This is a genomic window from Flavobacterium sp. LPB0248, assembly GCF_013388355.1.
In the GTDB taxonomy this organism is placed as follows: domain Bacteria; phylum Bacteroidota; class Bacteroidia; order Flavobacteriales; family Flavobacteriaceae; genus Flavobacterium.
The window spans coordinates 3,748,444-3,863,786 of the sequence record NZ_CP058246.1 but is presented as its reverse complement, the minus strand read 5'-3'; the positions used below and the strand labels follow the sequence as shown (position 1 = coordinate 3,863,786).

Below are 115,343 nucleotides of genomic sequence, written 5' to 3'. Positions count from 1 at the left end.
TATAGATGCTCTTGAAAAAGAGGCTTATGAAATCTCTGAAAAAACTTTATTGGAAATTCTTCCAGAAGCTTTTTCTGTAGTAAAAGAAACGGCTCGTCGTTTTAAAGAAAACTCACATATCGAGGTAACTGCAACTGCAAAAGACCGCGAATTCTCAGCAACAAAATCATACATTACTATTGATGGCGAAAAAGCGATCTGGGCAAACAAATGGAATGCTGCTGGAAAAGATATCACTTGGGACATGATTCACTACGATGTTCAGTTAATTGGTGGTATGGTATTGCACGAAGGTAAAGTTGCCGAAATGCAAACGGGAGAAGGTAAAACTTTGGTTGCTACTCTTCCTCTTTACTTAAATGCTTTGACAGGAAACGGAGTTCACTTAGTAACGGTGAATGACTACTTAGCAAAACGTGATAGTACTTGGAAAGCTCCTTTATTCGAATTCCACGGTTTATCTGTAGATTGTATCGACAATCACCAGCCTAGTACAGAACAAAGAAAGAAAGCATACGACGCTGATATCACTTACGGAACTAACAATGAGTTTGGTTTTGACTACTTAAGAGATAACATGGCTCACTCTCCTAGCGATTTAGTGCAGAGAAAACACAATTTTGCAATTGTCGACGAGGTTGACTCTGTATTAATTGATGATGCTAGAACTCCGCTTATCATTTCTGGACCAGTTCCTCAAGGAGATCGTCACGAATTCAACGAATTGAAACCAAAAATTGAAAACTTAGTTGCACAACAACGTCAGTTAGCAAATGGTTTCTTAGCTGAAGCTAAAAAATTAATCAAAGAAGGAAATACTAAAGACGGAGGTTTCTTATTATTAAGAGCTTACAGAAGTTTACCTAAAAATAAAGCATTAATTAAATTTTTAAGTGAAGAAGGAATTAAACAATTGCTTCAAAAAACTGAAAATCAATATATGCAAGATAACAATCGTGAAATGCACAAAGTTGACGAAGCTTTGTATTTTGTGATTGAAGAAAAAAACAATCAGGTAGAATTAACAGACAATGGTATTAAATACCTTTCTGGAGATACAGATGCAGATTTCTTTGTGTTACCAGACATTGGAACAGAAATCGCTGCGATTGAAAAACAAAAATTAGACAAAGACGCTGAAGCGGAAGCTAAAGAAAGATTATTCCAAGATTTTGGTGTAAAAAGCGAGCGTATCCACACTCTTACGCAACTTTTAAAAGCGTATGCTTTATTCGAAAAAGACGTAGAGTATGTGATCATGGACAACAAAATTATGATTGTCGATGAGCAAACAGGTCGTATCATGGATGGACGTCGTTACTCAGACGGTCTTCACCAAGCGATTGAAGCAAAAGAAAACGTAAAAATCGAAGCTGCTACTCAAACTTTCGCAACTGTTACATTACAGAACTATTTCAGAATGTACAACAAGTTGGCAGGTATGACGGGTACAGCGGTTACAGAAGCTGGTGAGTTATGGCAAATCTATAAATTAGACGTTGTTGAAATTCCAACAAACCGTGGAATTGCAAGAATTGACAAAGAAGATTACATCTACAAAACAACACGTGAAAAATTCAACGCTGTAATCGAAGATGTTACCGAATTATCTCAAGCTGGAAGACCAGTATTAATTGGAACAACGTCTGTAGAGATTTCAGAATTATTAAGCCGTATGCTTAAAATGAGAGGAATCACACACAACGTATTGAATGCTAAAATGCACAAGCAAGAAGCACAAATCGTTGAAGAAGCTGGTAAAGCTGGAGTTGTAACAATTGCAACAAACATGGCTGGTCGTGGTACCGATATTAAATTATCTCCAGAAGTAAAAGCTGCGGGAGGTTTAGCAATCGTTGGTACAGAGCGTCATGATTCTCGTCGTGTAGACAGACAGTTACGTGGTCGTTCTGGTCGTCAAGGAGATCCAGGAAGTTCTCAATTCTATGTTTCTCTTGAAGATAACTTAATGCGTTTATTCGGTTCTGAAAGAGTTGCGAAAGTGATGGACAGAATGGGATTAAAAGAAGGTGAAGTTATTCAGCATTCTATGATGACTAAATCTATCGAACGTGCTCAGAAAAAAGTAGAAGAAAATAACTTTGGTGTTCGTAAACGTTTATTAGAATATGATGACGTAATGAACTCTCAACGTGAAGTAGTTTACAAACGTCGTCGCCATGCTTTATTTGGTGAGCGTTTGAAACTGGATATTGCGAATATGCTTTATGATACTTGCGAATTAATTGTAAGCAACAGTAAAGTAGCAAATGATTTTAAAGGATTTGAATTTGATTTAATTCGTTATTTCGGAATCACATCTCCAATTTCTGAAGCAGATTTCTTAAAATTATCTGATATTGAAGTTACTGGAAAAGTATATAAAGAAGCTTTAGCTTTCTACACAGAAAAAACTGAAAGAAGTGCAAGAGAAGCTTTCCCAATTATTAAAGGAGTATACGAAGAGCCAAACAATCATTTTGAAAGAATTGTAGTTCCATTTACAGACGGAATCAAAACTTTGAATGTGGTTACTGACTTGAAAAAAGCTTATGAGAGCGAAGGTGCTCAATTGATTGCCGATTTCGAGAAAAACATCACTCTTTCTATTGTTGATGAAGCTTGGAAAAAACACTTACGTAAAATGGACGAATTGAAACAATCTGTTCAATTGGCTGTTCACGAGCAAAAAGATCCATTGCTAATCTACAAATTAGAAGCTTTCAACTTGTTTAGAGGAATGCTGGACAACGTAAACAAAGAAGTAATTTCATTCTTATTCAAAGGTGATTTACCAGCTCAAAACGTTCCTGAAATTCACGAAGCAAGAGAAGTAGCTCGTCCAAAAGAAAACTTACAATTAAGTAAAGACGAAATTCCAAACAGCGAGAGCATGAACCGTGAAGCTGGAGAAACTCAACAGCGTCAAGTGACTGAAACTATCGTTAGAGATATGCCAAAAATCAACAGAAATGATACTGTTGTTGTTCAAGAAATTGCTACTGGTAAAACAGAAACAATGAAGTACAAAAAAGCGGAAGCTTTAATCGCAGCTGGAACTTGGGTTTTGATTAACTAAATATTTTTTAAGTATTCAGTCGCGGTATTCAGTCGCAGTTTACCAACTGGCACTTTAAATCCATAAAAAAGACCGATAGTTAAAACTATCGGTCTTTTCTTTTTATTTTTTATCTAAATTTCTAGTTTATACTCCGAACTGAGACTGAAAACTGCGACTTATCTAGGGTTATCCTGATAATAACGTTCTTCAATTCGTTTTATATCTTTTATAGAATTTTTAGCCCACAATAAACGTTTAACTAAAATTTCTTCATCGGTTAATTTCCAATTAATATCAGATCTTCTAAGTCTGTTTGTCAAACTTTGAATGATAATCGCCGCCGAAACCGAAATATTTAAACTTTCTGTAAAACCAACCATTGGAATTTTTAAGAAACCATCAGCATTGTCCATAATTTCTTTTGACAAGCCTTCTTTTTCTGTTCCAAAGAATAATGCGCTTGGTTTTGTAATATCAAAATCTTCCAGCATACAATCTTTTTCGTGTGGAGTTGTCGCAATAATTTGATATCCTTTGCTTTTAAGATCAGAAAGACATCCAGAAACCGAATCAAATCGATTAATGTCAACCCATTTTTGCGCACCTAAGGCAATTTCTTTATCGATTCTTTTTCCAAAACGCTGCTCAATTACATTTAATTCCTGAATTCCGAAAACTTCACAGCTTCGCATTACTGCACTTGTATTGTGCATCTGATAAACATCTTCTACTGCAACTGTAAAATGTTTTGTTCTATTTTCTAGTACTTTTAAAAAATTAGCTTTTCTATTATCAGTCAATATGTTTTCTAAGAATGCGAGATAATCTAAATCAATCATTTTATTTAAGTTTGGCGCAAAAATACATAAATTAAAGAGAAAGACATCTCCGTCTGAATTTTCAACGCACTAAATCTTCAATGAAATTCGCGTTAAGCTTTTCGTGAAGCAGATTAACCTCATCCAAATTCACAGACAAAATATCGTCTTTATAAGAGTCTCCCGTAAAAACAGCATTTTCGTTTTTAGAATGTTTTTTAAGACGTTCGAGCATCCCATTTAATTCACTTTCAGAAAAATCGATATTACTAAAATATACAAATCGTTCAATAACATTTTTCATTCCGTCATTATAATTCAGCATTGCCACATTGTTGTCCATTTCATAAAAATCTAGAAAACCTTGAAAATACTTTTCCAAAACCAAAGCTTGATACTGCTGAAAACTTGTCTCTTGAATTTCTTTAGAAGTAATTCCAAAAACACTCGACGGAATTAAATTCGGAACCATATGCATTCCTGCCATTTTTTGATGCGACCTTAAAACTTCTCCTGGATTTCGATACAATAACGCAAAAGGAACTTCTGGAAAAACCGATCTTAAATAAGAAGCCTTAAAAATACTCCAAGCATCCAGTTTTATAATAAGATTCTTTTGTTCAGAAAATCTTCTCTGCCCAATGAATCTGATAACCGATTTCAATAAAACGGTTTTGGTTTCTTTATCAAAAGCATCACTTCTTAAAATCTCATCGATAATAGGAGCTTCAGAAACCATAATATTTTCAGCCGAAGTAGAAAGCGACTGACTCAACATAGTAGATCCGCATCTTGACACATGAAAAATCAATCCTTTCAATTCTACAAAATCGAGTTCTTTAGACCAATCGATCAAATTTTCTACTGTACTAACTACTTTAAAATATTTTGAATTATAACTATGGCTTCTGCACTTCGCAATTGTTTCGTCAAAAAAAGGATCTGCAAAAGGAATGTCCGAAAGATAAATCCACTCAAAATAGACTTCACTTTCTTTTTCAATCAATTTAATCGGAATCCAATTTGAAATAATATGCTGTATATTTTCCATTTTCATGAGTTCATTTGTGATTGAAGATTGGCAATAATCTTAGCATTAGTTTCAGATGGATTTCTTAAAAGTTCTGCAATAATCTGCTGTTTTACCTCATCTGAATATTGTCTTTTGGCTATAAAATTCAAATCAAAGCCCATTTTAGAAAACAATTCATCAGACCAATCATTTCTTATGCAATCCAGCGTTAAGTGAATTCTTGGTTCCGAACTTTTATTTTGTACGCTGTGCGGCAATTGAAAATTAGCATACCAGCACTCTCCCATTTTCATCGGAACTAATTTCTTATCTACATAAAAATAAACTTCAGAATTGGTAATAATAGGAACATGGATTCGGAAAAAACCATCTTCATATGAAGTATCATTATCAACATGCTCTTTAATCTCACTTTGAGGACCTAGCCTTAATAATCTTACTGCTTCTTTTTCGCACTTAAACCAATCCATTATTTCTTTAAAATACGGACAACTGTCAAGCAAAGGTGTATTTTTATATTCCTTATCAGGAAAAGAAAAAATATCGTTTTCTAAACCTGATTGCGACCGCAAAGAAACACTTGTCCATTTTCCTTCATAGCGATTGGTATTAAAATGCGGTGTCCACAAATTAGCCTCGCAAGTCAATAAATCATTTTGCAGTTTTTCTATCGAGAAAGAAATGGGTAGCTGGCACGAAGAAGGATTCATAAGTTTTAAAAATTTAAATTGCTGATTATAAAATTGTACAGTTTATGGGCAGAAACCGAAACGGTTTCAGAATCTGTCTTTAAGACCAAATCTGCTTTTTCTGGGATTTCAAAAACATCACTTATACCTGTAAAATTTCTAATTTTATTTTGATTATGGTCTGGCAATAAGGCTCTTTTGTACAATCCTTTTGGATCTCTTTCGATCAAATTGTTAATCGAACAATCTAAGAAAACAGTCCTGACAAATTCGAAAGAACGTAACTCATTTCGAAGATTTTCATACGGATTGATGACTGACATTAAAACAATCTTCTTTTCTACAAGTAAATTTCTGCTAACATTAAAGAGGCGTCTTACATTTTCGCAACGATCTTCTCTAGAAAATCCTAAATCTTTACAGATAGTCTGACGGTAAACATCGCCATCTACCACTTCAGCCTTATAATTATTTTGAAGCAACAAATGCCTGACATTTTCTGCCAACGTCGTTTTTCCTGAACCAGAAAGCCCTGTAAATTGTATTAAAATCATTTAGAAATACTTTTATCTAACCTGACATTAAAACTAAATAATTTAGAAAGAGGGACAAAGAGTATAAATACCCATTATTTTCTCTAAAAAAGGACAATCGATCAGTACTATTTATCAAACATATCAATAAAGAAATCACTATTTTTATCTTTTAATAAAACGTAAGAATGAAAAAGAAACTTGTTGTTTTAACAGGAGCAGGAATTAGCGCCGAAAGCGGCATAAAAACATTTCGCGACAGTGATGGATTGTGGGAAGGACATGATGTAATGGAAGTTGCCACTCCAGAAGGCTGGTATAAAAATCAGGAATTGGTTCTAGATTTTTACAACAAAAGACGCCAGCAGTTAAAAGAAGTGAACCCAAATCTTGGTCATCTTATTTTGGCTGAATTGGAAAAAGATTTCGACGTGCAAATTATCACTCAAAATGTCGATAATCTTCATGAACGTGCAGGCAGTTCTAACGTTTTACATTTGCATGGCGAATTATTAAAAGTACGAAGCACACAAAATAAAAACCTGATTTTAGATTGGACTGAAGATTTGCAAACTGGAGATTTAGATACAAACGGGCATCAACTACGTCCGCATATTGTTTGGTTTGGCGAAGAAGTTCCTGCACTTGAAGAAGCTATTGACATTACCGAAACCGCAGATTATTTTGCCGTAATTGGCACTTCTTTACAGGTTTATCCTGCCGCCGGATTAATTGCTTATACGCCAAGCACAACACCAGTTTTTTATATTGATCCGAAACCAATTTCGATTCCGAATCTTCGAAATAAAGTCGAAACAATTGCCAAATTTGCTTCTGAAGGAGTTGCCGATTTAAGAGAAAAGTTACTGACCTTAGAAAAAACAACATGATTTTTGAAAGCTGGTTGCAACAGTTAAGTCAATTTAACACAATCTGGCTCTTTGTTTTCTTTTTGATAGAAAACTCAGTTTTGGTTGGTTTATCAGTTTTAATTGGAATAACAATGGAACCTGAAAATACCGTTTTACAGACTAAAGATCGAAAATGGGTACTTTCTACACTTTTTTGCAACACCGTTATAACTTTAATTGGTTTCAAATTGTATCAATATGGAATTCTGAGAGTAGATTTTTCTGGATCTTTAAAACTTATCATTTTCGATACACTTTTGTTGATTCTTTTAATGGATCTTTTTATGTTCATTTTTCATTTTTTGGTTCATCATTTAAAATGGATGTACCCGATTCATAAACTGCATCATACACATGTAGAAACCAATGTTTATAGTTTATATGTTCTGCATCCTATTGAAACTTTAGGTTTTGGATTTATCTGGCTGTTTTTAATTACGATTTTAAAGTTTAATTATTTGAGTATCATTATTTATTTGATTCTAAATCTTTCTTATGGGATATTTGGACATTTAAAAAAAGATATATTTCCATCTTTCTGGTACAGCAATTACTTCACAAAATGGATTTCTACCACTAAATTCCACAATGATCATCATAAAAATGAAACTCATAATTATGGTTTTTACTTTACAATCTGGGATAAAATTTTCAAAACCATAATTTAAGCATCAATATAGCTTTCAGAAGTTTTAACAATACCTTATATTTGCACCTTTCGAAAAAACAACATCACAATGACTACTCTAAACGAATTGAATGCTATATCGCCAATTGATGGAAGATATAGAAATAAAACTCAAAATTTAGCACCTTTCTTCTCTGAAGAAGCTTTAATAAAATACCGCGTTTTGGTTGAAGTAGAATACTTCATCGCTTTATGCCAAATTCCATTGCCTCAATTGCAAGGTATTGATTCTAGCTTATTTGAAAGCTTGAGAAATATCTACAAAAACTTCTCAACAGAAGATGCGCTTTGGATTAAAGAAACAGAAAAAGTAACCAACCACGACGTAAAAGCGGTTGAATACTTTATTAAGGATGCTTTTGAGAAATTAGGTTTATCTCAGTACAAAGAGTTCATTCACTTCGGATTAACATCTCAAGATATTAACAACACCGCTATTCCGCTTTCTACAAAAGAAGCGTTTGAGGAAGTTTATATGCCAACCTTAATTGCTGTAATTGCAAAATTAAAAGAATTAAGCGTTGAATGGAAAGACATCCCGATGTTGGCGCGTACACACGGACAACCAGCTTCTCCTACTCGTTTAGGGAAAGAAATTTTGGTTTTCGTAGAGCGTTTAGAAGAGCAAATGCGTTTGTTATTCAATATTCCGTTTGCTGCTAAATTTGGAGGAGCAACAGGAAATTTCAATGCACATCACGTTGCATACCCGCAAATTGACTGGAAACAATTCGGAAATAAATTTGTTGAAACGGATCTTGGTTTAAAACATTCTTTCCCAACCACTCAAATTGAGCATTACGATCATTTTGCAGCTTTCTTTGACGCTTTAAAAAGAATCAACACCATTATCATCGATTTAGATCGTGATATCTGGACGTATGTTTCTATGGATTATTTCAAACAAAAAATCAAAGCAGGAGAAATTGGTTCATCTGCAATGCCACATAAAGTAAATCCAATTGATTTTGAAAACTCTGAAGGAAACTTAGGAATTGCAAATGCTATTTTTGAACATTTAGCTGCGAAATTACCAATCTCAAGATTACAGCGTGATTTAACTGACAGTACTGTTTTACGTAATGTTGGTGTTCCTTTTGGACATACTATTATTGCTTTTGAAGCAACTTTGAAAGGTTTAAACAAATTACTTTTAAACGAAGGTAAATTTGCTGAAGATTTAGAGAAAAACTGGGCAGTAGTTGCTGAGGCAATTCAGACTATTTTACGTCGCGAAGCATATCCAAATCCATACGAAGCTTTAAAAGGTTTAACAAGAACAAATGAAGCTATCGACAAAAATGCGATTCATAACTTTATTGCGACTCTAGAAGTTTCAGATTCAGTTAGAGCAGAATTGTTAGCTATAACTCCTAGTAATTACACAGGAATTTAATTCGATGAAATATCGTTTTTTACTCCTTTTATTACTTGTTTTTAGCATATCTATTTATGCACAGAAAAAAGTAGTTAACGGAATTGAAATAGAAATTCTTAAGGCAAAAGAACCTTCCGAATTTTCTACTCTAATGTTGAGAGGCATAAAATTTGACCAATCGCAGTATAAGTACATTATGGTCAAATGTAAAGTCAAGTCAATAGAAGAAAATCATGCCCGAATAAGTGCTTTTGCATTACTAGATACTGTTAATAAAATTAGATACCGTCTCGGAGACTATTTAGGTTATGCAGCTATAGCAGGAAACCCTGAAAGAAATTATTTCAGAAAAACGAAGTCTGAAAATAAAGATTACAGTAGCAACCTGCCTCAATACAAAAGCACTGAAATAGACCAATTTGACAAATTTAATATAACAGGTTATACTAATTCTGAAATTTCAGTCGAGCTTGGAACTAAAAAAAATCCTGATTCCAGTATTGTATATTTTGGACAAACTGCTTATAAAAATTTTAAAGCTGAGTTATTTTTCATTATTCCGCTAACATTAAAAGTTTCTACATTTAATCTTTATTACAGGGACGTTAATATAGGCACAGTCAAAATAGAATAAGGGACATAATCCAAAAAAACCGAGCAATCACGCAAGGAATTTAAGAAAAATACCAAATATTTTACCAGAAAAAGCTATCTTTATCGAGATAGCTTTTTTTATTAAATCCAGAGGCAAATCCAGATTACGCTCCTTTTATATTAAATTGGAGCTAACGAATTTCTTTTGAAACAAAAAGCTGGATCAACTCTTTTAAAAAAATACCACCTTTTTATATGATTGCACTAAATGCCGCTGCAGAAACTACACACCATTTACAACCTTTAATTAGTGATTTAGGATTAATCCTGATGACTGCCGGAATTGCCGTTCTATTATTTAGAAAAATGAAACAGCCTTTGGTTTTAGGCTACCTGATTGCAGGATTTCTAGCCGGAAACCATTTTGATTTCTTCCCTTCTATAACCGACATGAAAAGTGTTGAAGTTTGGGCAGAAATTGGGGTTATATTTTTGCTTTTCAGTTTAGGACTCGAATTCAGCTTTAAGAAACTAATGAAGGTTGGAGGGACTTCGTCTGTCACCGCCATAACCCAGATTTTGTTTATGACCGTAATTGGTTATTGTGTCGGGCAATGGATGGGCTGGGGAAAAATGGACAGTATTTTCCTGGGAGCTACACTTTCTATTTCGTCCACAACTATTATTATCAGAGCTTTTGATGAATTAGGAGTTAAAGGAAAAAAATTCGTTGGAATTGTTTTCGGAGCTTTAATTGTAGAAGATATTGTTGCCATTTTAATGTTGGTTTTATTATCTACTATTGCGGTAAGCGACCAAGTTTCAGGAACAGCATTACTTCAATCTGTTTTAAAACTTGTTTTCTTTTTAATTATCTGGTTTTTGGGAGGAATTTTTATTATTCCCACTATTTTTAAGAAAGCCAAACATCTCTTAACTGACGAAATGCTGCTGATTATATCATTAGCATTATGTTTAATGATGGTTATTTTTGCCTCGAATGTAGGTTTCTCTCCTGCCCTAGGTGCTTTCATCATGGGATCTATTATTGCTGAAACTACAATGGCAGAAAAAATCGAACACTTAATTCAGCCAGTAAAAGATTTTTTTGGCGCCGTTTTCTTTGTATCAGTGGGAATGTTAATCAATCCCGTTACTTTGGTAAATTATGCGCTTCCGGTGGCTATAATTACTTTATTAACCATATTTGGAAAAGCATTCAGTTCTTCTATTGGAGCTTTAATTTCTGGCCAGCCGCTAAAACAATCTGTTCAAACCGGAATGAGTTTAGCTCAAATTGGTGAGTTCTCGTTTATCATTGCCACTCTCGGAATGTCTCTAAAAGTTACAAGCGATTTTCTATACCCTATTATTGTAGCCGTTTCTGCCATTACAACATTTACTACTCCATTCTTAATTAAATACTCAGAAAGATTTGCTTTCTTTTTAGAATCTAAAATGCCAAAAAGATGGGTTAAAAATATTAATCGATATAGTGTAAATGCGCAAGCAATTAAATCTGTAAGCACTTGGCAGATTGTACTCCGCTCTTCGATTACACAAATTATCCTTCATACAATCATCATTACTGCGATTATATTATTGTCGTCTAAATTTGTAGCGCCCTTGGTTGCCGATACACGATTCGGAAATACCTTGGCAGCTTTGTTAACTTTGGTTGTAATTGCACCGTTTTTATGGGCGCTTTCGCTTCGTCGTGTAAAAGTAGATGAAGTTGAGAAATTATGGGAAGAACGAAAATACCGTGGAGCGCTTTTAATGCTGATTCTGATTAGAATGAGTCTCGGTTTATTCTTTGTCGGATTCTTATTGAATATTTTCTTCTCTCCTTTGGTTGCATTTGTAGCCTTAATTATTGCAATTGGTGCATATCAAATTTTCCCTAAAAAACTAAATGAACAATATCACAAAATTGAAAATCACTTTTTGAAAAACCTTAACGATCGCGAAAACAAAAAGATCGACAGACGATATGCTAATTTAATGCCGTGGGACGGACACATGTCTTTCTTCGAAATTAAAAAAGAATCCAATTTAGTGGGTCAGACTTTGCAGGAGTTAAAGATTCGGGAACAATTAGGAATTAATATCGCTTACATTAAACGAGGAGAAGTAACCATTCCGATTCCTACCAAAACAGAACGTTTATTTCCAGGCGATGAGATTTGTGTAATTGGAACTGATGCTCAAATTGCAGAATTCACTAAATTCTTAACTCAAAACGAAACAGAACCACCTACTAAAGTAGAAGAAACCGATATTGTTTTACGTCAGCTTGAAGTTTCTCAGGACGAATTCATTCAAAAAAGTATTGGCCAATTTAGAACCAAAACAGACGGAATGGTCGTAGGAATTGAACGAAACGGAAATCGAATTCTAAATCCAGAATCTAGTTTAATCTTAGAAAAAAATGACATTCTCTGGGTTGTAGGAGATAAGAAAAAAATGAATGCTTTGTTGGCAGCTAAATAAGTTTTTTTTAGGTTCAAAGGCACAGAGGTTCAAAGATGCAAAGGTTCTTCTGAGAACTTACCATTTCTTTAGTAAAAAAAGCGCTAAGATTTTCATTTTTGAAAATCTTAGCGCTTTTTTTATAACCTCTGTACCTTTGAACCTTTGAGCCTAAAATTATTTATTCGGCTGCGGTGTCAAACGCAAATAAGGTTTAATTGGTGTATGTCCTTTTGGGAATTTTGCTGGAATATCGCTGTCTGGAATTGCTGGTGCAATTACTACGTCTTCTCCATCTTTCCAGTTTGCTGGAGTAGCAACACTATAATTTGCAGTTAATTGTAAACTGTCGATTACACGAAGCAACTCATCAAAATTTCTTCCTGTAGAAGCAGGATAAGTCAGCGTTAATTTGATTTTTTTATCTGGTCCGATAACAAAAACAGAACGAACTGTAAATTTATCACTTGCATTTGGGTGCAGCATATCGTATAAATTAGCTACTTTTTTATCCTCATCTGCAATGATTGGGAAATTTACTTCTGTATTCTGAGTTTCGTTGATATCTTTAATCCATTCTTTGTGCGAGTCTAAACCGTCTACACTCAAAGCAATAACCTTAGTATTTCTTTTTTTGAATTCTGGCACATAGTTCGCCACAGTTCCTAATTCAGTAGTACAAACCGGCGTAAAATCTGCTGGATGTGAAAATAAAACACCCCACGAATCTCCTAGCCATTCGTGAAAATTAATTGGTCCCTGTGTGGTTTCTGCGTGAAAGTCAGGAGCTATATCGCCTAATCTTAATGTTGACATAATTTCATTTTTTTAGTTCATCTAAAATTAACCAAAAAAAGGATATAGAAAACATTGATTTTCTTAAAAAAAGTTAAAATTCTACTTTGTCGATATAATTACTATTTTGATCTAAATAAAACTTAAAACAAAATACCAGAAAGCAAGCGTTACAAAGGAAATCGGAATTCCGAAACCGATCATCATACTGCTTAATTTTGGCTTTAATCCGTAAGTTGAAGCAAGAATTGCACCTGTTATCATTGGTGCCATAGCAGTTTCCATTATAGTAATTTTTATAACTTCAGAATGCTGATTAAAAATAAATACGTACAGTACAAAAATGATAAAAGGAATTAAAAGCAATTTAAAGAAAAGTCCAAGTCGTAAAAATTTCCAATGTTGGCTTCTTCGATCGAAAGTCAATTGCAATCCAACAGAAAGCAATGCCAAAGGTGTTACCAAACTTCCAATTTTCAGTAATATAGATTGAACATTTTCATTTAAATTATAATCAAAAACATTCATAAAACAGGCCAAAACAAACATTAGAAATGGCGGAAACAAAATGATTTTTTTGAAAATCCCCAAAGCATTCGGGCTTCCTTTAGAATAAAAAGCAGCTGTAAAAACACCAAGAGTTGAAACCACTACAAAAGTTCCTGGCTGATCTACCAAAACTGCAGTTTCTAAACCTTTCTTTCCAAATAAAGCTTCAATAATCGGATAACCTAGAAAAGAACTGTTGCTCAAACCAGCTGTCAAAATCAGACAGCCAATCAATTTATTCGACCAACCATTTCTTCTTCCCAAAAAATGAAAAAAAATAAAAGCCAGGATATAAGTAATCCACCCTGCTCCTATTGGAAATAGCAATTCGCTGCTCCATTTTATTTTCGGAATATGATATAAAGTAATCGCTGGAAGACAGAAATAAATAACAATTTTATTGAGCGTCTTATAAATATGAGTGGGAAACTGTTTTACATGCTGCAAAACTAAGCCCAGCGAAAGAAAGAAAAATATTAGTATAAAGTTGTTCATATCATGACTTCAAAACAAAAGTAGGAAATTATAAATTGATGGACTGAACAAATTATCTTCTCTCTTTGAGTTTTTTGTTACTTTTAATATGTAATTCTAAAAATCTATGCAGCAGATAAGAGATAATTTCGAACTCATGACCAAACTTTCAGATGAAGACTGGAACATCTTTTCATCAAAACTTATTCGACAGGAATTTTCAAAGAAAACAACAATACTTCAAACTGGTGTTATAGAAAACTATCTTTCCTTTATAGAAAAGGGAATTCTTAGATATTATATTCCTTCTGAGAATAAAGACTTAACGTTTACTTTTGTATTTGATGGTGAGTTTACAAGCGGATATGATTCATTTATTACGAGATTACCTGTAAACTATATTATAGAGGCTCTTTCAGACACAATACTTTGGCGTATTTCTTATAATGATCTTCAGGACATTTATGCCGAAACTAAAATTGGCAATACTATTGGCCGATTAGCAAGCGAAGATTTATTTATTAAAAAATCAAAGAGAGAGCTGTCGTTGCTAAACGATTCTGCGGAGCAACGATATCTTAATTTATTCACAGAACAGCCTCACTTAATACAAAAAATTCCTCAAAAATACCTTGCCTCTTACATTGGCATTACTCCACAAGCTTTAAGCCGAATCAGAAAACGCATTTATTAACCCAGGTTCATTGTTTTAGGTTTCTTTACTATGCAACTTTGTGCAATAAAAAAAAACATATGGAAACCTTAATCATACTTTTTGGAGTTTTTATTGCAACACTACTTATTATTTGGCTTACAACTAAACGACTTGAGCTAGCATTTGCTAGCAGAGTAGCCATGGCCGCTATGCTGACATTTACTGCTATAGGCCATTTTGTTTTTACTAAAGGAATGGCAATGATGATCTCCTTTTTGCCTTGGGCAAATGCCATTGTCTTTATTACAGGAATCATAGAATTAATTGCTGCAATTGGACTCCTATTGCCGAAAACTAAAATCCTTACAGGAAAGCTGTTGATTTTATTTTTTATCTTACTGCTTCCAGCTAATATTTATGCCGCAAGTCATAATATCAATTTACAAACTGCCGATTATACTGGAAAAGGCTTATCGTACTTATGGATTAGGGTACCCATGCAACTTCTGTTTATAGCATGGGTATATTTTTCTTCTCTAAAAATCAATCAAAAATCAAAATAGTCAACAAAGAAATTGCACATCAGTAATTATCAATGATATGCAATTTCTCTTTCTTTTATTTTATGTTTTGAATTACTTTAATTAATTTTAAGTTAAAATTGATTTTTATGTTGCAAAACATGTAAATTTGTAACATATTTTATTACAGTATGATTTCAGGTAAATTTGCCATAACGATTCACATTCTTACTTTGCTCCATAAATTCCCAAATGATTATTTGTCATCGGAGTTTATTGCGGGAAGTATTAATCTAAATCCTGTTTTGGTTCGAAAAGAAATTGCCAACCTAAAAGCGCATCATATTGTAGAAAGTAAAGAAGGAAAAAATGGCGGTACAAAATTGGCGGTTAACGCTGCTGAACTGACTTTAAAACAAATATTCGAAATGACTTTTGAAACCATTGGTTTAGGTTTTGCAAAGAATCAACCTAACCCTGATTGTCCTGTTGGAAAAAACATCAATCAGAATCTAGAAGCTTTGTATAAAGAAATGAATGACAAAGTAAGCGCTCAACTTGAAAACATTTCTCTGGAGGATTTTTCGAATCAATTTTAAAAACTATTTTTTTACCCAAAACTGTAACATTTTTTATTACTAAATAAATTTATATATTATGAAAATCGCACTTATCGGAGCTACAGGTTTTGTTGGCTCAGCAATTTTAAACGAATTAGCAGATAGAAAACACGAAATCACTGCTATTGCAAGAACTCCAAAAGACACTCCAAACGCTACTTGGGTTGCTGCAGATATTTTTAACGTAGATGCTTTGGCAGAAATCTTAAAAGGTCACGATGCTGTGGTTAATGCTTATAACCCTGGATGGACAAACCCAAATATTTATGATGACTTTTTAGCCGGTTCTAAAGCAATTCAGGAAGCGGTTAAAAAATCAGGCGTTAAACGCTTTATTACGATTGGTGGGGCAGGAAGTTTGTATGTTGCTCCAGATTTACAAGCGGTTGATACTCCAGATTTTCCAAAAGAGATTTTCCCTGGTGCCAATGCAGCGAGACATTATTTAAACATTATTAAAGAAGAAAAAGATTTAGATTGGGCATTCTTTAGTCCTGCTTTCGAAATGCATGCTGGAACTAAAACAGGAAGAACTGGAAAATATCGTTTAGGATTAGAAAATCCGGTTTTCAATGACGAACAAAGAAGCATTCTTTCTGTAGAAGATTTAGCGGTTGTTATTGCTGACGAAGTAGAAACTCCAAAACATCATCAGGTTAGATTTACTGCTGGCTACTAGTTTTTTTCTGCCACGAATTCACGAATTTTCTTTTTAAAATCTTTGAGATTACTTTTTCGAATTAATTCGAATAACATTTAGATAAAGATTTTAAAAAGAAAATTCGTGAATTCGTGGCAACTTATTTTTACTCCTTTTGACAATAACAAATTAGTGGAAATTCGTGTAATTCGTGGCAAACTAACTTTTTGAAACTGTTTTTGTTTTCTGTACTTTTACATTTCTAAAAAGTGCGTTTTGTCAAATTCTAATAAACAAACTGGTAGCATCTCTGAAAAAGCTGGAATTTCACCTCCCGAAATCACCAATATTTCGGCTATCAATCAAATTAAAAGCAAACGCAGACAACAGCCGACTTCTCAAGAGTTAATTAATGGCATTTTAGAAGGAAACAGAACTTCTCTTAGCCGTGCTATTACTTTAATTGAAAGTACTAATCCAGATCATTTTGAAAAAGCTGGCGAAGTCATTCAAGGCTGTTTAGCTCATGCTAATAAATCAGTTCGAATTGGAATTACAGGTGTTCCTGGAGTTGGAAAAAGCACTTTTATTGAAGCTTTTGGAAAACATTTGACACAATTAGGAAAAAAAGTAGCGGTTCTAGCAGTCGATCCAAGCAGTTCGCTCTCACACGGAAGTATTCTCGGTGATAAAACCCGAATGGAAGAATTGGTTAAAGACGAAAACGCTTTTATTCGTCCAAGTGCTTCAGGTGAAACTCTGGGCGGTGTGGCGCGAAAAACCCGAGAAACTATTATTCTTTGTGAAGCCGCAGGTTTTGATACTATTATTATCGAAACAGTTGGTGTTGGCCAAAGCGAAACTGCCGTTCACAGTATGGTCGATTTCTTTTTACTATTGAAAATTTCTGGCGCAGGCGACGAACTTCAAGGCATCAAACGCGGTATTATGGAAATGGCAGATGCAATTGTTATTAATAAAGCGGACGGAGATAATATAAAAAAAGCCAATCAGGCGAAATTGGAGTTTAATCGTGCTTTGCATTTATTTCCTCCAAAAAAATCAAATTGGCAACCCAAAGTCACTACTTGCAGTTCACTCACAAAAGACGGAATTCCTGAAGTTTGGAATACGATTTCTGATTATTTTGAAATGACGAAAGAAACAGGATTTTTTCAAGAAAAAAGAAACGAACAAAATCATTTCTGGATGATGGAGACCATCAATGAACAGCTGAAACAGAATTTCTATAATCAGCCAGAAATCATTTCGCTTTTAGAAGAAAGCAAAAAAGCAGTGCAAAACAATGAAATTTCATCTTTTGCAGCTGCTTCAAATTTATTGAAATTTTATTTTAGCAAAGACTCTAAGTAACTAAAATTCTAGGTTTCTGAGTTTTCTTATTTAGTCTGCAATAATTTAATCATTAATTTTTAAATTATTGAGATATGCTTTCTTTATAGTTATATCAGTAACAAATTTAATCGTGCATTCACCTGTTTTTTCCATTTCTTCAAAAACTCGTTTTGCTTTATTGTGCAATTTTTGCTGATTCAAATAAGTATCAAATATTTTTTGGGCAAAATCAATACTCCCATAATAAATCAAAAAATCTATTGGTAAATTTTGATGCTTAGTATCAAAGTGTTCATTTAATACGAAAGAATTCTCAGCAATATCGTTTAATAAATTACTCAAGTTTTCAAATTTTTCAAAAACAGGAACAGCATATTTTTCTATCAAATCACATAACTTTGGTATAATATTGCCTTGATTTGCAAGGGCAATATTCCAATCAGTATTTTTGTTTTTTAATGGTGTTATATTTTCTAATTTAGTTGAAAAAATTAATCCACTTTTTTCTTCTGAATTGTATTTTTCATTCTGCCATTTTTTAAGTGATAATGATGATACTGAAACAAGCGGCCAAATAACAACACTGCCTGACCAGTTTTTCATACTAGATTGGAAATAAATTTCAAATACAAATTCTCCATTTTTAGATTTTTTTCTTAAAACCTGTCCTTTCTTTGTAGATTTAAAACCTTGTGGAGACAATAGTTCAGTAATTTTTTGACAGCCAATTTCAAATATTTCTTTCGTTTTCATTTTCTTATTTCATTTTTCAATCCATACTTTTTTTTGTAAAAATATACATCACAAAATTACTCTCTTTTTTAGAATAAACAAAAAGCAGCACAAAACAATGAAATTTCATCGTTTGCAGCTGCTTCTGAGTTGTTAAAATTGTATTTTAATAAAGGTACAAAGTGACAAAGCTACAGAGTAAAAAAAAGTCGCTTTGCTCCTTTTTATTCTTCAACAATCTCTATACATAATCTTGTCAGTTCAAGCTGAGTCGAGAACCCTCAAAGCATTTCAATTTCATTAAAAAAAGAAAAGGTTCAAAGTAAAAACCTTTGAACCTTTGTAACTCTGAGCCTTTGAACCTATTTCTTAGCTCTAAGCTTATATTTATTTTCTTTATACAAATTCCCTGCTGTAATTACATGTGCCAAAGCATCTTTTGCTAATTCTTCATTTAATTTAACTGGAACTAAAGTTGTATCATTTTTGATTTCAAACTGCAATGGTTTCAAATTTGGTTGCATAATTACAACCTGATTTTCAACTCTAAATGCGTTGATATCATTAAACTGCATAATAGATCTTCCTTGCACTTTTGGATCGAGTTTGCTTAGGTTTCTTCCTACCATTGGTGTTTCAAACGGAAGTCCTAAGTAACTTAACAATGTTGGTGGAATATCAATCTGGCTTGCCAATCTATCATAAACCGCTCCTTTTGGAACTCCTGGCCCCATAATAAATGCTGGGATATGAAATTTATTTATTGGCACTAAATTTTTTCCGTATGTTCTGGTATTATGGTCAGCAATTACAATGAAAATCGTGTTTTTAAAGTACGGTTCTTTCTTTGCCATTTCAAAGAATTTCCCAATTGAGAAATCGGCATATTTCATGGCATTATTTACCGTATTAGGCTTTTTATCGTACGGTTTAATTCTTCCAGCTGGATATTCAAATGGTTCGTGATTTGAAGTCGAGAACATTAAAGAGAAAAATGGTTTGTCTCCTTTTGATTTGAAATACTGATTTGCTTTCGTAACCAAATCTTCATCAGAATAACCCCAAGTTCCTTTGAAAGCATATTTATTTCCATCCGATTCAAAATCAGTTTGGTCTACGATGTCTGTGAAACCATTTCCGTTGAAAAACGAAGCCATATTATCAAAATTAGCCATTCCGCCATAGATGAAACTGGTATCGTAACCTTTTTGTTTTAATGCGTCTGCCAATGTAAAAAATCCTTGTTGTGAATTTCCAAGCTTCACTACACTTTCTGATGGCGAAGGCAAAAATCCAGTTACTACCGCTTCAATTCCGCGAACACTTCTGGTTCCTGTGCAATACAAATTGGTGAACAATAATCCTTCTTTAGACAATTTATCAAATTCTGGAGTTAATGGTTTTCCTCCCAAAATTCCAACGTATTCTGCGCCTAAACTTTCCTGTAGAAAAATCACCAAATTGTATGGTTTTTTCATAACAGAATCTGGCTGCTGTACATGCAAAAACGGAATGTCTTTATCGCTAAAATCGTTTGGTCCTGCTATCATGTATTTTTTTACACGAGCAATGGCTTCGGCTTCATCCATTTTACCATACATTTTAGTATTTCCCTCATTTTTGATTGAATACGCGGCAAAAGCAACGGTGTAAAATGAATTTAATCCCAAAGTATTTGTAAGCTGATCTGTTGAGAAAACAGCATTACTAGCATTAATAGGACGTTTTGAAGTAAGACTTGAACGTGCTCCGAAAAACAATAAAAAAGCAACTAATGGAAACACCATTAATTTGAATTTATATTCTGTACTTGTGGTATAAAATAATTGTTTCCCTTTTTTGAAAGCCAAATACAGTACAACGCCAAGAATTAGAAAAGTCACAATGATTGAAGTCAGGTAACTTTTTAAAAGCATTCCAACCACTTCTTTTGGATAAATAAGATAATCTAAGAAAATCTTATTTGGGCGCGTATCATATTGCTTTACAAAATCTGGAGAAGCTAATTCTACAAAAAGAATTAAAAACAGAAATAGAAAACTATAAATTACCAGAAATTTGTTGGTGAATTTTATCCATTTATTTGGCAGAAAAGTAATTAGAACTGCTGGCAAAAATGACAAATAACACAGTAATATTAGATCCATTCGTAATCCGATTGGAAAAATATACCAGAAATCTGGTGTCTGCACTACTCTTTCTTTAAAAAGAAAAAACAAAAAGATTCGGCTTAAAGTGGTAATCAATAATCCGATTAATATAAAACTGAAAATAGGTTTTAAAAAACGTAAATTTTTCATTAAAAATAGTATAAGAACGTAAGATTAGAAAATAGATTACTCTTCGTAACGGTTAATTTCTCTGTCATAAAACTCATTAGCCTTTTCGATTAAACTCTCCATTTCGACGTTTAATTCAGCTTCATCAAGATCTTCCGGTTCTTCCAAAAACTCAACCTCATCATCTTTCAAATTGATAATGAATCTTGGGTAATCTAGGTGAATGATAAAAATATCGTCTGGAAAATCGGTATTATCTCCAAGTAAAAATTTAGGTAATTCCATATCTATTTATTTTTTTTAATGTTTATTTTTTTAGTTCTAGATTATACAGATTAAAAAGAATTTCTCTTGACTTTAAACTTTACAATCTTCGACTTATTTTTTATTCAAATTTAGTTATTTAGATCTGAATCGATAATCAATCTCTTTGTTAGGTAATGAAAACGAATATACAAACAAATCGCCGCTGCGGTTAAACCTGCCAAAAGTCCGATCCAAACCCCTTGCGCTTTCAATTCGGTATGTTCTCCTAAGTAGTACGAAATAGGAAAACCAATAACCCAATAAGCTACAAAAGTAATATACATTGGTACTTTTACATCTTGTAATCCGCGTAAAGCGCCTAAAACCACAACCTGAATTCCGTCAGAAATCTGGAAAATCGCTGCAATTAAAAGTAATTTTGAGGCAATTCCGATCACTTCTTCGTTATCTAAAACCTGTCCTGTATTTTCCATATTCAAGAAAATATAAGGCAGATAATCGTGGAAAATAATAAAGAAAATTGCAAAAATAGTTTCTAAGATTATAGCAAGCAGGAAAATAGAACGTGCTACAACAATTAGCTTTTTATAATCCATTAAACCTCTTTGATTGCTGACACGAACCATCGAAGTTACACTTAATCCCATGGCAAACATAAAAGTCATAGAAGCAAGGCTCAACGCAATCTGATTTGCTGCCTGACTTGTTTTTCCGATATTACCGCAAAGCCAAATAGACGCTGTAAACAAAACTACTTCAAAAAGCATTTGCATGGCAGAAGGAAATCCGATGCTTATAATCTTTTCTATTGTTGCCTTTTTTATTTCATTAAAACTGAAACCTTTAAAAAAGCGTTTTAGATCGTCTCTTCTTGAAAGCATAATATGCATGAACATTACCAAAAATATTCTCGAAATCACGGTACCAAGTGCTGCACCGATAATTCCCATTTTTGGAAAAATCCAGATTCCATAAATCAAAACATAATTAATTCCAACATGAAGCACATTTGCCATAACCATAGCATACATAGAATATTTGGTTAGTGACATTCCGTCTGCAAATTGCTTATAACCTTGGTACATTACCAAAGGAATCAATGAGAAAGCCACCCATCCTAGATACGGCTTTGCAAGCACAATAACATCTGCAGGCTGTTTTAGCAATTCCATGATTGGTTTGGCAAACATAATTACCGTAAAAAGAATTAATCCTAAAATAGTGCACAGAAATAAACCATGATGAAAAGCAGAGCGAATTTTAGTATCATTTTTCTCTGCATCACCTTCTGCAACGATTGGAGTTATTGCTGTAGAAAATCCAATTCCTAAAGACATTGCAATAAAAATCATACTGTTACCTAGCGAAACTGCTGCTAGTTCTGTACTTCCTATTTTTCCCACCATTATGTTATCGACAATACCAATTAAAGTATGTCCGACCATTCCTAAAATAACAGGATAAGCCAGTCTTAAATTATACGAAAACTCTTTGGTGTACTGCTTTAAATTCACTTGTATTCTTTTTTAGTCGGCAAAGATAATCAGAAGCTTGGAATTCTATCCAATTAATAAAAATATATGCCAATTTTAAGACAAAAATAAGCTCACCTCAATATTATGTAACGAAACCTGAAAATTGTATAACAAACTCCAAACGCCTCCCATATAATTTTACATTATAGAAATTTCAAAAATATAAGCCATGAAAAAATTACAGATGTTATGCCTAGCTGCTTTCACATTTTTATTTGCCAACAACACATTTGCTCAAGAGACAGAAGCAACAAATTACGACCAAGGTTTTAGATTAGGTTTTGGTTTAAATGGAGGATTGCCAACTGATAATGATTACGACTGGTCTCTTGGGGGAGATGTTCGTTTACAGTATGATCTTTCCAAAAAAACATCTTTGACCCTAACAACAGGTTTTACGAATCTATTTATGGGAAAAGACGATCTTGGAAATAACGTAAAAGATCTTGGATTTATTCCAGCCAAAGCAGGTTTTAAAGCTTTTGTTTTAAAAGATCAATTTTATGTATTAGGTGAAGTTGGTGCCGGTTTTGCTGTAACAAACGGTTACGATAAAACAACTTTTTTATGGGCTCCAGGAATTGGATATGCTAACAAATTTATCGACTTAAGTGTTCGTTATGAAGATTATCATGATTTTAGAACCAATCAGGTAGCATTGCGTGTTGCTTATGGTTTTAAACTATAAAAAATAGGTTTAATTTATTATTTTGTTTTTGGTAAAAACCCGACAGTCTCCACGTCTGTCGGGTTTTTTATTTTTTACCATTGGTCAAAACAGAAGTGCCATTAGTCAAATGATTTTTTAGGATTGATTTAGATCGCGGTAATTCGCAGAAAAATTAATCAAATCATGAACAAAACAGTTTTTTATCTCTCGCAGCTTTTTCTTTTTTTATTGGCTACTCTTGCTGCACGATCTCAATCAGGAATTTCAGGTGAATTTAAAGTCGATTACGTTCCTTTTTCTAAATATGTACGACCAATAGACAGTACAAAAACAGATGCCGAAAGCAATTTTAAAAGAGCCCAGATTGCTTTTGAAATACCGCTTTCTTTAAAAATGGACAAATACGATCATCCTAGACTTTGGTCTGTTATTGTAAATGGAAGTTATGCCAAAATGGAAAACAGAAACTACAATATTCAAGATCTTCCAGCAGAATTTCAAGGCGGATTTCCGAATGAATTACTAAACACTCAAATTGGTATTAAGCACATTCGATCTATTTCTTCTTCTTGGTCGTTATTTATCATGGCTTCGGTGGGTATTTATACAGACATGGTAGAGATTAATAAAGATGATGTCCTAATGCAAGGTGGAGTACTTTTTATTAAACAATTTAACCCGAATCTGGCTTTGGGCGTAGGACCAGTTTTAACCAATAGTTTTGGTGTGCCAATGGTACTTCCAGGAATATATTTTAACTGGGAATCCAGAGGAGCTCTGCATTTTAAAGTTGCTTTTCCTGAAGGTGTGGAATTAGGTTACCGCATGAATGATAATTTTGATTTAAAACTCGTCGGAGAATTAAGCGGTATGACGGCCGAAACCAAGATTGGAAATAAATCTTCGCTATTGGGTTATCAGCAAATTATTGCCGGTTTACGACCACAGCTTAAGTTTGGCGAACATTGGACTCTGGAACCAACCGCAGGAACGACGCTAGTTCGTAATTTCTCTACTACGAATAGAAAGATTAAGGATATTTTTAAAGAGAAAGATATAGCCGATCCAAGATTCACAACAACTTTTTACGGAGCATTAGCTCTAAAATGGAAATTCTAGAGCTACCTGCTTAATAAATTTTTATAAACTACCTCTTTCAGTAATGCTTCTCGGCGTGTTCTTGAAATGGGTAGTTCTTGTCCTTTTATAAATAATCGTCCGCCAGAAACAGAATCTATGTGGGTAATATTGACAAGAAAAGATTTATGGATTCTAAAGAAAATTTCTGCAGGAAGTGTTTCTTCTAATGAAATCATGGTTTGATGAATCACAAGAACCTTATCTTTAAAATGAAGTTTAGCATAATTCTGCATGCCTTCTATATATAAAATATCCACCCAAGAAATTTTCTGAAATCCTTCTTCCTGACGCACATATAAAAACGGATCTAATTGATTTTGCTTTGGAGAGCTAATCATCTGATGCCATTGCTTAGCTTTTAAAGAAGCTTGATAAAAACGTTGAAACGTAATAGGCTTTAATAAATAATCTACCACCTGCAAACGATATCCATCTAAAGCATGTTCTGAGTAGGCTGTTGTGAAAATTACCAAAGGCGGTTTTTCTAACGATTCCAGAAACTCCAATCCCGTAAGATATGGCATATTGATATCCAGAAACATCAAATCGATTTGCTTTTCTTGAAGGTAAGAAGTTGCTTCTAATGCTGAAGCGCAAGTACCGGCAACTTCTAGAAAATCAATTTTAGAAATAAAGTCTACGATTCCGTTTCTTGCGATAGGTTCATCGTCTATAACGAGGCATTTCATGCTCATAATATTGTTTTTGTTTCAGGTTTAATGTTTAATGTTTTTTTGTTTCCCGCAGATTTAGCAGATTTTTTTGAAATCCTTTTAATCTGATAATCTGTGGCAAAAAATTTAACCGCAAAGTTCACAAAGTAGCAGATAAAAAATTCGCGTTAATTCGCGCAATTAGTGGCGAAAAAAAATCATTTCAAATCTAAAGTCACAGTAACCGTAAAGTCAGAATCTGTTTTATTGATATTGAATTGATGTTTTTCTGGATATTGAATCGTCAGCCTTTTCTTTACATTTTCAAGTCCTAATCCTTGACTTTTAGACGGAATTTTATATTGCTCTGTATACGAATTTTCAATTCTAAAATTCAATTGTTTATTAATCTGTTCACAAGACAAATGCACAAATCCTTTTTGATTTGGAAGTCGGGAAACATATTTAAAAGCATTTTCGATCAAAGGAACCAAAAGCAATGGCACGATTTGAAGTTGTCCGTCTTCGATATTCCATTTGCTTTTCACTTCCAATTCATTTCCCCAGCGGGTTTCTTCAACAGCAATCAAATCCTTCAAATATTTAATTTCAAGATGCAAAGGCACATATTCTTTGTTGCATTCATACAATTGATAACGCAAAATATCTGAAAACTGAACCAATAAAACAGATGCCAATTGTACATTGCTCTGCATTAGAATATGAATATGATTTAGAACATTAAACATTAAATGTGGATTTATCTGATCCTGCAAAATTTTTATTTGCGCTTCAAGATGAACTTGCTGTAATTGCGCATGATTTCTTTCGATAACATTATGTTCCTGATAAAATCGAAGTCCGCAGGCAGTACCGCAAATTAAAATCGCTGACGGAATGTTACCGTAAAATCGCGACCATAAAAAATGAAGAGAATCTACATCTGCTTCTTCAGGATATGCTTTTCTTCTTATAACCGAATCTGAAAAAACAATATAAATCAATGACAGACAAAATGCCAAAAGCAGTACAACAACAACGCTTTGTACTGCAAACGAGCTCATTTTATTTTGTTTCAGCGCTTTGGGCAGTATAACATCACTTAAAATATGAGCTAAAACAGCAGAACAAATCAAAACTAAAATAGCCTGAATTGTAGCCGTCAAAAAATCGTAATCTTCGATCATCTGCGCCCAAATCGTGATACCTAATAAGCTCCAAAAAAAGACTAAAAACATCCAATGCCTGTTCTTATTGATTGCGATCATCTATAAATAATTTATTGAAAAAATTTAACTTCAAAAGTAATCCTATATTTTTTTAAACAAACCACAAAGAAGCCCAAACCGCAATTACTATCAAAATTAGTTTGACGAACTGCGTTTTTGTTTTGACCAATGGAATTTTAAAAAGCAATATAAAATAACCCCGACAGTTTTTTAAAACTTATCGGGGTCAAAAAATTATCTAATTGACTAATTATCTCAATTGCCCAATTACTTCTCCCCTAATTCTTTCTTATACAATTCAATATTTATTGCTGTTTTCTCGTCCAACTCTGGTTCTTTAATATCCGTATGTTTTTTCATTTCCTCCCATATAATTTTAGCTACAATATAACGAGACATTTCTTTGTCATCGGCAGGAATTATATACCATGGCGCATGTGGTGTAGAGGTTTTGTTTATTGCCTCTTCATAATACTTCATATACTCGTCCCAATAACCGCGTTCTTTCAAATCACCTGGCGAAAATTTCCAATTGTGTTTTTCTTCTTCCAAACGGCGCAACAAACGCTGACGCTGTTCTTCTTTGCTCAAGTGCAAATAGAATTTCATTACAATTGTTCCGTTTTGAGTAATATGTCTTTCAAAATTATTAATCTGTTCAATTCTATTTTTCCAAAAATCGGGCGTAATGTCATCAACAGAATTAATGTCTGGAAGGTTTTCAGCCAGAACATATTCTGGGTGTACACGTGTGACCAAAACATTTTCGTAATGTGTTCTATTAAAAATTGCAAACTTTCCTTTTTCTGGAAGCGCAATATAATGGCGCCATAAATAATCGTGTTCCAATTCTGCCGAATTTGGCGTTTTAAAACTATGGACCACTACTCCACGCGGATTAAATTCTTTAAAAACTTCACGAATCAAACTGTCTTTTCCAGAAGTATCCATTCCTTGCAGGCAGATTAAAACTGCATATTTATTGTGCGCATACATTACGTCTTGCAAATCACTCAATTTAGCTTGAACTTTATCTAGTTTCTCTTCTTTTTCATCGTCATCTGCTTTTACATTCAAAACAGTCGGAATTTCTTTGAGCTTTATTTTATCTACAACTTTAAAATCTTTCGGATCTATTGATTTCATATCTTTTCCTTTTTTGTCTTATAAATATAGTATTTTTACGAAGCATATTCCTGCTATTCATTGCAATACTTTTCAATAAATTGCTTTTTTCCAAAGCCATAACAAGAGCTTCCTTCGGTCGCTTTGTTCTGTCAGGAAAAAAATGCAATTTCTTTTCAAAGTATTTCCATTACTATCAGGGCTAGGCACTTATTTTCAAAACAACATTCATGGAAAAATTTACATTAGAAATATTATTTCAAATTATCGGAATCGGCTCGGCATCGGGATTATTTTACAATAACGATGCACTTTATGTAATTGGCGATAACAGCGGATTCTTATACGAATACAATATGCAAAATCAGCAACTGAATCAGCATGCTTTGATTGACAATCCAACACAGAATATTCCGAAAAACTTAAAACCCGATTTTGAATCGCTTACACATCATAATGATACGCTTTATGTTTTTGGTTCTGGTTCAACCGAAAACCGAAACAAAATGATTGAGTTTGATATGAAATCAAAAACCGTTTTACAAAAGAACAATTTAGTCGATTTGTATGTGGTGATGCAGAATTTCGGAGAAATAAAACCTCAAGATTTTAATCTAGAAGGAGCTATTTTCGACGGAGAAAACTGGTATTTATTCAATCGCGGAAATGGCATTTCTAACAAAAACACGATTTTTACCATTCACGCCAAAAATCTAGGAGAAGAATTTGCCTTGATTTCTGTTAATTACAAATTACCAAAAATAAAAGGCGTTCGTTCCAGTTTTACCGATGCTATTTTGGTAGATGATAAAATCTATTTCCTTTCAACAGCCGAAGACACAAAATCTACTTATGATGACGGAGAAATCTTAGGAAGTTTCATTGGAAGAATAGACGTTAAAACGATGAAAATAGATTTCACTCAAAAAATCACCTCAACCAACAAATTTGAAGGTTTAACTTTTTATAAAAAAGAAAATAACAAAATCGAGTTTTTGCTTTGCGAAGATAATGATACAGAAGTTTTAGAAACTAAAATTTATAAATTGACATTGCCTATAAAATAAACTTTGTGAATCTCTGTGTAGCGTTGTGAATCTTTGCGAAAGAATTATTACACAGAGATTCGCAGAGTTTTTTCGCAGAGAAACACAAAGTATTTTAATTACGTTTCTACAATAAAACCTTTGTGAATCTCCGTGCAGCTTTGTGAATCTTTGCGAAAGAATTATTACACAGAGATTCGCAGAGTTTTTTCGCAGAGAAACACAAAGTATTTTGATTACGTTTCTACCATAAAACCTTTGCAACTTTGAATCTTTGCAACTCTGAACCTTAAAAAAGATTTTTTTTTCACCCCCATCCCAACCTTTTTATCTTTTTATCTCTCTATGTAAGAAAGACAACAATTGTGATAAACGAAACTCAAATAGCAAATTGTAAAAAAATGCATCGCGATGCCCAGCGTCAGGTGTACGAATACATGGCGCCAAAGCTGTACCGCCTTTGCAAAAGATATTTAAAAAAGGAGGAAGAGATAGAAGAAGCTTTGGCAGATTCTTTCTTTACTATTTTCACCAAACTTGATCAGTTAAAAGAAGCGTATGCTTTTGAAGCTTGGGCTAGAAGAATAACTGTAAATCATTGTTTGGCAACCATCAGAAAAGCAACCAACTTTAATATGTATCTCGACGACGTAAAGCTGATTTCTCAGCCTTCTGTTGACGAACTAAATACTTTAGAAGAAGAAGATTTACTTAATTTATTAAACCACATTCCAGACGGCTGTAAAACGGTGTTTAACCTTTTTGTTATTGAAGGTTTCTCCCATAAAGAAATAGCCGAAATGCTAAAGATTTCTGAAGGCACATCAAAATCACAATTGAATGCCGCTAAGACCAAACTGAAAGAACTGGTTAATAAATTGTATTATCAAAAAGCAAAATAGTCATGGACAATCAAGATAAATTATTCGATAAAATAAAAGAAGCTTCGCAAAAAGCCGAGTTTCAAGACTTTCCAGGAATGGAAAAAGTCTGGTCGCGCGTAGAAGAAAAACTGGACAAAAAAGAAGATAAAAAAACAATTGCTTTATGGAAAAAAATTGCTGTTGCCGCTTCTCTTCTATTATTGCTTTCTTTAGGATTTCAGTTTTTACATTCTAATAAAGAAACTGTAAATGAAACTCCAAAAGTTGTTCTGGAAGAAAAAGCAATAGAACAGCCTAAAACTAAAGAACCAATTGTTAATCAAAATAGTACAACTCCTTCTAAAATAGTTTCAAGCGAAGAAGCGGTTAAAATTTTAGAAAATCAAACTAAAAGCAAAGATCGAGTTGCTGTTCAAGAAGTAACATCACCTCAAGCAAGACCAGTTTTGTCTGCACCAGCTTCTAATATTGCATCAGAAGCTGTTGTTTCTGCAAATGAACCTCTAAGAAGCGAATCTTATGATGAAGAAAATAACATCGTTTCAAAAAAAGAAGTAACTCCAGAAATGGGGTATTCAAGTTATCCCCAAAGAGAATCTGCAAGAGTTGCTTACTCTGCCGCGCCAGCACAAAAAGCAAAAAAAAGCAGTCCTCTGGTAGTTTTAAACGGAAATGCACTAGCGCACAGCGACGATGTAAAAAAAGATAAAATGATTCAAAACGAACTTCCGAATCTACAGCCAGAAAATTTAGATTCGCTTGTAGTTCTTGACGAACCTTTATACATCATTGACGGAATTTATTATTCAGAAAATGATTTATTTGGCAAAAATCCAACAAGTCCGTATGCTCCTTTAGACAAACAAGACATTAAAACCATAACGATTTTACAAGACCTTGAAGCGACGGAAAAATATGGCGAAAAAGGCAAAAAAGGAGTTGTTATAATTACTACTAAAAACGGAAAACCAGCTCCGAAAAAATAAGCAGGTCACAACAGAACTTTGTCAAAGTTTGAAACTTTGACAAAGTTAAATCTCAACATTAATTCTTAAAACTTATTATCATGAAAAGTCTAAAACTTATTTCATCAGCCATTGCTATGCTTATATGTTTCGTAACCATGGCACAAGAAAGAACGATTTCTGGAATCGTATCAGACGAAAATAAACAACCGCTTCCAGGCGTAACTATTTTCAATCAGACCTCAAAAACTAGTGTTTACACAAATTTTGATGGCCAATACAGTATTCAAGCCAAAACTGGCGACATGTTGGTTTTTACTTTCATTGGATACAAAAACCAAAGCCAAAAGGTTCAAAATTCAAATATTATCAATATAAAACTTCTTCCAGATAATCAGACATTAAACGAAGTTGTAGTTGTTGGCTACGGAACTTCAAGTTCTGAATATGAAGACCGAAGTTATGCTCGTGCCGAAAAAAGAAGAGAGAAAAAAGATGCTGCGCAGGCACTTAAAGGAAAAATGGCAGGAATTCAAGTTGCAAGCAATGCCCTTTATATGCCAAGCCCAACTGTTGCTATTCGCGGAAATGCACCACTTTCTCCAAAAAATGAACCCATGTATATTATTGATGGAGTTCCTGCAAAAGCCAATCAAATGGCAAAAATAAATCCAAATGATATTGATAATGTTTCGGTTTTAAAAGACCAAGCAGCAACTTCGATTTATGGAAACAAAGCGTCAAATGGCGTTGTAGTAATTTCAACCAAAAATGAAATGTATAAAAATCTTTCGGAAAAAGAATTGGACAAAAAATTAAATATAATGCCAATTCCAGCTGAACCAACTCAGGAAGATTATGACACTTTTGTAGAAAATGCCTTCGAAAGTCCTAAAACAGCACCACTTTCTACCTTTTCTATAGATGTTGACAATGCTTCGTATACGAATATTAGACGTTTTTTAAACAACGGACAACAAGTTCCGAAGGACGCAGTTCGTGTAGAAGAAATGGTTAATTTCTTTAAATATACATATCCGCAACCAAAAAATGAACATCCGTTTTCTATCAATACAGAAGTGAGCGATTCACCTTGGAACAAAAACAATAAAATCTTAAAAATTGGTTTGCAAGGAAAAAATATTTCAACCAACGATTTACCTGCTTCGAACCTTGTTTTCTTGATTGATGTTTCGGGTTCAATGAGCGACATGAACAAATTACCATTATTAAAACAATCTTTAAAAATATTGGTGAACGAATTACGCGTAAAAGATAAAGTTGCCATTGTAGTTTATGCTGGCGCTGCAGGAATGGTTTTACCGCCAACTTCTGGTGATGAGAAAAAAACAATCATCGACGCTTTGGACAAATTACAATCTGGAGGAAGTACAGCTGGAGGAGCAGGAATTGAACTGGCTTATAAAACGGCAACTGAAAATTTCATTAAAGGCGGAAACAATCGTGTAATTCTAGCAACTGATGGAGATTTTAACGTTGGAAGTTCTTCTAATTCTGACATGGAAAAACTAATCGAAGAAAAAAGAAAAACAGGCGTTTTCTTAACTTGTTTGGGTTACGGAATGGGAAATTACAAAGACAGTAAAATGGAAATTCTTGCCGATAAAGGAAACGGAAACTATGCTTATATCGACAACATTCAAGAAGCTAATCGTTTTTTAGGAAAAGAGTTTAAAGGTTCGATGTTTGCTATCGCGAAAGATGTGAAGATTCAGATTGAATTCAATCCAAAACAAGTTCAAGCGTATCGCTTAATTGGTTATGAAAATAGAAAATTGCGTCCAGAAGATTTTAAAAATGATGCGATTGATGCTGGCGAATTAGGAAGCAATCATACCGTAACAGCGTTGTATGAAATTATTCCTGCGGGTATAAAAAGCGATTATTTGACCGCACAAGCAGATGATTTGAAATACACCAAAACCGAAACCAACTCTGCAAATTATAGTAATGAATTGGCAACTATAAAATTCCGTTACAAAAAACCTGACGGTGAAAAAAGCATCGAAATGGTTCAGGTAATTGAGAACAAATCGGTTCCTTTGGAAAAAGCGAGTGACGATATGAAATTTAGTTCTGCCGTAGCTTGGTTTGGATTAAAATTGAGAGATTCAAAATTAATTGCTGATAAATCTTCTGAAGAAATTGTAAAACTGGCAAAGCAAGGAAATTCAAATGATGAAGAAGGTTATAAAGCTGAGTTTATTCGTCTAGTGGAAACTTCTAAACAGTATAATTAATAAATATTGTATTACATTTGCGACTTTATTTTCATAACTTATTTTACACACATGAATCCTATTTTAAGCCAAAATTTATTTTTAGTAAAAGAACATATTGGAATGTTCAAAGCCGCAAACAATTACGATATATATCATCCAGAAAACAATCAAATCATCATGAACTGCCGAGAAAACAATCTTGGTTTTTTCACTAAAGTTTTTCGATTTACAGATTATAAAAGAGCTACTCCATTTAATGTTGAAATTACAACTGCTTCTGGCGATAAATTAATCACAGTAAGAAGAGGTGTTGCCATCTTTAGATCGACTGTTGAAGTATTGGACGAAAAAGATCGTTTGGTTGGAACTTTCAAACAAAAATTCTTTTCTATTGGAGGAAAGTTTGATATTCTGGATAAAAACGAAAAACCAGTTGCAACACTTCAAGGAAAATGGACCGGTTGGGATTTTAAATTCTCTCATGAAGGCAGACAATTGGCTCAAGTAAATAAAAAATGGGCTGGATTAGGAAAAGAGTTTTTTACAAGTGCTGATAATTATGTTCTTCAGATTGAAGATACAGTTGCTTCCGATAGTCCGTTGAGACAATTGATTTTAGGAGCTGTAATGTGTATTGACATGGTTCTGAAAGAATAGCAAAAAGTTGTTAAACTTAGATTAAGAATACCTTTTAAAGCATCATTTTAGTTTTCAAAACCTTATTTTTGTAAGACTTAAAATGATGCTTTCTGCATTTCTAAAAACACAATCATGACCGACTTAAAAAATAAAAACGCCTTTATTACAGGCGCAGGAAAAGGAATAGGAAAAGCTGTGGCAATTGCTTTAGCAAAAGAAGGTGTAAACCTGATTTTGGTTTCAAGAACTCAAAAAGATATTGATGAGCTGGCTGCAGAAGCTGCTAAACTTGGCGTAAAAACTTTGGCTTTGTCTGCAGATGTTTCTGATATTAGTTCTATAAATGCTGCTGCTGAAAAAGCAATCGCAGAATTTAAACACATCGATATTTTAATCAATAGCGCAGGAATTGCTTCTTTTGGAAAATTCTTAGAATTAGAGCCAGAAGCTTGGGAAAGAATTATTCAGGTGAATTTAATGGGAACGTATTACACAACACGTGCAATAATTCCAAACATGATCGAAAGACAAACTGGAGATATTATTAACATTTCATCTACTGCTGGATTAAACGGAAACGCTCTAACAAGTGCTTACAGTGCTTCTAAATTTGCTGTTTTAGGTTTAACTGATTCTCTAATGCAGGAAATGAGAAAACACAATATTCGTGTTACGGCTTTAACGCCAAGTACAGTTGCAACTGACATGGCAAAAGATCTAAATCTGACTGACGGAAATCCTGAAAAAGTAATGCAATCTGAAGATATGGCAGATTTAATTATTGCTCAGTTAAAATTAAACCGAAGAGTATTTATCAAAAACAGCAGTATTTGGTCTACTAATCCTTAAAAGTAATCGTATAAACTTTGTCAAAGTTTAAATCACAAAAAGACATTAAATGGAACAATATTTAAGACAATTGGTCGAAATAGAATTTCAAGACAAGAAAGAAATCTTCAGCGGTTTTTTAATTGATTACTCTGATGATTGGATTTTGCTTCGAAATAATCCAGTAGATTTTGTTTTGGATGGTTTTGTTATTTTAAGAAATAAAAACATTGAAGCTGTAAATAGAGATCATGATCTGGCCTTTACAGAAAAAGTAATTCGCTTGAAAGGTTTAAAAATCAATTCTGATGATATTATCCCGATTAAAGATTTAGCTTCAATTATAAATTATGTTTCTAAGAAATACGGGATTTTTCAAATCGCTAAAAAATCATCTAAATCTGCTTATCTAGGAAAACTACTAAAATTGAATGACGAAGAGTTGACAATTGATTTTCTAGACACACGCGGTCAGTTTGGAGGAGAATTAGGTTTTAATCCCGAAAAAATTCGAGTTATAGAATTTGATACCGATTATATTAATTCTTTGAAATTGGTTGTTCAGGAAAATGAGTAATTTATAAAAAATGAAAAGCCTCTAATAAGAGGCTTTTTTTGTCATTCCGAGGAACGAGGAATCACACTAGTAATTCCGTATGCTATAATTGTCAATCTTTGTCGAGTTTCGAGTGTGATTCCTCGTTCCTCGGAATGACAAATACTTTGAATTTATTTTTTAAGCTTCCGCCAGTTTATTCAAAAACTCCAAACGTACACTTCCGTCTTCGTCTATTTTAGTTAAATTGATTTCTTGCAGAGTATTTACCAATTCTGGATTCCAAGGTGTTTTTACTTTCACGTAGTTTTCTGTAAATCCGTGAATGTATCCTTCTTTATTTTCGCTTTCAAAAAGTACCGTTCTGTTTGTTCCTAACTGGCTTTCGTAAAATGCACGGCGTTTTTTAACTGACAATCCACGAAGCATTTTACTGCGTTTTGCTCTCACATTAGAAGGAACAACTCCTGGCATATCTACCGCTTCTGTATTATCTCTTTCTGAGTATGTAAATACGTGTAAATACGAAATATCCAATTCGTTTAAGAAATGATAGGTTTCTAAAAAGTGTTCATCTGTTTCTCCAGGGAAACCAACAATAACATCAACACCAATACAGGCATGAGGCATTACTTCGCGAATTTTATTGACACGGTCAATATAGACTTCACGTAAATAACGGCGTTTCATTAATTTTAAAATATCATTGCTTCCTGATTGCAATGGAATATGAAAATGCGGAACAAAAGTGCGACTTTTCGATACGAATTCAATTGTTTCATTTTTCAATAGATTCGGTTCGATAGATGAAATTCTCAAACGTTCGATTCCTTCTACTTTATCTAAAGCTTGTACTAGATCCAGAAAAGTATGTTCGTGTTTTTTGTTTCCGAACTCCCCTTTTCCGTAATCACCAATATTTACACCTGTTAAAACAATTTCGCGGATGTTTTGAGCCGAAATTTCTTTGGCATTTTTCAATACATTTTCTAAAGCATCACTTCTAGAAATTCCACGAGCCAACGGAATGGTACAATACGTGCATTTATAATCACAACCGTCTTGAACTTTTAAGAATGCTCTGGTACGATCTCCAATAGAATAACTACCTACATAGAAATCGGCTTCGGCAATTTCGCATGAGTGAACTTCACCCATATCGTTTTTACTCAAATCATGAATATAGTCCGTGATTTTGAATTTTTCTGTTGCACCCAAAACCAAATCAACACCATCAACTGCGGCTAATTCTTCTGGCTTTAATTGTGCATAACAGCCAACAGCAGCAACAAAAGCTTTTTCGTTCAGCTTCATTGCTTTCTTAACTACCTGCTTAAACTGCTTATCTGCATTTTCTGTTACAGAGCAAGTATTAATGACATAAATATCTGCTATTTCTTCAAAATCGACGCGGTCAAAACCTTCGTCATTAAAATTTCTGGCAATTGTAGAAGTCTCTGAAAAATTCAGTTTACAACCCAGTGTATAAAAGGCAACTTTTTTTCTATTTTCCATAATCTTTCTTAAATTAATGAAATCGTTGTCAAAAAATTTAAGGCTGCAAATTTACAAACAATATTCTTTAAAAGAAAGCGATTAATTTACTTCGAATCAATAATTTGCATTCATGTTAATTTAGAAACATTCAAAAAAAGCTTTTATTTCTGTTTTATTTTCGCCAAAACTCCTTTCTACAAAGTCCCTTTTAGCAATTCAATAAGAATAAAAAGACAAAATAATCGATTAAATGCAAATTTCACCGATTAAATACATTTTTTATTGGATTAAATTCAAAATTTCTTACATTTACTTTTGCTATGCTTGAGCCGTTAAATAAATTCACATTTAAGAATTTTAACACGCTTTAATTAATTTAATAATAATTCGAGCATAACAATTTTGAATTTTACTCGTTATGTTGTTGTTTTGTGTTACAAAATGAAATGGGAAAGCCGAAAACCAAAGAGAGTAGGCAAAATTATAATAACAAATACACGCTTTATGAAAGCATTTTTACCCACGATCTGCTTGATGTTCTTAACCATTTTTAGTTCGCAAGCGCAAACTAATGCTCCCGCTGCAAATGCAAATCCATTTCCTTCTATTAGCACATTAACAGCTTGGGCAAGCTTAAACTCTCAGCAGCAATTTGACGTTGCTATTCGTGCAGTTGGGTTTAAGTTTGAAGTTAAAGAACCAGGTGAAGGATCTACAGCTTATACCTACATTCGTAAAGTAACTGTTAACGAAGTAAATTATACAGATAGAATTGTATACAGAATTACCAATAACAATTCTGCAAGTATTATTTCGTTAGTAACTGCTTCTACTGATTTAGTTAGTTTATACACACCACAATTGGCAAGCTTTAAAAACAACAATTGTAAAACAGAAATGTCTAAAGACAAAAACACAACTTGCAGCTGTTACGAAAGTGCAAATTTTGCAATCGATCTTTGCGATGAGCGTGTAAAATTAACCATGGGTGACGGAAATAAATATTTTGTTTCTGTAGCTAAAAAATAATTATAACTCTGATTTGTTTCCAAATCTTTACTGACTTTTAAGTATGTAAAGATTTGGAATGCATCTCTTAGTTTGAGTTTGGATTTTTAAGTTCGTACCAAACTTCTAATTCTTCCTGATATTCGAAAGAATTCACAAAATGGAAACCTAATTTTTCTAAAATCTTTCTTGAGTTTTCGTTTCCTGCATCTGCAAAAGCATAAAGCACTTCTACTTTCATTTCGTCAAAAGCATAATCAATAAAAGCTTTTCCCGCTTCGGTTGCATAACCTTTTCCCCAATGCTTTTCTATAAAGCGATATCCTAACTCATAAAAGTTTTTGTGGTTATTGATTTCGTCTGTAATAAATTTAATTCCAGACCAGCCAATAAATTCGTTGGTTTCTTTCAAAACAACGGCCCAACGGCCAGCTCCAAGATCTTTGTATTGTTTTTGAACAAACTTGATATATTCAACACTTTCTTCAATATGTTTTACAGGCCTGTTGCCAACAAATAAATGAACATTCGGATTCGAATCCAATTCAAACATTCCTTCTGCATCAGAAAGTTCAAGTTCCCGTAAAATTAGACGTTCCGTTTCAATTGGATTTTTCATTTTAGTTTAATTTAAAATATAACGTGTTACAACCTCTGCAACACCATCATCATTATTTGAAGCCACAATTAAATCGGCTTTATCACGCAATTCTGGTGTCACATTATCAACCCAAACTCCTAAACCTGCATATTCTATCATTGTTAAGTCATTTCCTGCGTTTCCAACTGCAATAATTTCACTTTGATGAATTCCTAGCTTTTCAGCTAAAAGTTTCAAGCTCGCCGCTTTATCAATGCCTTGCTGAGCTGCTTCTAAGAAAAATGGTTTAGACATCGAAACACTTAAATGTGGCATTGCCTCCATTAAATCTTTTTCTAAGGTTTTTAAATAAGTTGGATCTTGCAACAAAATACATTTAACTGCTGGTCTGTCTACATAATCTTTAAAGCTTGAAACTTTATGATGCGCCATTCCAGTAATTTCTTTTTCGACCTCAATAAACTCTGAATCTGTTTCGCTGATAATCTCATCATCCAAATACGTGATAATGTGCGCATTTTTCTTCACACTATAATCGTAAAGCGCGTGAATTTGTTCTACAGTTAATTTCTGTTCAAACAAAACCAAATCGTCTTTAACACGGCTAATTATTGCTCCATTAAACGAAATCATATAAGAATCGTTTAAATCCATCTCAAGCTCTTTCGCATAAGCTGTCATTGCCGAAGTCGGTCTTCCAGAAGCCAAAACAACATAAACGCCTTTTGCTTGTGCTTCTAATATTACTTTTTTATTTAAATTTGAAATTCTATGATCGTCTGTCAACAAGGTGTCATCCATGTCGAGCACTAACATTTTGTATTGCATATTTTTGGGAGTTTTCAGTTGAAGTCACAGTTTTCAGTATCTAACTGTAAACTGTGAATGCAAACTGTGACTTATTAAAGGCTCATTCTAAATTCTTCTATAACTGGATTTGCTTTTGCAAAATCGGTTTCCTGAATAAAAACCTCAACAGCCAAATCAGTCTGGCCAAAACCTCCTAAACGAGCCGATTGAATATTATCTTTTTTTACTGTTTCTACTCCAGCTTCTTCTAATCTTTCCTGCAAAGCAATTGCTAATACTTCACTTCCTGAAAATACTTTCATTAATCCCATAGCGTTTTATTTTTTTATTCTAATATTCTTTTTAATTGTTTTTGAAAATCTTCATTTTCATTTACTCCAATGTGTTCTTGATTTTTTAGCGGATAAAAATAGGCATTTGCTTTTAACAACTTCTTTAGCCTAACTGCATTATCAATTGGAATCAACTGATCTTTAGTTCCATGAAAAATATAAATTGGTCTTTTTATTTTTGGAAGATAACGATTTGTTTCTAAACTAAATTTCTTCATAAAGTCAGGAAAAAATGGTGCTCTAGAGCTAGATAATTCTAAAAAATTATAATACGGCGCTTGAAGAATCAAAGCTTTCGGATTATTCTCTAATGCCAATTTTGTGGCGAAACCAGAACCAATTGAATATCCTGCAATAATAATTTTATCTTCACGATATCTCTCAGCCACTTTCTTATACACGATAGAAATATCTTTACTCAATTGCTCTTCATTCTCAATTTCGCCTTCACTTTTCCCGAAACTTCTGTAATCTAAAATAAAAATATCATAGCCTAATGAGGTGTATATTTTTGCAATTTTACCCCAAGTTTCAAGTGTTCCAGCATTTCCATGAAGATAAAAAACAAGTCCTTTTGAGTTTTCAGCTTTAAACAATAATCCATTCAACACAGATCCATCAAAAGAAGAAATATTGATTTCTTCAATTTTTTGCTGATAATCAAATTTATAGTCTTTGGGCAATTTTGAACGATAGAAAACTAAATCAACCTGATTAAAATAAAAATAGGATATCATCAAAACATAAATAATCAGAAAAAAGCACAACAGTACAATTCCCAAAAATTTAAACGTTTTTAAAACCTCCATATCTAAAATTAGTTTTGAATCGCAGTTTTCATTTTTAGTCTTTACCAAGATTGAAAACTGAAAATGCAAATAATTAATAAAAAATCCCGCTTTTCAGTTACTGAGACTGAAAACCGGGACTGAAAACTTTATTGTAAACTATTCTTCTTCAATATCGTCTTCGTCTTCATCAAGCTCTTCCCCGTCTTCGTCCATATCAAACAAATAAGGCTCCACCATGATTTTATCTGCCAAAATTTCAATACGCTCTGTCAGAGTTTCAGAAAAGATAATTCGCTGCACTTTGGCGATACTATTAGAAATACGTGTAATTTTTGGATCATGACGTAATTTCAAAATCGGATCTGCATCATCTAGAATAAACATTTTTAGACGATTTACGTTATATCCTGCCGTACTAAACATATCGTTTAATTTGGTCGGTGTTCCAATCAAAACATCAATTCCAGTAGAAACGTAATTTTTATCGTAATCCATGTCGCCTTTTTCGTTTACGCCATAAATTTCCAAATTGGTATATTTTCCATATTTCTCAAAAAGTTCAACCATTTCTAAAACCTTCGCTTTGTCTTCAACAATGATTAAAGCGCGAGGAGATTCTTCCGTTTTACCAGCCAATTGCTGAATGACATTTAAAACAATCGTTGTTGTTTTTCCGCTTCCTTTTGGAGAAATAATCACACAATCAGCACCGCTTTTTATGGTCGAAAAAGTTTCCATCTGCAAAGCATTAGCCTCTGTTAAACCATTTTCAATTAAAGCGTCTTGTAATTTCTCGTTTATTTTTTTTAGTTTCATTTCTAAATTTTAGATTTATGATTTTAGAATTTAGATTCCAAATCATTATTTGCTTGCGAACATTTTCACATCTGTTTCAGAGATTTCGTTTCCGCCTAAAATGATTAATCTCTCGACCACATTTCGCAGTTCGCGAATATTTCCTGTCCAATCGTATTCCTGTAATAAATTTATGGCTTGCGCCGAAAATGATTTTACCGCATTTCCTTGCTCTAAAGCAATTTTTTCGGCAAAATGCGAAATCAAAGCAGGAATATCGTCACGTCTTTCATTCAATGGCGGCACTTTTATCAAAATTACAGCTAGACGATGATATAAATCTTCACGGAAACGACCTTCGGCAATTTCTGTTTTTAAATCTTTATTGGTTGCAGCAACGACACGAACATCGACTTTTATATCTTTATCGGCACCAACTCTGGTAATCATATTCTCTTGAAGCGCGCGCAAAACTTTGGCTTGCGCAGAAAGACTCATATCTCCAATTTCATCCAGAAAAATAGTTCCTTTGTCTGCTGCTTCAAATTTCCCGGCACGATCTTTCACTGCCGATGTAAAAGCTCCTTTTACGTGTCCAAATAATTCGCTTTCGATCAACTCACTTGGAATCGCCGCGCAGTTTACTTCGATTAAAGGAAAACCAGCACGCTCACTTTTTTCGTGTAATTGATGCGCTACTAATTCTTTTCCCGTTCCGTTTGGCCCAGTAATCAAAACTCTGGCTTCCGTTGGAGCCACTTTATCGATCATTACTTTGATATGATTGATTGATTCGCTGTCACCAATCATTTCGTAATTTTTACTGACTTTTTTCTTTAAGATTTTATTTTCAACTACCAATTGTTTTTTATCTAAAGCATTACGAACTGTATTTAGCAAACGATTCAAATCTGGCGGTTTCGAAATGTAATCAAAAGCCCCCAAACGCATAGTCTGAATTGCAGTTTCCATATCACCATGCCCCGAAATCATCACCATCGGGATTTCTGGTTTTATCTTTTTTACTTCTTCTAAAACCTCAACACCGTCCATTTTTGGCATTTTGATATCACACAAAACCAAATCGTAATCGTTGTTTTTTATTTTTTCAAGTCCAGCAACTCCATCTTCGGCTTCATCAACCTGATAGGTGTCATTTTCTTCTGATAATATCTTTACCAAAACTCTTCTGATCGCTGCTTCGTCTTCGACAATTAGTATTTTACTCATTCTTTTTAAAGATGCTAAGATACTAAGATGCTAAGTTTCTGAGTTTTTCCGCTAAAAAATCTTAGCATCTCAGAAACTTAGAATCTTAGAATCTCAAGTTAATATTTTAGCCACTTATACAATTCCTTCCAAGTTGGTTTTTTGCCGTACATCAAAATACCTATTCGGTAAATTTTGGCAGCGAACCAGACCACAAGGAAGAATGTAGCAAACAATAATGATACCGAAATTGCAATTTGCCACCACGGCACACCAAACGGAATACGCATTAACATAACTATTGGCGATGTAAGTGGAATCATCGAAAATACAACGGCAACAGTTCCGTGAGGATCATTTACTACAGTAAAAAACCCGATATAAACACTCAAAATCAGAGGCATTAAAATTGGCAATAAAAACTGCTGAGAATCGGTCTGATTGTCTACGGCAGCACCAATTGCCGCATAAAATGAACTGTACAGAAAATATCCTCCAATAAAATAAATTACAAAACCAATTATAATGCTTGCAATTGGCAGATTCCATAATTCTGCAATATACATTTGCGCAGAACCTGAAAATTGATGTTGAGCTGTTTGCATCATTTCTGGCGAAATTCTTGCTGTCGGTCCAACATTTACTCCAAAAAATGCCGAAGCCGCAAACATTAATCCTAAACCAATTATAGCCCAAATTATAAATTGCAGAATTCCAGCTAGTGAAGTTCCGACAATTTTTCCAATCATAAGCTGAAATGGCTTTACAGATGAAATAATAATCTCTATAATTCGATTTGTTTTTTCTTCGATTACGCTTCGCATTACCATGTTTCCGTAAATGATAATGAACATCATAATTAAATAGCCAAAGGCACCTCCAATTCCGATTTTAATTTCGTTTAAACCTTTTAAGCTTTCCTCTCCAGAAGCCTTAACCAAATGAATATTGACATTTGATTGTGCTTTCTGAATCGCCACAGTATCCAGTTTTTCTTCTTCCAGATTTAGTTTTGTGATTTTACTAGCAATAATATCCTGAGTATTTTCAATAAAAGAAATACTCGGACTATTATTAGAAATAAATTCGATTTTACTTTCTAAATCCTTTCTGTTATTTGTTTTCGGAATAACAATTAATCCATTGAAATTCTCCTTTGTAATACTGTCTTTTAAAGCATTCACTTCAATTTCAGACAGATTTATATATTTAAATTCGGCTCCTTTTTTATTTTCTTTTAAAAAATCTGAAACAAAAATTCCAGTTTCATCATGAATAGCAATTCTTTTTGTTTCTGCTTTCATAGAACTTAAATAGCCAATAAAAACAGCAATAGCCACAAATAAAAGCGGACTCAAAAATGTCATGACAACAAAAGATTTATTGCGGACTTTAGCAATAAATTCTCTTTTTATAATTAATGAAATAATACTCATTTCTTGATTTTAGATTTTAGATTGTTGACTTTAGATTTTCAAATTTCAGGATTACTTCTGAAATCTAAAATCTGAAATCTAAACTTTATTTTCTGTAACTGTCTGGATAAAAATATCGTTTATGCTTGGAATTTTTTCAACGAAATGCGTTACTTGTCCGCGCTGTGTTAAAACATTCAATAATTCGTTTGGACTTGCGTTTCCAATCTGAATATTTAATTTTAAATCATCATTTAAAGATTTAAAACTAGCAGGCGAAACCGTAAATTTTTGAGTAATATCATACATCAAACCTTCAACATTATTAGTCAAAATTCCGACTTCAAAACTGTTTGTTCTAAACTGACGTTTTACATCGACAACTTTACCTTCTATCAGTTTATTTGATTTATGGATTAAGGCAATATTCTCGCATAGTTCTTCTACGCTTTCCATTCGGTGTGTCGAAAAAATAATAGTAGAACCTTGTTCTTTTAATGCCAGAATTTCATCTTTAATTATGTTAGCATTTACAGGATCAAATCCAGAAAACGGTTCGTCTAGAATCAAAAGTTTTGGCTTATGCAAAACACAAACCACAAACTGAATTTTCTGTGCCATTCCTTTAGAAAGCTCTTGGATTTTTTTATTCCACCATCCCTGAATACCCAAACGATCAAACCAATAGTCTAACTGTTTTTTGGCTTCGGCTTTAGAAAGACCTTTCATCTGAGCCAGATAAAGACATTGCTCACCTACTTTCATTGAACTGTACAAACCACGTTCTTCTGGCAGATAACCAATTGTCTGCACATGTTTTGGCTGTAGTTTTTCTCCATCCAAAATTACTTCACCGCTGTCAGGCATTGTAATTTGGTTTATGATTCTGATAAGGGAAGTTTTTCCTGCTCCATTCGGACCTAAAAGTCCATATATACTGCCTTTAGGCACATTTAATGAAACTTCGTTAAGTGCTACATAGTCGCCATATTTTTTTATGACATTATGTACTTCAAGTAAGTTACTCATGTTGTTTTTAAGGATTTACTGCGTCACTTTACCCATTACGGTTCAGCGACTGTAAAAGTAAATAATTACTAGCGAATCTGTGTCATATTACACAAAAAACCCATTCTATTTTATACTAGAATGGGTTTTTATTATTTATAACATTAAAAAAAAGTCACATTAAGAGAACATGTCTTTTACTTTTTCAAAAAATGATTTTTCAGACTTTTCTGGACTTGGAGTAAAATGCTCGTTATTTAAAGCATTTTCAAAGAATTGTTTTTGTTCTTTGTTTAACGTTTTTGGAGTCCAAACATTTACGTGAACCAATAAATCTCCGCTTCCGTAACCATTTAAACTCGGAATACCTTTTCCTTTTAATCTTAAGATTTTTCCAGATTGGATTCCTTCTTCCAGTTTAATACGAACTTTTCCGTTGATTGCTTCGATATCTTTAGAAGCTCCTAAAACCGCTTCAGGGAAACTGATATATAAATCGAAGTGAACATTCTCCCCTTCACGCTTCAAGAATTCGTGCTCAACTTCTTCAATTGCAACAATTAAATCTCCTGGAATACTGTTTCCTGGCGCATCGTTACCTTTGTTGGCAACTTTTAACTGCATACCGTCTACAACTCCAGCAGGAATTTTGATTGATACTGTTTCGTCTTCCTGAACCATTCCTTGAGCATCTGCCTCAGAAGGTTTTTTATCTAAAATCTGACCAGAACCTCCACAAGTAGGACAAGTAGATGCAGATTGCATTCTTCCTAAAATGGTATTGGTTACTCGCATTACCTGACCTTGCCCGTTACAAGTGGTACAAGTTTTATAAGTAACGCCTTTTGCCTGAACTTTACGTTTTACTTTTACTTTTTTCTCAACTCCATTTGCAATTTCTTCTAAAGTCAGTTTTACTTTAATTCGAAGATTGCTTCCTTTCGCACGGCGAGGACCTCCGCCTCCGCCACCGAAACCTCCAAATCCGCCACCAAAAATATCACCAAATTGGCTGAAAATGTCATCCATGTTCATACCTCCGTGACCGCCAAATCCGCCAGAACCATCAAATGCTTGATGACCGTATTGATCGTATTTCGCTTTTTTCTGCGGATCACTTAAAACTTCATAAGCTTCTGCCGCTAATTTGAAGTTCTCTTCTGCCTCTTTGTCGCCTGGGTTTTTATCAGGGTGGTATTTAAGCGCACTTTTTCTGTAAGCTTTTTTAATTTCAGCAGCATCAGCATTTTTTGAAATGCCTAGTATTTCGTAAAAATCTTTTTTCATAATTTAGGTTAAATTCTAAATCTAAAACTCCAATCTCCAATCTTTAAAAGTTGAATTTCAGAATCTTAATTGCTTTTAGTTTCCAACTACAACTTTAGGGTAACGAATAATTTTCTCTCCTAACTTGTATCCTTTTTCAATTACATCTACAACTTTCCCTTTTAATTTATCAGATGGTGCTGGAATTTGGGTAATTGCTTCAGCAATATCAGCGTTGAAAGCATCTCCTGCCTGAATTTCAACTTGCTCTAAGCCTTTAGAAACTAAAGTACTTTTCAGTTTTTCATGAATCAGCTCAACGCCTTTTTTCAAGTTTTCATCTTCAGATTTGTTGATCTCTATAGCGGCTCTATCAAAATCATCTAAAACTGGAAGCATAGCCAATAAAACTTCTTGGTTTGCCGTTTTAAATAATTCAAGACGCTCTTTTGAAGTTCTTTTTTTGTAATTTTCAAATTCAGCAAATAATCTCAAAAACTTATCTTTTTCGTGAGCCAAGTCTTTAGCTAATTGCTCCTCAACACTTAATTCTTCAACAATTAACTGCTCTCCGTTGGCATTGTTCTCTAACGTTACATCGTCTAATTCCTGATCGAATTCTGTATTTTCCGTAGTCATATTACTTTTATTTTTAAAAATATTCTTAAACTTCATTTTTTATTTCTTTCTGTTGGATTGCAAAAGTACTGCCAAATCTTATAAAATGTCAAATTGTCACTTTATTAATTTTGAGGCGTTTAAAAAACGTTCGCAAGCTAGAAAAATTTATTATAATTTTAAGACTATTACGTTTTAGTTTATCTTATCTTTGAGACCAATAAATATAAATTATTACCACCAAAAATTGAATTTAAGGGTTGGCTTCGGCCTCTAAATAATTATTAATTCAAGTTTACCTTATATTAAAAAAAAGCTTCGTCTTACAGAGACGAAGCTTTTTTTATGCTTTTTACCCTTAAAGAATCAATCGTAACCTGCTGAACGAAAAATTTATCGCAAAGAACGCAAAGATTTTTATTTAATTATAGCTTTTTATAAAAAGACAAAGTTCGCAAAGCTTAATATTGATTTAGCTTTGCGAACTTTATTTTTTTTATTCTTGGATAAAAATCTTTGCGTTCTTTTCGATAAAAAACTTTTTTTGCACGGGCGGAGGGATTCGAACCCCCATCAACGGTTTTGGAGACCGCTATTCTACCCTTGAACTACGCCCGTAACTTAAGGTTGGCAAATTAAGAGTTTTTTTTCTTCTCTGGCAACTATTTTGCGAAGAGATTTTAAAAGAAATCCCTTTAAATCTGCGGAATCTTAACCAAAAACCTTAACCCCAAACAGTTAAGCCTGCAAAGCTTTTTTCAATCCTTCAAAGTCTACAGAAACCTGTTCTCCTGTCACTAAATTTTTAAGCGTATATGAATTCGAATTAATTTCCTGATCTCCAACCAATACTGCAAAAGGAATTAAACGTTTATCTGCATATTGAAATTGCTTACCAACTTTTACATTATCTGGATACAGCTCTACTTTTATGTTTTCTTTTCTTAATTGCTGAATTGCTTTTGAAGCATACAAAGCTTCTTTGTCTCCAAAATTCAAGAATATTGCTTTCGAAGTCGCCGCAACAGTTTCTGGGAATAATTGTAATTCTTCAAGAACTAGATAAATTCTATCCAATCCAAAAGAGATTCCGACACCACTCATATTTTTCAAACCGAAAATACCCGTCAAATCGTCGTATCTTCCGCCACCGCCGATAGAACCCATAGCTACCGTTTTTGGCGCTGCAACTTCAAAAATAGCTCCAGTATAATAATTTAAACCACGAGCTAATGTCACGTCTAAATCTAAGGTTGCGGTTGACAAACCTAAATCAGCCACATTGTCGCAAATAAACTTTAATTCTTCAACTCCTTTCATTCCTTCTTCAGAAGAAGACAATAAGTCCGAAAGCTGCGCAATTTTGTCCGCAAAAGTTCCTGAAAAACTGAAAAGTGGCTGTACTTTTACCAAAGCTTCTTCAGAAATTCCTTTTTCGATCATTTCTTTTTTAACGCCGTCTTCTCCGATTTTGTCTAATTTGTCAAGAGCAACTGTAAAATCGATCAATTTATCTGAAGCACCAATTACCTCAGCAATTCCAGATAAAATTTTTCTGTTATTGATTTTAATTGTAACCCCTTCTAAACCCAAAGAAGTAAAAACAGTATCATATAATTGAACCAATTCAACTTCCTGCCACAGCGATTTTGAACCAACAACATCGGCGTCACATTGAAAGAATTCTCTAAAACGTCCTTTTTGCGGATTATCAGCTCTCCAAACTGGCTGAATTTGGTATCTCTTAAAAGGAAACTCAATTTCACTTTGATGCTGCACAACATATCTTGCAAACGGAACGGTCAAATCGTAACGCAACGCTTTCTCAGAAATTTTTCCTGTGAATTTATTTAACTCTATTCTTTGCTCTAAAGTTATTTTTTCAGCAGAATTCAGCTGTAATTCTTCGATTGATTCTGGCAACTCAATTTTACTTTTATTGTAGAAAAAATTACCTGAATTTAGAATTTTAAAAATCAGACGATCTCCTTCTTCTCCATATTTCCCCATTAAGGTATCTGAATTTTCAAACGAAGGCGTTTCGATTGGCTGAAAACCAAATTTTTCAAAATTCGCTTTTATAGTCTGAATAATATATTGACGTTTTGACACCTCAGCTGGTGAAAAATCTCTTGTTCCTTTTGGTATACTTGGTTTTGAAGCCATCTTTTTTATTTTAGATTGTCGATTTTAGATTTTAGATTTCTTTTGAAACTTAAATTCAAAAACCTTTAAAATTAATTTATTTATATTTTTTTGATTGCTGGCGCTTTAGACTTTCGCCTTTATGACTTTCCAACTTTCGACTTAATTTAAGTCTGCAAATATCTTACTTTTTAAAATAAATAATAACACTTCGAAAACAAACTTGTAACAAAAACCGTATTTTCGTGACAAATTGGTCATGATGCTAAAATTATTTAAAGAAAATATCCGAATTGCTTTTGGTTCCATCAAAACACAAATTCTGCGTACTATTCTTACCGTTTTAATTATCGCTATCGGTATTACCGCTTTGGTTGGCATCCTTACAGTAGTTTCTGCTTTAGAAAATACAATTTCTACCAATTTTGCTTCGATGGGAGCTAATACTTTCAACATTAATCAATATGAAAATAAGGTCCGAAATCGTGGCGGAAATGAGCGCGAAGTAATCAATCCAATTATTTCGTATCCTGAAGCTGTTGCTTTTAAAAACAAATACAAATATCCTTTTACGGAAACATCACTTTCTTTTACCACAACCTCAAAAGCTGAAGTAAAATATTTAGACACCAAAACAGATCCAGAAATTACAGTTGTTGGCGTTGACGAACATTTCATCAACAATTCTGGCTTAGAAACCACTTTAGGCCGTTCTTTTAACCAGTTTGACATTGACAACAATACATATTCGTGCGTTGTCGGTTCAGATTTCGAAAAAGGGCTTTTAAAAGATGTAAATCCGATAGATAAAATCATTTCGATTCGCGGAGCAAGATTTAAAGTTATTGGTGTTCTAAAAGAAAAAGGCTCTACTTTTGGAAACAGTCAAGATTTACGTGTTTTGATTCCGATTCAGGTTGCAAGATCTTTGTTTTCTGCACCAAATATCAACTATACCATTAGCGTGATGGTTTCTAAAAAAGAACTTTTAGACGAAGCTGTCGACAATGCCACAAGCACTATGAGGAGAGTTCGCAAACTGAGTCCTGTTCGTGACAATAATTTCGCAATTGGACGCAGTGATGATTTAATAAACCGAATTTTAGGAATTACAAAATATTTAGGCTGGGCTGCTTGGATTATATCTGTTATTACCATTTTAGGATCGTCTATTGCCTTAATGAATATTATGATTGTTTCGGTTACAGAACGTACACGCGAAATTGGTGTTCGTAAAGCTTTAGGGGCAAAAAGATCAACTGTTGCTTTTCAGTTTTTTATCGAAACTTTATTAATCGGACAAATTGGAGGTTTGGTTGGAATCGTTTTAGGAATCTTACTTGGTTTTGCTATTGCAACAGCTATGAGTTTCGTATTTGTAATTCCTTGGATGGCAATTTTTGCCGCTTTTGCAACTAGTTTCTGCGTAGCATTGGTTTCTGGACTATACCCTGCTATTAAAGCATCAAAATTAGATCCTATTGAGGCTTTGCGATATGAATAATTTTAGTTTTCAGTCTCAGTCTCAGTTTTCAGTTATTACTGCGACTGAAAACTTAAACACTGCCTTTCAGCATACGATCATTATCGTAGATATCTTTTCGCAATTCAATATTATTATAATTCATATTTTCTAATAAATCAATCATTTCTTTTCCGAGATACTGATTGATTTCGAAATATAATTTTCCTTTTTCAAGAAGTGCCTTTTTTGCCAATGAAGCAATTTTTCTGTAGAAAATTAAAGCGTCATTATCTTCAACAAAAAGAGCCAAATGCGGTTCGTAGTCCAAAACATTTTTCTTGATTTCTTCTTTCTCTAAATTTCGAACATAAGGCGGATTAGAAACAATGATATCAAATTGGCATCTTAATTCTTCTTCTTTTAAAATATCCAGCATCACAAAAGTTACCTCAACATTATTCTTTACCGCATTTCTTTTGGCCGTTTCAATTGCTTTTTTAGAAACATCAATAGCAACAACTTCCGCATTTGGAAGGTTTTTTGCCAAAGAAATAGCTATACAGCCGCTACCTGTTCCGATATCTAGTATTCTTATTTTTTTTGACTTTTCTGGACTCGCATTTTCGTTAATAATCCACTCGACCAATTCTTCTGTTTCTGGTCTCGGAATTAAAACATTTTCATTTACTTCAAAATCCAAACCGTAAAAATTGGTCTTTCCAAGCAAATACTGGATTGGAACTTCTTGCTTCAATTGCTTTAACAATTCATCCCAAATTATAAAATCGTTTCCTTCAAAAGTCAATTCGTGATTTAGTGCCAGGTCAATCTGACGAAGTTTGTGTTTCTCTTCGAGAATTAAATAAAAAAAACTCTCCGCTTCGTACGCATCGTAAAAAGGTGATAATTCTTTGATAAATTGAGTGCGGTACTGTTTAATTTTCATTTTATTTTTTGAACATTATGTCACCAGCCAAAACTGATCTTTTAAATAAGTCTCCTTGAACCAAATTTGTTACAACAATTACAAAACTTTCAGCATCCAAACCGGACAAGAATTGTGTCCCGTACAACCTAATGGTTCCTCTAAATATTCAAAACCAGACTTTCTGTACAGCTTTTGTGCGGCATGCATAAATGGCATTGTTTCGATGTAACATTTTTCAAAACCAAAAGCTTTTGCTTGCTCTAAGCATTTTTCCATCAATTTGGCTCCAATTCCTAAACCGCGAGTTTTTGGCAAAAAATACATTTTCTGCAATTCACAGATTCTCGGATCTCCATTCTCTAAAGGCGCGATTCCTGCACATCCAACAACTTCACCCTCACTTTCCACCACAAAATACATTGATTTTACTTTGCTATACTCTTCAAACATTAAATCCAAATATGGATCTTCGTAAGCCGTTCCGACTTTTGGTATTTCCATTTCGTCGAAAACTGATCTAATTAAACTTGCAACTGACTGATTGTCTTCTTTTTCAATTGCTCGTATAAGCCAATTTACCATTTTTTTTATTCTAAATCATTATAAACACAAAAGTAAATATACTTTTTCTATAGTTTCTTAACTTAGTCATAAACTCAAAAATAATTACTTTTGCACTGTGAATATACATGAAAAATATATAAAACGCTGTATTGAACTGGCACAAAATGGGCTTGGATCAACTTATCCGAATCCAATGGTCGGAAGCGTAATCGTTTACGAAAACAAAATTATCGGTGAAGGCTGGCATAAAAAGGCTGGAGAACCGCATGCAGAGGTAAATGCAGTGCGATCTGTAAAAGATAAATCGCTGCTGAAAAAAGCTACAATTTATGTAAGCTTGGAGCCTTGCAGTCATTTTGGAAAAACACCTCCATGTTGTGATTTGATTATCGCAAATCAAATTCCGAATGTGGTTGTCGGTACAGTTGATCCAAATGAGAAAGTGGCTGGAAAAGGTATTTTAAAACTAATTGAAGCCGGAGCCAATGTAACTATTGGAGTTTTAGAAGATGAATGTAACGAACTGAATAAGCGTTTTTTTACTTTTCATCAAAAAAAGAGGCCTTATGTAATTCTAAAATGGGCAGAAAGTCAAGATGGATTTCTGACTCCTGAAAAAGTCAGCAATCAAGATCGAAAACCTATCTGGATTACCAATCAATATTCTAGACAATTAGTGCACAAATGGCGAACTGAAGAACAAGCCATTTTAGTTGGAACACAAACCGTTGTTGATGACAATCCAAAATTAAATGCTAGAGATTGGGCTGGAAACAATCCCGTTAGAGTAGTCATAGATCAAAACAATAGAATTGATGAAAACAGTTTTATTTTTGATGATTCTATAAAAACTTTTATTTTTTGTAAAGAATCAAAACCATCAAAAGAAAACACTCAATTTGAAGTAATTGATTTTAGCAAAAATATCATTCCTCAGATTTTAGACGTTTTGTATCAAAATCAAATTCAATCTGTAATTATTGAGGGCGGAAGACAAACGCTTCAATCTTTTATAGATGAAAATCTTTGGGATGAAGCTCGAATTTTTGTCGGAAAAACAAGTTTTGAAAAAGGAACAAAAGCTCCAGAAATTTCAAGAAAAAACAGTTCAAAGACCAATATTTTAGATGACAAATTAATACAAATTAGAAATTATGATTGATGCGATAATTTTTGACTTTGGAGACATTTTTATCAATTTAGATAAACCTGCCACAATTTCTGGTTTGCAAAAACTAGGAATGAAGGAATGGAATAACGAACTGGATCAGTTAAATCTCTCTTTTGAAACAGGATCTATTTCGCCAGAAGATTTTATTGGTGGTTTTCAAAAACAATTACCCAATGCTTCAAAAGAAGAAATCTTAAAAGCATGGAATGCTGTTTTGGCAGATTTTCCTTTTTATCGTTTGGAATTTCTTCAGGAGTTATCAAAAAAATATCGCTTGTTTTTGTTAAGCAATACCGATTCAATTCACATCAATACTTTTGAAGAAAAAAGTGGCGTTTCTTTTTATAAAGATTTTTACAATTGTTTTGAGAAGGTTTATTTTTCTTTTGATATCGGAATGAGAAAACCAGATCCGAAAATTTATCAGTTTGTCCTTGAACAAAATAATCTCATTGCAGAAAACACTTTATTTGTTGACGATAAAACAGAAAATACCGACAGCGCTGCAACTTTAGGAATCAAAGTATGGAATCTTCAAGTTGGCAAAGAAGATGTTGTTGATCTATTTACCAAAGGATTATTGTAACACACATTCTAGTAAAAAATATTTAGCCACAGATTAAAAAGATTTCTTTTTTGCTTTATTAAAAGAAAATCTGTGAGAATCTTTTTAATCTATGGCTAAAAAAACTTAAAACCTTACAATTGGAAATTAACGATACTTATCAAACTATTGCAACTGCATCTGAAGAAATACTGTTTAAAGAAAAAGGCAGTAAATTCTTTGGTTATGCTTTTCCGATAGATCACGAAGACGAAGTAAAACCCATAATTGAAGACCTTAAAAAACAACATCCGCATGCGGTGCATTATTGCTATGCCTACCAATTGGGCGTTGGAAATAAAATTTCGTATCGCGCTAACGATGATGGCGAGCCTAGCAATACTGCGGGAGCGCCAATTTATGGCCAAATACAATCTTTTGGAGTTACAAACGTTCTTGTTGTAGTAGTTAGAATTTTTGGAGGAGTAAAATTAGGCGTTGGCGGTTTAATTGCTGCATATAGAACAACAGCACAACAGACTTTGGAAATTTGTAAAATCGTTGAAAAGACAATCGATGTCGAATTTTTAATTTCTTTTGATTATAAAAACATGAATAAAGTGATGCGTGTTATCAAAGAAAAGAAATTAGAAATTGTATCTCAAGAAATGGAAATGGATGAAATTTCGGGACTGCCAATTGGCAAAATTGTAACAAAAACGCGAAAAAAAAATGCCGAAACAGTGTTCAGCATTTTTGATTTAATGTTCGAAATCGATATTAAATTAGTATAATTTAACATCAAAATCCTATTCGTTTTAACAATTATTCTAGGGATTTAAATATTTCCAAAATGTACTCTGGAGGAGCTGTTGGACGACCCGTTTTTAACGCAACAAATACTAAAATAAACGTCGCTGTTGTTAATAACTCATTTGCCTCATTGTAGATTGCGCAGTCAAATTCGATCTTTACAGAAGAGTGACTTTTGAAAGTCGTGTGAATTGTCAAAAGTTCGTCGTATCTCGCCGATTTTTTGTAATTGATATTCATGTTGACAATTGGAAGACCAATTCCACTTTCTTCCATGCTTTTATACGAAACCCCTTTATTTCTAAGCCATTCCACGCGTCCAATCTCAAAATAAGGCACATAATTTCCGTGATAAACAACTCCCATTTGGTCAGTTTCTGAGTAACGAACTCGTACTTGAGTCTGATGATTTTTCATTTATAAAATATTAAAAAATTTCGAATTTAAAAAGCCTCATTACAACTTTTTTTTATAAAATTAGATACCAAAATATTTTTTTTTACAGAAATTTGTTCACATATTTGTTATCCCGAAATACGGAATAAAATTGCTCCTTTTTTATTAGGAGAATCTTTATAACAATAATAAAAATTTATCTGAATCTATGACTAAAACTGCTCAATCGGTATGGGAAAACTGTTTGTCCTTTATAAAGGATAATATTCAAGACCAAGCATATAAAACTTGGTTCGAACCAATCAAATCAGTTGAGCTAACCGATAACGCATTATACATTCAGGTTCCGAGTAAATTTTTCTACGAATGGCTCGAAGAGCATTACGTAAAATTATTGAAAGTTGCGCTTACCAAAGAACTGGGAAAAAACGCAAAGTTACTCTATAAAATTAAAATGGAGAACACTTATGGCAATAAACAGCCGTTTACCGAGCAGCTGCCAAGTGCCAACAGAGTGCCAATGAAACCGCAAGAGGTTGATGCTCCGTTTAAAAACTTAAATCCTGAACTTAAAAATCCGTTTGTAATTCCTGGAATTAGAAATTTAAAAATTGAGTCTCAGTTAAATCCGAACTATAGTTTTGATAATTTCTTAGAAGGAGATTCCAACCGTTTAGCTCGTTCTGCAGGTATGGCTGTTGCTAACAAACCTGGAGGAACTTCATTTAATCCTTTGTTGATTTTTGGAGGAGTTGGTTTAGGAAAAACACACTTAGCACATGCTATAGGCGTAGAAGTAAAAGATAAGTATCCGGAAAAGACCGTTTTATATATTTCTGCCGAGATTTTCACACAACAATATATTGACTCTGTAAAAAAGAATAATCGTAATGATTTCATTCACTTTTATCAGTTAATCGATGTTTTGATTATTGATGATGTTCAGTTCTTGTCTGGAAAATCAGGGACACAAGATGTATTCTTTCATATTTTCAACTATTTACACCAAAACGGAAAACAAGTAATCTTAACTTCAGATAAAGCTCCTGTTGACATGCAGGACATCGAACAAAGATTATTGTCTCGTTTTAAATGGGGATTATCTGCAGAATTACATCAGCCTGACTACGAAACTCGTATTTCAATCTTAAAAAACATTTTATACCGTGATGGTGTAGAAATGCCAGAAGATATTCTAGAATATGTTGCTCGAAACATTAAATCAAATGTTAGAGAGCTTGAAGGTGCTATTATTTCGTTAATCGCTCAATCTTCTTTCAATAAAAAAGAAGTTACGATTGAATTAGCAAAAAGCGTTGTAGAGAAATTTGTTAAAAACGTAAAGAGAGAAATCTCAATCGATTATATTCAAAAAATCGTTTCAGATTATTTCCAATTGGATATTGAAACACTTCAATCTAAGACTAGAAAGAGGCACGTTGTACAAGCAAGACAATTAGCAATGTTCTTTGCTAAGAAATTCACTAAAGCTTCTCTTGCTAATATTGGTTCACAAATTGGAGACCGCGATCACGCAACTGTTCTTCACGCTTGCAAAACAGTCGATAATTTAGTTTCTACAGACAAACAATTTAAAAAGTTTGTTGAAGACATCAATAAAAAACTAACGCTTTAAGACGCACCATGCCTGTAAAAATCTTAATGGTTTGTTTAGGGAACATCTGTAGATCTCCCTTAGCAGAAGGGATTTTAGCTTCTAAATTACCTCAAGATAAATTCTTTGTCGATTCGGCAGGTACAGGTTCTTGGCATATTGGGCATTGCCCAGACAAACGTTCTATCGAAGTGGCTAAAAAAAACGGAATTAACATTAGCACGCAAAAAGGGAGACAAATTCAAGTTTCTGATTTTGATGAGTTCGATTATATTTATGTAATGGACAATTCTAATTTTCAAGATGTTATTCATTTAGCAAAAACTCCTGAGCACAAAAACAAAGTTCGTTTGATTTTAAACGAATTATTTCCAGATGAAAATGTTGATGTTCCAGATCCATATTACGGTTCAACAAATGGTTTTGACAACGTTTACAAAATGCTAGACGAAGTAACAGATCTTATTGCAGATCAATTACTTAAAAAACACTCCTAATTCGATTCAATTATTTCTAAAAAAGAGATAATTGAATTTTTTAATTTTAAAGAAAAACACATGAAACTTCTCGGAAAATTATATTTAATTCCAACCACAATGGGCGAAAGCGATCCGATGGATGTTTTACCTCAAACCGTTAGAAGAACGATAGAAGTTATCGACCATTATATTGTTGAAAACGACAAAACGGCGAGAAAATCAATAAAAGCAGTTTATCCTGAAAAGAAACAATCTGAACTGGTTCTTTTTACTTTAAATAAAAGAACAGAAACTAGCGAGCACAATGATTTCATTAAACCTTTATTAGAAGGAAAAAACATGGGATTAATGAGCGAAGCTGGCTGTCCTGGAGTTGCAGATCCGGGTGCCGCAATTGTAAAGTTGGCTCATGAAAAAGGAATTCAAGTTGTACCTTTAGTTGGTCCTTCTTCTATCCTATTGGCAATGATGGCTTCTGGAATGAATGGTCAGAGTTTTACTTTTAATGGATATTTACCAATTGACAAAGACGAAAAAAAATCGGCAATTCGTCATTTTGAGAAATTATCTTATGATAAAAATCAATCGCAACTATTCATTGAGACGCCGTACAGAAATAATAAACTGATTGAAGATCTTTTACAGATTTTAAGTCCTGCAACTCATCTTTGCATTGCGGCAGATATTACTTTGCCTACAGAATTCATCAAAACATTGAAAGTTGCCGATTGGAAAAAATTAAAAGTTGACTTAGATAAACGTCCAGCGATTTTTATTATTCATAAAATGTAAGACCTTAAATATTATAGTTATGAAAAAAATCTTGGTTCTGACTTTGATCTGTTTTACTCAAATCACATTTTCTCAAATTATTAAGGAAGACAAAGGCAGTAAAATACCGCCAAGTGAATTATTTACAAGCAACGAAGTCATAAAAGACGAAAATCACATCTATAATATTTCTGTAATAGACATAAAACCTCAATTTCCTGGAGGAAATGAGTTTATGTATGCTTTTATAAAACAAAATTTCAACAATCCGAAAGAACTAGAAGGAAAAGCATATGCTACTTTTATTGTTGAAAAAAATGGTACTTTAAGCGATATTAAAATAATAAGAGACATTGGTTTCGGAACAAAAGAAGAAGCTATCAGAGTTTTAAAATTATCTCCGAAATGGATTCCCGGAAAAATAGGCGACAAAGAAGTAAGAACTTTATGCGCAATTCCTATATTCATTAATTAGTTTCTTTTCATTCATCGACACAAGTTTTTCCTATCAAACTTTATTATGAGTAAACTCCCAAACGTAACCACAAGCATTTTTACGGTAATGTCAAAAATGGCAACCGAATACAATGCAATCAATCTTTCGCAGGGATTCCCAAATTTTCCTGTAGATGAAAGATTAACAGATATTGTTGCCAGATTAGCGAAAGAAAATGTTCACCAATATACACCAATGGCAGGTTATCCGCCGTTGATGAACAAAATTGCAAAATTAACTCAGGCTTCTTATAACAGAACAATAAATCCAGATACAGAACTTTTGGTTACGGCTGGAGCAACTCAGGGAATTTTTACCACAATTTTAGCTTTAGTAAAAGATAATGACGAAGTAATTATTCTGGATCCGAGTTATGATTCTTATGAATCTCCAGTTTTACTCTGCAAAGCAAAACCTATTCGAGTAGCGCTGAATGACGATTACACACCAAATTGGGAAAGGATTGAAAAAGCATGTTCTGCTAAAACCAGAATGATGATTATCAATAATCCGCATAATCCGACGGGAAAAATTTTAACAGAAGACGATTTCATTCAATTAAAAAATCTTCTCGAAAAATATCCCGATATTATTGTTTTGTCTGACGAAGTTTACGAATACATTACTTTCGAAGAAAAACATATTTCGGCACATACAAAAGATTTTCTTTTAGATCGCTGTGTCATGGTTTCTTCTTTTGGAAAATCTTTTCATATAACAGGCTGGAAAATTGGTTATACCATTGCACCAGAACATTTAATGAAAGAAATTAAAAAGGTTCACCAGTTTTTGGTTTTCAGCGTAAACAGTATTTCTCAGTTTGCAATTAGCGAATATTTGGATGTTGTCGATGTGAATCTTCTTGGAAAATTCTATCAGGAGAAAAGAGATTATTTTCAGAAACTACTTCAAAATAGCCGTTTTAAATTAAAACCTTGCGAAGGAACTTATTTTCAGGTTGCTTCTTATACTAATATTTCAAATGAAGATGATGTTACTTTCTGCAAAAATTTAATTATCGATCATGGTGTTGCTGCAATTCCAATTTCAACTTTCTATTCAGATCATAAAGACCAGAAACTGATACGTTTTTGTTTTGCCAAAGATGACTTCACGCTTGAATCTGCAGCAAAAAAATTATGTGATATATAAAATTTATTGAAATTTTATAACATTATTATGCATGCATCCTATTTTATTTAATTAATATTGTAAAAAAAAGAAAAAATATGAGCTACACAGATAAAATGTTACGTGATGATGCTTTAAAAGGCAAAGTCATTGTCGTTACAGGCGGCGGAAGCGGTTTAGGTAAAGCTATGACTAAATATTTTCTCGAATTAGGAGCTCAAGTAGCCATAACTTCTAGAGATTTAGAAAAGTTAAAAACTACAGCTACCGAATTAGAAAGTCAGACTGGAGGCAAATGTCTTCCTCTTCAATGTGATGTTCGTCATTACGAAGAAGTAGAAAACATGCTTCAAGAAACTTTAAAAGTTTTCGGAAAAGTAGATGTTCTTTTAAATAATGCAGCAGGAAATTTTATTTCTCCAACAGAAAGATTATCGGCAAATGCATTTGACACTGTGATAGATATCGTGCTTAAAGGTTCTAAAAACTGTACGCTTGCTTTTGGAAAACACTGGATCGATACGAAGCAAACTTCGGCAACGATTTTAAATATAGTAACTACTTACGCTTGGACAGGATCTGCTTATGTTGTTCCTAGTGCTACTGCAAAAGCGGGAGTTTTGGCAATGACACGAAGCCTTGCTGTAGAATGGGCAAAATATGGAATTCGTTCTAACGCGATTGCACCGGGACCATTTCCAACAAAAGGAGCTTGGGACAGATTATTGCCAGGAGATCTTTCAGAAAAATTCGATATGGCTAAAAAAGTGCCATTAAAAAGAGTTGGAGATCACCAGGAATTGGCCAATTTAGCTGCTTATTTAGTTTCTGATTTCTCTTCTTATATTAATGGTGATGTAATTACAATTGATGGAGGCGAATGGTTAAAAGGCGCTGGACAATTCAATTTATTAGAAGCAATTCCAGAAGAACTTTGGGATCAGCTTGAAATGATGATAAAAGCAAAAAAGAATAAATAATTACAAGTGCTTACTAAATTCAGAATATTTTTTTAAAACTATACTGATTGCACGAAATCCCGAAGGTTTACTTTCGGGATTTTTTTTATATTTTTCACCATATAAGTTCATGTAAGAGATTATAAATTTAGTGACGATTTTTAAAGCTCGTTTAAGTCAAAAAAAGAACTATTTATATTTACTTTTATTACTTAAATAATTTAAAACAAATAATTCGGTCTTTTATCAATATAACGGCAATAATTTCAGTTAAGTAACATTTTGCTTAAATATTTTCTAGCTTAAATTTACTTACATTACTTATATGGTTAAATTATTTTAAATGTTTAGCGATTCAGTTAAATTATTATTTTTGCCAAACAAATATCAAACAAAAATTTTATGCTCATTATCGGACTTGCAGGAGGAACAGGAAGTGGAAAAACTACAGTAGTACACCAAATTATGAATGAATTACCAGACACAGAAGTTGGGGTAATTTCTCAGGATTCATACTACAAACAAACCGATAATTTATCGTTTGACGAAAGAGCATTGATCAATTTTGATCACCCGCGTGCAATTGATTTCGAATTATTGGTAAAACATCTAAAAGCTCTTAAGGCTGGAGAAACAATCGATCAGCCAGTTTATTCTTTTATTCAGCACAACAGAACAGATGATACTGTTTCTACTCATCCACGAAAAGTGATGATTGTGGAAGGAATTTTAATCCTAACTAATCCTGAATTACGTGATATGTTTGATATTAAAATCTTCGTTCACGCAGATTCAGACGAAAGATTAATTCGTCGTTTAAAAAGAGACATTTCAGAACGCGGACGTGATATTGACGAAGTTTTAAACCGTTACCAAACGACTTTAAAACCTATGCACGAGCAATTTATAGAACCATCTAAGGCTTTTGCAGACATTATTATTCCGAATGATAAATACAATACAGTAGCAATAGATGTAGTTCGCGCTGTAATTAATCAGAGAATTTCATAATTTTTATCGTAAATTTAAACCATAATAATTAGGAGCTGATTCCCGCTTTCGCCTTTATTCCCGATAAAGAAAAACTACGGCAAAAAAGCCTTGTTTTTCTAAATCGGGAGATACCGGCTCTATCGGGGCTAGAAATAACAAATTCAAAAGAAATATTCGTTTAAAATGAAATTTAAAAATCCATACAAAGACAAAAGATGGTTCAAGTACCTAGGCAACAAATATGTTTGGGTTTTGCTCTTTTTTATTGTTTGGATGTTATTTTTAGACAATTACTCTTATTTTGATCATCGTTTTTTAGATGAGCAAATTCATGAACTTGAGGATAATAAAAAATATTATCAGGAAGAAATCAGAAAAGATCAAGAGCAGATTAAACAACTCAAAAATCCGGAACAAATTGAGAAATATGCACGCGAGAAATATTTCATGAAGAAAGACAGCGAAGATATTTACATCATACAATTTGAAGGAGATACCATTCAAGAAAAAGAATAATCAAACAAAACAAAATGGCCACTAACCTATTCGACGATTTTAATCCGATTTCATCCAAACAATGGAAACAAAAAATTCAGTTTGAATTAGATGGAGCCGATTACAATCAAACTGTTATTTGGAATTCACCAGAAGATATTCAGGTAAAACCTTTTTATCATATAGATGAATTTACAAAAGCAGCCAATGTAAATACTCAAGCCTCAGATTTTAAAATCTGCCAAAATATCTTTGTTTTCGATGTAGAGAAATCTATCGAACGTGCTCTAAACACTTTAGAAAGAGGTGCAGAAAGTTTACGATTTACGATCCAGAATGAAAAAACTGACGTTCAAAAATTACTAGAGAATCTTCCTTTAGAAAACAAAATCGTTTACTTTAATTTCAATTTCATCTCAATCGATTTCGTTAAAAAATTAGACACGATTTCGATACAGAAAAAAGCCATTTTCTATTGTAATTTTGATCCTATTGGAGAATTAGCACGCGAAGGAAATTGGTTTATAACTCCCGAAAAGAATAATTTTGAGACATTGTCTTTATTATTCAAAAACGCAACCCATCTAAATTTGTTAAGTGTTGATCTAGGATTATATCAAAATTCAGGTGCCAATATTACACAGCAGATTGCTTATAGCTTAGCACACGCAAACGAATATTTAAACCGCTTTTCTGCCGAAACAAAATCAGTTGTTTTTCAGATTTCAGTTGGAACGAATTATTTCTTCGAAATTGCCAAACTCAGGGCGCTTCGAATGCTTTTTGATTTAATTGCAAAAGAATATAATCCAGAAATAAAATGTCATTTCTTGGTAACTCCAACTAAACGAAACAAAACAATTTACGATTATAATGTAAATATGCTTCGTACAACAACCGAGTGCATGTCGGCAATTCTGGGTGGTGCAGATGCAATTGCTAATTTGCCTTATGATGCTTTATACCACAAAGACAACGAATTTGGAGATCGAATCTCTAGAAACCAGCTTTTAATTTTAAAACACGAAAGTTATTTTGACAAAGTAGACAATCCTGCTGATGGAAGTTATTATATTGAAAGTTTAACGATGCAATTGGCAGAAAAAGCTTTGGCTTTATTTAAAGATATTGAAGCAAACGGAGGCTTTTTGAAACTTCTAAACGATGGTACAATCAAAAAGAAGATTCAAGAAAGTGCCAATAAAGAACAGGAATTGTTCGATTCTAAGAAAGAAATTCTTTTAGGAACAAACAAATATCCGAACAAAGAAGACAGAATGAAATATGATTTAGAATTGTTTCCTTTTGTAAAAATCAAACCAAGAAAAACATTAATTACACCAATTATCGAAAAGAGATTGGCCGAGAAAATGGAGCAGGAAAGATTAGAACTTGAGTAAAATTAAGGGATAAGTTTTTGAATTTAAACTAAAGTATTATGAAAAGACCTAATGAAATAATATCAGTTGAAAACGATTCAATAACTGAATTTCAATACAAAATTCCTCAGTGGCAAATTGATCAAGTTCGAAAAAGAACAAAAGATTATTTAAAAAATCCAAATGATGTCTCTAACATCGATGACTTTTTAGAAGAAATCAAAAGAGAGTTAATCGCACTTAAATAACCATATTTAAATTGAGAAAAGACCTTAAACATATTACCCTTCAAAATCAAAAGACGGAAGTTGAAAGTCAAGAAAACTTGGCAGATAACTTTAAGACAGCCGAAGGAATCGAAATCAAAAAAAACTATTCGGAAAAAGATATCGAAGATTTAGAATTTCTTGAGTTCGGAGCTGGTTTTGCACCCAATTTACGCGGGCCATACGCAACCATGTATGTAAGACGTCCGTGGACAATTCGTCAATATGCAGGATTTTCGACTGCTGAAGAAAGCAATGCTTTTTACAGAAAAAATTTAGCTGCTGGCCAAAAAGGGCTTTCCATTGCTTTTGATTTACCAACGCATCGCGGTTACGATTCTGATCACGAAAGAGTTGTTGGTGATGTTGGAAAAGCTGGAGTTGCAATTGATTCTGTTGAAGACATGAAAGTTCTTTTCGATCAGATTCCGTTAGACGAAATGTCGGTTTCTATGACCATGAATGGAGCCGTTTTACCAATTATGGCTTTTTATATTGTTGCTGCAGAAGAACAAGGCGTTAATCCAGAAAAATTAGCAGGAACAATCCAAAACGATATTCTAAAGGAGTTTATGGTTAGAAATACTTATATCTACCCTCCAACTCCTTCTATGAAAATTATTGCTGATATTTTTGAGTTTACGAGCAAGAAAATGCCAAAATTCAATTCTATTTCTATTTCTGGTTATCACATGCAGGAAGCTGGAGCTACAGCCGATATTGAATTGGCTTATACTTTGGCAGATGGTTTAGAATACATCAGAACTGGATTATCTACAGGAATGACCATTGACGATTTTGCTCCAAGATTATCTTTCTTTTGGGCAATTGGCATGAATCATTTTATGGAAATTGCCAAAATGAGAGCCGGACGAATGATTTGGGCAAAACTATTACAACAGTTTAATCCGAAAAGCGAAAAATCTCTGGCTTTAAGAACACATTGCCAAACTAGCGGATGGAGTTTAACAGAACAAGATCCGTTTAATAATGTTGCTAGAACTTGCATAGAAGCTGCAGCGGCGGTTTTTGGAGGAACACAATCTTTACATACCAATGCTTTAGATGAGGCAATTGCGCTTCCCACAGATTTCTCCGCCAGAATTGCTAGAAATACGCAAATCTTTCTTCAAGAAGAAACCAAAATTACTAAAACAGTAGATCCTTGGGCTGGAAGTTATTATGTTGAAAGTTTGACAAACGACATTGTTGAAAAAACGTGGAAGCTAATTGAAGAAGTCGAAGAATTAGGCGGAATGACCAAAGCGATTGAGGCTGGAATTCCGAAACTTCGAATTGAAGAGGCTGCGGCAAGAAAACAAGCAAGAATTGACAGCGGACAAGATATTATTGTTGGTGTAAATAAATACCGTTTAGAAAAAGAAGATCCGTTGGATATTTTAGATGTAGACAATCAATTGGTTCGTAAGCAGCAAATTGAACGTATCGAAGAAATAAAACAAACCAGAGATTCTGAAAAAGTAAATAAGTCACTAGAAAAATTAATCCTTTGTGCACAAACGGGACAAGGCAACTTACTAGAAATTGCGATTGAAGCCGCAAGGAACAGAGCCACACTTGGCGAAATCAGTAATGCATTGGAAACTGTTTTTGGTCGTTTTAAAGCACAAATTAAATCTTTTAGCGGAGTGTATAGTGCAGCAATAAAAAATGACGAGAATTTTGAGCGAGCAAAACAACTAGCTGATATTTTTGCTAAACAAGAAGGTAGACGTCCTAGAATTATGATTGCAAAAATGGGACAAGACGGTCACGACCGAGGCGCAAAAGTGGTTGCAACAGGTTATGCCGATGTTGGTTTTGATGTTGATATTGGCCCTTTATTTCAAACTCCTGCAGAGGCGGCAAAACAAGCTGTGGAGAATGACGTTCACATCTTAGGTGTTTCATCGCTTGCTGCTGGACACAAAACTTTGGTTCCGCAAGTAATAGAAGAACTAAAAAAACATGGACGCGAAGATATAATGGTAATTGTAGGTGGTGTTATTCCGTCTCAGGACTATCAATTCCTGTTTGATGCTGGAGCATCGGCTGTTTTTGGTCCCGGAACTAAAATAAGTGAAGCGGCTATAAAAATCTTAGAAGCTTTAATAGATTAAGTTTTTAGTCTCAGTCTCAGTTTTCAGTTTAATAATAGGATAAAGTTGAGGATTGAGATTTACTATTTATGAAAGAGAATAAAAAATAGAAAAAGAGGTTGTTTCACTGATGCGAAACAACCTCTTTTAATTTAGTCGTTTACTGTTGCGTTACTGTCTGCTTCTATAAAAGAAAGATCGTAACCTGCAAAATCTCTCATATAGCTTTTCAAAGAAGTCCCGAAAGCATCTCTAAAATGTCTGCTTCCTTTATTTTTGAAAAAATTCTTTACAGAACCTGCACCACCTAAATGAGCTGCAGCTAAAATTCCAGATTCGGTAATTTCAATACCGCTGATGATTTTGCCTTGATACTTTTCGATTTCGTAACGTAAAATCCATTTGTTTTTGGCTAACAAAGCCATAAAAGCTTTTTCTTGCAGCGCTGGATCTTTTAAAAAGGCTTTATCATCATTAATTCCGATTGCTCTTAAAGCTTTAGAACCAAATTGATATTTACCCATATAACCAAGAGTGTTTACAAGTCTGTACTGCCCTTGTGATTCTTTAAAAGCTACTGCCTCTTTAAATCCTATTAAATGATTTCCTGTGTATGGGACATTGGTGTTTGGATAATCATCTTTTTCTTTTGATGGAAAAATGTATTCTGATCCATCTGTTTTTTCAATTAAAAACCAAGGTTTGGTTTCATGGTTAGAGGGAATAAATCCCAAACTTAAAAATGTAATAATAACGACTAAACTCGCATAAAAATACCATTTCTTTATCATAAATTGTTTTTCTTCAAAACGCTGTCACCCTCTTGAAATTTCTACGCTGCAAAGATAAGTCTTTTCAAAATATACTATAAATCAACGATTTAACATTTATCATTTAAAAACTCGATTCGCTTTCATCCCAGATATACTAATGGATTCCGAAAGATTTGAAGTCTCTTTTTTCTCTTCTAAAAATTGAAATTTTGGGTCAAAAAAAATCGCATTTTATAGAAATTTTAAGCAATTTTTACAAAAAAGAAAGAATTAACTTACGTGAAAATTATAGTTTTTATGCAAATTTTGAAAAAGTGGTTTTCGAATTTTATAAAATTCATCATTAAAAAATGGTTATTTTTTTATTATGACAAATCGAAAAATATACAAAATAGCAATTTCATAATTTTTCAATTTCAAAGACTTTTTTGCATCAGAAAAAAACAAAAAAACCGAAGCAAAATTGGCTTCGGTTTTCTAATATTATTTACACAAATCAGATTATCTTGTTACTCCTTGACTTGCGATCCAGTCTGAATATTTTTTTGCATTTACGTTATGTTCTGCTAGTGTTGCAGCAAATTCGTGATATCCGAAACGATCTACACTTGCACAGAAATAGATGTAATCGTTCTTTTCTGGATTTAAGACTGCTTCTAAAGCCGTAATATCTGGCATTGCGATTGGTCCAGGAGGAAGTCCTTTGTTTACGTAAGTATTATATGGAGATCTCATAACTAAATCATTATAAAAAACTCTTTTTATTACTTGGTCAAAATCATTATCTCTTAATTTTAAAGCATAAATAACTGTTGGATCTGCTTGTAATGGCATTTCTAAACGCAAACGGTTTAAATAAACACCAGCAATACGAGGTCTTTCGTCTTTTTTAACCGACTCTTTATGAACAATTGATGCTAAAATTGTGGCTTGAACTGGAGTTAACCCTTGTGCTTTTGCTTTAGCAATTCTATCAGCTGTCCAGAAATTATGATATTCTTTAATCATCTTATCACGGAACTTTTCTGCCGATGTATTCCAATAAATCTCATAAGTATTTGGAATAAACATTGCAAAGACGTTTTCTTCATTAAATCCGTTTGCTGCTAAGAATGTCGAATCTTTTATAGCTTTCATTAATGATAAGCTGTCCGCTTCAATTTCTTTTCCGATTCTTCCAGCAAAATTTTCTAAACGTTCCTGATTATTAAAAACTAACTTAACCGGAATATTAGAACGCATTGCACGAACTAGATCAATGTTGTTCATGTCTTTCTTTAAAAGAAAACGACCCGATTTTACATTTTGCGGATAATCTCTCTTTTCGGCAACCATTTCAAAGTTGTCAAAATTCTTTATATAAGGTTCCAAAATTTTCTTTACATCGGCATAACTAGCGTCTGTAGGCACGTAAACATATACTTCTTTCTCTTCAAATTTAGTATTAGAACTAAAAATTTTACTTACTAGAATAAAACCATATATCAATAAAACTGAAATAATGGCTACGGCACTTATTGTGATTATTTTTTTTAGACTCAAAGCTTAAAATTTAAATTTGTTTGTTAATTAGCTGGAAAATTGCTTCATCATGATAATGATTATGATACAAAATCCAGTCTTTTTTAATTCCGATTTTCTTAAAACCAAATTTAGTAAAAAGTGCAAGACTGGCTACATTTTGCACACCAATATTTGCATACAATTGATGGAGATTTAAATTATAGAAAGAATACTTTATTAAAAGCTCTAAAGCCTCAGAACCAATGTTTTTTCCTTGATTTTCGTCTTTCTGAATAACAATACCTATTCCTGCCCTATTATTTCTAGGATCAAAATCAAACAAATCAATCAATCCTATAGCAGGAAAATCTTCGTCCTGACAGATTGCCAAACGAAGTTGTTTTGCCTCATAAATATCTTGATGGGCGTTTTCTAAATATTGTTTGATCAAAAAACGGCTGTAAGGAGTCTGCGTATTACTAACTTCCCAGATATTTTCATCATTTTCTATAGAATAAATGAACTCTAAATCTTGAGGCTCAAGTGCACGTAAATAAATCGAATCGCCTTTTAATGTTATCATTTAGATATTTCAGATTTTAGATTGCAGATTTTAGATTTAAATCTCAATTGTTCCTTTGAAAACGAATTTTGCAGGTCCTGTCAAGAAAACATTGGTATAACCATCATTATCTTTATCAAAAGAAACAACAAGCTTTCCTCCTTCAACATTTAAATTAATTGAGGTTTTATCTGTTTCTCCAATGGCGTTCATAGCAATCGCTACTGCAGTCGCGCCAGTTCCGCAAGCAAGAGTTTCGTCTTCAACACCTCTTTCGTATGTTCTTAAAGAAAAAGTATCGTTATCTACTTTTTTTACAAAGTTTACATTGCTGCCTTTTTCACCATACAATTCACCATAACGAATTGTTGCTCCATTTTCTTTTACATTATAATGTTCCAAATCATCTACGATCTGAACATGATGAGGCGAACCAGTATTTAGGAAAGTATAAGAATCTTTTTTCTGAATTTCGTTCACATCAATCATTTGTAACGAAACGATTGAATCAGCATTAACAGAAGCATGATGTAATCCGTCTGTTGCAATAAAAGTCGTTTTATCATCAATTACTCCCAATTGATTAGCAAAAGCAACAAGACAACGACCACCGTTTCCGCACATTGAACTTTGGTTTCCATCAGAGTTGTAATACACCATTCTAAAATCGGTTTCAGTATCATTTTCTAAAAGAATTAATCCATCAGCTCCAATTCCAAAACGTCTGTCGCACAGACGTTCAATAAGTTTTACATCGTCTTTTGGAAAGAAATTTGTACGGTTATCAATCATTACAAAATCATTTCCTGTACCTTGATATTTATAAAATTCTACTTGCATTTTTTAGTTGTTAGAAATACAAAAGTACGAACTATTAATTAATGAAATGTTAATCATTGTTAAAGAGCGTTAAACCGTTTTTACAAATAATTTTTTGAAGTAATTTTACGTTAAATAAAACATGAAACTTAAATTCTAATAACTTAATTACAAATTCTAATATGAAAAGATTTTCAGCCTTATTTTTAGTGTCATTGTTAAGTGGTGCTATTACTCTTGGTGCTTACAAGTTATTATTTGAAAGCAACAATTCTTTTTTTGGAAAAGGAAATTCTGTTGTAACTCTTGCCCCTAATTCTTATGCAAAAAATGCTGGTTTAGGTGCTGAAACATTAGATTTTACCGAAGCCGCAGACAAGACTGTACATACTGTTGTTCACGTAAAAAATGTTTCAAGAAGAACCGTAAGCAATCCGATGCTTGAGTTTTTCTACGGATACGGCGGACAGCAACAGCAAGAACAAGTAGGAACTGGTTCTGGTGTAATTATTTCTGAAGACGGATACATTGTGACTAACAATCACGTAATTAAAGACGCGACAGAAATTGAAATTACTTTAAACAATAAAAAATCATACAAAGCGAAGTTAATTGGTACAGATTCTAAAATGGACATTGCTCTTTTAAAAATCAATGCCGATGAAAAACTTCCTTACACTGCTTTTGCCAATTCTGATAATGTGAAAGTTGGAGAATGGGTATTGGCAGTTGGAAACCCGTATAATTTAACTTCAACTGTAACTGCAGGAATTGTTTCGGCGAAAGCCAGAAATTTAGACCAAAGCGGAATCCAATCTTTCATTCAAACTGATGCTGCAGTAAACCCAGGTAATAGTGGTGGAGCGTTAGTAAATGCAAGAGGAGAATTAATTGGAATTAACACCATGATTTCTTCAATGACAGGTTCTTATGTTGGATATTCTTTTGCCGTTCCTTCTAATATTGCCCGAAAAATTATCGAGGATATTATGGAGTATGGAAATGTTCAAAGAGGTATTCTTGGAGTTGAAGGAGGCGAATTGAATGCCACAGCTTCTAAAGAATTAGGAGTAACAGAAACACAAGGATTCTACATTAATAGAGTTTCTAAAAATTCAGGCGCAGAAAAAGCTGGTTTAACAAAAGGAGATATCATTGTAAAATTGGATGATCAAAATATTGCAACATATGCTGATTTATCAGGTTATATCAATACTAAACGTCCAAATGATGTTGTAAAAGTAACTTATATTAAAGAAGGAAAAACAAAAACGGTTCCTGTAACTTTAAGTAAAAATGAATTTTACAGTGCCGAATTTAAAGGAATCGAATTAGAAAACATTGATGCTACTGACAAGAAAAAATTCAGAATAGATTATGGTGTTAAAATTAAAAACATAAGCAATGAGAATTTAATGCAATATCAAAACGAATTACTAGGAAATATTATTCTTAGCATTGATAATGTAAAAGCAACAAATGTTGAAACTGTTTCTAAACTTTTAAGCAAAAAAGACGAAGGACAAAGCGTAAGAATTGAAATGATCAACAGAAATGGAGAGATTTTCAGAATTATAATTTAAGTCGCTGTTTGTAGTGACAGTTTTCAAGAATCAAAAAAACTGAAAACTGCGACCGAGACTGAAAACTTCAAAAAAGCCATCTTAAGAAAATTAAGGTGGCTTTTTTATTTTCAAAAATAAATGCTAAAATAGTTTACGAAATCGATTGAAATAGATACTTTTGCGCAAAATTTTAAAATAGTGAGCATTTTATTTTTTCAATTATGAGTAACAAATCATTGTACCAAAAAGAGGTATCCTTACAAGTCGACCGAAGAAAAGCCGGCGTCGAATTAATTAAAATCATAAGCGATTTATGGTATGACAAATCAATCGAAATGGTTTTATTCAAAAATCAATTATTGGATAAAAACGTTAGCGATATTATCAATCTTCACCAATATGCTGGAGAATTTGTAGGCAAACCAATCACCATTTTTGATTCGGTTGAAATCGCAAGAGTTGTATTATCATTAGACCTTCCGCCAGCAAAAATAGATTTAGGAAAACTTACTTATGAGTATCGCCTAGAGGATGAAAAATATCCAGATGCAAGATATTTTGTTATTGATAAGCTGAAAAAAGCAAAATCTTCAAAAGAAATTCAACCAAAAGATGTTGTTTTATATGGTTTTGGAAGAATCGGACGTTTATTAGCAAGAGAGCTAATGTCTAAAACTGGAAAAGGAAATCAATTGCGTCTGAGAGCAATTGTTACGCGTGATAAAAACGATGCAACGAGTTTAGAGAAACGAGCTTCTCTATTGCGATATGACTCCATTCACGGCGATTTTCAAGGATCAGTAATAGCCGACGCTAAAAATAATGCCTTAATTATAAACGGAACAACGGTTCATATCATTACAGCAAATTCACCAGAAGAAATCGATTATACCGCATACGGAATAAATGATGCTTTAATTATTGATAATACTGGAGCATTTACAACCGAAGAAGCATTAAAAAGACATTTAACTTCAAACGGAGCTAGTAAAGTTTTGCTGACTGCCCCTGGAAAAGGTATTCCGAATATTGTACATGGTGTAAATCATAACGATTTTAATCCAGACGAAGTAAACATTTTTTCAGCTGCATCTTGCACAACAAATGCTATAACTCCAATTCTAAAAGTTGTTGAAGAAACTCTCGGAGTTGTAAAAGGGCACTTAGAAACGATTCATGCCTATACAAACGACCAAAATTTGGTTGATAATATGCATAAAAAATATCGCCGCGGGAGAGCCGCTGCTTTAAATATGGTAATTACTGAAACTGGCGCAGGAAGTGCTGTTGCTAAAGCTTTACCATCATTAGAGGGCAAACTAACTTCAAATGCTATTCGCGTCCCAGTTCCAAATGGGTCTCTGGTCGTTTTAAATCTAGAAGTTAAAAAGCCTACCTCTATTACGGCAATCAATAAAATTATGAAGAAATATGCTCTAGAAGGAGAACTTGTGGAGCAGATAAAATATTCTTTAAATAACGAACTAGTTTCATCTGATATTGTCGGCACTTCTGCCCCGTCTATTTATGACAGCAATGCAACGATTGTTTCAAAGGATGGAAAAAATATAGTACTATATATTTGGTACGATAACGAATATGGTTACAGCCATCAAGTAATTCGCTTAGCAAAATATATTGCCAAAGTAAGACGTTATACCTATTATTAATTCAACCAAACTAACTTTTTTTCTTAAAACCATCAGGACCTTCTTGATGGTTTTTTATTTTACTTTAAATAGGAAGAACTGTTGTGCTTTTAACCTCCGAAATCACAAAAACGGTATTTATTAGAGAAACCTCAGGAAGAATAGATAATTTTTTTTGGTGAAAATGATGATAGCTTTCCATATCTGGAATTATGATTTTCAGCATATAATCAAAGTTTCCTGAAACATAATTACATTCAACAACCTCCGGTAAATTCAAAATCGACTGATTAAACCCTTCCGAAGTATCATAAGTCTGCTTTGTCAGTGTAACTTGGCAGTAAACCGTCAAATTATTCCCAAGTTTTTTCTTGTCAAGAAGCGTCACATATTTTTCTATAATGCCATCTTTTTCAAGACGTTTCACTCGATCATGAACAGGTGTCAAAGACAAGTTTATTTTGTTTGCGATGTCTTTTAATGTGTAATGAGCGTCTTCTTGCAAAAGACGTAGTATTTTTTTGTCAATTTCATCTAAAGCCATAACGAAAACGTTTTATTAAAATTAGTTCGATTTAGTCATTTTTTCTTTTTGAATAATCAATTTCACTTCAAAACAGAATATTTTTCTGTAAAAATAAAAAATAAAATAATATTTTCTTATTTATGAAGCATTAAACCATAATTTATTCTCTATCTGTAGATTTGTAAAACAATTTCAATAAAAACAAAAAAATATAACAAAATGATAATAGGTGTTCCTAAAGAAATAAAAAATAATGAAAACAGAGTTGCCTTAACTCCTGCAGGTGTTTCTGAAATGAAAAAACATGGACATACAGTATATGTTCAATCTACTGCTGGTTTAGGAAGTGGTTTTGCTGATGCAGAATATGCAGAAGCTGGTGCAGTTGTTTTACCAACGATTGAAGAAGTTTACGCTATTGCTGAAATGATCATTAAAGTAAAAGAACCAATTGCATCTGAATATCCATTAATCAAGAAAGATCAATTGTTATTCACCTATTTCCACTTCGCTTCTTCTGAAGAATTAACGCATGCAATGTTAGAAAAAGGAGCTGTTTGTTTAGCTTACGAAACTGTAGAAAAAACAGACAGAAGCTTACCATTATTAGTGCCAATGTCTGAAGTTGCTGGTCGTATGGCGATCCAACAAGGAGCAAAATACCTTGAAAAACCATTAAAAGGAAGAGGAATTCTTCTAGGTGGTGTTCCAGGTGTTCCGCCAGCAAAAGTATTAGTTTTAGGTGGAGGAATCGTAGGAACTCAAGCTGCTAAAATGGCTGCTGGATTAGGTGCTCAAGTTACTATTATGGACTTAAGCTTACCTCGTTTACGTCAATTGGATGATATCATGCCTGCAAACGTAAATACAGAAATGTCTAACCACTACAATATCACAAGAGCAATTAAAGATGCTGACTTAATTGTTGGAGCTGTTTTAATTCCAGGAGCAAAAGCACCTCATTTAATTACTCGTGATATGCTAAAATTAATGCGTCCAGGAACTGTTGTTGTTGACGTTGCTGTTGACCAAGGAGGATGTATCGAAACTTGTACTCCAACAACTCACGAAAACCCAACTTTTATTATTGACGATATCGTTCACTATTGTGTAGCTAATATGCCAGGAGCTGTTCCTTACACTTCTACTTTAGCTTTAACAAACGCAACTTTACCATATGCTGTGCAATTAGCAAACAAAGGATGGGAAAAAGCATGTGCAGAAAATGAAGAATTGAAAAAAGGATTAAACGTAGCTAATGGAAAAATCCTTTACAAAGGAGTTGCAGAAGCTTGGAATCTTCCTTTTAACGAAGAAATAGTATTAGCAAACGCATAGTGCTAATACTTGTATAAGTGCTTACTAAAATCACTATTACAAAAGGCTTTTCTTAATTGAAAAGCCTTTTTTTATGGCATAAAAAAACCTGTCGCGAAGACAGGTTTTCAAAGCTTTATATTTTATTATTTTTTACTATCCAAAACTTCGGTCATAACTTTCGCTTCTGTTCCATTTGGAAACGTAACTTTAATTTTCTGCGCTATTGTTGGAGCAATCTCTGTAATAGCTTTCTTATCGTAAGATTCTCCCTTTTTAATATGCCAACCGTAGAAAATAGCAGGTACATGCGTATCATAACTATAAATTGTTCCATGTGATGTTCCTGTTGGTGTATACTCTATCATTCCGGGTTTATCTACAATAACCAAATCACCATTTTGTGTAACATCGTATCCTTTTGCTACAAAATTAAGAGCATAATCATTTCCAGCATTAGCTAAAATTTCCTCCTCAGTATAAACCTTTTTAACTTGTGGCTGAGTAATTAAAAACTTTTTAAAAGCATCTTTAACCTTATCAAGGTCAAATTTCTTGTCTTTAATGATTTGCTTATTGAAGAACACATTAAAATTTGAATAATTTTGAACCAAATCTACACCAAAAGTCTTCGTTGAAAAGTCCTGTAAGCTTTTCTTAACCTCTTTCGACGGATAATTATCCACATTATATTTACGGTCTTTTAAATAAATAACATTTTCGGCACCAGCATGATCAGCTGTTAAGAAAAGCAAATAATTTCCTTTCCCAACAGTTTTATCAAGATATGCTAAAAAATCAGCAATTGTTTGATCCAATCTCAAGTAAGTATCTTGAAGTTCCATAGATCTTGGTCCAAGTAAATGCCCAACGTAGTCTGTAGAAGAAAAACTAACAGTCAAAAAATCTGTAATATTATCTTTTCCTAATTCTTCTTTCTCAATAGCTCTTTTTGCAAACTCCGCTAACAAATCATTTCCAAAAGGCGTAGCTCTAATAACACCAGCGTCATTTTTCTCATACATTGATTTTAAATCGTACGGAAAAACTGGTGCAGCACTTCCGTATAATTTCCCTTCATACGGATTATTATCAGGAAGGCTTTCATTATAAACAGAAGCTGGTTTGTATAAATCCCAACCTTTATTGATATACTTTAAGTAGTTTTTCTCATTATTGAATTCGGTAACCCACTCAGGTAATTTCTCCCCATAAAAAGTACTAGAAATAAAAGAACCCGTTTTACTGTACCAAAATGCCCAATTTGCAAAATGACCAGCTGGTAATATAGCACCACGATCCTTTAAACTCATTCCGATAACTTTTCCAGTAAAATTAGTAGCCATTCTAACTTCATCAGTAATTGTAGTACTTTGAAGGTTTTTTGGAGACATGGCACCTTCTTCTGCCGTACCATCACCTACTGTTTTAACACCAGCATCGTCAGTACAGTACGTTTCTTTACCAAGCGTTCTGCTAAACCATTCGTTACCTACAATTCCGTGAATAGCAGGAGTTGTACCTGTGTAGATTGAAGCGTGTCCAGGAGCCGTATAAGTTGGCATATAATTGTAATGCATATTCTGGAAAGTAAATCCATCATTCATTAATCTTTTAAAGCCATTTGGAGAAAAATCATCTGAAAAACGATATAAATATTCCATTTTCATTTGATCCACAACTATACCCACAACTAACTTTGGACGTTGTTGCGCACTTAAACCTGTTACAGCAAGAAGCGCTAACAATAAAATATTTTTCTTCATATTTAAAAAGTAATTTAAACACAAAAATACTCATTCAAATCCAAAAAGTCTAAACTATCAATATTTAACCGCCAACAATTGACTATAATTTAACACTTATGGACTTTATAATTCAGATGCTTATGGCGTTTCCCTCCGGGCCGCGCTGTCCGCTGTATCTTTTGCGGGGGAAGGATAAGAAGGAAAGAGCTTTTAGGTGTCCCGCAAAAGGATGCCGCTTCCATCGCTAACGCGGCATACGGCCTATATGCGGCTATTGCCCCCTGCCTGCAGGCACCTTTTCCAAAACAGCCCAAAAACAGAAAACCCTATCCGATTTGGATAGGGTTTTCAAAAGAAAGGCGACGACATACTCTCCCACAATGATGCAGTACCATCTGCGCAGGCGGGCTTAACTTCTCTGTTCGGGATGGGAAGAGGTGAGCCCCGCCGCAATAACCACCTTAAGAAGTTACAATTGCTTTGGGCAATCTTTTCAATTAATAATTGACAATTTACAATTAATAATTAAAATAATATTTTAACATACTGAGATAAAGAAAAGAAGAATATTTTAGAAAGTTTCCTCCCCCGATTTTCATCGGGGGAAAAGGGCGTACATAAGCTTACGGATTATTAGTACTACTCGACTATGACATTACTGCCTTTACATCTGTAGCCTATCAACGTGGTCATCTTCCACGATCCTTAAAAGAAATCTCATCTTGTGGTGGGTTTCGCGCTTATATGCTTTCAGCGCTTATCCCTTCCCAACGTAGCTACTCTGCGGTGCCCCTGGCGGGACAACAGATACACTAGAGGTTAGTCCAATTCGGTCCTCTCGTACTAGAATCAGATCCACTCAAATTTCTAACGCCCGCAGTAGATAGAGACCGAACTGTCTCACGACGTTCTGAACCCAGCTCGCGTGCCACTTTAATGGGCGAACAGCCCAACCCTTGGGACCTTCTCCAGCCCCAGGATGTGACGAGCCGACATCGAGGTGCCAAACCCCCCCGTCGATATGAGCTCTTGGGGGAGATCAGCCTGTTATCCCCGGCGTACCTTTTATCCTTTGAGCGATGGCCCTTCCATGCGGAACCACCGGATCACTATGCTCTACTTTCGTACCTGATCGACCTGTATGTCTCTCAGTCAAGCTCCCTTATGCCATTGCACTCTACGCACGGTTACCAAGCGTACTGAGGGAACCTTTAGAAGCCTCCGTTACTCTTTTGGAGGCGACCACCCCAGTCAAACTACCCACCAAGCACTGTCCCCCACATTGCGGGGTTAGGCCTCAGATAAACAAAGGGTTGTATTTCAACAATGACTCCACAGCGCCTGGCGACGCCACTTCACAGTCTCCAACCTATCCTACACATCATTTATCCAAGGTCAATACTAAGCTATAGTAAAGGTGCACAGGGTCTTTTCGTCCCACTGCGGGTAAACGGCATCTTCACCGTTACTACAATTTCACCGAGCTCATGGCTGAGACAGTGTCCAGATCGTTACACCATTCGTGCAGGTCGGAACTTACCCGACAAGGAATTTCGCTACCTTAGGACCGTTATAGTTACGGCCGCCGTTTACTGGGGCTTCAATTCAATGCTTCTCCGAAGATAACATCTCCTCTTAACCTTCCAGCACCGGGCAGGTGTCAGGCCCTATACTTCATCTTACGATTTTGCAGAGCCCTGTGTTTTTGATAAACAGTCGCCTGGACCTCTTCACTGCGGCCCCGATTGCTCGGGGCGACCTTTCTCCCGAAGTTACAGGTCTATTTTGCCTAATTCCTTAGCCATGAATCTCTCGAGCACCTTAGGATTCTCTCCTCAACTACCTGTGTCGGTTTACGGTACTGGTTCTTATTGCCTGAAGTTTAGAGGTTTTTCTTGGAAGCCCTTAGGCGCACTATCTCTTTGTCCGAAGACTCCGAGTACTATCGCATTTCACCAGTCTCTACGGATTTGCCTATAGAGCCTATAGCTAGGTGCTTTAACGAACTATTCCGTCAGTTCGCGGCGCTTTCATCACTCCGTCACCCCATCACAGCAATAAGAAGTACGGGAATATTAACCCGTTGGCCATCGACTGTCCCTTTCGGGTTCGCCTTAGGTCCAGACTAACCCACAGCTGATTAGCATAGCTGTGGAAACCTTAGTTTTTCGGTGTGCGGGTTTCTCGCCCGCATTATCGTTACTTATGCCTACATTTTCTTTTCTGACCGGTCCAGCACCCCTTACGAGATACCTTCAGCCCTGTCAGAATGCTCCCCTACCACTTGCAGTTGCCTGCAAATCCATAGCTTCGGTAATATGCTTATGCCCGATTATTATCCATGCTCGTCCGCTCGACTAGTGAGCTGTTACGCACTCTTTAAATGAATGGCTGCTTCCAAGCCAACATCCTAGCTGTCTGGGCAGACAAACCTCGTTCTTTCAACTTAGCATATATTTGGGGACCTTAGCTGATGGTCTGGGTTCTTTCCCTCTCGGACTTGGACCTTAGCACCCAAGCCCTCACTGTTATCAATCATTATACAGCATTCGGAGTTTGTCAGGAATTGGTAGGCGGTGAAGCCCCCGCATCCAATCAGTAGCTCTACCTCTGTATAACTAAAATAACGCTGCACCTAAATGCATTTCGGGGAGTACGAGCTATTTCCGAGTTTGATTGGCCTTTCACCCCTACCCACAGGTCATCCGAAGACTTTTCAACGTCAACCGGTTCGGTCCTCCACTGTGTGTTACCACAGCTTCAACCTGCCCATGGGTAGATCACACGGTTTCGCGTCTAACACTACTGACTAAAGCGCCCTATTCAGACTCGCTTTCGCTGCGGATCCATGGCTTAACCACTTATCCTTGCCAGCAGCGTTAACTCGTAGGCTCATTATGCAAAAGGCACGCCGTCACCCCACTAAAGGGCTCCGACCGCTTGTAGGCGTATGGTTTCAGGATCTATTTCACTCCGTTATTCACGGTTCTTTTCACCTTTCCCTCACGGTACTGGTTCACTATCGGTCTCTCAGGAGTATTTAGCCTTAGCGGATGGTCCCGCCGAATTCAGACAGGGTTTCACGTGCCCCGCCCTACTCAGGATACCGCTATCCTTTACATTCATTACTTATACGAGGCTATCACTCTCTATGGCCCTGCTTTCCAGCAGATTCTAATTCTTCATGCAAGAAATGTCGCGGTCCTACAACCCCAGCAATGCCGTAACAATCCTGGTTTGGGCTAATCCGCGTTCGCTCGCCACTACTTACGGAATCACTTTTGTTTTCTTCTCCTCCGCCTACTTAGATGTTTCAGTTCAGCGGGTTTGCCCACCTATCGGTGTGCTATATCTTCAATATAGCGGGTTGCCCCATTCGGATATCTGCGGATCAATCTGTGTGTGCCAGTCCCCGCAGCTTTTCGCAGCTTATCACGTCCTTCATCGCCTCTGAGAGCCTAGGCATTCCCCATACGCCCTTATTTTGCTTATTGTACCAATCTTGTTACTTAAAACAAGACCGTTTTGTTTTGTTTTTTACAATAGAATTGTAAAAAACGCTTTCTACTTTCTTATTATTTTCTTATCTCAATATGTCAATGAACTTTTAAGCTTTCGCTTTCGTGGAGAATAACGGAGTCGAACCGTTGACCTCCTGCGTGCAAGGCAGGCGCTCTAGCCAGCTGAGCTAATCCCCCATTTTTCAATCTTAGATTGCAGAATTCAGATTTTAGATTTCTTAATTCTTCTCTAATTTCTTTTGGTGAATTCCAACTTCCAGAATTTCCTTTCTCAAGTCAAATAGTAGTCCCGGGCAGACTCGAACTGCCGACCCCTACATTATCAGTGTAGTACTCTAACCAGCTGAGCTACGAGACTCTGTTTTACTTAAGTTTTATCATTTTTTTTAAATTAACAGCAAGAGCAATACAATCTTCAATCCCAAACCTTTAGTCAGGCATCTTATTTCCCAAGCGTGCTTTTCAGCTAACACTTTGGGCTCTAGAAAGGAGGTGTTCCAGCCGCACCTTCCGGTACGGCTACCTTGTTACGACTTAGCCCTAGTTACCAGTTTTACCCTAGGCAGCTCCTTGCGGTCACCGACTTCAGGCACCCCCAGCTTCCATGGCTTGACGGGCGGTGTGTACAAGGCCCGGGAACGTATTCACCGGATCATGGCTGATATCCGATTACTAGCGATTCCAGCTTCACGGAGTCGAGTTGCAGACTCCGATCCGAACTGTGACCGGCTTTATAGATTCGCTCCCCCTCGCGAGGTGGCTGCTCTCTGTACCGGCCATTGTAGCACGTGTGTAGCCCAAGGCGTAAGGGCCGTGATGATTTGACGTCATCCCCACCTTCCTCACAGTTTGCACTGGCAGTCTTGTTAGAGTTCCCGACACTACTCGCTGGCAACTAACAACAGGGGTTGCGCTCGTTATAGGACTTAACCTGACACCTCACGGCACGAGCTGACGACAACCATGCAGCACCTTGTAAACTGTCTTGCGAAAGATCTGTTTCCAAATCGGTCAGTCTGCATTTAAGCCTTGGTAAGGTTCCTCGCGTATCATCGAATTAAACCACATGCTCCACCGCTTGTGCGGGCCCCCGTCAATTCCTTTGAGTTTCATTCTTGCGAACGTACTCCCCAGGTGGGATACTTATCACTTTCGCTTAGCCACTGAGATTGCTCCCAACAGCTAGTATCCATCGTTTACGGCGTGGACTACCAGGGTATCTAATCCTGTTCGCTACCCACGCTTTCGTCCATCAGCGTCAATCCACTGGTAGCAACCTGCCTTCGCAATTGGTATTCCATGTAATCTCTAAGCATTTCACCGCTACACTACATATTCTAGTTGCTTCCCAGTAATTCAAGTCCAGCAGTATCAATGGCCGTTCCACCGTTGAGCGATGGGCTTTCACCACTGACTTACCAGACCGCCTACGGACCCTTTAAACCCAATGATTCCGGATAACGCTTGGATCCTCCGTATTACCGCGGCTGCTGGCACGGAGTTAGCCGATCCTTATTCTTACGGTACCGTCAAGCTCCGACACGTCGGAGTGTTTCTTCCCGTACAAAAGCAGTTTACAATCCATAGGACCGTCATCCTGCACGCGGCATGGCTGGTTCAGGCTTGCGCCCATTGACCAATATTCCTCACTGCTGCCTCCCGTAGGAGTCTGGTCCGTGTCTCAGTACCAGTGTGGGGGATCTCCCTCTCAGGACCCCTACCCATCGTTGCCTTGGTAAGCCGTTACCTTACCAACTAGCTAATGGGACGCATGCTCATCTTTCACCGTTGTGACTTTAATTATAAAGTGATGCCACTCTATAATACTATGAGGTATTAATCCAAATTTCTCTGGGCTATCCCTCTGTGAAAGGCAGATTGCATACGCGTTACGCACCCGTGCGCCGGTCTCAAGCACCGAAGTGCTCTACCCCTCGACTTGCATGTGTTAAGCCTGCCGCTAGCGTTCATCCTGAGCCAGGATCAAACTCTTCATCGTATATTTTAATATTATTATTCGATGCTATTCCTATCGGTTCTTTTTCGAATCTCACGATTCTACTGCTCTTATTCTTCTGTCTCGTTTTAAACGAGACGGCTGTCAATTCAATATGTCTACGAACGTAATTTCTTTGTCTTTCGCTTATCTCTCAAAGCGGGTGCAAAACTAAAACTTCTTTTTGTTTCCTGCAAGAAAAACTTAAAAAAAATTTGAAGCTTTTTTTTCGCCTCATTCTCTCAATTCCTCTTCCAATCTTTCAATGAACTTTCCGTGTTTTGCGGGGTGCAAATGTAAAAAGCATTTTCTAATCTCGCAAGCTTTTCCGAATCTTTTTTTCTGAAAATTTCTTTCCTTCAGATCCTTCCTTCCTGCCAGTATTTCGAAGAGCACCTTTCGCTGTTGCGGGTGCAAAAGTAGAACCTTTTTCCGCTTTTCCAAGCTTTTTTACCGGGTTTTTCACATCTTTTTTCGCCTTTTTTCTTAACACTCTGATAACGGATGGTTTACACCTCAAAGTTTTTTGCCCTTCCGTAGCCTTTTTCTGAACTGCGCCGCGGTTTTCATGATTTCAGGACGTTTCCATCTGCAGATTTTATCGGATTTTTAGGCTCTAACCCTCTTTTTTGGAAAGAAGACAGCATTTAAGGCTTCCTTAAAACGCATTTTCTGATCCCGAAAAGCTGCAAAGGCGCCAAGTTTTCCCTTTTTGGGCTCTATTCTGCTTAGGATTCATCTTCACCAAACATCATTTCTTCTGAAAACCGATGCCCTAGCCCCGATAGGAGCGGAAATCCTTTTGCTTTTTTCTTTAAAAAGCAAAAGATTGGAGCGCATAGCGGGAAACAGCTCCCTATTAAGACACATGACAATTCAAAAACGCTTCAGCCGCGCTCAGCAGAACAATCGCAGCCATCAAGTCATGACTCATATATATTATATCAAAGCTTCTATACTTATATATGTACAAAAAGCAAACCCGATAGGATTTAAAAAAACGAAGGATTACAAAGGAAAAACGCTCTTACTCATAATAAAGCAATCTTCTACATATATATATTGTATGTATTTTTGTAATCATGTATATTTGCATTCACAAAATTATAAACAATGATCAAGATTACTTTACCCGATGGGTCAATTAGAGAGTTCGCTCAAGGCGTAACTCCAATGGAGGTCGCTAAAAACATTAGCGAAGGTTTTGCTAGAAACGTGATTTCTGCATCTTTTAATGGTACAACTATTGAAACCGAGACTCCATTGACGACCGACGGTAATCTTATACTATATACTTGGAATGATGCTGAAGGTAAAAAAGCTTTCTGGCATTCGACTTCGCACGTAATGGCTCAAGCTCTTGAGGAATTGTACCCAGGAATTAAATTAACTCTTGGACCTGCAATTGCTAATGGTTTCTATTATGATGTAGATTTTGAAGATCAGAAAATTTCTGAAGCTGATTTCAAAAAGATCGAAGACCGTATTCTTGAAATTGCAAGAGGAAAGTTTGATTTTAAAATGCGTCCAGTAACTAAAGCGGAAGCATTGGAAATGTATAAAGACAACGTTTACAAGACTGAATTAATTTCTAATCTTGAAGATGGGACTATCACATTTTGCGACCATGCTACTTTTACTGATTTATGTCGTGGTGGACATATTCCAAACACTGGAATTATCAAAGCCGTAAAAATCATGAGCGTTGCTGGTGCTTACTGGAGAGGTGATGAGAAAAACAAACAGTTAACTCGTGTTTACGGAACTTCTTTCCCTAAACAAAAAGATTTGACTGAATATCTTGAACTTCTTGAAGAAGCAAAACGTCGTGATCACCGTAAATTAGGAAAAGAACTTGAATTGTTTGCTTTCTCTCAAAAAGTGGGACAAGGTTTACCATTATGGCTGCCTAAAGGTGCTGCTTTAAGAGATCGTTTGGAGCAATTTTTAAAGAAAGCGCAAAAGAAAGCTGGATACGAGCAAGTTGTTAGTCCGCACATTGGTCAAAAGGAACTTTATGTAACTTCTGGTCACTATGCTAAATATGGAGCTGATAGTTTCCAACCAATTCATACGCCAGCAGAAGGTGAAGAATTTTTATTAAAACCAATGAACTGCCCTCACCACTGTGAGATTTACAATGTAAGACCTTGGTCATATAAGGATTTACCTAAGCGTTATGCTGAATTTGGAACTGTTTATAGATACGAGCAATCTGGTGAATTACATGGTTTAACACGCGTTAGAGGATTTACTCAAGATGACGCACATATTTTCTGTACTCCAGAACAATTGGATGAAGAGTTCAAAAAAGTAATTGACCTTGTATTATATGTATTTGGTTCATTAGGTTTTGAAAACTTTACAGCTCAAATCTCATTACGAGATCAGGAAGACAGAGAAAAATACATTGGTACAGATGAAAATTGGGAGAAAGCCGAAAATGCTATCATCAATGCAGCAAAAGACAAAGGTCTTAATACTGTTGTAGAATATGGTGAAGCTGCATTTTATGGTCCGAAACTAGATTTCATGGTAAAAGATGCTTTGGGAAGACAATGGCAATTAGGAACAATTCAGGTAGATTATAACTTACCTGAGCGTTTTGAATTGACTTACAAAGGTGCTGATAATGAATTACATCGCCCTGTTATGATTCACAGAGCTCCTTTTGGATCTATGGAACGTTTTATAGCAATTTTACTAGAGCATACAGCAGGAAATTTCCCACTTTGGCTAATGCCTGAGCAGGCTATTATCTTGTCTTTGAGCGAGAAATACGAAAATTATGCTAAAAAAGTTTTAGATTTGCTAGAAAATCACGAAATTCGCGCCCTAATTGACAACCGAAACGAAACTATCGGTAAGAAAATTAGAGATGCAGAGATGCAGAAAATTCCATTTATGCTTATCGTTGGTGAGGAAGAAGAGAAAAACGGTACAATTTCTATTCGCCGTCACGGACAAGAAGGAAAAGGCAATATCACAGTTTCTATCGAAGAATTTGCTTCGATTGTAGACGAAGAAATAAAAAAGACATTAAAAGTATTTACAGTTTAACTTAAATTAGAAAGTCATAGCAATAAAAAGTAACAGAGGTTTTCAACCTCGAGTAGAAAAAAAAGATGCGCACAGAATAAACAATCTTATTCGTGTTCCTGAAGTACGTCTTGTAGGTGAAAACATTGAACCTGGGGTTTTTAAAATAGCAGACGCGTTACGTTTAGCTGATCAGCTTGAGCTGGATTTGGTTGAAATTTCGCCAAACGCTGAACCACCGGTTTGTAAAATCATGGACTACAAGAAATTTGTTTACGAACAAAAGAAAAGAGATAAAGCATTAAAAGCTAAATCTTCTCAGGTTGTTGTAAAAGAGATTCGATTTGGTCCTCAAACTGATGAGCATGATTATGAATTTAAGAGAAAGAACGCTGAAAAATTCTTAAAAGAAGGAGCTAAATTAAAGGCTTTTGTATTCTTTAAAGGACGTTCTATCATCTACAAAGATCAAGGTCAGATTCTATTATTACGTCTTGCTCAGGATTTAGAAGAACATGGTAAAGTTGAAGCTATGCCTGTTTTGGAAGGAAAGAGAATGATTATGTTCATTGCTCCGAAGAAAAAGAAATAGTGTTCCGTTTTCAGTCTCAGTGTTCAGTCAGAGAACTTGAAACTTTAAACCTGAAACAAAAAAATAAGTAAGTAAGAATAAATTAAAACACTAGGAAAAATGCCTAAAATGAAAACAAAATCTAGCGCTAAGAAACGTTTTAAAGTTACTGGCTCTGGAAAAATTAAAAGAAAGCATGCTTTTAAAAGTCACATCTTGACTAAAAAATCTAAAAAACGTAAATTAGCTTTGACACACTCAGCGCTAGTTCACTCAACAGATATGAAAAGCATCAAACAACAATTAAGAATTATCTAATAATTCTTTAGGTTAAAAAATTATTTATATAACCTTGGAGTATGGCTTTAAGTTCCTTTGATTTAATTCAGGACGCCTGCTACAAAAACACATTAAAATTATGCCAAGATCGGTAAATTCAGTTGCTAAAAGAGCAAGAAGAAAAAAAATAATGAAGCAAGCCAAAGGTTTCTTTGGAAGACGTAAAAACGTTTGGACAGTTGCTAAGAATGCAGTAGAGAAAGCGATGAGCTACGCTTACCGCGATAGAAAACAAAACAAAAGAAATTTCCGTTCATTATGGATTCAACGTATCAACGCTGGAGCTAGATTAGAAGGAATGTCTTATTCTCAATTCATGGGGAAAGTTAAAGCTAACGGAATCGAATTGAACCGTAAAGTTCTTGCAGATTTAGCTATGAACCACCCAGAAGCTTTCAAAGCTATTCTTAATAAAGTAAAATAAACGTTTTATAAACTCAATTTAAGATTACTTACTTATTATAAAAGAAACCATTCGTTAACTCGAATGGTTTTTTTGTTTTTACAACAAGTTTTGGTTAAGTACCAATTAATGAATTACTTTTACTTTAAAGTAACTAAAAAAATGCAAAACGCACTTATTCTTCATATTCAAAAGTTTATTGATCTCGCACATTCTGAGATTGATTTATTAGAATCTTGTCTTAATCTTTCGCAGATTAAGAAAAAAGAACATGTACTGCATGAAGGCCAAATCTGCAATACCATGTATTTTATTGTAAAAGGCTGTATGCGTCAATATATAATCAATTCTAAAGGTACTGAGCAAACACTTCAATTTGGAATTGAAAACTGGTGGATTACTGATTATTTGAGTTACCACAATCATATCCCATCAAGCTTTTATTTGCAAGCAGTAGAAAACTCAGAAGTTATTGCTATTGACAAAAACGTTTTGGAGTCGTTACTAATTGAAATTCCAAATCTTGAAAGATACTTTAGAATCGTTACTCAAAAAAGTTTTGGCGCAACACAAATGCGAATTAAATTCTTGTTCACAATGTCTGCCGAAGAAAGATATCATCATTTTAATGACAACTTCCCAGATTTTGTGCAACGCGTTCCTCAATACATGCTTGCCTCCTACTTAGATTTTTCTGCGGAATTTATGAGTAAAATAAGAGCGGGAAAAGTCTGATTTGAATTTCTTGAAGTAGTTCAAGTTTTTAAAATTATTGATTACTGACCTTTGTAATGAACTTTTAAAACATATAAAAATGAAATCAAGAATTGTTATCCCACAGGTTGCTCCAGAAGCTTATCAAGCCATGTTAGGTTTAGAAAAATATATTGCATCAACATCATTATCTCCAGTGCACAAAGAATTAATCAAAATTAGAGCGTCGCAAATAAATGGATGTGCTTATTGTATCAACATGCATACTGCTGATGCTCGAAAATTAGGTGTTACAGAAGAACGCATCTATTTATTGAGCGCCTGGCGTGAAGCTGATTTTTACTCTGAAGAAGAAAAAGCAATATTGGCTTTGACCGAAGAAATTACTTTAATAAGCAATCACGTTTCTGAAGAAGTTTATCAAAATGCAGCCAAATTATTTGACGAAAAATACCTTGCCGAAATTATTTTAGCGATTATCACAATTAATGCTTGGAATAGAATAGGAATTGCAACAGGAATGCGTGCGTCATAATTTATAAAGAGAATATTTACAACCTTTTAGCATCTGAAAGCCCTTATACAAAAAGGGCTTTTCGTATTTATTTAATAATCAGAATTAAAAAAAATAAAGATTGAAAATAATTGAAAATACCGTATTTATACTCTTTCATGGTTTCTGGAATTATTTATTTTTGGCGCATGATACCAAAAGGAATACCATTTTTACTTTATACAATTCTAATTTTTACACTTTTTTTTGCCTGTCAGAAGAGAAAAAACTTTACAGCAGACAATCCAAATAATACGGTCAAAATAGAGAAAATTATTAATGAAGCTGATTCATTTTACAAGAATAAAAAGTTTGATAGCGCATTTTATTTTTACAACAGAGCTAGAACGAAATGCAATCCAAACGAAGATGCCAAAAACTACGTTTACTGCATGTACTACATGGCCGAAATCCAACAAGACCACGAAGATTTTATTGGAAGCACTAAGACTGCAACAGAGGTAATTCCTTATTTAAATAAAATTAAAGATCCAAATCACAAATGGAATATTTACAGTGTTTTAGGCAGGAACTATTATTACACTTATGATTATCCAAATGCAATTTACTATTATTCTAAAGCATTTGCTTTGAAAGTAGACAGAATCAATGTGCTTGAAGCAAAAAACAATATTGCCACTATTTATCTCAACCAAGGCAAATACAATAAAGCATTGCAAATTTTCTTATCAATAAGCAAAGAAAAAATTGTACAGCAAAAACCAATATACTATTCCAAAATACTCGATTATATTGGCATTTGTTATTTCAAACTCAAGAATTCGAAAGCTTTGGCTTTTTTTCAAAAGAGCATACAAATAAACTCTGAAGCAAAACACGAAGATGGTTTAGGCAAAACATACTATAATCTTGCCAAATATTATCGCAACAATAAGGCTTTATCGATGATGTATGCCAAATTAAGCTATAAAAACTACACATTGTCCGGCAATACCAATGATCGCTTATTAGCTTTAAAATATATTATAGAAAATACTGTTTCTCCTGCAGAGACAAAAGAAAAGGCTCTTCTTTACATAAAAGAGAATCGTCACATTTATGCCTTCCGACAAAAAGCAAAAAATCAATTTGCAAAAATGAAATATGATTCTAAAAGAGAAAAAGATGAAAACTTAAAACTAAAGGCTCACAAAATCAAAAGCGAACTTCAATTAGAAAAACAGGAAAGCAAAAATATTATTTCATATATCATAATCATATTTGCATCATCCTTGATCGTATTTATTTATTACTATTTAACTGCACGAAATAATCGTCAAAAATTTGAAGCAACTTATCAAAGTGAAACGCGAATTTCAAAAAAACTGCATGACGAATTAGCTAATGATATTTATCATACGCTAGCTTTTGTTGAGAATAGGAATCTTTCTGCTGAAGAAAACCGAAATCATTTACTGAAAAAGCTAGATGATATTTATTCTCGAACAAGAGATGTATCGATGGAAAATCATTCGATTTTGAGCAGTCAAAATTTTATAATTTCACTTAAAGAGATGATTTCTGGATTTAATACGCCTCAAATGAACCTCCTAATAAATGGATTAGATGAAATTTCATGGGATCTATTGGATGAAATTAAAAAAGTATCTGTTTACAGAACTATTCAAGAATTGTTGGTAAACATGAAAAAACATAGTAACGCCACTTTGGTCGCCGTAACTTTTAAGAAAAGAGACAATACTATTATAATCAATTATACTGACAACGGCAAAGGAATTGATTCAAACAAAATGGTACACAAAAATGGCTTGCATAATATTGAGAATCGAATTCTAGCCATAAAAGGCAAGGTCGAAATTCATTCAGATTTTGGAAAAGGTTTTAAGGTTTTAATTAAATTTCCTGCGTAATGATTAAAAACCTGCATCCCCTTTTTCAAAAAAAAATCATTCTTTTTTGTCTGCTAATCATTAGTTTGATTCTAGCAATTCTTTTTTTCATACAGTTTTCTGGAACAGAACAACAACAAAAGAAATACCTAAAAGTCGACCGCACAATTAAAATAAAAAAAACATTAGAAAAAGCACATACTTTTTTTAATGATGGAAAATTTGATAGCGCTTATTTCTACTTTAACAAAACGCAATTGCTATGTGAGCCAAAAGAAGATTATCCAGATGCATATGTTGAATCATTAAACTACATAGTTGAAATCTTGCAACGATATGGCAATTTTTACGAAGCAGAAACAACACTTATAAAAGCATTTCCTTATTTAGAAAAAACATCTAGTAAAAAGTATGCCATCAATGCTTACACGTTTATGGCTTACAACTATTCTTATACTTATAATAACGAAAAGGCACTATACTATCATAGAAAAGCTTTAAAAACAGCAATATCCACATTTAGAAAAGCACGAATATTATCTGAAATTGCATTTGTTTATGTTCAACAAGAAAAATATCAAGAAGCTAAAGACATATTAGAGCCAATATCTAAGTGCAAAATTGCAGATAAAATCACACCTTCAAATACAAACATTGTACGTTCAGCCATATTGTATAATTTAGCTCTTTCCTACATAGGCCTTGGAAATCATAAAGAACAAGCTTTAAAGTGCCTTGACGAAAGTTTAGAATTAACTATTCCATATAACAATGATTTTGAGCTAATTGCCAACTATTTTGGTTATTATAAATATTACTCAAAATACTATAATCCAGAACTAAAAAAATTTTATGCAGAGAAATCATATTATGCTGCAAAACGAGCAAAATCAGTTGGAAATGAGATCGACAGATTAGGCGAACTAATTGAAATGGACAAGCCTGAAAATTCAAAAAAACTCTGGAAAATTTTTACTAGAAAAAATGATAGCCTCTCTTTAAGCAGAAAAATGGCAAAAAATCAATTTGCTGATTTAATATACGCCTCACAGAAAGATAAAAACGAAAACTTTGAACTCAAAAATCAAAAAGCAGAAAAAGAGTTACAATTGCAAAGACAAAAAAACAGAAGTTATATTTCTTATGTTGTAATTTCTTTAAGCCTATTTATTATACTTTTTTTAATATTTTATATTACTACTAAAGGCAAACGAGAAAAGAACGACATTATCCTTAAAAGTGAAATGAGAATATCTCAGAAACTGCATAGTGAGCTTAACTCAAATATATATCAAACATTATTATTTGTTCAGAATAACAATGTAGAAAACAAGGAAGATAAAGAAAAACTGTTGAATAATTTAAATAATATCTATTCGAAAACTCGAAATATATCGCGAGAAAACAGCAAAGTTCCTATTGACGATCGATACTTGTCTGTCTTGAAGGAAATGATTTCGGAATATAAAACTCAAGATGTAAATATTATCCTTAATGGCTTAGACTCAATTTCTTGGAATAAAGTTGACAAGAATAAAAAAATAATACTCTACCGAATTTTACAAGAATTATTATTCAATATGAAAAAATCTAATAGTTCAAGTTTAGTAAGTATTGTTGCTAAAGAAATAGACAAAAACTTAATAATTTATTATACTGATAACAGCAGTGAAATTACATCAGAAAATAATATTTTAGAAAAAAGACTACAAAATGTGGAAAACCGTATTAAAACAATAAAAGGAACTCTTAATTTTGACACCAACTTGCAAAGAGGTTTTAAAATTAATTTCAAATTCCCAATATAACCCAATATATGTTTAAAAAAGTTTTAGTTGCCGAAGATTTAGATAGTATCAGCATTGCAGTAGTTCAAGTACTTGAAGAGTTACAAGTTCCAGTAATTAACCATGTGAAATATTGCGACGAAGGCTTGCTTAAAATAAAAAAAGCATTGGCTGATAATGAACCTTATGATTTATTGATTACAGACTTATCATTTAAATCTGATCACAGAAAAGTAAGCTTAAATAGTGGCGATGAACTTATTGAGGCCATAAATACAGTGCAACCAAACCTAAAAAAAATTGTTTTTTCTATAGAAGATAAAAGTTATAGAATTAAAACACTTTTCAACGAATTAGGTATTAATGCTTATGTTTCTAAAGGAAGAAATAGTATTTCAGAATTACGAAATGCAATTGAAAGTACATTTAATAATGAAGAAAAAATACTTTCTTCTGATTTGTCTTTTAGTTTTAACGATAAGTCGTTAATCGAAATTGAATCATATGATATTTCAATCTTAAAACTTTTATCACAAGGATACATTTTAGAAAGCATTTCTAAAGAGTTTAAAGATTTATCGATAACTCCTAACGGAACAAGCAGTATCGAAAAAAGAATAAATAAACTAAAAATTTACTTTAAAGCCAATAACAATGTGCATTTGATTGCAATCGCAAAAGATTTCGGTTTGGTGTAATTTTCACAGTCCTTTACGGGTTTCCGTAAGGATTACATTTTTCATACCGCTAAATTTGTGATAATCTATTAACCCACCATGAAACCGAAAAGTAAAGCGAGTATTATATTCTCCAAAATTAATACTACACAAAATAAAATTATCATGAAAACAATGTTACTTTGCCTATTTTTATCCATTAGTTTTGCGTTTGTTTCTGAAAAAACAGGCTGGCTAGAAATTGACTGGAAAATAATATTTATTCCAGCATTATTAGTATTGCAAATTATAATTATCGGAACGGCCTTAAAAAACCGCTATAAAAAACATTAATTAATTTTAAGAAAGGCTTGATTATTGCTGGAAGAGAAGATTTATATTTTATTCCATTACATTTTCGTATGAAAAGAAATCTCAGCCTCCTATTAATATTCTTTACATTTTTATCTTTTTCGCAAACCAAAGTTTTATCTTGGAATATAGAGAACTTTGGTAAATCTAAATCTGATATCCATTTAAATTATATTGCCAAAACAATATCCAGCTATGATATTGTTGCAATTCAAGAAGTGGTAGCCGGAAATGGAGGCGCTCAAAGTGTTGCAAAACTTGCATCATTACTTAATCAAAAAGGAAATAATTGGGATTACAGAATAAGTGATCCAACCTCTAGCAGTAGTTATAAAACAGAACGCTATGCATTTATTTGGAAAACTCATAAAGCTAAATTAAAAAATAGGCCTTGGCTGGAGAAAAAATTTAGTGTAGAAATTGATCGGGAACCCTATTTTGCTACGTTTGAAATTAATAAAAAGACCATAACCCTAGTCAATTTTCATGCAATAACACAAAAAAAGCAACCCGAAACAGAAATCAAATATTTCAAATTCTTACCAAACCAATATCCCGATTTTAATCTTGTTTTCTTAGGCGATTTTAACTGTCCCGAAAAACACACTGTTTTCAATCCGTTAAAAAAAATGGGGTACGCGTCTGTATTAAAAAATCAGAAGACAACTCTTAAACATAAATGTAAAAATGGTATCTGCCTAGCATCTGAATTTGATAATATATTCTACAAAACAACTAACTTAAAAGTCAGCAATTCTGGAATTATTAAATTTTACGAAGATTTTGATTCACTGCAGAATGCAAGAAAAGTATCCGATCATATTCCGATCTGGTTTGAATTTTCTTTAAACTAATTTAAGTTTTAAGCTTCTTTTTTCTAGCAGCAGGAAACAAAACATTATTTAAAATCAACCTATATCCTGGCGAATTAGGGTGTAAATCTAAAACTGTTGGAGGATCTCCGACCTGGTGCTGAAAATCTTCTGGATCATGTCCGCCAAAAAAAGTAAACATTCCTTTACCTTTTTCTCCATGAATATATCTTGATTCACCATTTAATTCACAGGTTCCCATAATCAAGATATTCGATTTTATTAGTGAAGTATCAAATGAAGTGGTCTGTCCCATGAATCCTTTTACCAATTGTGTATGGTTTTGGCATAACATACTCGGAATCGGGTCCCATTTTGCAGAAAATTCCATTAGAGTAAAATAATCTTTCTCCATCACTATTCTCCTTTTTGTGGTCATATCGATATCTGAAAATTCATAAACCTCAGGTCTTCGCTCTAAAGTAAAGTTCTTGAAGGCAAAAGAATTATTATAGTTTAATTTTGACTGATAATTAGATTCACTTGGATCTCCGTCAAACATAGCTTCGCAAATATCTACTCCATCGGCAGCAAGAGCAATATCAAAACTATCTGTAGCAGAACACATAGCAAACATAAAGCCTCCTCCAATTACAAAATCTCTAATTTTTTTTGCAACTGCTCCTTTCTCTTGAGACACTTTTGCATATCCTAATTTTGCAGCTAAGGCTTCAGCATCTTTTTTTTGATCAATATACCAGGGTGTGTTTTTGTAGGCAGCATAGAATTTTCCGTATTGTCCCGTAAAATCTTCGTGATGCAGATGTAACCAATCATACATTAATAATTGATCACTTAAAACTTCTTCGTCATAAATTGGAGTAAAAGGAATCTCTGCATAAGTCAAAACCAAAGTCACCGCATCATCCCAAGGTTGTTTTCCTTTTGGAGTATAAACTGCAATTTTTGGTGCCTTTTCTAAAATCACCGATTCCATATTTTGAGAAGGACTCGATATTTCATTTAAAATAGAACCTTGTTCACTATCTGAGATTATCTCAAAGCTCACTCCTCGTATTTTACATTCTTTTCTAATCTCGTCAGCATCAGGAAGTAAAAAAGACCCTCCACGGTAATTTAAAAGCCAACTCGCTTTATAATCCCGACTTAAGCACCAATAAGTAATTCCGTATGCTTTTAAATGATTTTGCTGTGTTGTTTCGTCCATCGGAAGTAAGATAAACGAAGCTCTTGAACTAAATGTAACTAATAGTATAAAAAAGTAGAGTAAACTCTTATTCATCAGAAAATTATTTTAGTAAAGATATAAAAGGCTGCCACAAAAACAGAATGCTTACAGCCATTTCTAGCATAATAGAATGTTAAAATAAATTATCTTGAAAAAAATGACTTCCTACAACTATAAAAACAGGTAAAAACACCTATACTCTGATAAAATATTCTATCTACATTTGCTATCCCAGGTTTATAAAGCTAATCGCTGTAAAAACAACCATTATGAAATTTAATGACAGTAATAACCAACAAAAGGGTTTAAATGTAATTCAGAAAATAGGATTATGTGTTCTTGTAGTCACAATTATATTATATTATGTATTGTCAATACAGTTTTTGACAGCATAATTTTTTAAATCGTTAAGACTGCTAATTCATTTTGAATCGCGTAAACAACTAAACCAGCAATATTTCGCGATTCTGTTTTAAGCAATAAATTATTCCTATGTCCCTCAATGGTTCTTGGGCTTAAAAAAAGATGTTCTGCAATTTCTGCGGTAGTTTTCTGCTGACAAATTAATTGCAGAATTTCTATTTCACGTGGCGAAAGAAAATTAGTTTCTAAACCGCCTCTTGTATTTTTAGGAGAAACAATGGTTTCTTGAATTGTCTTTAAAACATTTTCGTTGTAGTAGAATCCTTTTTTTGCTACTTCGTTGATCGTATGAATTAAATCTTTTGGAGTAGTATTTTTAATTAAGTAAGCTACTGCTCCAACTTGAATCATATTTGCAATAAACGATTTGGTATCGTAACTGGTTAATGCAATAATCTTAATCTCGGGAAACGTTTTTCTTATAATTCTAGTGGCTTCGACTCCATTTAAGACTGGCATCTTTAAGTCCATCACTATTATATCAGGTTTTATTTCTCTTTCATTCAGTTGTGAAATAAGCTCATCTCCGTTTTCGGCTTCAAAGAGAATATCTATATTTTCTTCTCTCTGCAATAAAAAAGAAATTCCTTTTCGAAACAGAATTTCATCATCAACTAGAGCAATTTTAATAGCAGAATTCATCTTATTTGTTTTTGGTCGTTTAATTTGGTTTGTCGAAATTACAAAATATGATTTAGATAAAGTCTAAATGCTCCATTTTATCGACTAAAAACCTTAATAAAACACATAATTCTACCTAAAAAGTAAAATTTACAACAATACCATTATTAATTTCAGAACTAATTTCTATTGTTCCTTGCAAAAATGATATTCGACTGTCGATATTTTTCATTCCTAAGCCTTTTTGATTTTCATCATTTGAGCTATCAAACCCAACACCGTTATCCTTATAATCACAAGTATTTATTCCATCTATATTAGCAAATGAAATCCATATCTCAGATGCTTTTCCATGACGGATAGAATTATTCATAAGTTCCTGAAGAATTCTAAAAACATGTAAATGTCGATCTATCTCTTTCTCGTCAAAATCAATTTTATTTTCATAATGCGTTTTGACAGATTTACTGCTTTCAAATTCTCCGCACAACTCTTCAATACCCGCACTTAGACCAAATTTTTCAAAAACTGGAGGCAGTAAATTATGCGCAATTTTTCTAGAATTATCCAATGCCTTTGTTGTCAGAGCAATTATATTTTCTGTAATTTCTGCAGTTTCTGCTTCTGTGAGGTTTGGAGCCGTAAGTAAATGACTATTTAAAGAAACAATGTTCAATTTTGAGCTAATATCATCATGAAGATCTTGTGCAATTCTTTTGCGTTCTTCTTCTTGAGTTACAATAATAGCATGCAATTGTTCTTTTTGGTATCGAAGTATTAAATCTATCTTTTCTAGTTCCTTTTGGATGATTTTTTTTCTAGAAAAATAAAAGAATATAATTAGTGCGACTGCAACAATTATAAAAAACAAAGAGATATATAATATTATGGCTACGAGCTCTTTCTCAGAAATATGACTTGCATTCATATTATTTAGATTGTTCTTTTAAAAAACTTACTTTATAAAAGCTCTTTATCCATTCAAACAAGAAAACCAGATAATAAATAATAAGCAGAAAAGCATTTAATTGCCAGCTTAGATATTTTAAATCAGCACTTAATCCTGTAGAAAGATTACCAATCAAAAATAATACTGTACTAGCTAATAGGTAAAAAACTATCCCCATACTTATATAATAGTATTTTTTGTTCTCTGTCAGCATATTATAAAAATGCACAAGTGCAAAAACAACAATCAGCAAGGAAGTTAAAGTGATTCCGAATAAATTAAATTTTAAAAACTGACTAGAATCTGTCACAAATTGTATTAATAAAATCAATAAAGCAATTATTAATGAGGCTTTAACAAATATTTTTTGAGCTTTATTATAAAATAGCGAATTGTAAAAAAGTCCCAGTATAATCATTTGTCCTATAAAAAAAATATTAACAAGAAATAAATTATTCATACCCAAATGATACACCAGTTCCATTGAAAACTGAAGGACTGTAGAAAAAGCCAAATACGAAACAAAAAAAACATTAGCTTTTTCCTTTCGGAAAAAGCTAAATGTATATAGTATAAGATTAATCAATAAAATCAAATAACTTGAATATATTAAAAAATCAGCCATTTTTGGAAAAATTTAGTTTAAAAATCAAAAAGGTGGGCTAGGGCGTGCACCATCATAAACTACATCTCCACCGCCTACTTCTCCATCTCCTTCTCCTATACCGTAAACATTAATCCATTTTTTAGTTGCCGGATCATAATTAGCCCCTACGAAAAGTAATGTCTTTTCTTTTTGATCATTTATTCCCAAATAAGCCCAAACAGCTTCTGTATTAAGATCAAGCACTTTTTTCAAACTTTCTTTTGGGATTAAGAAAGCTTTTACTTTTTTCTTAGAGTCTTCGACTGCACTATCGTCGATATATCTCTGCTCCCACTCGTTTGCAGTTGTTACAGGAATCTGGATAGGTCCTGGAAAGGTTTCTTCATTCATAATTTAAATTTGTTATTGGTTAATAATTTAAAAAAATTAATAGTTTATAATTGGTTTAGCTAAACTACTGATTTTTATTAGAAAATTAACCTAAAAACATAAAAAAAGCCTTAAAAATTAAGGCTTTTTATTTTTATTAAAACGGAACATCACTGTCATCGTCGTCATCATTTAAGTTACTTCCAAAGGCTTCGTTGGCTGAGGGCAGATTATTAGTAATAAACGGATTATCATCGTGATTCATTTTTGATGGCAAATCATCATAGCTACCCGAAAATTCATCAAGATTATCAAACTTTCCTAAGTGTCCTAAGAACTTCAAACGAATATTTTCAATACCACCATTACGGTGTTTTGCAATCATAATTTCAGCCTGACCAGCAGTTGGTGAAGCCTCTTCATCATCCCATTCCTCAATTTTGTAATATTCTGGTCGATATAAAAACGAAACGATATCAGCATCCTGCTCAATCGCTCCAGATTCACGAAGATCCGATAGTAAAGGACGTTTACTAGAACCACGCGTTTCTACAGCACGTGACAACTGAGAAAGTGCAATAACAGGAACGTTAAGCTCTTTTGCCAAAGCTTTTAAGTTTCGGGAAATGGTAGAAATTTCCTGCTCACGATTTCCTCCTCCTTTAGCATTTCCTCCTGCGGTCATCAACTGCAAATAATCAATAATGATGATTTTAATACCATGTTGTGATGCTAAACGACGGCATTTTGCCCTTAAATCGAAAATCGAAAGTGAAGGTGTATCATCAATAAATAAAGGTGCTTTTTCTAAATCTTTAACTTTAGTACTCAACATGGTCCATTCATGAGCCTCTAGTTTTCCTGTACGCAATTTTTCTGATGACAATCCTGTTTCAGAAGAAATAAGCCTGGTAATTAACTGAACAGATGCCATCTCCAGAGAGAATAAGGCTACTCCATGCCCATATTGAATAGCAATATTTCTAGCCATAGAAAGTACAAATGCCGTCTTTCCCATCGCCGGTCTGGCCGCAATAATAATCAAATCACTCGGCTGCCATCCAGACGTTAATTTATCCAGATTATGAAAACCAGTTTCTACACCACTTAATCCCTCTTTTTTAGAAATCTCTTCAATTTTCTTTTTAGCTTGTAAAACTAAACTTTGTGCAGTTTCAGAACTACGCTTGATATTTCCTTGTGTAACTTCGTATAATTTAGATTCCGCTTGATCCAATAAATCAAAAACGTCTGCACTTTCATCATATGATGCTTCAATAATTTCTGAAGAAATTCTAATCAAACTTCTTTGAATAAATTTTTGAAGAATGATACGCGAGTGAAATTCGATATGCGCCGAAGAAGCAATTTTTTGCGTAAGCTGAATTAAATAAAAATCTCCACCTGCCAAATCTAACTTTCCGTTTTTCTTTAACTGAGTCGAAACCGTTAAGATATCAATTGGCTGCGTTTCGGTAAAAAGTTGTAAAATCGCTTCAAAAATATGTTTGTGTGCGTCTTTGTAAAAAGCTTCGGCCTGCAAAATATCAATTACATCATCTACCCCTTTTTTATCAATCATCATCGCACCCAGCACAGCCTCCTCCAAATCAAGAGCTTGCGGCGGCAACTTTCCTTTTTCTAAGTTGATAATCGTGGTTTTGTCGACCTTAACAGGGTTTAAGTTTTTGAAATTTTCCATATAGCGAAAGTAGCAAAATTTAAAAAAATTCTGCTATCGAGTTATAACTAATAATTGTTTATAAATAATCTTGATTTGTTCATAACCAAAAAAAAATCCGAAACTGTAAGGCTTCGGATTTTAAGTCTCTTTTTATGAATTTACTCTTTATACTCGCCCATATTACTGTATTTGTCCATTCTTTGGGCAATTAAGTCAGCTGTTGATAAGTCTTTCAATTCATTATATCCTTTAGTGATGTATTCTGCAACCGTTTTGAAAGTGGTTTCACGATCGTAGTGCGCTCCTCCTAGTGGTTCTGGAATTACGTCATCAACTAATTTTTGTTTTTTCATGTCAGAAGAAGTCAGTTTTAAAGCTTCTGCTGCACGCTCTTTGTACTCCCAGCTTTTCCATAAAATAGAAGAGCAAGATTCTGGAGAAATTACAGAATACCAAGTATTCTCTAACATATAAACGCGGTCTCCAACACCAATTCCTAAAGCTCCACCAGAAGCACCTTCACCAATAATAACAGTAATGATTGGCACTTGTAAACGAACCATTTCGAAGATATTTCTAGCAATAGCTTCTCCTTGTCCTCTTTCCTCTGCTTCAAGTCCTGGATATGCACCCGGAGTATCTACTAAAGTTAGAACTGGAACTCCAAATTTCTCAGCCATTTTCATCAAACGTAAAGCTTTACGGTATCCTTCTGGATTTGCCATACCAAAATTACGGTATTGACGTGTTTTTGTATTAAAACCTTTTTGCTGACCGATAATCATAAACGACTGTCCGTTTATTTTACCAAGTCCACCAACCATTGCTTTATCATCTTTAAAACCTCTGTCTCCATGAAGTTCTAAGAAAGTGTCTCCACAGATTGCTCTAATGTAGTCTAAAGTATAAGGTCTATTTGGGTGTCTTGACAATTGTACTCTCTGCCAAGCCGTAAGATTTTTATATATTTCTTTTTTAGTCTCTACTAATTTCTTGTTGATTTCCTTGCACGTTGGCGTCACATCAACGTCAGATTCTTTTCCAATAATAACGCACTTTTCTAACTGTTCTTCAAGTTCTTTAATTGGAAGCTCAAAATCTAAATATTCCATGGATTTTTGAATTTTGTTTGTAAATCGAACCGCAAATATAAAAATATTATATCATTGGCGAAGTTAATTGTTATTTAAAGTATAAAAATGCATTTTAATAATAAGGAAACTATTACAAGTTTTCTTTCTTATTCTGATAATGTTTGAAAACACCATTTAGAATAACTGTTATGATAATAATAACAGCTCCAACATAAAATTCGACACTCATTTTTTCTTTTCCGCCTAAGATAAAATAAGCCAAAACTATCCCATAAACTGGCTCTAAATTAGTGGTTAGCATTACGGTATAAGGCGTCAATCGCTGCATTACTTTCACTGAAGCGGTAAAGGCATAAGCCGTACAAATTGAAGCTAAAATCAATAATAAAACCCAGTTGTTTAAAGACATTTGGAAGAAATCTGCCGTAAATTTTCCTTGAAATAAAAAATAAATCGTGATAAAGAAAACTCCTGCACCAAATTCATAAAATGTTATAACTGAAGGTTCGTGATCTGAAATTAATTTCCCATTCATCAAAGTAAATAATACTCCTAAAATAATGGCCGCCAAGGCATAGTAAACTCCAGTAAGGTATTTTATTTCTACCTGAAGAATCAATCCTAAACCAGCTATAATTACAAGTCCAAAAAGAACTTCGTACCAAAGCACTTTTCTTCCGTAAAATAATGGCTCTAGTAATGATGCAAAAAAGGCTCCCAAAGAAAATATAGAAAGTGTAATTGAAACGTTGGAAACGTGAATTGCTTTAAAAAAGAAAATCCAATGAAGCGCAATCAGCAATCCAACAAAAATCAATTTGAAAAATTCTTTTATTGGAACTTGAAAAGACTGTTTTTTAAAGGCAATAAATCCGCCAAGAAAAATCATGGCAATCAGCATTCTGTACCAAACCAAATTATCGGCATCAATGGTTATTAAAGCGCCTAAAATGGCTGTAAAACCCCAGATAAAAACAATTAAGTGAAGATTTAAATAACTTTTTAAATTATCGTTTCGCATTACGTAATAGGTAAACTGCTAAGATTCCGAAAACAATATTCGGGAACCAAACAGCTAATAAAGGTGAGAATGTAGATTTTTCGGCTAGTGTACCAAAGATTTTGTCAAAGAATACAAATGAGAATGCAATGGCAATTCCAATCGCCAAATTGGTTCCCATTCCTCCGCGACGTTTCATAGACGAAACTGCAACGGCAATAATTGTTAAAATAAAGGCTGAAACTGGCACACTATATTTTTTATAGAGCACCACTAAATAAGTATTAATGTTTCCTGAACCTCTTTTCTTTTCTTTATCAATAAAGTCAATCAGTTTTCCTAATGAAAGTGTTTCGGCTATATAAACAACTGGTGTTAAATCGGCAAGTTCAAATTTAAACTTAACCTGTTTCTCAGGGCTTTTTTCGATAATATCATTTAATTCCCCAACAGTTCTTTTAGTATAATCATACAAAATGTATGTTTTCTTTTTAGGATCCCATTTAATTCGGCTTGCTGAGATTTTATAGGTCATTTTTTCTTTTTCAAAATGCTCTAAAGTAAAATTAAAAGCCGTTTTAGATTCTTCGTTAAAACTGTTTACAAAAATAAAATCATGATCATTTAACTGTCTGTAAACATTAGTGTTGTTACCAAGCATCTCAACTTTTCCGTTTCCTTTTAAATAAGTGTATCTAAAATTATTAAATCCTTCACTTGCTGCGGGAACAATATAAAAGCCCATTAAAAGCACAAAAAGTGAAACTATTGAAGCACCTATAATATAAGGTCGAAGAAATCGGGTAAAAGAAATTCCTGAACTTAAAATTGCAATAATCTCTGTATTATTTGCCAATTTTGAAGTAAACCAAATCACCGATAAAAACAAAAATATCGGAAAAAGAGAATTTGCAAAATAGATAGTAAAGTTGTAATAATAGAGTGCAATATCCAAAAACGGAATCTTGTTCTCCAGCATTTTATTTACCTTTTCTGAAACGTCAATTACAATTCCGATTGGAATAAATAACAAGATCATTACCGAAAAAGTGGCTAAATATCTTTTTAAAATATACTTATCAATTATTGTCAGCATATATTTTTTGTTTGTTTTGTCTAAAGTTTCAAGTTCTGCAGAGAACGTGAAACCTGAAACTTTAAACTTGAAACTTTTAATTAAAGTCTTTGACTCATATTTTTAACCATCATTTCTTTCCATGGTCTAAAATCGCCTGCTAAGATATGTTTTCTAGCTTCACGAACCAACCACATATAGAAACCAAGATTATGAATGGTAGCAATTTGCTTTCCTAAATATTCGTTGGCTGCAAACAAGTGGCGTAAATATGCTTTTGTATATTCTGTATCAACAAAAGTGTGTCCCATTTCATCGATTGGAGAAAAATCAGCTTCCCACTTTTTGTTCTTGATATTGATAGTTCCGTTTGCTGTAAACAACATACCGTTTCTTGCATTACGAGTTGGCATAACACAGTCGAACATATCAATTCCTAACGCAATATTTTCTAAAATATTAATTGGAGTTCCAACACCCATTAAATAACGAGGTTTATCTTCTGGAAGAATTTCGCAAACTACTTCAGTCATTGCATACATTTCTTCAGCTGGTTCACCTACAGAAAGTCCGCCAATTGCATTTCCTTGCTGTCCTGCATTGGCAATATATTCAGCCGACTGGCGTCTAAGATCTTTATAAGTACTTCCTTGAACAATAGGAAAAAACGTTTGTTCGTAACCATATTTATAAGGCACTTTTTCTAAATGGTTGATACATCTATCCAACCAACGGTGCGTCATGTGCATCGAACGCTGCGCGTAACGGTAATCGCAAGGATAAGGCGTACACTCATCAAATGCCATAATAATATCGGCACCAATTGTACGCTGAATTTCCATTACATTTTCTGGTGTAAAAAAGTGGTAAGAACCATCAATATGCGATTTAAACTTTACTCCTTCTTCTTTAATTTTTCTATTTGAAGAAAGAGAATACACTTGATATCCTCCAGAATCAGTCAAAATATTGCGATCCCAGTTCATGAATTTATGCAATCCTCCAGCTTTTTCCAAAATTTCGGTCTGTGGACGTAAATATAAATGGTATGTATTTCCTAGAATAATATCCGGATTTATTTCTTCTTTAAGCTCACGCTGATGCACACCTTTTACAGATGCAACTGTTCCAACTGGCATAAAAATAGGCGTTTCAATTACGCCGTGATCAGTAGTTATACTTCCCGCTCTTGCTTTAGACTGCGGATCTTTTTGTAATAAATCGAACTTCATTTGTTTCTTTTTTCAGTCGGCAAAGATAAGCTAATTTCAGGGAAATTTAATTAATTAGAAAATTTGTCAATTATAAAATTGAGTTAATTCAAAAACAACATAAAACCTAAACTTCAAAAATTTTTAAATTTGAATAAAATCTATTAAAAAATGAAATGCGGTGCTGTTAGATTGCACGAAGCTGAAGTCGTCGCACAGCATATTCACAACAAAAAAACAAATGAACTTAGCGCAAAAACTCGGATATCGTGAAAATAGCAAATTGTTAATCATTCACGCTGACGATGCTGGATTATCGCATTCCGAAAATCAGGCAACTATAAAAGCACTTCAAAACGGATCTGTAAATTCGTACAGCATAATGGTTCCTTGTCCGTGGTTTTTTGAAATGGCAACTTTTGCTAAAAACAATCCGAAATATGACTGCGGAATTCATTTAACTCTGACTTGCGAGTGGGAAAATTATAAGTTTGGTCCAATTCTTCCCATTTCTGAAGTTTCAAGTCTAGTCGACCAAAATGGTTATTTTTATAAAACCAGACAAGACTTCAAAAACAGCGCAAAACCATCTGAAATTAAAAAAGAACTTACTGCTCAAATCGAAAAAGCTCTGCAATTTGGCATTCAGCCTACGCATCTCGACTCGCACATGTGCAGTGTTGGCGTTAGTCCTGAAATTTTAGAAATCTATAAAGGGTTAGGAAAAACATACAATTTACCTGTTTTCATCAATAAAGACTTTGTAGAATCTGTTTCTTTATCTGATGAAAAATATAATTTTGATGATACACTTTTGGCCGACAAACTTTTAATTGGATATTATAATGACTTTGAAAAAGGAGAACTTCAAAAATCTTATGAAAAAGTTTTAGACAGTACCATTTCTGGATTAAATGTTTTCCTGCTTCATCCTGCGTTTGATGATTTTGAAATGCAAGATATTACCATAAATCATCCAAATTTTGGTTCAGAATGGCGCCAAATAGATTTCGATTTTTTTACAAGTGATCAATGCAAAGCAAAACTAAAAGAGAATAATATTCAATTAGTCACGTGGCGAGAGATTGCTGCTATTAGATAATTTTTCAAATTAGAAGATGAGATAATTTATTTTATGCAAATATTATAACATACTGATTTTAAAAATATAACTATTGAAACCATAGATTTCATAACTTTATGATAGATAAAGTATCTGTTTAATAATATTAAATATTGGCGTTATGATAAATTCAGAAGATAAAAACACAGCAAAAGAAAATGAGATCGAAAGAAATCTGGAAAACCTAAATTATCCAGCAAATGAAGACATTTACAATCGTGAAGACAAATCAGAAGATGTAGATCCAGAAAGCATTTCAACTGACCAAACCATTACTCAAAATGACAATGAATGGAAACAAAACAGTGACAAACTTGGAAATGATTTGGATATTCCTGGTGCCGAACTAGACGACCAACAAGAAGAAATAGGCTCAGAAGACGAAGAAAACAATTATTATAGCGAAGGCGATACTGAATAAAAACCACTATTTATCATATAACATATATCTAAAGTCTTGTGTTTCACAAGGCTTTTTTTACGCTTTAACATAAATTGTAAAAACCACATTTATACAAGATTAAAAAGCAAAACACCCGTTATATTTTTCTTTATAATGTAAAAAAAATAGTAAAATTTAACAATTGCTATAAAACTAAAGCAAAAAATCATTTGTCTCCCCGCAAAATAACGATTACTTTTGCTCCAGTTTAACTTTTACATATAAAATGAAGCCTAACACACAACAATTAAGCGATTTAACGATCCAAGTAAGAAGAGATATTCTTAGAATGGTACATGCTGTAAACTCTGGACACCCAGGTGGTTCATTAGGTTGTACTGAATTTTTGGTAACATTATATCAAAACATAATGGACCGCAAAGAAGGTTTTGATATGGACGGAATTGGAGAAGATTTATTTTTCCTTTCAAACGGACACATTTCTCCTGTCTTTTATAGCGTTCTAGCACGCAGTGGTTACTTTCCAGTTTCAGAATTAGCTACATTCAGATTATTAGATTCTCGTTTACAAGGACACCCAACAACTCACGAAGGTTTACCTGGAGTTCGCATTGCGTCTGGTTCATTAGGACAAGGTTTATCTGTAGCTTTGGGAGCAGCTCAAGCTAAAAAATTAAACAAAGACAATCACATCGTATATAGTTTACACGGAGATGGTGAGTTACAAGAAGGTCAAAACTGGGAAGCTATCATGTATGCTTCTGCTAAAAAAGTAGACAACATTATTGCAACGATCGACCTTAATGGAAAACAAATTGATGGAACAACAGATGAAGTTCTGCCAATGGGAAGTATCCGCGCTAAATTTGAAGCTTTTGACTGGGATGTTTTAGAAATTAAAGAAGGAAATAGTATCGATGCTATTATCGCTGGTTTAACTGATGCTAAATCAAGAACAGGAAAAGGAAAACCAGTTTGCATTTTATTACACACAGAAATGGGTAATGGTGTAGATTTTATGATGCATACTCATGCTTGGCACGGTAAAGCACCAAATAATGATCAATTAGCAAGTGCTTTAGCTCAAAACGTTTCAACTTTAGCAGACTATTAAAAAGTACTCAGTCTCAGTAGACAGTTTTCAGCTTAGAAACTTAGTCACTTAGAAGCTTAGTACCTCAAAAGAAATAAAATGAAAAAATACGAAAATACAGGAAGTAAAGATACTCGTTCTGGTTTTGGAGCGGGAATGACTGAACTAGGTCAAAAAAACGAAAATGTTGTAGCATTATGTGCTGACTTAATTGGATCATTAAAATTTGATGATTTCAAGAAAAATCACCCAGAGCGTTTTTTCCAAATCGGAATTGCTGAGGCTAACATGATTGGAATTGCTGCAGGTTTAACAATTGGAGGAAAAATTCCTTTTACAGGAACTTTCGCTAACTTCTCTACAGGAAGAGTTTACGATCAAATTCGTCAGTCTGTTGCTTATTCAGATAAAAACGTAAAAATCTGTGCTTCTCACGCTGGTTTAACTTTAGGAGAAGACGGTGCAACTCACCAAATCTTAGAAGATATTGGTTTAATGAAAATGTTACCAGGAATGACAGTAATCAACACATGCGATTACAACCAGACTAAAGCTGCAACTATTGCACTAGCAGACCACCATGGTCCTGCTTACTTACGTTTCGGACGTCCAGTAGTAGCTAACTTTACTCCTGCAGACGAGCCATTCGTAATTGGAAAAGCAATTTTATTAAACGAAGGAACAGATGTTACTATTATCGCAACAGGACACTTAGTTTGGGAAGCTCTTATTGCTGCTGAAAAATTAGAAGAAAAAGGAATTTCTGCGGAAGTAATCAACATCCATACCATCAAACCTCTTGACGAAGAAGCAATTCTTAAATCGGTTGCTAAAACAAGATGTGTAGTTACTGCAGAAGAGCACAACTACCTAGGAGGTCTTGGAGAAAGTGTTTCTGGAGTATTAGCATTAAACAATCCAACTCCACAAGAATTTGTAGCAGTAAAAGATAGTTTTGGAGAATCTGGAACTCCAGAGCAATTAATGGAAAAATACAAATTAAACAACCAAGCGATTGTTGAAGCTGTAGAAAGAGTAATCAAAAGAAAGTAATTCTTAAACTTTCTTACTTTATAAAAAACCTCGGAATTCACATTTCGAGGTTTTTTATTTGCTTTATTCTTTTTGAAAATAGAAGAGCCATTTTTTCCCAGTTCTAAGGATAAATAACTACAATACAGATTCAATTCTAATCCCCTTTTAGAAGTTATTTCTTTTTTCAAAAATAAAAGCCTCGAAATGAAAATTCCGAGGCTTTATATATTTTAAATTCTTTTTTTATTTCTTTTGATAAGGATAACTTTTATCTAAATGAATTCTTAATCGTCCTGGAGCTGTATAATCTTCAGGAACAAACTTACGAGGGTTTGTTATTGATTCTGGATTTGGATGAGCAGGATCATTATCAGGATAAGTAAGATCTCCTGTTGGCCTTCTTGGAATTCCTCTCGGTTCAGTTTCATCAACATTTGGGGTAGCAGGATTATCGGTCATTGGATCCCAAGGATAATACAATCTCAATCCAAAATTAAATGGATTTCCATCTAGTGTTCCCCAACCCACCTGATCGCTAGGTTTTGTAATTTCAATTCTTGTAAGATATCCATCCCCATCATCATCTTGATCTAAAAAATCTGGAATTCCATCCCCGTCAGTATCATCTGGATTAACAGGAGCATTTGGATATAAAGTTGTATTTCTATAATCTCTAACATACCCATCTCCATTTATATCTTCCTGATAATCGAACACACCATCTGGATTTGTTATCAAAACACCATTAGAATAACCATTATTCTCATGATCCAATCTTTTGATATCATAAAGTTTAAAACTAAAGATCAAAGGCGAATAAATTGGAATAATGCTTGAAGCTGGAGGTGAAGCATAGTATCCTAGCCCAGAAGGCACAAATAAAACACCTGCTCCAAAATCTTGATAATTAGGAGTCCCATCACCATTATAAGTTGTGGTTCCCGTTTTAAACTGAGGATAAATCTCACTCCACCCCATTATAACACCATATAAATCCAAAATATCTTGTGGATATACAATCTGATCAAACAATGTAGTCGTTAAATGTTCTGGTTCTGTAGCTGTCGCGTCAACACGTTTCAAATATTCCCCTCTGTACGCAGTTAAAACGCCATCGGTATTCATTGGAGCAACACCAGTACCTTCTCTTAAAACCAGATAATACATTTTATAAGTTATGCCATGCAAATCAATATTTCTTAAAAGCAATTTTGGAAAAGTAGAACTATTTAAATAGGACATTATAGATGGTTGTGTAGCAGGATCGGTTATGGCCGAAATTGTTACATCCATATTTTCTGTCACAGTAATATAATTTGTTTTTAAATACTCTTCAATGTTAGCATTATCAATATTAAATTGTTCTTGATAATCTTTCAAAGGAACAACTACTACTTCATCATCATCCTTTTTATTACAAGAAACGATGGCAAGGCCAACAAGTAACAAAACAAAATAATATTTAAATTTATTCATTATTATCATTTTTTTAGGTGCGCAAGATACAATATTGATTTATTTTTGTAAAGAATTTAACTTGGATTTTAGAAAAATTATGAGAATAGATAAATACTTGTGGTGCGTTCGTTATTACAAGACCAGAAACATGGTTACTGAAGCTTGCAAAAAGAATCAGATCACTGTAAATGGGCAGATTGCAAAACCATCAAAAGAAGTTTTTCCTACGGACCGAATTACTTTTAGAAAAGATCAGATTACGCAAATTATAACGGTTTTAGATATTCCGCAAAGTCGTGTTGGAGCAAAGTTGGTTGATATTTACCGAAAAAATGAAACTCCGCCAGAAGCTTATGCACATTTAGAGCTATTAAAACTATCTAAAGAACATTATAGAAGAAGCGGTACCGGACGTCCAACTAAAAAAGACCGAAGAGACATTGATGATTACGGAGACGAAATTTACGATGACGAAGAAGAGGAAACTGAATAAATCCCTTTTTTAAAATTTCACTTTTTTTAATCCCAAATTCCAAAAAAGCAATCAAATTTCAAAACAGTTAAAATAAAAACAAACTTCCCTCAACAATTGGAATTTGCAATTTATTTTGAGGTTTCGGGATTAGATTTTAAATTAATTATCTTAGCAAAAAAATACACCATGAGTAACAATATTATTCTAACCCATCAGGAAATCGAACATAAAATAAAACGTATCGCTTACCAAATTTACGAGACTTTTGTAGACGAAGATGAAGTTGTTATTGCCGGAATTGCTTCTAACGGATTTGTTTTTGCCGAAAAAGTAGCTTCGGCACTTAGCAGTATATCTACTTTAAAAGTTTCTATCTGCGAAGTCAAAATAAACAAACAAAATCCGCAAGAAGCGATACGCACTTCATTAACTCCTGAAGAATACAAAAACAAAGGACTTGTTCTGGTTGATGATGTCTTAAACTCGGGCACTACATTAATATATGCTGTTCGTCATTTCTTAGACGTTCCACTTAAAAAATTCAAAACAGCAGTACTTGTTGACCGAAATCACAAAAAATATCCTGTAAAGGCAGATTTTAAAGGAATTTCACTTTCAACTTCTTTATTAGAGCATGTTCAAGTAGTTTTCAATTCAGAAAATGGCGATTATGCTTTTTTAAGCTAAGATTTCTAAAATATCCTGAACCGTTTCTTCGACAGATTTATCATCTACCGAAACTTTATGTTTTGCCTGATTGTAATAATAACTTCTGTCGAATAAATGTTTCGCAATAAACTCTTTCATTTCCTCCTCATCCATATTGGCAATCAAAGGACGTTTGCTTTTATTATGCACCAATCTATTATATAAAGTATCAATAGATGCTTTTAAATATACAGATACAACATCATCTCCTTTTAATAATTCATGATTATTGGCATAACATGGAGTTCCTCCACCTAATCCGATAATATTATTTTCAGAAGATTGCAGTAATTCTACAAACATTTCGTGCTCTAATTTTCGAAAATACACTTCTCCATGCTTTTCAAAAATCTCATTTATGGATAAATTTGCTCTTTCCTCGATACATTTATCCAAATCTAAGAACGGAATATTTGTAATTTTTGACAAATTTTGGGCAATTGTTGACTTTCCGCAACCCATGTAACCTAACAGTACAATTTTTTTCATATTAATAAAACCTTATAAACTAAGCAATTGGAGATTTTTCCAAAAAAAAGACAAATTTATGATAAAATAGCTTGGAAACTTCAAAAAAAACTCCTTATATTTGCACCCGCATTCAAGAAATTAAATGACTCGATAGCTCAGTCGGTAGAGCACATCACTTTTAATGATGGGGTCCTGGGTTCGAGCCCCAGTCGGGTCACAAATTTTGTGATTAACAAATTAAATTTCTTGAAAGCAATGACTCGATAGCTCAGTCGGTAGAGCACATCACTTTTAATGATGGGGTCCTGGGTTCGAGCCCCAGTCGGGTCACAAAGGTCGGGTAATTTATTTTACTCGACCTTTTTTCTTTTTAGGCCATGTGGAGAAACGGTAGACTCGCCATCTTGAGGGGGTGGTGCTCGTAAGGGCGTGAGGGTTCAAATCCCTCCATGGTCACTAAAATAAAAAAGCCTATTTTGTGATAAAATAGGCTTTTTTATTTTACTTCATTCTTATTGAATTAATTTCTATTAAAGCCTGATTAAAAATTTAAATAATTATAAACGCTTTAATAGATTATTTCTCTATAATATACATCTGGATTTTCTTTTCTATCACTTTTTTTAACTACCCAATTTCCATGCTTATCCTTTTTATATGAATAATTAGCTTCATCCAAGCCATTAGACTTACTTGAAGCAATTCTTTCTACATCTGCATTCTTTAAGCTACCTACATTATATTGTTTATTGAAGTATTCTTTTCGCCATATAGTTACTTTATTATTGCTATTATAATTGGAAACTTCCAGAATGCGATTTTCATTAATGACTACTGTTCCACCTTTTTGAATCTCTCTCCAAGTACTGTTAGTTACTTTTTTTACAACATTCCCCATTTCATCATATTTCTTAAGACAACCGAAGTAAACTGTATCCGATTTAACTTTCCTTAAATCATCAACCAATCTATTATCAATCTTATCTTTAAAATAAATAAACTTTTGCACAAATTTTTCTCCAAGAAAGTTTTCACTTGAATTGATTACTAATTGATTATTTTTAAACTTATAAATATGGCAATTGGCATCTACTTTTATAGAATCAGATCCAACAATTTGATAACAAGTTTCATTAATCTCTTTAGGATTACCACACAAAGTATCCCCCTGAAAAATCAAAATTTTGGGTTCATCATAAACTTTCCCAACAATTAATGAATCTAAAGAATTATCAAATATTTCGAGCGCAACATATATTTCTTTTTTTGAGTTTTGACAACTAACCAAACTTACTACAAAAATTAGAGGCATTAAGAATCTATTCATTCGATGACTAATATTATAAAATTCACATTACTTACATAACCTTCAATTCTTCTCTATTTCGAAAAGAAAAATAACACAGTTTATACAGCTAATATAAAACTATTTTTGAGGTAAAATAATTTCCTTCCGCTTAATCAGTGAGTTTAAAAAATATCCAACAAATTAAAAAAACCCAAATCTTTCTAAAACTTTTCTTTTTTAGTATTGAAGTCTTCATAAAATATAAAAACATATTTCACTACAAAACAAACACTTACAACAACAATTAAATTTTATTCAAAAATTCATTAAAAAAAGGCTTGTTAAGCTAAAATAAGTCCTTATATTTGCACCCTCATTGAAGAAATGAAGACTCGATAGCTCAGTCGGTAGAGCACATCACTTTTAATGATGGGGTCCTGGGTTCGAGCCCCAGTCGGGTCACAAAAGGTCAAGTAATTATTTTACTTGGCCTTTTTTGTTTTAGAATTATTCCTATTAGAATTTATATCTATATAATCAATGATAAAATAAACTACATTAGCTTAATTGCAATTAATTAAGCGCCTATGAAAACCAAAGCATTACTATTTTCTATATTTCTCCTTCTTTTTTTCTCCTGCCAAGAAAAGATAAAAAGCAACGAAAAAAAAGCAACTAATATCATTACTGCCAAAAACAATTCTCAACCAGACAAGAAAAAGGCAACGCCAGAAAGAGACACAACAACTATTGAATACCTTAATAAATACAATCCTTATGATTACGAAACCAAATTAAGCAATGGATACAGCTTAGAATTTAAATATTTTCAGGAAGACAAAAACAGCCCCATTGAAATGTGTTTAAATTTAAAAAGAGGAGACAAAACTATCGACACATTAAACATTATGGGATATGGAGCGCCTCATAAAAATCTAGGATATATTGGCGCAGACTACAATAAATATTTCGCTTTTGTAAATTCATTTGGAAGCGGAAATCCACATGATTTTAAACTAATTGAAAAACAAAATGGCAAAACAATAAAATCAGGATTTATTGTAGACAGTTTTAAGAATCCAGAGCTTCTTTTATATGCAAAAGGCTACGATTCTTTGATGCTCTATGATATAGAAAAGAAGAAAGACAATTTCATAGAAAATCTAAATCAATCAAAAGTAATTGACTGCATGGTTAGCGAACTAAATCAGGTTGTAAAAATAAAAAAAGCCACTAAAAAATATGTTTTTATAGAAATTGAGAATCATGAAAACAAAGTAACCACTAGAAAATACAATCGCTAAAACACGGTTTAATGCTCAAAATCTCAAAGCACATTTTTTTCCTAACCAATATTTAAAAAAGAAAATCTCTTACAAAATAAAAACTTTCATAAATTCGTGGGGAAATAATTAAATCACTAATCCCAAATTAGTTTTATGAAAAACCTACTATTAGCATCACTTATCATGATGTCTTGCTCTATCTGGGCACAATCTGCAACTGGCTATTTTGACAAAGCTATAAAAAAAGCTGAAGCTGGCAACACCAAAGGCGCAATTGCCGATTACACGAAAGCCATTAGCATGAATTCTAAATTTGTCGAAGCTTACCAGAATCGCGGTGTCGCAAAATTCAAACTAAACGACTTAAAAGGAGCTCAAGCCGACTTTAGCAAAACGATCGAACTTGACAACATGAATGCCGACGCTTTTACAGGTAGAGCCAATGTGAATTACAAATTACAAGACTATCAAGGCACAATTGACGACTGTACAGCTTCTTTAGGTTTAAACCCGAAAGATTACGTTGCCTACAACCTAAGAGGTTTGGCTTACAACAAAATTGGCGATAAGAAAAACTCTTGCAAAGATTTCAGCAAAGCAATTGAGCTTGGAAGTCAGAGTGCTATAAAAAACAAAGCCACTTTTTGTAAATAACAACACCAAAAAATTAAAAACGGTCTGCATATCAAAAATATGCAGACCGTTCTTTTTTATCAAAGTAATATATTTCTTAAAAATTATATACCTGATTTTAGGTAAAAAATATATTTTAAATACGTAAACCTCTAATCCTCTATCTTTTTAATGTAGTTTTAAGGTCGAATCTAAGATTTTATTTTACATTTGTTGACTTAATCGCGAAAAATGATAAACAATATTAAAACTGTTTTCAGTATTAAAGATCTTGAGAACTTATCTGGAATAAAAGCGCATACCATACGCATCTGGGAAAAGAGATACAACATCCTTGAACCAATGCGAACCGATACTAATATTAGATTTTACAACCTTCATAATCTGCAGAAACTTTTAAATATTACGTTACTGCACGAGTACGGCTACAAGATTTCTAAAATCGCAACATATCCTGAAGAAAAGATACCACAACTGGTACGCGAAATAATCTCAAAGAAAAACTCTCAAAACTACGCTATCACCTCTTTTAAGATGGCGATGATGAACTTTGATCAGGAGTTATTCTTTAACACATTCGATTGGCTTATTACTGAAAAAACATTTAAAGAAGTTTTTAAAGAACATTTTCTGCCTCTTTTAAAAGAGCTTGGATTATTGTGGCAATCTGAAACTATTACCCCTGCTAATGAACATTTTATGAGTCATTTAATAAAGCAGAAAATCTTAATTTACACCGAAAGCCTTCAGATTAGAAAACCAATCAAAACCGACCGCATTTTTGTTTTATCACTTCCGTTAAACGAAATTCACCAGATCGGATTATTGTACTTGCAATATGAAATCCTTGATAAAGGTTACAAAACCATTTATCTTGGAGAAAGCATGCCGATTGAAAACCTTCAGGATTTAACCAAACACTTTGAGAATATTACGTTTATTTCTTTTATGACTGTTCAGCCAGACAGAAGCGTAATCAATCAATATGTTAAATCGATGGGACAGAAATTATTGCAGGAAAACAACGAGATCTGGCTTATGGGTAAAATGGTCGAACACATTGACCAAAAAGTCCTTAGCGACAGAATCCGCATTTTCGATTCTATGGAAGAAACTATTAACATGCTTTAATTTATTTTTGTTTAAGTTTTTCTTATATTTGTTAAACAAATGAAGAAAACTATCCAAATAATAGGCTCAGGCTTCTCTTCTTTAGCAGCCGCATGTTACCTTGCTCAACAAGGAAACACGGTTACTGTTTACGAAAAAAACAATACAATTGGCGGGCGCGCAAGACAATTTAAAGAAGATGGTTTTACTTTTGATATGGGACCAAGCTGGTATTGGATGCCAGATGTGTTTGAACGCTTTTTTCAGGATTTCAATAAAAAACCTTCTGATTATTATGAACTGATAAAATTAAATCCTGCTTATAGGGTTTATTTTGGGATCAATGATTTTATCAGTATCTACGACAATTTAGAAGAAATAAAATGCACTTTTGAAACCATAGAAAAAGGAAGCGGTCAAAAACTGCAAAACTTTATTAACCAAGCCAAAAGCAATTATGATATCGCGATTAAAAATTTAGTTTATCGTCCTGGAATTTCTCCTCTCGAGTTAATCACTAAAGAAACTGCATTAAAGCTTGATCAATTTTTCAAGAATGTAAGTGCTGATATTCGCAAAAATTTCAAAAACGAAAGACTGATCCAGATTTTGGAGTTTCCCGTTTTATTTCTCGGAGCAAAACCGAAAAAAACCCCTTCATTCTATAATTTTATGAATTATGCCGATTTCGGTCTCGGAACTTGGCATCCAAAAACGGGAATGTTTGATGTTATTCGGGGAATCGAAAAACTGGCTTTGGAACTTGGCGTGACGATTAAAACCAATTCACCAATAGAAAAAATTATTGTTGAGAATAAAACTGCAACCGGAATCGTAATTAATGGCGAGACTTTAAAAGCAGATATTGTTTTAAGTGGTGCCGATTATCAGCATTCTGAGACTTTACTTGACAGCGAACACAGAATGTATTCTGAAAAATATTGGGAAAACAGGGTTTTTGCACCTTCTTCTCTCCTATTTTTTATTGGTTTTAATAAAAAAATAGAAAACATTTCGCATCATGCTTTGTTTTTTGATGTCGATTTCAATCAGCACGCAGCAGCTATTTATGATCAACCGAAGTGGCCAGAAGCCCCGTTGTTCTACGCTAACTTTCCATCTAAAACAGATAAAACTGCGGCGCCAGACGGAATGGAATCTGGATTTTTCTTGATTCCGCTTGCACCTGGAATCGAAGATACGGAAGAACTGAGAGAAGAATATTTTGAAAAAATCATTTCTCGTTTTGAAGAACTTACCCAGCAAAAAATTAAAAATAACATTATCTTTAAGAGATCATTCTGTAAAAACGACTTTGTTGCCGATTATAATGCCTACAAAGGAAATGCTTACGGAATGGCCAATACTTTATTGCAAACGGCTTTTTTGAGACCAAAATTAAAAAGCAAAAAAGTCAGAAATCTATATTTTACAGGACAATTAACCGTTCCTGGTCCAGGTGTTCCGCCTGCTTTAATTTCAGGAAAACTAGCAGCTGAATTAATTCAAAAATCTTTTAGATCTTAAAAATGAAATCACTATTCGACGCCGTTTCTTTCAAATGCAGCAAATTGGTTACCAAAAATTACAGCACTTCATTTTCTCTTGCTGTAAAAATGCTTTCGCCAAGTATTCGTGATGCTATTTACAGTATTTACGGATTTGTACGTTTTGCCGATGAAATTGTAGATTCATTTCACGGCTACGAAAAAGAATACTTGATTGAAGATTTTGAAAAAGAATATTATAAAGCTATGGAATTAGGCATTAGCTTAAATCCTATTTTGAATTCTTTCCAACAAACTGTCAAAGAATATAATATTACAGACGATTTGGTTCAGGCATTTTTAAAAAGCATGAAAATGGATCTCATAAAATCGAATTACCAAACACAAACCGAGTACATCGATTACATTTATGGTTCTGCCGATGTTGTGGGTTTAATGTGCCTAAAAGTTTTTGTAACTGGAAAAGAGCACAAATACGAACAACTGAAATACGAAGCCATGCGTTTAGGGTCGGCTTTTCAGAAAGTAAATTTTCTTAGGGATTTGAAAGACGATAACACGATCTTAAACCGTTCTTATTTCCCAGGCATAAACTTGAATAACTTTAATGAAGATTCAAAAAACCAGATTATAAAAGAAATTGAAGAAGATTTTAGAATTGCCTATCAAGGAATTGTAAAGTTGCCTATCGAAGCCAAATTTGGAGTTTATACCGCTTATGTTTATTATAAAAAACTATTAAAAAAGTTAAAAAACAC

The 115,343-nt window shown here is 33.8% G+C and carries 108 protein-coding genes, 7 tRNA genes and 3 rRNA genes (2 of these 118 only partly in view); 65 read left to right on the top strand and 53 right to left on the bottom strand.

Annotated elements, in window-relative coordinates:
- On the top strand, positions 1-3,079 hold the 3' portion of the coding sequence (gene secA / locus LPB248_RS16505; RefSeq protein ID WP_177212392.1) for a preprotein translocase subunit SecA. 266 nt of this gene lie to the left of the window's left edge; the window shows 3,079 of its 3,345 coding nt (coding positions 267-3,345); the start codon falls outside the window, past its left edge; it ends in the stop codon at positions 3,077-3,079.
- 158 nt (positions 3,080-3,237) lie between these two features.
- Here the strand turns inward: secA and LPB248_RS16500 are convergent, their stop codons facing one another.
- From LPB248_RS16500 to cysC, 4 genes are all read right to left on the bottom strand, one after another.
- Positions 3,238-3,900, bottom strand: a complete 663-nt coding sequence (locus tag LPB248_RS16500; RefSeq protein ID WP_177212391.1) for a TrmH family RNA methyltransferase — start codon at positions 3,898-3,900, stop codon at positions 3,238-3,240.
- 61 nt (positions 3,901-3,961) lie between these two features.
- Positions 3,962-4,930, bottom strand: coding sequence for a sulfotransferase family protein (locus LPB248_RS16495; RefSeq protein WP_177212390.1), 969 nt, complete (start codon positions 4,928-4,930; stop codon positions 3,962-3,964).
- Positions 4,931-4,932: 2 nt separating this feature from the next.
- A complete protein-coding gene (locus LPB248_RS16490) occupies positions 4,933-5,622 on the bottom strand; it encodes an aspartyl/asparaginyl beta-hydroxylase domain-containing protein (RefSeq protein ID WP_177212389.1) in 690 nt (229 codons plus the stop codon).
- Positions 5,623-5,627: 5 nt separating this feature from the next.
- Complete coding sequence (gene cysC / locus LPB248_RS16485) at positions 5,628-6,155, bottom strand: adenylyl-sulfate kinase (RefSeq protein WP_177212388.1); 528 nt, start codon at positions 6,153-6,155, stop codon at positions 5,628-5,630.
- Between the two features lie 167 nt (positions 6,156-6,322).
- Between cysC and LPB248_RS16480 the strand changes: the two genes are divergently transcribed.
- From LPB248_RS16480 to LPB248_RS16460, 5 genes are all read left to right on the top strand, one after another.
- Positions 6,323-7,024: an SIR2 family NAD-dependent protein deacylase gene (locus LPB248_RS16480; protein ID WP_177212387.1), complete on the top strand. Its 702-nt coding sequence runs from the start codon at positions 6,323-6,325 to the stop codon at positions 7,022-7,024.
- The gene (locus tag LPB248_RS16475) at positions 7,021-7,713 is read left to right on the top strand and encodes a sterol desaturase family protein (protein ID WP_177212386.1); all 693 of its coding nucleotides are present in this window, start codon (positions 7,021-7,023) and stop codon (positions 7,711-7,713) included. Before LPB248_RS16480 ends, LPB248_RS16475 begins: the two co-directional genes overlap by 4 nt.
- A 69-nt stretch (positions 7,714-7,782) precedes the next feature.
- Positions 7,783-9,129, top strand: a complete 1,347-nt coding sequence (purB, locus tag LPB248_RS16470) for an adenylosuccinate lyase (RefSeq protein ID WP_177212385.1) — start codon at positions 7,783-7,785, stop codon at positions 9,127-9,129.
- A gap of 4 nt (positions 9,130-9,133) precedes the next feature.
- On the top strand, positions 9,134-9,745 hold the full coding sequence (locus LPB248_RS16465) for a hypothetical protein (protein ID WP_177212384.1): 612 nt from the start codon (positions 9,134-9,136) through the stop codon (positions 9,743-9,745).
- 215 nt (positions 9,746-9,960) lie between these two features.
- Positions 9,961-12,198: a cation:proton antiporter gene (locus LPB248_RS16460; protein ID WP_177212383.1), complete on the top strand. Its 2,238-nt coding sequence runs from the start codon at positions 9,961-9,963 to the stop codon at positions 12,196-12,198.
- 156 nt (positions 12,199-12,354) lie between these two features.
- On the opposite strand, the gene LPB248_RS16455 is transcribed toward LPB248_RS16460, so the two are convergent.
- Complete coding sequence (locus LPB248_RS16455) at positions 12,355-12,993, bottom strand: peroxiredoxin (RefSeq protein ID WP_111363956.1); 639 nt, start codon at positions 12,991-12,993, stop codon at positions 12,355-12,357.
- Between the two features lie 111 nt (positions 12,994-13,104).
- Entirely contained in the window at positions 13,105-14,016 is a 912-nt protein-coding gene (locus LPB248_RS16450) for an AEC family transporter (protein ID WP_177212382.1), read from the bottom strand.
- Positions 14,017-14,122: 106 nt separating this feature from the next.
- Here LPB248_RS16450 and LPB248_RS16445 point away from each other — a divergent pair, with 106 nt between their 5' ends.
- From LPB248_RS16445 to meaB, 5 genes are all read left to right on the top strand, one after another.
- Complete coding sequence (locus tag LPB248_RS16445) at positions 14,123-14,689, top strand: Crp/Fnr family transcriptional regulator (RefSeq protein ID WP_177212381.1); 567 nt, start codon at positions 14,123-14,125, stop codon at positions 14,687-14,689.
- Positions 14,690-14,748: 59 nt separating this feature from the next.
- Entirely contained in the window at positions 14,749-15,213 is a 465-nt protein-coding gene (locus LPB248_RS16440) for a hypothetical protein (RefSeq protein WP_177212380.1), read from the top strand.
- 149 nt (positions 15,214-15,362) lie between these two features.
- Positions 15,363-15,770 (top strand): RrF2 family transcriptional regulator, encoded by a 408-nt coding sequence (locus LPB248_RS16435; RefSeq protein WP_177212379.1) that lies wholly within the window; start codon positions 15,363-15,365, stop codon positions 15,768-15,770.
- A 58-nt stretch (positions 15,771-15,828) separates the two neighbouring features.
- Positions 15,829-16,470, top strand: a complete 642-nt coding sequence (locus LPB248_RS16430; RefSeq protein WP_177212378.1) for an NAD(P)-dependent oxidoreductase — start codon at positions 15,829-15,831, stop codon at positions 16,468-16,470.
- Between the two features lie 237 nt (positions 16,471-16,707).
- The gene (gene meaB / locus LPB248_RS16425; protein ID WP_177212377.1) at positions 16,708-17,805 is read left to right on the top strand and encodes a methylmalonyl Co-A mutase-associated GTPase MeaB; all 1,098 of its coding nucleotides are present in this window, start codon (positions 16,708-16,710) and stop codon (positions 17,803-17,805) included.
- A 45-nt stretch (positions 17,806-17,850) separates the two neighbouring features.
- Here the strand turns inward: meaB and LPB248_RS16420 are convergent, their stop codons facing one another.
- The 4 genes from LPB248_RS16420 to LPB248_RS16405 form a co-directional block, all read right to left on the bottom strand.
- Complete coding sequence (locus tag LPB248_RS16420) at positions 17,851-18,540, bottom strand: DUF4304 domain-containing protein (RefSeq protein ID WP_177212376.1); 690 nt, start codon at positions 18,538-18,540, stop codon at positions 17,851-17,853.
- 341 nt (positions 18,541-18,881) lie between these two features.
- On the bottom strand, positions 18,882-20,819 hold the full coding sequence (locus LPB248_RS16415; protein ID WP_177212375.1) for an LTA synthase family protein: 1,938 nt from the start codon (positions 20,817-20,819) through the stop codon (positions 18,882-18,884).
- A gap of 36 nt (positions 20,820-20,855) precedes the next feature.
- Complete coding sequence (locus LPB248_RS16410; RefSeq protein WP_177212374.1) at positions 20,856-21,083, bottom strand: hypothetical protein; 228 nt, start codon at positions 21,081-21,083, stop codon at positions 20,856-20,858.
- 110 nt (positions 21,084-21,193) lie between these two features.
- Entirely contained in the window at positions 21,194-22,579 is a 1,386-nt protein-coding gene (locus tag LPB248_RS16405) for an MATE family efflux transporter (RefSeq protein WP_177212373.1), read from the bottom strand.
- A 190-nt stretch (positions 22,580-22,769) separates the two neighbouring features.
- Between LPB248_RS16405 and LPB248_RS16400 the strand changes: the two genes are divergently transcribed.
- Positions 22,770-23,288 carry a hypothetical protein gene (locus LPB248_RS16400; protein WP_177212372.1) on the top strand — a complete coding sequence of 173 codons (519 nt, stop codon included), beginning with the start codon at positions 22,770-22,772 and terminating at the stop codon, positions 23,286-23,288.
- 165 nt (positions 23,289-23,453) lie between these two features.
- Positions 23,454-24,389, top strand: coding sequence for a DUF6268 family outer membrane beta-barrel protein (locus LPB248_RS16395; protein WP_177212371.1), 936 nt, complete (start codon positions 23,454-23,456; stop codon positions 24,387-24,389).
- A gap of 2 nt (positions 24,390-24,391) precedes the next feature.
- Here the strand turns inward: LPB248_RS16395 and LPB248_RS16390 are convergent, their stop codons facing one another.
- From LPB248_RS16390 to LPB248_RS16380, 3 genes are all read right to left on the bottom strand, one after another.
- Positions 24,392-25,105: a LytR/AlgR family response regulator transcription factor gene (locus LPB248_RS16390; RefSeq protein ID WP_177212370.1), complete on the bottom strand. Its 714-nt coding sequence runs from the start codon at positions 25,103-25,105 to the stop codon at positions 24,392-24,394.
- Between the two features lie 176 nt (positions 25,106-25,281).
- The gene (locus LPB248_RS16385; protein ID WP_177212369.1) at positions 25,282-26,331 is read right to left on the bottom strand and encodes a sensor histidine kinase; all 1,050 of its coding nucleotides are present in this window, start codon (positions 26,329-26,331) and stop codon (positions 25,282-25,284) included.
- A gap of 228 nt (positions 26,332-26,559) precedes the next feature.
- Positions 26,560-27,438 carry a PPK2 family polyphosphate kinase gene (locus LPB248_RS16380; RefSeq protein ID WP_177212368.1) on the bottom strand — a complete coding sequence of 293 codons (879 nt, stop codon included), beginning with the start codon at positions 27,436-27,438 and terminating at the stop codon, positions 26,560-26,562.
- 209 nt (positions 27,439-27,647) lie between these two features.
- Between LPB248_RS16380 and LPB248_RS16375 the strand changes: the two genes are divergently transcribed.
- The 7 genes from LPB248_RS16375 (at position 27,648) to LPB248_RS16345 (ending at position 34,599) form a co-directional block, all read left to right on the top strand.
- On the top strand, positions 27,648-28,484 hold the full coding sequence (locus tag LPB248_RS16375) for a DUF6929 family protein (RefSeq protein ID WP_177212367.1): 837 nt from the start codon (positions 27,648-27,650) through the stop codon (positions 28,482-28,484).
- A gap of 380 nt (positions 28,485-28,864) precedes the next feature.
- Positions 28,865-29,365: an RNA polymerase sigma factor gene (locus LPB248_RS16370; protein WP_111289274.1), complete on the top strand. Its 501-nt coding sequence runs from the start codon at positions 28,865-28,867 to the stop codon at positions 29,363-29,365.
- Positions 29,366-29,367: 2 nt separating this feature from the next.
- Positions 29,368-30,333, top strand: a complete 966-nt coding sequence (locus tag LPB248_RS16365; RefSeq protein ID WP_177212366.1) for a hypothetical protein — start codon at positions 29,368-29,370, stop codon at positions 30,331-30,333.
- 80 nt (positions 30,334-30,413) lie between these two features.
- Entirely contained in the window at positions 30,414-32,573 is a 2,160-nt protein-coding gene (locus tag LPB248_RS16360) for a vWA domain-containing protein (protein ID WP_177212365.1), read from the top strand.
- Between the two features lie 51 nt (positions 32,574-32,624).
- On the top strand, positions 32,625-33,212 hold the full coding sequence (locus LPB248_RS16355) for a phospholipid scramblase-related protein (RefSeq protein WP_177212364.1): 588 nt from the start codon (positions 32,625-32,627) through the stop codon (positions 33,210-33,212).
- A 114-nt stretch (positions 33,213-33,326) separates the two neighbouring features.
- On the top strand, positions 33,327-34,043 hold the full coding sequence (locus LPB248_RS16350; protein ID WP_177212363.1) for a 3-ketoacyl-ACP reductase: 717 nt from the start codon (positions 33,327-33,329) through the stop codon (positions 34,041-34,043).
- A gap of 49 nt (positions 34,044-34,092) precedes the next feature.
- The gene (locus LPB248_RS16345; RefSeq protein WP_177212362.1) at positions 34,093-34,599 is read left to right on the top strand and encodes a hypothetical protein; all 507 of its coding nucleotides are present in this window, start codon (positions 34,093-34,095) and stop codon (positions 34,597-34,599) included.
- Positions 34,600-34,758: 159 nt separating this feature from the next.
- On the opposite strand, the gene mtaB is transcribed toward LPB248_RS16345, so the two are convergent.
- On the bottom strand, positions 34,759-36,093 hold the full coding sequence (gene mtaB, locus LPB248_RS16340; RefSeq protein ID WP_177212361.1) for a tRNA (N(6)-L-threonylcarbamoyladenosine(37)-C(2))-methylthiotransferase MtaB: 1,335 nt from the start codon (positions 36,091-36,093) through the stop codon (positions 34,759-34,761).
- Between the two features lie 486 nt (positions 36,094-36,579).
- Between mtaB and LPB248_RS16335 the strand changes: the two genes are divergently transcribed.
- Positions 36,580-37,104 (top strand): hypothetical protein, encoded by a 525-nt coding sequence (locus LPB248_RS16335; RefSeq protein WP_177212360.1) that lies wholly within the window; start codon positions 36,580-36,582, stop codon positions 37,102-37,104.
- Positions 37,105-37,171: 67 nt separating this feature from the next.
- Here LPB248_RS16335 and LPB248_RS16330 read toward each other — a convergent pair whose 3' ends face one another.
- The 12 genes from LPB248_RS16330 to hisS all read right to left on the bottom strand — a co-directional run bounded on the left by LPB248_RS16330 (position 37,172) and on the right by hisS (position 48,094).
- On the bottom strand, positions 37,172-37,702 hold the full coding sequence (locus tag LPB248_RS16330) for a GNAT family N-acetyltransferase (RefSeq protein ID WP_177212359.1): 531 nt from the start codon (positions 37,700-37,702) through the stop codon (positions 37,172-37,174).
- 6 nt (positions 37,703-37,708) lie between these two features.
- Positions 37,709-38,512, bottom strand: coding sequence for a Cof-type HAD-IIB family hydrolase (locus LPB248_RS16325; RefSeq protein WP_177212358.1), 804 nt, complete (start codon positions 38,510-38,512; stop codon positions 37,709-37,711).
- A 74-nt stretch (positions 38,513-38,586) separates the two neighbouring features.
- Positions 38,587-38,805 carry a putative signal transducing protein gene (locus LPB248_RS16320; protein ID WP_091133675.1) on the bottom strand — a complete coding sequence of 73 codons (219 nt, stop codon included), beginning with the start codon at positions 38,803-38,805 and terminating at the stop codon, positions 38,587-38,589.
- Positions 38,806-38,819: 14 nt separating this feature from the next.
- Entirely contained in the window at positions 38,820-39,563 is a 744-nt protein-coding gene (locus LPB248_RS16315; protein WP_255462961.1) for an alpha/beta hydrolase, read from the bottom strand.
- Between the two features lie 210 nt (positions 39,564-39,773).
- The gene (locus tag LPB248_RS16310; protein ID WP_177212356.1) at positions 39,774-40,433 is read right to left on the bottom strand and encodes a DEAD/DEAH box helicase; all 660 of its coding nucleotides are present in this window, start codon (positions 40,431-40,433) and stop codon (positions 39,774-39,776) included.
- 45 nt (positions 40,434-40,478) lie between these two features.
- A complete protein-coding gene (locus LPB248_RS16305; protein WP_177212355.1) occupies positions 40,479-41,642 on the bottom strand; it encodes a sigma-54-dependent transcriptional regulator in 1,164 nt (387 codons plus the stop codon).
- 98 nt (positions 41,643-41,740) lie between these two features.
- The gene (locus tag LPB248_RS16300; protein WP_177212354.1) at positions 41,741-43,057 is read right to left on the bottom strand and encodes an ABC transporter permease; all 1,317 of its coding nucleotides are present in this window, start codon (positions 43,055-43,057) and stop codon (positions 41,741-41,743) included.
- Between the two features lie 78 nt (positions 43,058-43,135).
- Positions 43,136-44,065, bottom strand: a complete 930-nt coding sequence (locus LPB248_RS16295) for an ABC transporter ATP-binding protein (protein ID WP_177212353.1) — start codon at positions 44,063-44,065, stop codon at positions 43,136-43,138.
- Between the two features lie 159 nt (positions 44,066-44,224).
- Complete coding sequence (gene dnaJ / locus LPB248_RS16290; protein WP_177212352.1) at positions 44,225-45,331, bottom strand: molecular chaperone DnaJ; 1,107 nt, start codon at positions 45,329-45,331, stop codon at positions 44,225-44,227.
- A 75-nt stretch (positions 45,332-45,406) separates the two neighbouring features.
- Positions 45,407-45,985: a nucleotide exchange factor GrpE gene (locus LPB248_RS16285; protein WP_177212351.1), complete on the bottom strand. Its 579-nt coding sequence runs from the start codon at positions 45,983-45,985 to the stop codon at positions 45,407-45,409.
- 490 nt (positions 45,986-46,475) lie between these two features.
- Positions 46,476-46,546 (bottom strand) — tRNA-Trp (locus tag LPB248_RS16280).
- A gap of 120 nt (positions 46,547-46,666) precedes the next feature.
- The gene (gene hisS / locus LPB248_RS16275) at positions 46,667-48,094 is read right to left on the bottom strand and encodes a histidine--tRNA ligase (RefSeq protein ID WP_177212350.1); all 1,428 of its coding nucleotides are present in this window, start codon (positions 48,092-48,094) and stop codon (positions 46,667-46,669) included.
- 238 nt (positions 48,095-48,332) lie between these two features.
- Here hisS and LPB248_RS16270 point away from each other — a divergent pair, with 238 nt between their 5' ends.
- Complete coding sequence (locus LPB248_RS16270; RefSeq protein WP_177212349.1) at positions 48,333-49,577, top strand: ABC transporter permease; 1,245 nt, start codon at positions 48,333-48,335, stop codon at positions 49,575-49,577.
- A 52-nt stretch (positions 49,578-49,629) separates the two neighbouring features.
- On the opposite strand, the gene prmC is transcribed toward LPB248_RS16270, so the two are convergent.
- Both prmC and LPB248_RS16260 read right to left on the bottom strand, forming a co-directional pair.
- On the bottom strand, positions 49,630-50,484 hold the full coding sequence (prmC, locus tag LPB248_RS16265; protein WP_177212348.1) for a peptide chain release factor N(5)-glutamine methyltransferase: 855 nt from the start codon (positions 50,482-50,484) through the stop codon (positions 49,630-49,632).
- Between the two features lie 78 nt (positions 50,485-50,562).
- Entirely contained in the window at positions 50,563-51,048 is a 486-nt protein-coding gene (locus LPB248_RS16260) for a GNAT family N-acetyltransferase (protein WP_177212347.1), read from the bottom strand.
- A 97-nt stretch (positions 51,049-51,145) separates the two neighbouring features.
- Here LPB248_RS16260 and ribD point away from each other — a divergent pair, with 97 nt between their 5' ends.
- From ribD to LPB248_RS16245, 3 genes are all read left to right on the top strand, one after another.
- A complete protein-coding gene (gene ribD / locus LPB248_RS16255; protein ID WP_177212346.1) occupies positions 51,146-52,192 on the top strand; it encodes a bifunctional diaminohydroxyphosphoribosylaminopyrimidine deaminase/5-amino-6-(5-phosphoribosylamino)uracil reductase RibD in 1,047 nt (348 codons plus the stop codon).
- Positions 52,185-52,787 (top strand): HAD family hydrolase, encoded by a 603-nt coding sequence (locus LPB248_RS16250; RefSeq protein ID WP_177212345.1) that lies wholly within the window; start codon positions 52,185-52,187, stop codon positions 52,785-52,787. The genes ribD and LPB248_RS16250 overlap by 8 nt, the downstream gene beginning before the upstream one ends.
- Before the next feature lie 119 nt (positions 52,788-52,906).
- A complete protein-coding gene (locus LPB248_RS16245; RefSeq protein ID WP_177212344.1) occupies positions 52,907-53,539 on the top strand; it encodes an IMPACT family protein in 633 nt (210 codons plus the stop codon).
- A 31-nt stretch (positions 53,540-53,570) separates the two neighbouring features.
- Here the strand turns inward: LPB248_RS16245 and LPB248_RS16240 are convergent, their stop codons facing one another.
- Positions 53,571-53,975, bottom strand: coding sequence for an acyl-CoA thioesterase (locus LPB248_RS16240; protein ID WP_177212343.1), 405 nt, complete (start codon positions 53,973-53,975; stop codon positions 53,571-53,573).
- Between the two features lie 187 nt (positions 53,976-54,162).
- On the opposite strand from LPB248_RS16240, the gene dnaA reads away from it, so the two are divergent.
- The 11 genes from dnaA to scpA all read left to right on the top strand — a co-directional run bounded on the left by dnaA (position 54,163) and on the right by scpA (position 64,658).
- On the top strand, positions 54,163-55,590 hold the full coding sequence (dnaA, locus tag LPB248_RS16235) for a chromosomal replication initiator protein DnaA (protein WP_095931847.1): 1,428 nt from the start codon (positions 54,163-54,165) through the stop codon (positions 55,588-55,590).
- 8 nt (positions 55,591-55,598) lie between these two features.
- The gene (locus LPB248_RS16230) at positions 55,599-56,066 is read left to right on the top strand and encodes a low molecular weight protein-tyrosine-phosphatase (RefSeq protein WP_177212342.1); all 468 of its coding nucleotides are present in this window, start codon (positions 55,599-55,601) and stop codon (positions 56,064-56,066) included.
- Between the two features lie 60 nt (positions 56,067-56,126).
- Positions 56,127-56,840, top strand: coding sequence for an SAM-dependent methyltransferase (locus LPB248_RS16225; RefSeq protein ID WP_177212341.1), 714 nt, complete (start codon positions 56,127-56,129; stop codon positions 56,838-56,840).
- A gap of 19 nt (positions 56,841-56,859) precedes the next feature.
- Positions 56,860-57,294, top strand: coding sequence for an energy transducer TonB (locus LPB248_RS16220; protein WP_177212340.1), 435 nt, complete (start codon positions 56,860-56,862; stop codon positions 57,292-57,294).
- Positions 57,295-57,339: 45 nt separating this feature from the next.
- Positions 57,340-58,467: a methionine aminotransferase gene (locus tag LPB248_RS16215; RefSeq protein WP_177212339.1), complete on the top strand. Its 1,128-nt coding sequence runs from the start codon at positions 57,340-57,342 to the stop codon at positions 58,465-58,467.
- Between the two features lie 77 nt (positions 58,468-58,544).
- Complete coding sequence (locus LPB248_RS16210) at positions 58,545-59,426, top strand: SDR family oxidoreductase (protein WP_167365402.1); 882 nt, start codon at positions 58,545-58,547, stop codon at positions 59,424-59,426.
- 381 nt (positions 59,427-59,807) lie between these two features.
- Complete coding sequence (gene udk / locus LPB248_RS16205; RefSeq protein WP_008467967.1) at positions 59,808-60,416, top strand: uridine kinase; 609 nt, start codon at positions 59,808-59,810, stop codon at positions 60,414-60,416.
- Between the two features lie 165 nt (positions 60,417-60,581).
- Positions 60,582-60,914, top strand: coding sequence for an FtsB family cell division protein (locus tag LPB248_RS16200; protein WP_177212338.1), 333 nt, complete (start codon positions 60,582-60,584; stop codon positions 60,912-60,914).
- 14 nt (positions 60,915-60,928) lie between these two features.
- A complete protein-coding gene (locus LPB248_RS16195; protein ID WP_177212337.1) occupies positions 60,929-62,293 on the top strand; it encodes a methylmalonyl-CoA mutase subunit beta in 1,365 nt (454 codons plus the stop codon).
- 38 nt (positions 62,294-62,331) lie between these two features.
- On the top strand, positions 62,332-62,520 hold the full coding sequence (locus tag LPB248_RS16190; RefSeq protein ID WP_177212336.1) for a hypothetical protein: 189 nt from the start codon (positions 62,332-62,334) through the stop codon (positions 62,518-62,520).
- A gap of 11 nt (positions 62,521-62,531) precedes the next feature.
- Positions 62,532-64,658 carry a methylmalonyl-CoA mutase gene (gene scpA / locus LPB248_RS16185; RefSeq protein ID WP_177212335.1) on the top strand — a complete coding sequence of 709 codons (2,127 nt, stop codon included), beginning with the start codon at positions 62,532-62,534 and terminating at the stop codon, positions 64,656-64,658.
- A gap of 131 nt (positions 64,659-64,789) precedes the next feature.
- On the opposite strand, the gene LPB248_RS16180 is transcribed toward scpA, so the two are convergent.
- From LPB248_RS16180 to dapF, 4 genes are all read right to left on the bottom strand, one after another.
- Positions 64,790-65,428 (bottom strand): peptidoglycan-binding protein LysM, encoded by a 639-nt coding sequence (locus tag LPB248_RS16180; protein WP_177212334.1) that lies wholly within the window; start codon positions 65,426-65,428, stop codon positions 64,790-64,792.
- 483 nt (positions 65,429-65,911) lie between these two features.
- Complete coding sequence (gene mltG / locus LPB248_RS16175) at positions 65,912-66,952, bottom strand: endolytic transglycosylase MltG (protein WP_177212333.1); 1,041 nt, start codon at positions 66,950-66,952, stop codon at positions 65,912-65,914.
- 10 nt (positions 66,953-66,962) lie between these two features.
- Positions 66,963-67,496: a GNAT family N-acetyltransferase gene (locus tag LPB248_RS16170; protein ID WP_177212332.1), complete on the bottom strand. Its 534-nt coding sequence runs from the start codon at positions 67,494-67,496 to the stop codon at positions 66,963-66,965.
- A gap of 36 nt (positions 67,497-67,532) precedes the next feature.
- On the bottom strand, positions 67,533-68,315 hold the full coding sequence (dapF, locus tag LPB248_RS16165; protein ID WP_177212331.1) for a diaminopimelate epimerase: 783 nt from the start codon (positions 68,313-68,315) through the stop codon (positions 67,533-67,535).
- Between the two features lie 161 nt (positions 68,316-68,476).
- Here dapF and LPB248_RS16160 point away from each other — a divergent pair, with 161 nt between their 5' ends.
- A complete protein-coding gene (locus tag LPB248_RS16160) occupies positions 68,477-69,877 on the top strand; it encodes a trypsin-like peptidase domain-containing protein (protein ID WP_177212330.1) in 1,401 nt (466 codons plus the stop codon).
- Positions 69,878-70,080: 203 nt separating this feature from the next.
- Complete coding sequence (locus LPB248_RS16155) at positions 70,081-71,529, top strand: glyceraldehyde-3-phosphate dehydrogenase (protein WP_177212329.1); 1,449 nt, start codon at positions 70,081-70,083, stop codon at positions 71,527-71,529.
- A gap of 64 nt (positions 71,530-71,593) precedes the next feature.
- Here LPB248_RS16155 and LPB248_RS16150 read toward each other — a convergent pair whose 3' ends face one another.
- Positions 71,594-72,052: an Lrp/AsnC family transcriptional regulator gene (locus tag LPB248_RS16150; protein WP_073416996.1), complete on the bottom strand. Its 459-nt coding sequence runs from the start codon at positions 72,050-72,052 to the stop codon at positions 71,594-71,596.
- 201 nt (positions 72,053-72,253) lie between these two features.
- Here LPB248_RS16150 and ald point away from each other — a divergent pair, with 201 nt between their 5' ends.
- Complete coding sequence (ald, locus tag LPB248_RS16145; RefSeq protein ID WP_177212328.1) at positions 72,254-73,372, top strand: alanine dehydrogenase; 1,119 nt, start codon at positions 72,254-72,256, stop codon at positions 73,370-73,372.
- Between the two features lie 125 nt (positions 73,373-73,497).
- Here ald and pafA read toward each other — a convergent pair whose 3' ends face one another.
- The 6 genes from pafA to LPB248_RS16115 all read right to left on the bottom strand — a co-directional run bounded on the left by pafA (position 73,498) and on the right by LPB248_RS16115 (position 80,619).
- The gene (pafA, locus tag LPB248_RS16140) at positions 73,498-75,117 is read right to left on the bottom strand and encodes an alkaline phosphatase PafA (RefSeq protein WP_177212327.1); all 1,620 of its coding nucleotides are present in this window, start codon (positions 75,115-75,117) and stop codon (positions 73,498-73,500) included.
- Between the two features lie 336 nt (positions 75,118-75,453).
- A 5S ribosomal RNA gene (gene rrf / locus LPB248_RS16135) occupies positions 75,454-75,563 on the bottom strand.
- A gap of 149 nt (positions 75,564-75,712) precedes the next feature.
- A 23S ribosomal RNA gene (locus LPB248_RS16130) occupies positions 75,713-78,593 on the bottom strand.
- 130 nt (positions 78,594-78,723) lie between these two features.
- A tRNA-Ala gene (locus LPB248_RS16125) sits at positions 78,724-78,797 on the bottom strand.
- A gap of 107 nt (positions 78,798-78,904) precedes the next feature.
- Positions 78,905-78,978 (bottom strand) — tRNA-Ile (locus LPB248_RS16120).
- A gap of 127 nt (positions 78,979-79,105) precedes the next feature.
- A 16S ribosomal RNA gene (locus tag LPB248_RS16115) occupies positions 79,106-80,619 on the bottom strand.
- The 16S, 23S and 5S rRNA genes sit together here with 2 tRNA genes alongside, the layout of an rRNA operon.
- 1,110 nt (positions 80,620-81,729) lie before the next feature.
- Between LPB248_RS16115 and thrS the strand changes: the two genes are divergently transcribed.
- From thrS to LPB248_RS16060, 11 genes are all read left to right on the top strand, one after another.
- Positions 81,730-83,676 carry a threonine--tRNA ligase gene (thrS, locus tag LPB248_RS16110; protein WP_177212326.1) on the top strand — a complete coding sequence of 649 codons (1,947 nt, stop codon included), beginning with the start codon at positions 81,730-81,732 and terminating at the stop codon, positions 83,674-83,676.
- Between the two features lie 16 nt (positions 83,677-83,692).
- The gene (infC, locus tag LPB248_RS16105; protein WP_111286002.1) at positions 83,693-84,247 is read left to right on the top strand and encodes a translation initiation factor IF-3; all 555 of its coding nucleotides are present in this window, start codon (positions 83,693-83,695) and stop codon (positions 84,245-84,247) included.
- Positions 84,248-84,346: 99 nt separating this feature from the next.
- A complete protein-coding gene (gene rpmI / locus LPB248_RS16100) occupies positions 84,347-84,544 on the top strand; it encodes a 50S ribosomal protein L35 (protein WP_007810722.1) in 198 nt (65 codons plus the stop codon).
- Between the two features lie 100 nt (positions 84,545-84,644).
- Positions 84,645-84,989, top strand: coding sequence for a 50S ribosomal protein L20 (rplT, locus tag LPB248_RS16095; RefSeq protein WP_008464948.1), 345 nt, complete (start codon positions 84,645-84,647; stop codon positions 84,987-84,989).
- A 141-nt stretch (positions 84,990-85,130) separates the two neighbouring features.
- Positions 85,131-85,703, top strand: coding sequence for a Crp/Fnr family transcriptional regulator (locus LPB248_RS16090; protein ID WP_177212325.1), 573 nt, complete (start codon positions 85,131-85,133; stop codon positions 85,701-85,703).
- A 79-nt stretch (positions 85,704-85,782) separates the two neighbouring features.
- On the top strand, positions 85,783-86,217 hold the full coding sequence (locus tag LPB248_RS16085; RefSeq protein WP_177212324.1) for a carboxymuconolactone decarboxylase family protein: 435 nt from the start codon (positions 85,783-85,785) through the stop codon (positions 86,215-86,217).
- Positions 86,218-86,384: 167 nt separating this feature from the next.
- Positions 86,385-88,106, top strand: coding sequence for an ATP-binding protein (locus LPB248_RS16080; protein ID WP_255462960.1), 1,722 nt, complete (start codon positions 86,385-86,387; stop codon positions 88,104-88,106).
- Positions 88,106-89,893, top strand: a complete 1,788-nt coding sequence (locus LPB248_RS16075; protein ID WP_177212323.1) for a tetratricopeptide repeat-containing sensor histidine kinase — start codon at positions 88,106-88,108, stop codon at positions 89,891-89,893. The genes LPB248_RS16080 and LPB248_RS16075 overlap by 1 nt, the downstream gene beginning before the upstream one ends.
- An 8-nt stretch (positions 89,894-89,901) precedes the next feature.
- Entirely contained in the window at positions 89,902-90,570 is a 669-nt protein-coding gene (locus LPB248_RS16070; protein WP_177212322.1) for a response regulator, read from the top strand.
- Positions 90,571-90,714: 144 nt separating this feature from the next.
- A complete protein-coding gene (locus LPB248_RS16065; RefSeq protein WP_160782925.1) occupies positions 90,715-90,882 on the top strand; it encodes a hypothetical protein in 168 nt (55 codons plus the stop codon).
- A gap of 68 nt (positions 90,883-90,950) precedes the next feature.
- Entirely contained in the window at positions 90,951-91,754 is an 804-nt protein-coding gene (locus LPB248_RS16060; protein WP_177212321.1) for an endonuclease/exonuclease/phosphatase family protein, read from the top strand.
- 1 nt (position 91,755) lies between these two features.
- Here the strand turns inward: LPB248_RS16060 and LPB248_RS16055 are convergent, their stop codons facing one another.
- From LPB248_RS16055 to tgt, 10 genes are all read right to left on the bottom strand, one after another.
- Positions 91,756-93,015 (bottom strand): asparagine synthetase B, encoded by a 1,260-nt coding sequence (locus LPB248_RS16055; protein ID WP_177212320.1) that lies wholly within the window; start codon positions 93,013-93,015, stop codon positions 91,756-91,758.
- 345 nt (positions 93,016-93,360) lie between these two features.
- Positions 93,361-94,026, bottom strand: a complete 666-nt coding sequence (locus LPB248_RS16050) for a response regulator transcription factor (RefSeq protein ID WP_177212319.1) — start codon at positions 94,024-94,026, stop codon at positions 93,361-93,363.
- 115 nt (positions 94,027-94,141) lie between these two features.
- On the bottom strand, positions 94,142-94,933 hold the full coding sequence (locus tag LPB248_RS16045) for a sensor histidine kinase (RefSeq protein ID WP_177212318.1): 792 nt from the start codon (positions 94,931-94,933) through the stop codon (positions 94,142-94,144).
- A gap of 1 nt (position 94,934) precedes the next feature.
- Positions 94,935-95,579, bottom strand: a complete 645-nt coding sequence (locus LPB248_RS16040) for a hypothetical protein (RefSeq protein WP_177212317.1) — start codon at positions 95,577-95,579, stop codon at positions 94,935-94,937.
- Between the two features lie 24 nt (positions 95,580-95,603).
- A complete protein-coding gene (locus LPB248_RS16035) occupies positions 95,604-95,951 on the bottom strand; it encodes a hypothetical protein (RefSeq protein ID WP_177212316.1) in 348 nt (115 codons plus the stop codon).
- 136 nt (positions 95,952-96,087) lie between these two features.
- Complete coding sequence (dnaB, locus tag LPB248_RS16030; RefSeq protein WP_177212315.1) at positions 96,088-97,632, bottom strand: replicative DNA helicase; 1,545 nt, start codon at positions 97,630-97,632, stop codon at positions 96,088-96,090.
- 140 nt (positions 97,633-97,772) lie between these two features.
- Positions 97,773-98,726 carry an acetyl-CoA carboxylase carboxyltransferase subunit alpha gene (locus LPB248_RS16025; RefSeq protein WP_177212314.1) on the bottom strand — a complete coding sequence of 318 codons (954 nt, stop codon included), beginning with the start codon at positions 98,724-98,726 and terminating at the stop codon, positions 97,773-97,775.
- A 112-nt stretch (positions 98,727-98,838) separates the two neighbouring features.
- On the bottom strand, positions 98,839-99,729 hold the full coding sequence (locus LPB248_RS16020) for a DMT family transporter (RefSeq protein WP_177212313.1): 891 nt from the start codon (positions 99,727-99,729) through the stop codon (positions 98,839-98,841).
- Entirely contained in the window at positions 99,716-100,804 is a 1,089-nt protein-coding gene (locus LPB248_RS16015) for an LptF/LptG family permease (protein ID WP_177212312.1), read from the bottom strand. The genes LPB248_RS16020 and LPB248_RS16015 overlap by 14 nt, the downstream gene beginning before the upstream one ends.
- 80 nt (positions 100,805-100,884) lie before the next feature.
- The gene (tgt, locus tag LPB248_RS16010) at positions 100,885-102,015 is read right to left on the bottom strand and encodes a tRNA guanosine(34) transglycosylase Tgt (protein WP_109190358.1); all 1,131 of its coding nucleotides are present in this window, start codon (positions 102,013-102,015) and stop codon (positions 100,885-100,887) included.
- A gap of 220 nt (positions 102,016-102,235) precedes the next feature.
- Here tgt and LPB248_RS16005 point away from each other — a divergent pair, with 220 nt between their 5' ends.
- From LPB248_RS16005 to LPB248_RS15990, 4 genes are all read left to right on the top strand, one after another.
- On the top strand, positions 102,236-103,096 hold the full coding sequence (locus LPB248_RS16005) for a polysaccharide deacetylase family protein (RefSeq protein WP_177212311.1): 861 nt from the start codon (positions 102,236-102,238) through the stop codon (positions 103,094-103,096).
- A 142-nt stretch (positions 103,097-103,238) separates the two neighbouring features.
- On the top strand, positions 103,239-103,538 hold the full coding sequence (locus LPB248_RS16000) for a hypothetical protein (protein ID WP_177212310.1): 300 nt from the start codon (positions 103,239-103,241) through the stop codon (positions 103,536-103,538).
- A gap of 247 nt (positions 103,539-103,785) precedes the next feature.
- Positions 103,786-104,634 (top strand): transketolase, encoded by an 849-nt coding sequence (locus LPB248_RS15995; protein ID WP_011921566.1) that lies wholly within the window; start codon positions 103,786-103,788, stop codon positions 104,632-104,634.
- 78 nt (positions 104,635-104,712) lie between these two features.
- Positions 104,713-105,666: a transketolase family protein gene (locus LPB248_RS15990; protein WP_177212309.1), complete on the top strand. Its 954-nt coding sequence runs from the start codon at positions 104,713-104,715 to the stop codon at positions 105,664-105,666.
- A gap of 225 nt (positions 105,667-105,891) precedes the next feature.
- Here LPB248_RS15990 and LPB248_RS15985 read toward each other — a convergent pair whose 3' ends face one another.
- Positions 105,892-107,124 (bottom strand): FKBP-type peptidyl-prolyl cis-trans isomerase, encoded by a 1,233-nt coding sequence (locus LPB248_RS15985; RefSeq protein ID WP_177212308.1) that lies wholly within the window; start codon positions 107,122-107,124, stop codon positions 105,892-105,894.
- A gap of 79 nt (positions 107,125-107,203) precedes the next feature.
- Here LPB248_RS15985 and LPB248_RS15980 point away from each other — a divergent pair, with 79 nt between their 5' ends.
- Together LPB248_RS15980 and LPB248_RS15975 are read left to right on the top strand one after the other, a co-directional pair.
- Entirely contained in the window at positions 107,204-107,599 is a 396-nt protein-coding gene (locus LPB248_RS15980) for an RNA-binding S4 domain-containing protein (protein ID WP_177212307.1), read from the top strand.
- 168 nt (positions 107,600-107,767) lie between these two features.
- Positions 107,768-108,268, top strand: coding sequence for a phosphoribosyltransferase domain-containing protein (locus LPB248_RS15975; RefSeq protein WP_177212306.1), 501 nt, complete (start codon positions 107,768-107,770; stop codon positions 108,266-108,268).
- On the opposite strand, the gene LPB248_RS15970 is transcribed toward LPB248_RS15975, so the two are convergent.
- Positions 108,260-108,778, bottom strand: a complete 519-nt coding sequence (locus LPB248_RS15970; protein ID WP_177212305.1) for a shikimate kinase — start codon at positions 108,776-108,778, stop codon at positions 108,260-108,262. The two genes, LPB248_RS15975 and LPB248_RS15970, sit on opposite strands and share 9 nt — an antisense overlap.
- A gap of 126 nt (positions 108,779-108,904) precedes the next feature.
- On the opposite strand from LPB248_RS15970, the gene LPB248_RS15965 reads away from it, so the two are divergent.
- The 3 genes from LPB248_RS15965 to LPB248_RS15955 all read left to right on the top strand — a co-directional run bounded on the left by LPB248_RS15965 (position 108,905) and on the right by LPB248_RS15955 (position 109,216).
- Positions 108,905-108,977 (top strand) — tRNA-Lys (locus LPB248_RS15965).
- Positions 108,978-109,017: 40 nt separating this feature from the next.
- Positions 109,018-109,090: transfer RNA gene (locus tag LPB248_RS15960), tRNA-Lys, on the top strand.
- A 43-nt stretch (positions 109,091-109,133) separates the two neighbouring features.
- Positions 109,134-109,216: transfer RNA gene (locus LPB248_RS15955), tRNA-Leu, on the top strand.
- Between the two features lie 112 nt (positions 109,217-109,328).
- Here the strand turns inward: LPB248_RS15955 and LPB248_RS15950 are convergent.
- Positions 109,329-110,087 carry a hypothetical protein gene (locus tag LPB248_RS15950; protein ID WP_177212304.1) on the bottom strand — a complete coding sequence of 253 codons (759 nt, stop codon included), beginning with the start codon at positions 110,085-110,087 and terminating at the stop codon, positions 109,329-109,331.
- Between the two features lie 350 nt (positions 110,088-110,437).
- Between LPB248_RS15950 and LPB248_RS15945 the strand changes: the two genes are divergently transcribed.
- The 6 genes from LPB248_RS15945 to LPB248_RS15920 all read left to right on the top strand — a co-directional run.
- Positions 110,438-110,510: transfer RNA gene (locus LPB248_RS15945), tRNA-Lys, on the top strand.
- A 125-nt stretch (positions 110,511-110,635) separates the two neighbouring features.
- Entirely contained in the window at positions 110,636-111,352 is a 717-nt protein-coding gene (locus LPB248_RS15940; protein WP_177212303.1) for a hypothetical protein, read from the top strand.
- 135 nt (positions 111,353-111,487) lie between these two features.
- The gene (locus tag LPB248_RS15935; RefSeq protein WP_255462959.1) at positions 111,488-111,988 is read left to right on the top strand and encodes a tetratricopeptide repeat protein; all 501 of its coding nucleotides are present in this window, start codon (positions 111,488-111,490) and stop codon (positions 111,986-111,988) included.
- 210 nt (positions 111,989-112,198) lie between these two features.
- Positions 112,199-113,098, top strand: a complete 900-nt coding sequence (locus LPB248_RS15930) for a MerR family transcriptional regulator (protein ID WP_177212302.1) — start codon at positions 112,199-112,201, stop codon at positions 113,096-113,098.
- Between the two features lie 39 nt (positions 113,099-113,137).
- Positions 113,138-114,604, top strand: coding sequence for a phytoene desaturase family protein (locus LPB248_RS15925; protein WP_177212301.1), 1,467 nt, complete (start codon positions 113,138-113,140; stop codon positions 114,602-114,604).
- A gap of 2 nt (positions 114,605-114,606) precedes the next feature.
- On the top strand, positions 114,607-115,343 hold the 5' portion of the coding sequence (locus tag LPB248_RS15920) for a phytoene/squalene synthase family protein (RefSeq protein ID WP_177212300.1). It continues 103 nt past the right edge of the window; 737 of the gene's 840 nt are visible here — the first part of the coding sequence; its start codon is at positions 114,607-114,609; its stop codon lies off the right edge, out of view.

Coding starts and splice junctions, on each gene's coding strand:
- LPB248_RS16500 (WP_177212391.1), bottom strand. CDS start 3,900: ATGATTGATTTAGATTATCTCGCATTCTTAGAAAACATATTGACTGAT.
- LPB248_RS16495 (WP_177212390.1), bottom strand. CDS start 4,930: ATGGAAAATATACAGCATATTATTTCAAATTGGATTCCGATTAAATTG.
- LPB248_RS16490 (WP_177212389.1), bottom strand. CDS start 5,622: ATGAATCCTTCTTCGTGCCAGCTACCCATTTCTTTCTCGATAGAAAAA.
- cysC (WP_177212388.1), bottom strand. CDS start 6,155: ATGATTTTAATACAATTTACAGGGCTTTCTGGTTCAGGAAAAACGACG.
- LPB248_RS16480 (WP_177212387.1), top strand. CDS start 6,323: ATGAAAAAGAAACTTGTTGTTTTAACAGGAGCAGGAATTAGCGCCGAA.
- LPB248_RS16475 (WP_177212386.1), top strand. CDS start 7,021: ATGATTTTTGAAAGCTGGTTGCAACAGTTAAGTCAATTTAACACAATC.
- purB (WP_177212385.1), top strand. CDS start 7,783: ATGACTACTCTAAACGAATTGAATGCTATATCGCCAATTGATGGAAGA.
- LPB248_RS16465 (WP_177212384.1), top strand. CDS start 9,134: ATGAAATATCGTTTTTTACTCCTTTTATTACTTGTTTTTAGCATATCT.
- LPB248_RS16460 (WP_177212383.1), top strand. CDS start 9,961: ATGATTGCACTAAATGCCGCTGCAGAAACTACACACCATTTACAACCT.
- LPB248_RS16455 (WP_111363956.1), bottom strand. CDS start 12,993: ATGTCAACATTAAGATTAGGCGATATAGCTCCTGACTTTCACGCAGAA.
- LPB248_RS16450 (WP_177212382.1), bottom strand. CDS start 14,016: ATGAACAACTTTATACTAATATTTTTCTTTCTTTCGCTGGGCTTAGTT.
- LPB248_RS16445 (WP_177212381.1), top strand. CDS start 14,123: ATGCAGCAGATAAGAGATAATTTCGAACTCATGACCAAACTTTCAGAT.
- LPB248_RS16440 (WP_177212380.1), top strand. CDS start 14,749: ATGGAAACCTTAATCATACTTTTTGGAGTTTTTATTGCAACACTACTT.
- LPB248_RS16435 (WP_177212379.1), top strand. CDS start 15,363: ATGATTTCAGGTAAATTTGCCATAACGATTCACATTCTTACTTTGCTC.
- LPB248_RS16430 (WP_177212378.1), top strand. CDS start 15,829: ATGAAAATCGCACTTATCGGAGCTACAGGTTTTGTTGGCTCAGCAATT.
- LPB248_RS16420 (WP_177212376.1), bottom strand. CDS start 18,540: ATGAAAACGAAAGAAATATTTGAAATTGGCTGTCAAAAAATTACTGAA.
- LPB248_RS16415 (WP_177212375.1), bottom strand. CDS start 20,819: ATGAAAAATTTACGTTTTTTAAAACCTATTTTCAGTTTTATATTAATC.
- LPB248_RS16410 (WP_177212374.1), bottom strand. CDS start 21,083: ATGGAATTACCTAAATTTTTACTTGGAGATAATACCGATTTTCCAGAC.
- LPB248_RS16400 (WP_177212372.1), top strand. CDS start 22,770: ATGAAAAAATTACAGATGTTATGCCTAGCTGCTTTCACATTTTTATTT.
- LPB248_RS16395 (WP_177212371.1), top strand. CDS start 23,454: ATGAACAAAACAGTTTTTTATCTCTCGCAGCTTTTTCTTTTTTTATTG.
- LPB248_RS16390 (WP_177212370.1), bottom strand. CDS start 25,105: ATGAGCATGAAATGCCTCGTTATAGACGATGAACCTATCGCAAGAAAC.
- LPB248_RS16385 (WP_177212369.1), bottom strand. CDS start 26,331: ATGATCGCAATCAATAAGAACAGGCATTGGATGTTTTTAGTCTTTTTT.
- LPB248_RS16380 (WP_177212368.1), bottom strand. CDS start 27,438: ATGAAATCAATAGATCCGAAAGATTTTAAAGTTGTAGATAAAATAAAG.
- LPB248_RS16375 (WP_177212367.1), top strand. CDS start 27,648: ATGGAAAAATTTACATTAGAAATATTATTTCAAATTATCGGAATCGGC.
- LPB248_RS16370 (WP_111289274.1), top strand. CDS start 28,865: ATGCATCGCGATGCCCAGCGTCAGGTGTACGAATACATGGCGCCAAAG.
- LPB248_RS16365 (WP_177212366.1), top strand. CDS start 29,368: ATGGACAATCAAGATAAATTATTCGATAAAATAAAAGAAGCTTCGCAA.
- LPB248_RS16360 (WP_177212365.1), top strand. CDS start 30,414: ATGAAAAGTCTAAAACTTATTTCATCAGCCATTGCTATGCTTATATGT.
- LPB248_RS16355 (WP_177212364.1), top strand. CDS start 32,625: ATGAATCCTATTTTAAGCCAAAATTTATTTTTAGTAAAAGAACATATT.
- LPB248_RS16350 (WP_177212363.1), top strand. CDS start 33,327: ATGACCGACTTAAAAAATAAAAACGCCTTTATTACAGGCGCAGGAAAA.
- LPB248_RS16345 (WP_177212362.1), top strand. CDS start 34,093: ATGGAACAATATTTAAGACAATTGGTCGAAATAGAATTTCAAGACAAG.
- mtaB (WP_177212361.1), bottom strand. CDS start 36,093: ATGGAAAATAGAAAAAAAGTTGCCTTTTATACACTGGGTTGTAAACTG.
- LPB248_RS16335 (WP_177212360.1), top strand. CDS start 36,580: ATGAAAGCATTTTTACCCACGATCTGCTTGATGTTCTTAACCATTTTT.
- LPB248_RS16330 (WP_177212359.1), bottom strand. CDS start 37,702: ATGAAAAATCCAATTGAAACGGAACGTCTAATTTTACGGGAACTTGAA.
- LPB248_RS16325 (WP_177212358.1), bottom strand. CDS start 38,512: ATGCAATACAAAATGTTAGTGCTCGACATGGATGACACCTTGTTGACA.
- LPB248_RS16320 (WP_091133675.1), bottom strand. CDS start 38,805: ATGGGATTAATGAAAGTATTTTCAGGAAGTGAAGTATTAGCAATTGCT.
- LPB248_RS16315 (WP_255462961.1), bottom strand. CDS start 39,563: ATGATATCCTATTTTTATTTTAATCAGGTTGATTTAGTTTTCTATCGT.
- LPB248_RS16310 (WP_177212356.1), bottom strand. CDS start 40,433: ATGAAACTAAAAAAAATAAACGAGAAATTACAAGACGCTTTAATTGAA.
- LPB248_RS16305 (WP_177212355.1), bottom strand. CDS start 41,642: ATGAGTAAAATACTAATTGTCGAAGACGAAGCAGCGATCAGAAGAGTT.
- LPB248_RS16300 (WP_177212354.1), bottom strand. CDS start 43,057: ATGAGTATTATTTCATTAATTATAAAAAGAGAATTTATTGCTAAAGTC.
- LPB248_RS16295 (WP_177212353.1), bottom strand. CDS start 44,065: ATGAGTAACTTACTTGAAGTACATAATGTCATAAAAAAATATGGCGAC.
- dnaJ (WP_177212352.1), bottom strand. CDS start 45,331: ATGAAAAAAGATTTTTACGAAATACTAGGCATTTCAAAAAATGCTGAT.
- LPB248_RS16285 (WP_177212351.1), bottom strand. CDS start 45,985: ATGAAGTTTAAGAATATTTTTAAAAATAAAAGTAATATGACTACGGAA.
- hisS (WP_177212350.1), bottom strand. CDS start 48,094: ATGGCTTCAAAACCAAGTATACCAAAAGGAACAAGAGATTTTTCACCA.
- LPB248_RS16270 (WP_177212349.1), top strand. CDS start 48,333: ATGATGCTAAAATTATTTAAAGAAAATATCCGAATTGCTTTTGGTTCC.
- prmC (WP_177212348.1), bottom strand. CDS start 50,484: ATGAAAATTAAACAGTACCGCACTCAATTTATCAAAGAATTATCACCT.
- LPB248_RS16260 (WP_177212347.1), bottom strand. CDS start 51,048: ATGGTAAATTGGCTTATACGAGCAATTGAAAAAGAAGACAATCAGTCA.
- LPB248_RS16250 (WP_177212345.1), top strand. CDS start 52,185: ATGATTGATGCGATAATTTTTGACTTTGGAGACATTTTTATCAATTTA.
- LPB248_RS16240 (WP_177212343.1), bottom strand. CDS start 53,975: ATGAAAAATCATCAGACTCAAGTACGAGTTCGTTACTCAGAAACTGAC.
- dnaA (WP_095931847.1), top strand. CDS start 54,163: ATGACTAAAACTGCTCAATCGGTATGGGAAAACTGTTTGTCCTTTATA.
- LPB248_RS16230 (WP_177212342.1), top strand. CDS start 55,599: ATGCCTGTAAAAATCTTAATGGTTTGTTTAGGGAACATCTGTAGATCT.
- LPB248_RS16225 (WP_177212341.1), top strand. CDS start 56,127: ATGAAACTTCTCGGAAAATTATATTTAATTCCAACCACAATGGGCGAA.
- LPB248_RS16220 (WP_177212340.1), top strand. CDS start 56,860: ATGAAAAAAATCTTGGTTCTGACTTTGATCTGTTTTACTCAAATCACA.
- LPB248_RS16215 (WP_177212339.1), top strand. CDS start 57,340: ATGAGTAAACTCCCAAACGTAACCACAAGCATTTTTACGGTAATGTCA.
- LPB248_RS16210 (WP_167365402.1), top strand. CDS start 58,545: ATGAGCTACACAGATAAAATGTTACGTGATGATGCTTTAAAAGGCAAA.
- udk (WP_008467967.1), top strand. CDS start 59,808: ATGCTCATTATCGGACTTGCAGGAGGAACAGGAAGTGGAAAAACTACA.
- LPB248_RS16200 (WP_177212338.1), top strand. CDS start 60,582: ATGAAATTTAAAAATCCATACAAAGACAAAAGATGGTTCAAGTACCTA.
- LPB248_RS16195 (WP_177212337.1), top strand. CDS start 60,929: ATGGCCACTAACCTATTCGACGATTTTAATCCGATTTCATCCAAACAA.
- LPB248_RS16190 (WP_177212336.1), top strand. CDS start 62,332: ATGAAAAGACCTAATGAAATAATATCAGTTGAAAACGATTCAATAACT.
- LPB248_RS16180 (WP_177212334.1), bottom strand. CDS start 65,428: ATGATAAAGAAATGGTATTTTTATGCGAGTTTAGTCGTTATTATTACA.
- LPB248_RS16170 (WP_177212332.1), bottom strand. CDS start 67,496: ATGATAACATTAAAAGGCGATTCGATTTATTTACGTGCACTTGAGCCT.
- dapF (WP_177212331.1), bottom strand. CDS start 68,315: ATGCAAGTAGAATTTTATAAATATCAAGGTACAGGAAATGATTTTGTA.
- LPB248_RS16160 (WP_177212330.1), top strand. CDS start 68,477: ATGAAAAGATTTTCAGCCTTATTTTTAGTGTCATTGTTAAGTGGTGCT.
- LPB248_RS16155 (WP_177212329.1), top strand. CDS start 70,081: ATGAGTAACAAATCATTGTACCAAAAAGAGGTATCCTTACAAGTCGAC.
- LPB248_RS16150 (WP_073416996.1), bottom strand. CDS start 72,052: ATGGCTTTAGATGAAATTGACAAAAAAATACTACGTCTTTTGCAAGAA.
- ald (WP_177212328.1), top strand. CDS start 72,254: ATGATAATAGGTGTTCCTAAAGAAATAAAAAATAATGAAAACAGAGTT.
- pafA (WP_177212327.1), bottom strand. CDS start 75,117: ATGAAGAAAAATATTTTATTGTTAGCGCTTCTTGCTGTAACAGGTTTA.
- thrS (WP_177212326.1), top strand. CDS start 81,730: ATGATCAAGATTACTTTACCCGATGGGTCAATTAGAGAGTTCGCTCAA.
- rpmI (WP_007810722.1), top strand. CDS start 84,347: ATGCCTAAAATGAAAACAAAATCTAGCGCTAAGAAACGTTTTAAAGTT.
- rplT (WP_008464948.1), top strand. CDS start 84,645: ATGCCAAGATCGGTAAATTCAGTTGCTAAAAGAGCAAGAAGAAAAAAA.
- LPB248_RS16090 (WP_177212325.1), top strand. CDS start 85,131: ATGCAAAACGCACTTATTCTTCATATTCAAAAGTTTATTGATCTCGCA.
- LPB248_RS16085 (WP_177212324.1), top strand. CDS start 85,783: ATGAAATCAAGAATTGTTATCCCACAGGTTGCTCCAGAAGCTTATCAA.
- LPB248_RS16080 (WP_255462960.1), top strand. CDS start 86,385: ATGATACCAAAAGGAATACCATTTTTACTTTATACAATTCTAATTTTT.
- LPB248_RS16075 (WP_177212323.1), top strand. CDS start 88,106: ATGATTAAAAACCTGCATCCCCTTTTTCAAAAAAAAATCATTCTTTTT.
- LPB248_RS16070 (WP_177212322.1), top strand. CDS start 89,902: ATGTTTAAAAAAGTTTTAGTTGCCGAAGATTTAGATAGTATCAGCATT.
- LPB248_RS16065 (WP_160782925.1), top strand. CDS start 90,715: ATGAAAACAATGTTACTTTGCCTATTTTTATCCATTAGTTTTGCGTTT.
- LPB248_RS16060 (WP_177212321.1), top strand. CDS start 90,951: ATGAAAAGAAATCTCAGCCTCCTATTAATATTCTTTACATTTTTATCT.
- LPB248_RS16055 (WP_177212320.1), bottom strand. CDS start 93,015: ATGAATAAGAGTTTACTCTACTTTTTTATACTATTAGTTACATTTAGT.
- LPB248_RS16050 (WP_177212319.1), bottom strand. CDS start 94,026: ATGAATTCTGCTATTAAAATTGCTCTAGTTGATGATGAAATTCTGTTT.
- LPB248_RS16045 (WP_177212318.1), bottom strand. CDS start 94,933: ATGAATGCAAGTCATATTTCTGAGAAAGAGCTCGTAGCCATAATATTA.
- LPB248_RS16040 (WP_177212317.1), bottom strand. CDS start 95,579: ATGGCTGATTTTTTAATATATTCAAGTTATTTGATTTTATTGATTAAT.
- LPB248_RS16035 (WP_177212316.1), bottom strand. CDS start 95,951: ATGAATGAAGAAACCTTTCCAGGACCTATCCAGATTCCTGTAACAACT.
- dnaB (WP_177212315.1), bottom strand. CDS start 97,632: ATGGAAAATTTCAAAAACTTAAACCCTGTTAAGGTCGACAAAACCACG.
- LPB248_RS16025 (WP_177212314.1), bottom strand. CDS start 98,726: ATGGAATATTTAGATTTTGAGCTTCCAATTAAAGAACTTGAAGAACAG.
- LPB248_RS16020 (WP_177212313.1), bottom strand. CDS start 99,729: ATGCGAAACGATAATTTAAAAAGTTATTTAAATCTTCACTTAATTGTT.
- LPB248_RS16015 (WP_177212312.1), bottom strand. CDS start 100,804: ATGCTGACAATAATTGATAAGTATATTTTAAAAAGATATTTAGCCACT.
- tgt (WP_109190358.1), bottom strand. CDS start 102,015: ATGAAGTTCGATTTATTACAAAAAGATCCGCAGTCTAAAGCAAGAGCG.
- LPB248_RS16005 (WP_177212311.1), top strand. CDS start 102,236: ATGAACTTAGCGCAAAAACTCGGATATCGTGAAAATAGCAAATTGTTA.
- LPB248_RS16000 (WP_177212310.1), top strand. CDS start 103,239: ATGATAAATTCAGAAGATAAAAACACAGCAAAAGAAAATGAGATCGAA.
- LPB248_RS15995 (WP_011921566.1), top strand. CDS start 103,786: ATGAAGCCTAACACACAACAATTAAGCGATTTAACGATCCAAGTAAGA.
- LPB248_RS15990 (WP_177212309.1), top strand. CDS start 104,713: ATGAAAAAATACGAAAATACAGGAAGTAAAGATACTCGTTCTGGTTTT.
- LPB248_RS15985 (WP_177212308.1), bottom strand. CDS start 107,124: ATGAATAAATTTAAATATTATTTTGTTTTGTTACTTGTTGGCCTTGCC.
- LPB248_RS15980 (WP_177212307.1), top strand. CDS start 107,204: ATGAGAATAGATAAATACTTGTGGTGCGTTCGTTATTACAAGACCAGA.
- LPB248_RS15975 (WP_177212306.1), top strand. CDS start 107,768: ATGAGTAACAATATTATTCTAACCCATCAGGAAATCGAACATAAAATA.
- LPB248_RS15970 (WP_177212305.1), bottom strand. CDS start 108,778: ATGAAAAAAATTGTACTGTTAGGTTACATGGGTTGCGGAAAGTCAACA.
- LPB248_RS15950 (WP_177212304.1), bottom strand. CDS start 110,087: ATGAATAGATTCTTAATGCCTCTAATTTTTGTAGTAAGTTTGGTTAGT.
- LPB248_RS15940 (WP_177212303.1), top strand. CDS start 110,636: ATGAAAACCAAAGCATTACTATTTTCTATATTTCTCCTTCTTTTTTTC.
- LPB248_RS15935 (WP_255462959.1), top strand. CDS start 111,488: ATGAAAAACCTACTATTAGCATCACTTATCATGATGTCTTGCTCTATC.
- LPB248_RS15930 (WP_177212302.1), top strand. CDS start 112,199: ATGATAAACAATATTAAAACTGTTTTCAGTATTAAAGATCTTGAGAAC.
- LPB248_RS15925 (WP_177212301.1), top strand. CDS start 113,138: ATGAAGAAAACTATCCAAATAATAGGCTCAGGCTTCTCTTCTTTAGCA.